Origin of the sequence: Actinoplanes nipponensis (genome assembly GCF_016862275.1) — a bacterium.
In the GTDB taxonomy this organism is placed as follows: Bacteria; Actinomycetota; Actinomycetes; order Mycobacteriales; family Micromonosporaceae; genus Actinoplanes; species Actinoplanes nipponensis.
This window is the reverse complement of the sequence record NZ_BOMQ01000035.1, coordinates 1-96,447: the sequence shown is the minus strand read 5'-3', so window position 1 is coordinate 96,447 and position 96,447 is coordinate 1. Positions and strand designations below refer to the sequence as shown.

At 72.8% G+C, this 96,447-nt stretch carries 84 protein-coding genes, 1 tRNA gene and 1 pseudogene; 49 read left to right on the top strand and 37 right to left on the bottom strand.

Annotated features, from left to right (window positions below; genetic code table 11):
- A partial coding sequence (locus Ani05nite_RS15120) for a hypothetical protein (RefSeq protein ID WP_203768841.1) occupies nucleotides 1-195 on the top strand: 195 nt, incomplete at its 5' end.
- Nucleotides 196-337: 142 nt separating this feature from the next.
- Here the strand turns inward: Ani05nite_RS15120 and Ani05nite_RS15115 are convergent.
- The 5 genes from Ani05nite_RS15115 to Ani05nite_RS15095 all read right to left on the bottom strand — a co-directional run bounded on the left by Ani05nite_RS15115 (nucleotide 338) and on the right by Ani05nite_RS15095 (nucleotide 6,004).
- Nucleotides 338-1,927 carry a beta-N-acetylhexosaminidase gene (locus tag Ani05nite_RS15115; protein ID WP_239129991.1) on the bottom strand — a complete coding sequence of 530 codons (1,590 nt, stop codon included), beginning with the start codon at nucleotides 1,925-1,927 and terminating at the stop codon, nucleotides 338-340.
- A 57-nt stretch (nucleotides 1,928-1,984) separates the two neighbouring features.
- Nucleotides 1,985-2,458 carry a hypothetical protein gene (locus Ani05nite_RS41035; RefSeq protein WP_239129988.1) on the bottom strand — a complete coding sequence of 158 codons (474 nt, stop codon included), beginning with the start codon at nucleotides 2,456-2,458 and terminating at the stop codon, nucleotides 1,985-1,987.
- The gene (locus Ani05nite_RS15105) at nucleotides 2,455-3,090 is read right to left on the bottom strand and encodes an HNH endonuclease family protein (RefSeq protein WP_377881276.1); all 636 of its coding nucleotides are present in this window, start codon (nucleotides 3,088-3,090) and stop codon (nucleotides 2,455-2,457) included. Before Ani05nite_RS15105 ends, Ani05nite_RS41035 begins: the two co-directional genes overlap by 4 nt.
- Before the next feature lie 156 nt (nucleotides 3,091-3,246).
- Nucleotides 3,247-4,992 carry a 2-isopropylmalate synthase gene (leuA, locus tag Ani05nite_RS15100; RefSeq protein ID WP_203768840.1) on the bottom strand — a complete coding sequence of 582 codons (1,746 nt, stop codon included), beginning with the start codon at nucleotides 4,990-4,992 and terminating at the stop codon, nucleotides 3,247-3,249.
- 205 nt (nucleotides 4,993-5,197) lie between these two features.
- Nucleotides 5,198-6,004: a hypothetical protein gene (locus tag Ani05nite_RS15095; protein ID WP_203768838.1), complete on the bottom strand. Its 807-nt coding sequence runs from the start codon at nucleotides 6,002-6,004 to the stop codon at nucleotides 5,198-5,200.
- A 219-nt stretch (nucleotides 6,005-6,223) separates the two neighbouring features.
- On the opposite strand from Ani05nite_RS15095, the gene Ani05nite_RS15090 reads away from it, so the two are divergent.
- Both Ani05nite_RS15090 and Ani05nite_RS15085 read left to right on the top strand, forming a co-directional pair.
- Nucleotides 6,224-7,489 carry an aspartate kinase gene (locus tag Ani05nite_RS15090; protein ID WP_203768837.1) on the top strand — a complete coding sequence of 422 codons (1,266 nt, stop codon included), beginning with the start codon at nucleotides 6,224-6,226 and terminating at the stop codon, nucleotides 7,487-7,489.
- A gap of 7 nt (nucleotides 7,490-7,496) precedes the next feature.
- Nucleotides 7,497-8,561 (top strand): aspartate-semialdehyde dehydrogenase, encoded by a 1,065-nt coding sequence (locus Ani05nite_RS15085; RefSeq protein ID WP_203768836.1) that lies wholly within the window; start codon nucleotides 7,497-7,499, stop codon nucleotides 8,559-8,561.
- Here the strand turns inward: Ani05nite_RS15085 and Ani05nite_RS15080 are convergent.
- Nucleotides 8,548-10,035: a GGDEF domain-containing protein gene (locus Ani05nite_RS15080; protein ID WP_203768835.1), complete on the bottom strand. Its 1,488-nt coding sequence runs from the start codon at nucleotides 10,033-10,035 to the stop codon at nucleotides 8,548-8,550. The two genes, Ani05nite_RS15085 and Ani05nite_RS15080, sit on opposite strands and share 14 nt — an antisense overlap.
- A gap of 39 nt (nucleotides 10,036-10,074) precedes the next feature.
- Nucleotides 10,075-11,361, bottom strand: a complete 1,287-nt coding sequence (locus Ani05nite_RS41030; RefSeq protein WP_239129985.1) for a methyl-accepting chemotaxis protein — start codon at nucleotides 11,359-11,361, stop codon at nucleotides 10,075-10,077.
- A 202-nt stretch (nucleotides 11,362-11,563) separates the two neighbouring features.
- On the opposite strand from Ani05nite_RS41030, the gene Ani05nite_RS15070 reads away from it, so the two are divergent.
- Nucleotides 11,564-12,661 carry a glycoside hydrolase family 19 protein gene (locus tag Ani05nite_RS15070; protein WP_203768834.1) on the top strand — a complete coding sequence of 366 codons (1,098 nt, stop codon included), beginning with the start codon at nucleotides 11,564-11,566 and terminating at the stop codon, nucleotides 12,659-12,661.
- Nucleotides 12,662-12,725: 64 nt separating this feature from the next.
- Here the strand turns inward: Ani05nite_RS15070 and Ani05nite_RS15065 are convergent, their stop codons facing one another.
- From Ani05nite_RS15065 to Ani05nite_RS15055, 3 genes are all read right to left on the bottom strand, one after another.
- Entirely contained in the window at nucleotides 12,726-13,022 is a 297-nt protein-coding gene (locus Ani05nite_RS15065; RefSeq protein ID WP_203768833.1) for a hypothetical protein, read from the bottom strand.
- 108 nt (nucleotides 13,023-13,130) lie between these two features.
- Nucleotides 13,131-15,359, bottom strand: coding sequence for a putative bifunctional diguanylate cyclase/phosphodiesterase (locus tag Ani05nite_RS15060; protein ID WP_239129983.1), 2,229 nt, complete (start codon nucleotides 15,357-15,359; stop codon nucleotides 13,131-13,133).
- A gap of 17 nt (nucleotides 15,360-15,376) precedes the next feature.
- On the bottom strand, nucleotides 15,377-16,537 hold the full coding sequence (locus Ani05nite_RS15055) for an FIST signal transduction protein (protein ID WP_203768830.1): 1,161 nt from the start codon (nucleotides 16,535-16,537) through the stop codon (nucleotides 15,377-15,379).
- A 70-nt stretch (nucleotides 16,538-16,607) separates the two neighbouring features.
- Here Ani05nite_RS15055 and pyrE point away from each other — a divergent pair, with 70 nt between their 5' ends.
- Nucleotides 16,608-17,123, top strand: a complete 516-nt coding sequence (pyrE, locus tag Ani05nite_RS15050; protein ID WP_203768828.1) for an orotate phosphoribosyltransferase — start codon at nucleotides 16,608-16,610, stop codon at nucleotides 17,121-17,123.
- Here pyrE and cutA read toward each other — a convergent pair.
- Nucleotides 17,101-17,433, bottom strand: coding sequence for a divalent-cation tolerance protein CutA (cutA, locus tag Ani05nite_RS15045; RefSeq protein ID WP_203768826.1), 333 nt, complete (start codon nucleotides 17,431-17,433; stop codon nucleotides 17,101-17,103). The genes pyrE and cutA overlap by 23 nt on opposite strands.
- A gap of 74 nt (nucleotides 17,434-17,507) precedes the next feature.
- Between cutA and Ani05nite_RS15040 the strand changes: the two genes are divergently transcribed.
- The gene (locus tag Ani05nite_RS15040) at nucleotides 17,508-18,824 is read left to right on the top strand and encodes an outer membrane protein assembly factor BamB family protein (protein WP_203768824.1); all 1,317 of its coding nucleotides are present in this window, start codon (nucleotides 17,508-17,510) and stop codon (nucleotides 18,822-18,824) included.
- Between the two features lie 102 nt (nucleotides 18,825-18,926).
- On the opposite strand, the gene Ani05nite_RS15035 is transcribed toward Ani05nite_RS15040, so the two are convergent.
- A complete protein-coding gene (locus tag Ani05nite_RS15035) occupies nucleotides 18,927-19,517 on the bottom strand; it encodes a DinB family protein (protein ID WP_203768822.1) in 591 nt (196 codons plus the stop codon).
- A 78-nt stretch (nucleotides 19,518-19,595) separates the two neighbouring features.
- Between Ani05nite_RS15035 and Ani05nite_RS15030 the strand changes: the two genes are divergently transcribed.
- From Ani05nite_RS15030 to Ani05nite_RS15010, 5 genes and pseudogenes are all read left to right on the top strand, one after another.
- Nucleotides 19,596-20,015, top strand: a complete 420-nt coding sequence (locus tag Ani05nite_RS15030; RefSeq protein ID WP_203768855.1) for a GNAT family N-acetyltransferase — start codon at nucleotides 19,596-19,598, stop codon at nucleotides 20,013-20,015.
- Nucleotides 20,016-20,126: 111 nt separating this feature from the next.
- Nucleotides 20,127-20,834, top strand: a complete 708-nt coding sequence (locus tag Ani05nite_RS15025) for an ALF repeat-containing protein (RefSeq protein WP_203768820.1) — start codon at nucleotides 20,127-20,129, stop codon at nucleotides 20,832-20,834.
- 813 nt (nucleotides 20,835-21,647) lie between these two features.
- Nucleotides 21,648-21,899, top strand: a complete 252-nt coding sequence (locus tag Ani05nite_RS15020) for a toxin HicA (RefSeq protein ID WP_239129982.1) — start codon at nucleotides 21,648-21,650, stop codon at nucleotides 21,897-21,899.
- Nucleotides 21,896-22,225: a type II toxin-antitoxin system HicB family antitoxin gene (locus Ani05nite_RS15015; RefSeq protein WP_239129978.1), complete on the top strand. Its 330-nt coding sequence runs from the start codon at nucleotides 21,896-21,898 to the stop codon at nucleotides 22,223-22,225. The genes Ani05nite_RS15020 and Ani05nite_RS15015 overlap by 4 nt, the downstream gene beginning before the upstream one ends.
- Nucleotides 22,226-22,387: 162 nt before the next feature.
- A pseudogene (locus tag Ani05nite_RS15010) lies at nucleotides 22,388-22,673 on the top strand (LacI family transcriptional regulator); the annotation flags it as partial.
- Nucleotides 22,674-22,774: 101 nt separating this feature from the next.
- Here Ani05nite_RS15010 and Ani05nite_RS15005 read toward each other — a convergent pair.
- Nucleotides 22,775-22,848: transfer RNA gene (locus Ani05nite_RS15005), tRNA-Pro, on the bottom strand.
- A 72-nt stretch (nucleotides 22,849-22,920) separates the two neighbouring features.
- Nucleotides 22,921-23,811, bottom strand: a complete 891-nt coding sequence (locus Ani05nite_RS15000) for a metallophosphoesterase (protein WP_239129976.1) — start codon at nucleotides 23,809-23,811, stop codon at nucleotides 22,921-22,923.
- Between the two features lie 25 nt (nucleotides 23,812-23,836).
- On the opposite strand from Ani05nite_RS15000, the gene Ani05nite_RS14995 reads away from it, so the two are divergent.
- Complete coding sequence (locus Ani05nite_RS14995; protein ID WP_203768817.1) at nucleotides 23,837-24,289, top strand: GatB/YqeY domain-containing protein; 453 nt, start codon at nucleotides 23,837-23,839, stop codon at nucleotides 24,287-24,289.
- 87 nt (nucleotides 24,290-24,376) lie between these two features.
- Here Ani05nite_RS14995 and Ani05nite_RS14990 read toward each other — a convergent pair whose 3' ends face one another.
- Complete coding sequence (locus tag Ani05nite_RS14990; RefSeq protein ID WP_203768816.1) at nucleotides 24,377-26,782, bottom strand: transglycosylase domain-containing protein; 2,406 nt, start codon at nucleotides 26,780-26,782, stop codon at nucleotides 24,377-24,379.
- A 313-nt stretch (nucleotides 26,783-27,095) separates the two neighbouring features.
- Between Ani05nite_RS14990 and Ani05nite_RS14985 the strand changes: the two genes are divergently transcribed.
- On the top strand, nucleotides 27,096-27,398 hold the full coding sequence (locus tag Ani05nite_RS14985; protein WP_041832981.1) for a WhiB family transcriptional regulator: 303 nt from the start codon (nucleotides 27,096-27,098) through the stop codon (nucleotides 27,396-27,398).
- A gap of 18 nt (nucleotides 27,399-27,416) precedes the next feature.
- Here Ani05nite_RS14985 and bagB read toward each other — a convergent pair whose 3' ends face one another.
- The 3 genes from bagB to Ani05nite_RS14970 all read right to left on the bottom strand — a co-directional run bounded on the left by bagB (nucleotide 27,417) and on the right by Ani05nite_RS14970 (nucleotide 30,557).
- Nucleotides 27,417-28,556 (bottom strand): ArsA family ATPase, encoded by a 1,140-nt coding sequence (gene bagB / locus Ani05nite_RS14980; protein ID WP_203768815.1) that lies wholly within the window; start codon nucleotides 28,554-28,556, stop codon nucleotides 27,417-27,419.
- A gap of 95 nt (nucleotides 28,557-28,651) precedes the next feature.
- On the bottom strand, nucleotides 28,652-29,602 hold the full coding sequence (gene bagA, locus Ani05nite_RS14975; protein WP_203768814.1) for an ATPase BagA: 951 nt from the start codon (nucleotides 29,600-29,602) through the stop codon (nucleotides 28,652-28,654).
- Between the two features lie 22 nt (nucleotides 29,603-29,624).
- Entirely contained in the window at nucleotides 29,625-30,557 is a 933-nt protein-coding gene (locus Ani05nite_RS14970; RefSeq protein WP_203768812.1) for an Rv0361 family membrane protein, read from the bottom strand.
- Nucleotides 30,558-30,718: 161 nt separating this feature from the next.
- Between Ani05nite_RS14970 and sp36 the strand changes: the two genes are divergently transcribed.
- The 5 genes from sp36 to Ani05nite_RS14945 all read left to right on the top strand — a co-directional run bounded on the left by sp36 (nucleotide 30,719) and on the right by Ani05nite_RS14945 (nucleotide 37,435).
- Complete coding sequence (gene sp36 / locus Ani05nite_RS14965; RefSeq protein WP_203768810.1) at nucleotides 30,719-30,874, top strand: Sp36 family protein; 156 nt, start codon at nucleotides 30,719-30,721, stop codon at nucleotides 30,872-30,874.
- Nucleotides 30,871-31,356, top strand: coding sequence for a RidA family protein (locus Ani05nite_RS14960; protein ID WP_203768808.1), 486 nt, complete (start codon nucleotides 30,871-30,873; stop codon nucleotides 31,354-31,356). Before sp36 ends, Ani05nite_RS14960 begins: the two co-directional genes overlap by 4 nt.
- Nucleotides 31,357-31,444: 88 nt before the next feature.
- Nucleotides 31,445-32,248, top strand: coding sequence for an MBL fold metallo-hydrolase (locus Ani05nite_RS14955; protein WP_377881186.1), 804 nt, complete (start codon nucleotides 31,445-31,447; stop codon nucleotides 32,246-32,248).
- Nucleotides 32,245-35,889, top strand: a complete 3,645-nt coding sequence (locus tag Ani05nite_RS14950; protein WP_203768804.1) for an adenylate/guanylate cyclase domain-containing protein — start codon at nucleotides 32,245-32,247, stop codon at nucleotides 35,887-35,889. Before Ani05nite_RS14955 ends, Ani05nite_RS14950 begins: the two co-directional genes overlap by 4 nt.
- A 31-nt stretch (nucleotides 35,890-35,920) precedes the next feature.
- The gene (locus Ani05nite_RS14945) at nucleotides 35,921-37,435 is read left to right on the top strand and encodes a serine/threonine-protein kinase (protein ID WP_203768802.1); all 1,515 of its coding nucleotides are present in this window, start codon (nucleotides 35,921-35,923) and stop codon (nucleotides 37,433-37,435) included.
- 17 nt (nucleotides 37,436-37,452) lie between these two features.
- Here Ani05nite_RS14945 and Ani05nite_RS14940 read toward each other — a convergent pair whose 3' ends face one another.
- From Ani05nite_RS14940 to Ani05nite_RS14930, 3 genes are all read right to left on the bottom strand, one after another.
- On the bottom strand, nucleotides 37,453-39,459 hold the full coding sequence (locus Ani05nite_RS14940) for an ATP-binding protein (protein ID WP_203768801.1): 2,007 nt from the start codon (nucleotides 39,457-39,459) through the stop codon (nucleotides 37,453-37,455).
- Nucleotides 39,460-39,479: 20 nt separating this feature from the next.
- Complete coding sequence (locus Ani05nite_RS14935; RefSeq protein ID WP_203768800.1) at nucleotides 39,480-40,931, bottom strand: carboxyl transferase domain-containing protein; 1,452 nt, start codon at nucleotides 40,929-40,931, stop codon at nucleotides 39,480-39,482.
- 223 nt (nucleotides 40,932-41,154) lie between these two features.
- Nucleotides 41,155-41,832 carry a Crp/Fnr family transcriptional regulator gene (locus Ani05nite_RS14930; RefSeq protein ID WP_203768799.1) on the bottom strand — a complete coding sequence of 226 codons (678 nt, stop codon included), beginning with the start codon at nucleotides 41,830-41,832 and terminating at the stop codon, nucleotides 41,155-41,157.
- Between the two features lie 202 nt (nucleotides 41,833-42,034).
- Here Ani05nite_RS14930 and Ani05nite_RS14925 point away from each other — a divergent pair, with 202 nt between their 5' ends.
- The 6 genes from Ani05nite_RS14925 to Ani05nite_RS14900 all read left to right on the top strand — a co-directional run bounded on the left by Ani05nite_RS14925 (nucleotide 42,035) and on the right by Ani05nite_RS14900 (nucleotide 46,992).
- The gene (locus Ani05nite_RS14925) at nucleotides 42,035-43,228 is read left to right on the top strand and encodes a CapA family protein (RefSeq protein WP_203768798.1); all 1,194 of its coding nucleotides are present in this window, start codon (nucleotides 42,035-42,037) and stop codon (nucleotides 43,226-43,228) included.
- Between the two features lie 87 nt (nucleotides 43,229-43,315).
- Nucleotides 43,316-44,113 carry an endonuclease III gene (nth, locus tag Ani05nite_RS14920; RefSeq protein ID WP_275410550.1) on the top strand — a complete coding sequence of 266 codons (798 nt, stop codon included), beginning with the start codon at nucleotides 43,316-43,318 and terminating at the stop codon, nucleotides 44,111-44,113.
- Nucleotides 44,110-44,706 (top strand): TlpA family protein disulfide reductase, encoded by a 597-nt coding sequence (locus Ani05nite_RS14915; protein WP_203768797.1) that lies wholly within the window; start codon nucleotides 44,110-44,112, stop codon nucleotides 44,704-44,706. The genes nth and Ani05nite_RS14915 overlap by 4 nt, the downstream gene beginning before the upstream one ends.
- The gene (locus Ani05nite_RS14910; protein ID WP_203768795.1) at nucleotides 44,703-45,386 is read left to right on the top strand and encodes an NUDIX hydrolase; all 684 of its coding nucleotides are present in this window, start codon (nucleotides 44,703-44,705) and stop codon (nucleotides 45,384-45,386) included. Before Ani05nite_RS14915 ends, Ani05nite_RS14910 begins: the two co-directional genes overlap by 4 nt.
- Before the next feature lie 22 nt (nucleotides 45,387-45,408).
- Nucleotides 45,409-46,587, top strand: a complete 1,179-nt coding sequence (locus tag Ani05nite_RS14905; RefSeq protein ID WP_203768793.1) for a MarP family serine protease — start codon at nucleotides 45,409-45,411, stop codon at nucleotides 46,585-46,587.
- A gap of 27 nt (nucleotides 46,588-46,614) precedes the next feature.
- Nucleotides 46,615-46,992, top strand: a complete 378-nt coding sequence (locus Ani05nite_RS14900) for a hypothetical protein (RefSeq protein WP_239129974.1) — start codon at nucleotides 46,615-46,617, stop codon at nucleotides 46,990-46,992.
- Between the two features lie 72 nt (nucleotides 46,993-47,064).
- Here the strand turns inward: Ani05nite_RS14900 and mycP are convergent, their stop codons facing one another.
- Together mycP and eccCa are read right to left on the bottom strand one after the other, a co-directional pair.
- Entirely contained in the window at nucleotides 47,065-48,393 is a 1,329-nt protein-coding gene (gene mycP / locus Ani05nite_RS14895; RefSeq protein WP_203768791.1) for a type VII secretion-associated serine protease mycosin, read from the bottom strand.
- A 181-nt stretch (nucleotides 48,394-48,574) separates the two neighbouring features.
- Complete coding sequence (gene eccCa, locus Ani05nite_RS14890) at nucleotides 48,575-52,552, bottom strand: type VII secretion protein EccCa (protein ID WP_203768789.1); 3,978 nt, start codon at nucleotides 52,550-52,552, stop codon at nucleotides 48,575-48,577.
- Between the two features lie 191 nt (nucleotides 52,553-52,743).
- Between eccCa and eccD the strand changes: the two genes are divergently transcribed.
- Entirely contained in the window at nucleotides 52,744-54,180 is a 1,437-nt protein-coding gene (eccD, locus tag Ani05nite_RS14885; RefSeq protein ID WP_203768787.1) for a type VII secretion integral membrane protein EccD, read from the top strand.
- A gap of 1,672 nt (nucleotides 54,181-55,852) precedes the next feature.
- Here eccD and Ani05nite_RS14880 read toward each other — a convergent pair.
- A complete protein-coding gene (locus Ani05nite_RS14880; protein ID WP_203768785.1) occupies nucleotides 55,853-56,356 on the bottom strand; it encodes an inorganic diphosphatase in 504 nt (167 codons plus the stop codon).
- A gap of 153 nt (nucleotides 56,357-56,509) precedes the next feature.
- On the opposite strand from Ani05nite_RS14880, the gene dacB reads away from it, so the two are divergent.
- The 7 genes from dacB (at nucleotide 56,510) to Ani05nite_RS14845 (ending at nucleotide 64,633) form a co-directional block, all read left to right on the top strand.
- Nucleotides 56,510-58,300: a D-alanyl-D-alanine carboxypeptidase/D-alanyl-D-alanine endopeptidase gene (dacB, locus tag Ani05nite_RS14875; protein WP_203768783.1), complete on the top strand. Its 1,791-nt coding sequence runs from the start codon at nucleotides 56,510-56,512 to the stop codon at nucleotides 58,298-58,300.
- Between the two features lie 49 nt (nucleotides 58,301-58,349).
- Nucleotides 58,350-59,408, top strand: a complete 1,059-nt coding sequence (locus Ani05nite_RS14870; protein ID WP_203768781.1) for a zinc-dependent metalloprotease — start codon at nucleotides 58,350-58,352, stop codon at nucleotides 59,406-59,408.
- Between the two features lie 96 nt (nucleotides 59,409-59,504).
- Nucleotides 59,505-60,455 carry a tRNA lysidine(34) synthetase TilS gene (gene tilS / locus Ani05nite_RS14865; protein WP_377881273.1) on the top strand — a complete coding sequence of 317 codons (951 nt, stop codon included), beginning with the start codon at nucleotides 59,505-59,507 and terminating at the stop codon, nucleotides 60,453-60,455.
- A gap of 127 nt (nucleotides 60,456-60,582) precedes the next feature.
- On the top strand, nucleotides 60,583-61,158 hold the full coding sequence (gene hpt, locus Ani05nite_RS14860; protein WP_203768776.1) for a hypoxanthine phosphoribosyltransferase: 576 nt from the start codon (nucleotides 60,583-60,585) through the stop codon (nucleotides 61,156-61,158).
- Nucleotides 61,159-61,539: 381 nt separating this feature from the next.
- Nucleotides 61,540-63,558 (top strand): ATP-dependent zinc metalloprotease FtsH, encoded by a 2,019-nt coding sequence (ftsH, locus tag Ani05nite_RS14855; protein WP_203768775.1) that lies wholly within the window; start codon nucleotides 61,540-61,542, stop codon nucleotides 63,556-63,558.
- Nucleotides 63,555-64,226 carry a GTP cyclohydrolase I FolE gene (folE, locus tag Ani05nite_RS14850; RefSeq protein ID WP_377881272.1) on the top strand — a complete coding sequence of 224 codons (672 nt, stop codon included), beginning with the start codon at nucleotides 63,555-63,557 and terminating at the stop codon, nucleotides 64,224-64,226. Before ftsH ends, folE begins: the two co-directional genes overlap by 4 nt.
- 5 nt (nucleotides 64,227-64,231) lie before the next feature.
- Nucleotides 64,232-64,633, top strand: coding sequence for a RidA family protein (locus tag Ani05nite_RS14845; RefSeq protein ID WP_203768774.1), 402 nt, complete (start codon nucleotides 64,232-64,234; stop codon nucleotides 64,631-64,633).
- 1 nt (nucleotide 64,634) lies between these two features.
- On the opposite strand, the gene Ani05nite_RS14840 is transcribed toward Ani05nite_RS14845, so the two are convergent.
- Genes Ani05nite_RS14840 through Ani05nite_RS14830 form a run of 3 tightly spaced genes read right to left on the bottom strand, consistent with a single transcriptional unit; the run spans nucleotide 64,635 to nucleotide 68,203 of the window.
- Nucleotides 64,635-64,895 (bottom strand): hypothetical protein, encoded by a 261-nt coding sequence (locus Ani05nite_RS14840; protein ID WP_203768773.1) that lies wholly within the window; start codon nucleotides 64,893-64,895, stop codon nucleotides 64,635-64,637.
- Between the two features lie 12 nt (nucleotides 64,896-64,907).
- A complete protein-coding gene (locus Ani05nite_RS14835; protein WP_203768772.1) occupies nucleotides 64,908-65,621 on the bottom strand; it encodes a hypothetical protein in 714 nt (237 codons plus the stop codon).
- Nucleotides 65,618-68,203, bottom strand: coding sequence for an FtsK/SpoIIIE domain-containing protein (locus Ani05nite_RS14830; protein ID WP_203768771.1), 2,586 nt, complete (start codon nucleotides 68,201-68,203; stop codon nucleotides 65,618-65,620). The genes Ani05nite_RS14835 and Ani05nite_RS14830 overlap by 4 nt, the downstream gene beginning before the upstream one ends.
- Nucleotides 68,204-68,358: 155 nt before the next feature.
- Here Ani05nite_RS14830 and Ani05nite_RS14825 point away from each other — a divergent pair, with 155 nt between their 5' ends.
- Complete coding sequence (locus tag Ani05nite_RS14825) at nucleotides 68,359-68,895, top strand: hypothetical protein (RefSeq protein ID WP_239129957.1); 537 nt, start codon at nucleotides 68,359-68,361, stop codon at nucleotides 68,893-68,895.
- Between the two features lie 3 nt (nucleotides 68,896-68,898).
- Here Ani05nite_RS14825 and Ani05nite_RS14820 read toward each other — a convergent pair whose 3' ends face one another.
- The 7 genes from Ani05nite_RS14820 to Ani05nite_RS14790 form a co-directional block, all read right to left on the bottom strand.
- Nucleotides 68,899-69,486: a hypothetical protein gene (locus Ani05nite_RS14820; protein ID WP_203768770.1), complete on the bottom strand. Its 588-nt coding sequence runs from the start codon at nucleotides 69,484-69,486 to the stop codon at nucleotides 68,899-68,901.
- An 11-nt stretch (nucleotides 69,487-69,497) separates the two neighbouring features.
- A complete protein-coding gene (locus tag Ani05nite_RS14815) occupies nucleotides 69,498-70,637 on the bottom strand; it encodes a M23 family metallopeptidase (RefSeq protein ID WP_203768768.1) in 1,140 nt (379 codons plus the stop codon).
- On the bottom strand, nucleotides 70,634-71,185 hold the full coding sequence (locus tag Ani05nite_RS14810) for a hypothetical protein (RefSeq protein ID WP_203768766.1): 552 nt from the start codon (nucleotides 71,183-71,185) through the stop codon (nucleotides 70,634-70,636). Before Ani05nite_RS14810 ends, Ani05nite_RS14815 begins: the two co-directional genes overlap by 4 nt.
- Before the next feature lie 6 nt (nucleotides 71,186-71,191).
- Complete coding sequence (locus Ani05nite_RS14805) at nucleotides 71,192-73,153, bottom strand: MFS transporter (protein WP_203768764.1); 1,962 nt, start codon at nucleotides 73,151-73,153, stop codon at nucleotides 71,192-71,194.
- A 1-nt stretch (nucleotide 73,154) separates the two neighbouring features.
- Nucleotides 73,155-76,391 carry an ATP-binding protein gene (locus Ani05nite_RS14800; protein ID WP_203768845.1) on the bottom strand — a complete coding sequence of 1,079 codons (3,237 nt, stop codon included), beginning with the start codon at nucleotides 76,389-76,391 and terminating at the stop codon, nucleotides 73,155-73,157.
- 913 nt (nucleotides 76,392-77,304) lie between these two features.
- Entirely contained in the window at nucleotides 77,305-77,667 is a 363-nt protein-coding gene (locus tag Ani05nite_RS14795) for a hypothetical protein (protein ID WP_203768762.1), read from the bottom strand.
- 16 nt (nucleotides 77,668-77,683) lie between these two features.
- The gene (locus Ani05nite_RS14790; protein ID WP_203768760.1) at nucleotides 77,684-77,977 is read right to left on the bottom strand and encodes a hypothetical protein; all 294 of its coding nucleotides are present in this window, start codon (nucleotides 77,975-77,977) and stop codon (nucleotides 77,684-77,686) included.
- 1,321 nt (nucleotides 77,978-79,298) lie between these two features.
- Between Ani05nite_RS14790 and folP the strand changes: the two genes are divergently transcribed.
- From folP to Ani05nite_RS14755, 7 genes are all read left to right on the top strand, one after another.
- Nucleotides 79,299-80,126 carry a dihydropteroate synthase gene (folP, locus tag Ani05nite_RS14785; protein ID WP_203768844.1) on the top strand — a complete coding sequence of 276 codons (828 nt, stop codon included), beginning with the start codon at nucleotides 79,299-79,301 and terminating at the stop codon, nucleotides 80,124-80,126.
- Nucleotides 80,123-80,482, top strand: coding sequence for a dihydroneopterin aldolase (folB, locus tag Ani05nite_RS14780; protein ID WP_203768758.1), 360 nt, complete (start codon nucleotides 80,123-80,125; stop codon nucleotides 80,480-80,482). Before folP ends, folB begins: the two co-directional genes overlap by 4 nt.
- Nucleotides 80,479-81,006, top strand: coding sequence for a 2-amino-4-hydroxy-6-hydroxymethyldihydropteridine diphosphokinase (gene folK, locus Ani05nite_RS14775; protein ID WP_203768756.1), 528 nt, complete (start codon nucleotides 80,479-80,481; stop codon nucleotides 81,004-81,006). Before folB ends, folK begins: the two co-directional genes overlap by 4 nt.
- Nucleotides 81,007-81,041: 35 nt before the next feature.
- Nucleotides 81,042-81,521, top strand: coding sequence for a DUF3180 domain-containing protein (locus Ani05nite_RS14770; protein WP_203768843.1), 480 nt, complete (start codon nucleotides 81,042-81,044; stop codon nucleotides 81,519-81,521).
- Between the two features lie 76 nt (nucleotides 81,522-81,597).
- Nucleotides 81,598-82,863, top strand: a complete 1,266-nt coding sequence (locus Ani05nite_RS14765; RefSeq protein WP_203768754.1) for an ABC transporter permease — start codon at nucleotides 81,598-81,600, stop codon at nucleotides 82,861-82,863.
- 31 nt (nucleotides 82,864-82,894) lie between these two features.
- Nucleotides 82,895-83,179 (top strand): hypothetical protein, encoded by a 285-nt coding sequence (locus tag Ani05nite_RS14760; RefSeq protein WP_203768752.1) that lies wholly within the window; start codon nucleotides 82,895-82,897, stop codon nucleotides 83,177-83,179.
- A gap of 79 nt (nucleotides 83,180-83,258) precedes the next feature.
- Nucleotides 83,259-83,750: a hypothetical protein gene (locus tag Ani05nite_RS14755; protein ID WP_203768750.1), complete on the top strand. Its 492-nt coding sequence runs from the start codon at nucleotides 83,259-83,261 to the stop codon at nucleotides 83,748-83,750.
- 49 nt (nucleotides 83,751-83,799) lie between these two features.
- On the opposite strand, the gene Ani05nite_RS14750 is transcribed toward Ani05nite_RS14755, so the two are convergent.
- On the bottom strand, nucleotides 83,800-84,813 hold the full coding sequence (locus tag Ani05nite_RS14750) for an ABC transporter ATP-binding protein (RefSeq protein WP_203768748.1): 1,014 nt from the start codon (nucleotides 84,811-84,813) through the stop codon (nucleotides 83,800-83,802).
- A 2-nt stretch (nucleotides 84,814-84,815) separates the two neighbouring features.
- On the opposite strand from Ani05nite_RS14750, the gene Ani05nite_RS14745 reads away from it, so the two are divergent.
- The 4 genes from Ani05nite_RS14745 (at nucleotide 84,816) to Ani05nite_RS41855 (ending at nucleotide 89,044) form a co-directional block, all read left to right on the top strand.
- Nucleotides 84,816-85,538, top strand: coding sequence for an ABC transporter permease (locus Ani05nite_RS14745; protein WP_203768747.1), 723 nt, complete (start codon nucleotides 84,816-84,818; stop codon nucleotides 85,536-85,538).
- Nucleotides 85,535-86,251: an ABC transporter permease gene (locus Ani05nite_RS14740; protein WP_239129952.1), complete on the top strand. Its 717-nt coding sequence runs from the start codon at nucleotides 85,535-85,537 to the stop codon at nucleotides 86,249-86,251. The genes Ani05nite_RS14745 and Ani05nite_RS14740 overlap by 4 nt, the downstream gene beginning before the upstream one ends.
- 162 nt (nucleotides 86,252-86,413) lie before the next feature.
- Nucleotides 86,414-87,412, top strand: a complete 999-nt coding sequence (locus Ani05nite_RS14735; protein ID WP_203768746.1) for a glycine betaine ABC transporter substrate-binding protein — start codon at nucleotides 86,414-86,416, stop codon at nucleotides 87,410-87,412.
- A 99-nt stretch (nucleotides 87,413-87,511) separates the two neighbouring features.
- Nucleotides 87,512-89,044: a hypothetical protein gene (locus Ani05nite_RS41855; protein ID WP_203768744.1), complete on the top strand. Its 1,533-nt coding sequence runs from the start codon at nucleotides 87,512-87,514 to the stop codon at nucleotides 89,042-89,044.
- Nucleotides 89,045-89,050: 6 nt separating this feature from the next.
- On the opposite strand, the gene Ani05nite_RS14725 is transcribed toward Ani05nite_RS41855, so the two are convergent.
- Complete coding sequence (locus tag Ani05nite_RS14725) at nucleotides 89,051-90,193, bottom strand: NADH-quinone oxidoreductase subunit D (RefSeq protein WP_203768742.1); 1,143 nt, start codon at nucleotides 90,191-90,193, stop codon at nucleotides 89,051-89,053.
- Entirely contained in the window at nucleotides 90,190-91,167 is a 978-nt protein-coding gene (locus Ani05nite_RS14720) for an SAM-dependent methyltransferase (protein ID WP_203768740.1), read from the bottom strand. Before Ani05nite_RS14720 ends, Ani05nite_RS14725 begins: the two co-directional genes overlap by 4 nt.
- Before the next feature lie 191 nt (nucleotides 91,168-91,358).
- On the opposite strand from Ani05nite_RS14720, the gene Ani05nite_RS14715 reads away from it, so the two are divergent.
- From Ani05nite_RS14715 to Ani05nite_RS14695, 5 genes are all read left to right on the top strand, one after another.
- On the top strand, nucleotides 91,359-92,246 hold the full coding sequence (locus Ani05nite_RS14715) for a Rossmann-like and DUF2520 domain-containing protein (protein WP_203768738.1): 888 nt from the start codon (nucleotides 91,359-91,361) through the stop codon (nucleotides 92,244-92,246).
- A gap of 174 nt (nucleotides 92,247-92,420) precedes the next feature.
- Nucleotides 92,421-93,254, top strand: coding sequence for a pantoate--beta-alanine ligase (gene panC, locus Ani05nite_RS14710; RefSeq protein WP_203768736.1), 834 nt, complete (start codon nucleotides 92,421-92,423; stop codon nucleotides 93,252-93,254).
- The gene (gene panD, locus Ani05nite_RS14705; protein WP_203768735.1) at nucleotides 93,254-93,682 is read left to right on the top strand and encodes an aspartate 1-decarboxylase; all 429 of its coding nucleotides are present in this window, start codon (nucleotides 93,254-93,256) and stop codon (nucleotides 93,680-93,682) included. The genes panC and panD overlap by 1 nt, the downstream gene beginning before the upstream one ends.
- Nucleotides 93,683-93,780: 98 nt before the next feature.
- Nucleotides 93,781-94,716, top strand: coding sequence for a septum formation family protein (locus Ani05nite_RS14700; RefSeq protein WP_203768734.1), 936 nt, complete (start codon nucleotides 93,781-93,783; stop codon nucleotides 94,714-94,716).
- A gap of 62 nt (nucleotides 94,717-94,778) precedes the next feature.
- Nucleotides 94,779-96,425: an L-aspartate oxidase gene (locus Ani05nite_RS14695; RefSeq protein ID WP_203768733.1), complete on the top strand. Its 1,647-nt coding sequence runs from the start codon at nucleotides 94,779-94,781 to the stop codon at nucleotides 96,423-96,425.
- The last annotated feature ends 22 nt before the right edge of the window (nucleotides 96,426-96,447 follow it).

Below are 96,447 nucleotides of genomic sequence, written 5' to 3'. Positions count from 1 at the left end.
CGCCCTGCGCCGCCGCCCTGCGCCGCCGCCCTGCGCCGCCGCCCTGCGCCGCCGCCCTGCGCCGCCGCCCTGCGCCGCCGCCCTGCGCCGCCGCCACCGGGGAGCGACTGCGCCACGGGAGCACTGCGCCGCCACGCCTGCCAAGCCGCCATCCGTCAGGCACTGCGCCGCGACCCCGCCCCCGACCGCGACTGAGCCACCGCCCCACCACCTCGACTGCGCCATCAAAGCGCCCCAGCGCGTCACTCGCCGACCGGCAAAGCGCACCCCAAGCGCCGCAAGCGCCAGCCAGATGCCGGCGGCGGACGCCCGGTGCCCTTCCGGCCGGATGGCGTTCTCAGTCCCAGCTGATCTGCGGGCTGCGGTAGAAGTTGATGTCGTGGACGTCCCAGCGAGGCCCGTAGCCGCCCAGCCGAGCCGCGAATGACGCCCAGTTGTGGCTGCTCGCCGGGGACCAGCCCAGCTCCGCGATCGCCGGCAGCCGGGGGAAGGCCATGAATTCGATGTCGGCCAGGTCCCGGAGGGTTTCCGACCACAGGGGCGCCTCGACGCCGAGGATCGCGGACGCGGGCAGGTTCTTGACGTGGGTCGCCGGGTCCCAGTCGTAGGCCGTGCGGACCTCGATGTAGCCCGCCCAGGACAGGCCGAGCGGCGTACCCGGGTTGTATTTCATGTCCAGGTAGGCCCGGTTGGCTGGGGACATGACCACCTTGGTGCCGCGGGCCGCGGCGGCCACCACGGTCGGGTTGGTGGTGGCGGTGTCCCAGTACTGCGCTACCGCGTTCGCCGAGGCGGGGGACTTGGCGATCTCGTTCCAGCCGTACGCCGTCTTGCCGTACTTGGCCACCAGCGGGAGCACCCGCCGCTGGAACGTCAGGTAGTCGGCGTCCGTCGTCGCGTGGGCCTCGTCGCCGCCGATGTGCAGGTACGGCCCCGGCGTGAGCGCCGCCAGCTCGCGGATGACGTCCTCCACGAACCGGTACGTGGTCTCCGAGCCGATGCACAGCGAGCTGTAGCCCACCTCGGTGTCGGTACGCGGCGGCGGCGCCACCCCGTCGCAGGTCAGCTCGGGGTATGCCACCTGGGCCGCGTTCACGTGACCGGGCATGTCGATCTCGGGGACGATCGTCACGTGCCGGGTCGCCGCGTACCGGATCAGGTCGCGGTAGGCGGCCTTCGTCAGATATCCGGGGCCGGCGCCGTCGACGCCGGTGCCGGGCCCGCCGCCGACGGTGGCCAGCCGGGGCCAGCTGTCGATCTGGATGCGCCAGCCCTGGTCGTCCGCGAGGTGCAGGTGCAGATGATTGATCTTGAAGCGGCTGATCTCGTCGACGTAGGCCTTGATCTCGTCCGGGGTGTGGAAGTGCCGGGCCAGGTCGAGCATCGCGCCGCGGTAGGCGAACCGTGGATGGTCGACGATGACGCCGCCGGCCACCGTCCACGGGCGACGGACCGTCGTCGGCGAGTCGATCTCGTGGGGGAGCAGCTGGCGCAGCGTCTGGGTGCCGGCGAAGAGCCCGGCCGGCTGGTTGGCCCGGATGGTGATGCCGGTGCGGTCGACGCCGAGCCGGTAGCCCTCGTCGCCGAGCCGGGCGTCGGCCGCGCCGAGCAGCAGGGAGATCGTGGGCAGCACGCGGGGGGCGACGGGCAGCACCGGCAGCGGGTAGCCGGTGGCGGGCCGTAGTGCCCGGGCGAGCTGGTCGCCGACGGTACGGGCGGCGGCCGAGCCGGGCTGGGTGCGGATGACGGTGAGCGGCCCCAGCCGGAAGTCGCGACCGGCGATCGGGTGGGCCTCGACCGGCGCGGGAATGACGCTGGTCAGGGGCACGATGGTGGCGGGGGCGGCCGCTGCCGGGGCCGCGACGGTGGCGGCCGGCACGGCGAGGGCGGCGACGAGGAGCGTACGGGTCACGGCGAGACGGGCCACGAACCCGACGCTACATTCGGCACTGTCTATCTGTAAAAGGTTCCGATCAGTTGTTGATCAGCCCTCCGGCCGGTTGAGCAGGCCGACCGCCATGGCGTGCACCGCGTCCAGGTCGGCGGGGTCCTTGACGGTGGTCTTCGCGTTCGTCACCACGTACCACTCGTCCGCGTCCTTGTACTGGGCGTGGAGGGTGACCTGGTCGCCGGAGAGCTCCGTCCGCAGGGTCACCTCGCCGGTGATGACTCCGGCCTCGTCGGTCATCACGCCGCCCTGGCCCGCGACGATGTCGGTGGTCCGGCTGGTCGGGGCGGCCGCCGGTGTCGCCGCCGCGGCGGTGTCGGCCGGTGCGGCGTCAGTGGGCGCGGAGGCGGCCGCAGGCGCGGAAGCGGAGACGGGTGCGGAGGTGGAGGCGGGTGCGGGGCTGGGGGCGGAAGCGGGCGCGGCCTCCGCGGTGGCGGGCGCGGGTGCAGGGGTGACGGGCGCGGGCGCGGGGGTGACGGCGGCCTCGGCGGCCGGCTTGTGTCTGGTCATCGGCACTTCTCCAGCATTTTCTTGAGCTCGACCTTCTCCTTGGTGGTCACCGTGAGCTTCCACCGGCTCTTCACCACGATCCAGTCCTGAGCGTATTGGCACCACGAGCCGGTCAGCTCGGGCTTCCAGGTGGACGGGTCCTGGTCACCCTTTGACCGGTTCGACGCCGCCGAAACCGCGACCAGCTGCGGGTCGTCGAGATCGTTGGCGAACTTCTCGCGCTGGTCGGTGGTCCAGGCGGCCGCGCCGGAACGCCACGCGTTGGCCAGCGGGACCACGTGGTCGATGTCGACCTTGGCCGGATCGGTGATCTTGTCGCCGTCGTACACGCTGATCCAGGTGCCCGCGACGACGTTGCAGCCGGAGACCTTGACCTTGGTGCCGTCGCGCTTGAGCACCGTGTCGCGGACGTCGCAGTTGCTGCCCGTGGTGTTCCAGTGCGGGAACTTGGCCCGGCTGTAACCGCGCATCGAGCCGGTCCGGGTGACGACCTTCAGCTTGTCGAGCTGCGCCCGGGCCTCGCTGGGGTCGGTGGTCCTGGTGGTGGTGCCGCCACCCGGGTCGGCGCCGGACCCCGAGCCCGAACCGTTCTCGGCGGGTAGTTGGCAACCGGCGGCGACGGTCACGGTCAGGAGGGCGGCAGCGACACGCAAGGTCCAAAAAGGAGTGATACGAGGGGGCACGAAGTAAGCGTATGTTCCCTACGCCCGATTCACGCAAGTAGTCATCCGTGCCGGATACGTTCCGCGCGCCGCCCGGGTGAACCTGGCGGCGCGCGGAACACCGGCCTAGCGGACGCGGTTGACGGCGCTGGTCACGGCCTTGACGGAGGCGGTGACGATGTTGGCGTCGAGCCCGACGCCCCAGACGGTACGGCCGTTGACCTCGCACTCCACGTACGCGGCGGCCTGGGCGTCGTGACCCGAGGACAGCGCGTGCTCGGCGTAGTCGAGTACCCGTACCTCGATGCCCAGCGGCTCCAGCGCCTGCACGTACGCGTCGATCGGGCCGTTGCCGACCCCGACCAGCGGCCGCCGCGTGTTGCGGTGCCGGATCTCGGCGTCGATCTCGACCTTGCCGTCCACCGTGGCCGTGCTGTAGCGCTCCAGCTCGACCACGCCGAACTGCTGGTGGTCGATCAGGTACTCGCCCGCGAAGATGTCCCACATCTGCTGCGGGCCGACCTCGCCGCCCTCGGAGTCGGTGAACTGCTGCACCACCCCGGAGAACTCGATCTGCAGCCGGCGCGGCAGGTCGAGCTTGTGCTCGGACTTCATGATGTACGCCACCCCGCCCTTGCCGGACTGCGAGTTGACCCGGATGACGGCCTCGTAGCTGCGCCCCACGTCCTTGGGGTCGATCGGCAGGTACGGCACGCCCCAGGTGAACGCGTCCACGTCCACGCCGGCCTCGGTCGCGTCCTCCCGCAGGGCCGACAGCCCCTTCTTGATCGCGTCCTGGTGCGAGCCGGAGAACGCCGTGTAGACCAGGTCCCCGACGTACGGGTGCCGCTCGTGCACCGGCAGCTGGTTGCAGTACTCCACCGCGCGCTTGATCTCGTCGATGTCCGAGAAGTCGATCATCGGGTCGATGCCCTGGGAGAAGATGTTCAGTCCCAGCGTCACCAGGTCCACGTTGCCGGTGCGCTCGCCGTTGCCGAACAGGCAGCCCTCGACGCGGTCGGCGCCGGCCAGCACGCCCAGCTCGGCCGCGGCAACGGCGGTGCCCCGGTCGTTGTGCGGGTGCAGGCTCAGGATCAGGCTCTCGCGCCGGGGCAGGCGCCGGTGCATCCACTCGATCGAGTCGGCGTACACGTTGGGGGTGGCCATCTCGACGGTGGCCGGCAGGTTGATGATCAGCGGGCGGTCCGGCGTCGGGTCGATGACGTCGATGACCGCCGAGCAGATCTCCAGCGCGTACTCCAGCTCGGTGCCCGTGTAGGACTCCGGCGAGTACTCGTAGAAGATCTCGGTGTCCGGGGTGTGGATCTCCGCGTACTTCTGGCAGAGCCGGGCCCCGGTCGTGGCGATGTCGGTGATCCCGGCCTGGTCCAGGCCGAAGACGACCCGGCGCTGCAGCGTCGAGGTCGAGTTGTAGAAGTGCACGATGGCGCGCTTGGCGCCGCGGATCGACTCGAACGTGCGGTCGATCAGGTGCTCGCGGCACTGCACCAGCACCTGGATCGTGACGTCGTCCGGGATCAGGTCCTGCTCGATGAGCTGGCGGACGAAGTCGAAGTCGGTCTGGCTGGCCGCCGGGAAGCCGACCTCGATCTCCTTGTAGCCCATCCCGACCAGCAGGGTGAACATCCGGCGCTTGCGCTCGGGGGACATCGGGTCGATCAGGGCCTGGTTGCCGTCGCGCAGGTCGACCGCGCACCAGCGGGGCGCGGCCTCGATGCGGCGGGCCGGCCACTGCCGGTCCGGCAATTCGACATTGAACTGCTGCTGGTACGGCTGGTAGCGCTGGAACGGCATCCGGCTGGGGCGCTGGCGCGCGATGGGATCGCCGGTTACATCCGTGGAGGAAGACATGGTGAGGGCTCCTGAAAAGTGGTCAGTTCCGAGGAACGACCGGCGCGCGTCAACTCCGCGACGAGGTGCCGGCCTGGGATGGGGCCTCGTCGCGGCAGCGAAGGAGAAGCGCCTGCCACATGTCGAACGTCACCCTACGTGATCATCGTGAACCTGCCCAACCCTACGCCCGGATCGTGGGAAGCCGGAGGTCAGGCGGGCGACTTCACGCGGACGGTACCGGCTGCGACGGCGCCACCGGCTGCTCGGTCACCGGCGGGGGCGGCGGGGCGTCCAGGCCCATCGGCTCGCCGCCGGTCACCGGGCCGGGCAGGTCGATCGTCGGCGGCGCCGCGGCCGGCGCCCCGGCCAGGGTCAGCGTGCCGAACTTGACCCGGGCCGCGGTGAGCAGGCCGTCGTCGGCGTAGCAGTAGATGCCCACGTCGACCGGCGCGGACAGCGACGCGGAGATCGTGTCGACCGCATAGCAGCTGCCCGAGGAGCCCTCCAGCGGCTGGGCGGCGGTCACCGACAGGGGCGACTGGCGGTCGGTGAAGACGGGCAGCCACTGCCGGAAGACGCGCTGGACCCTCGGGTCGTACTCGCGGGGGACCTTCTTGCCGGCGTCGGCCACCCGGACGCAGGACGGGCTGACCGGGTTGGCCGGCGAGGGGACGGCGCACTGGAACACGCCGGCCGGCAGCTGCGCGATGGACACGTCCGCCGTACCGCCGAGGGCGCCGGCCGGGATGTCCACCCGCCACGTGCCGTCCACCGCGACCGTCGCCAGGACCGTGCGCGGCGCGAAGCCGTCCGCCTGCAGGGTGTAGACCGCCGAGAAGCGGTGATCCTCGGCCAGCGCGGCCCGCGCGGCCAGCGCGACGCGGGCGTCCTGGTCCGGCGGCGGGGCCGACGACGAGGCCGACGGTGTGGGCTCCGGCGGGGGCGCCGAGTCGCCGCAGGCCGCGAGGCCGGCGGTCAGCAGGGCGGCGGCCAGCGCGGGCAGGACACGCATGGCGGGGCGGGAGCGCATCGAGACATTCTCGCCTCTCGCCCCCCGGACCGGTCGTTGCGGGCACCGGAACCTTTTCCCGGCGTGTCGAGCCGGCCGCCGGCCGGAATCTGGGATCGCGTGTCAGAGATCGGGACGGCCGCCGCTAGTCTGGGTGGCGATTGACCGACTGGCGCCGCCGGCCCCGAGATCTCTGGCCAGGCGGCGTCGGCACGTGCGGGGTGGAAGGAGCCGGCTGCCGTGGCCCTCGTGGTGCAGAAGTACGGCGGTTCGTCCGTCGCTGATGCCGAGCGCATCAAGCGCGTGGCGGAGCGCATCGTGGCCGCCCGCAAGGCCGGCGACGACGTGGTGGTCGTGGTCTCGGCGATGGGCGACACCACCGACAACCTGATGGACCTGGCCAACCAGGTCAGCCCGCTGCCGCCCGGCCGCGAGCTGGACATGCTGCTGACCGCCGGCGAGCGCATCTCGATGGCGCTGCTGGCGATGGCGATCCACAACCTGGGGTACGAGGCGCGGTCCTACACCGGCTCGCAGGCCGGCGTGCTGACCACCTCGGTGCACGGCAAGGCCCGGATCATCGACGTCACCCCCGGCCGGCTGCGCACCGCGCTGGACGAGGGCGCGATCGCGATCGTGGCCGGCTTCCAGGGCGTCTCGCAGGACACCAAGGACATCACCACGCTGGGCCGCGGCGGCTCGGACACCACCGCCGTCGCGCTGGCCGCCGCGCTGCACGCCGACGTCTGCGAGATCTACACCGACGTCGACGGCGTGTTCACCGCCGACCCGCGGATCGTCTCCAACGCCCGGCACATCAAGCAGATCACGTACGAGGAGATGCTGGAGCTGGCCGCCGGCGGGGCGAAGGTGCTGATGTTGCGATGCGTGGAGTACGCGCGCCGCTTCAAGGTCCCGATCCACGTACGCTCGTCGTACTCGAACAAGCAGGGCACGCTGGTCACCGGATCGATGGAGGACGAGGGAGTGGAACAAGCGCTGATCACCGGGGTCGCCCACGACCGCAGCGAGGCGAAGATCACCATCGTCGGCGTGCCCGACGAGCCCGGCGCCGCCGGCCGCATCTTCGAGACGGTCGCCCAGGCCGAGATCAACATCGACATGATCGTGCAGAACGTGTCGACCGAGGGCACCGGCCGCACCGACATCTCGTTCACGCTGCCCAAGGCCGACGGCCCCACCGCGATGGCCGCCCTGGACAAGATCAAGGAGCAGACCCGCTTCAAGTCGCTGCTCTTCGACGACCACGTGGGCAAGGTGTCGCTGATCGGCGCCGGCATGCGCTCCCACCCGGGCGTCGCCGCGTCGTTCTTCGCCTGCATCGGCGAGGCCGGCGTCAACATCGAGATGATCTCGACTTCGGAGATCCGGGTGTCGGTGGTCTGCCGCGACAGTGACCTCGACACCGCGGTCCGGGCCGTGCACGACACGTTCGAGCTGGGCGGCAACGAGACCGCCGTGGTCTACGCCGGGACCGGCCGGTAGACAGCGGATGCCGCAGCCCCAGCCCACGCTGGCTGTCGTCGGAGCCACCGGCTCCGTCGGCACGGTCATGCGTGAGCTGCTCACGTCGCGGCGCAACGTCTGGGGCGAGATCCGGCTGATCGCGTCCGCGCGCTCGGCCGGCAAGGAGCTCTCCTGCCGGGGCGAGCAGCTGGTGGTGCGCGAGCTGACCCCGGAGGCCTTCGACGGCGTCGACGTGGCGATGTTCGACGTGCCCGACGAGGTGTCGGTGCAGTGGGCGCCGATCGCGGTCGCCCGCGGCGCCACGGTGGTCGACAACTCGTCCGCTTTCCGGATGGAGACCGACGTCCCGCTGGTGGTGCCCGAGGTCAACAAGGAGGAGCTGCGGAGCCGCCCGCGCGGCATCGTCGCCAACGCCAACTGCACCACGATGGCCATGATCATGGCGATCGCCCCGCTGCACCGCGAGTACGGCCTGCGCGAGCTGGTGCTGGCGTCGTACCAGGCGGTGTCCGGGGCCGGGCAGATCGGCGTGGACACCCTGCACGACCAGCTCACCAAGGTGGCCGGCGACCGCACCCTGGGCTCGCGCCCCGGCAACGTGCGCCAGGCGGTCGGCGACGACCTCGGCCCGTTCACCGCGCCATTGGCCCTGAACGTGGTCCCGTGGTCGGGCGAGCTGGCCACCGACGGCTGGTCGTCCGAGGAGCTGAAGCTCCGCAACGAGTCCCGCAAGATCCTCAACCTGCCCGCGCTGAAGGTGTCGGCGACCTGCGTCCGCGTACCGGTGGTGACCGGCCATTCGATCGCGGTGCACGCGGTCTTCGGCTCGGAACTGGACGCCGAGGGCGCCCGTCAGGTGCTGCGCAACGCGCCCGGGGTGATCCTGGTCGACGACCCGGCCGCGGGCGAATACCCGATGCCGATCGACGCGGTCGGCACGGACCCGTCCTGGGTGGGCCGGATCCGCCGAGCGATGGACGACCCGCGCGCGCTGGACCTCTTCATCACCGGTGACAACATGCGCAAGGGGGCGGCGCTGAACACGGTGCAGATTGCGGAGCTGCTGGCCGCGGAGATCAGCAAGGGTTAGCCAGCGCGCGGGCCGGGAGCCGTCCCGCCGCGGCCTTGCGGGTGTACATCTCGGCGTCGGCCGCCGTGACCAGCGCGTCCCCCGAAAGATCCACCCCCGTGCCGGTGGCCAGGCCGACCGCCGCGCCGAGTGCGAGCTCGTGACCCGCCCACTGCACCGGCTGAGCGGCCAGCTCCTCCACCCGGCGGCGCAGGTTTTCCGCGTCCGCCGCGCCGGGGCAGAGCACCAGGAACTCGTCGCCGCCGATGCGGGCGGCCAGGTCGTCGGGGCGCAGCGTCGCCGTCAGCCGTTCCGCGAAGGTGCGCAGGACGTGGTCGCCGGCCTCGTGGCCGTGCTCGTCGTTGATGGCCTTGAACTTGTTGAGGTCGCAGTAGAGGACCGCGATGCCCGGCAGCGCGCCGCGGCGGCAGCGGGCCACCGCCTCGTCCAGCAGCGCGAAGAAGCGGCGCCGGTTGACCAGGCCGGTCAGTTCGTCGTGGTGGGCCTGGTAGCGCAGGGCCTCCTGGTCGGCGGTGCGTTGGGCCAGCAGCAGGCCGATCCGCATGATGACCAGCGGGATGACCAGCAGCGTGCCCAGCGACAGCAGCAGGGTGTCGGCCGAGCCGCCGTACAGCTGCGGCACGCTGCCGACGACGGGTACGAGCGCGAGCACCAGCCCGAGGCTGCGCAGGCTGACCGGGTTCAGTTCGCGTCGCTCCCAGCCGCCGGGCTGGGCGAAGTCCTTGGCGCTGGGGTGCACGGCGGCCGCCGCCAGGCTGAGGTAGCCCAGCATCGCGCACAGGTCGACCACCGGTGAGTAGTAGTCGCTGCCGGGCACGCTGGTGAGCAGGGAGACGACCACGGCGACGACGGCCGAGGCGAGGCTCACGAAGAAGTAGTTCAGCGCGGTGCGGGCCGTTCCCGCGGTGTCGGCGATGCGCAGCAGCGCGCCCAGCGTGCCCATCAGCAGCAGGACCTTGATGAGGAACGCGGCCTGGGTGCCGGCCGGCGAGCCGACCTCCAGCAGGTGCGGGCGCAGCAGGAACTCCCACACCGGCGTGATCAGGCCGATCGCGATCAGGGCGGCGTCCAGGATGCCGCCGCGGTCGCCGGCGCCGTGCCGGGCCACCACGGTCAGGGCCGCGCCGAGCACGCACAGGTACGCCGCGACCTGGCACAGCGAGTTGGCGACCCCGTCGGCGGCGACCGGGATGCCCAGCCCGAGGTCGAGGAACCACAGATAGTTGAAGATCGTGAAGAGGACCGTGCCGGCCAGCAGGATCAGCCAGGTGCCGCGCCGGGCGATCCGGTGGATCCGCATCCCGGCGGCGATCGCGGCCAGGGGTACGGCGCTGACGACGGTCACCATCGCGAGCCGCACCGACTGTGGAGACGTCAGGTACAGCACGCACGCCGCGAACGCCGTCAGCGTGAACGTGACGTGGACGAGGCGGGTCCACCCGGCCGGGTTACCCGCCGTCGCCATGGTCCGCATGTGCTCCCCTATCGACCGGCGCGCTGTTGTTGTGAGAACTCAGCGGACGCTGGCCGCGGCGGCGGACCGGGCCACCTCGTCCGCGGCGGAGGTGACCAGGCCGCGGGTCCGGCCGGCCAGGGTGACCTGCTCGCCCATGACGGCGGAGGCGAGTCGCTGGGCGTCGGCCACCGCGCTGAGCCGGCTGGTCATTCCCGACACCGCCGCGCCCACCGCCGCCGCGCCCGTGGTGACCTCGGTGACCGTGGCCTCGATCCGGGCCGTCGCCTCGGCCGTCTGGCCGGCGAGCTGCTTGACCTCGCCGGCCACGACCGCGAAGCCCTTGCCGACCTCGCCGGCGCGGGCCGCCTCGATGGTCGCGTTCAGGGCCAGCAGGTTGGTCTGGTCGGCGACCGCCTGGATCATCCCGGCGATCGTCGCGATGTCGGCCACCGACGTCCGCAGCTCCTCGAGGGACTTCAGCGCCAGGTCGGCGTCGGTCAGCGTGGTGCCGACCTGGTCGCTGGCGTGCTCGACGGTGCGGGCCACGTCCGACAGTGCGGACTCGAAGCCGCCCAGCGCCTCGTCGGCGTCGGTGCGCAGGCGGGCGCCGGTCTCGCTGGTGTGCTGCAGGACGTCCTCGAGGCGGGCGGCCATCTGCTCGGCCCGGTCGAGCTGGGACGCGGCGTCGGCGCGGGCGGCCTCCTCGCGGCGGGCGGCCTCGTCGGCGGCGGTGCGCAGCCGGCCGGCGTTCTGCTCGGCCTGCTCGGCTTGCCGCCGCTCGTTCTCCCGGCGGGCCGCGGCGTCGAAGTGCCAGTAGGTGATCTGGGCGGCGGCCATCGCCAGCACGAAGAAGGCGTGCAGCAGGGCCCGTCCCAGGACGCTTCCGGTGGTGTGGTCGGTGTGGGCGAAGACCACCTCGGGAACCATCAGGCCCAGGCCGAGGTGGTGCCCGGCGACCAGGCCCACGGCCAGGGCGAAGGCGATCCACTCCTGGTAGAGGCCGATCAGCGCGATCACCACGAAGAAGTGGAAGTGCAGGTCGATCAGGCCGCCGCCGGCGTGCACGACGGCGTCGGTGGCGAACAGGAAGCCGGCGCTGGTGGCGATGGCGCGGCCGCGCTGGGTCGCCGCGGTGCCGGAGACGACCCCGCAGACCAGGACGGCGCCGAGCACGCCGAGCAGCAACGTGGCGTGTTGCCCGGCGCCCAGCTCGCCGGTGAAGAAGCCCAGCAGCAGGATGACCGGCACGTGGAGCCACAGCAGCAGCCGTAGCACTCGGTGCCGGGCGGCGAAGGCCGGCTCCGACAGGGTGGCGTCGGGAACGAGCCGACTGACCTTGTTCATTGCTGCACCTCTCACCCGGTGTGGTCCGTCCAGGGTGTGCCGCCGCAGGTGCCGGGGTCGGTGTCCGCCAGGAGCGCCGGGGTTGCCGCGCGAAATCAATTCTTGAAGTTTCTTTACAAATACGCTTGCATCTAGTTGAGTCGATGTAACTCCCCGCTCTTCTCGCGCCAGTGCGCGTCCCCCGACGCACGGAAGGTGAGCCATGTCCAGAAAACGGCTCCTATCGATCGTGGCCACCCTCAGCGTGGCCCTGGCCGGCGCCGCCGCGGCTGTGCTGCCCATGACGGCATCGAACGCGGCCGAGGCCTGTGTCGCCGCCTACAACAGCTCGACGGTCTACACCGGAACCATGCGGGCCTCGTACAACAGCCACAACTGGACCGCCAAGTGGTGGACCCAGGGCGAGGCGCCGAGCACCGGCGGCTCGGGCGTCTGGGCCGACAACGGCGCCTGCGGCGGCGGCACCACGCCCCCGCCCGGCGGCACGACCTGCAACTACCCCAACTGGGTGGCGGGCCAGTTCTACCCGGCCGGCTCGATCGTGCGGTACACCAACGGCGGCTACTACCGGGCCAAGAACGAGAACCCCGGCTACGACCCGGTGATCAGCACCTGGTTCTGGGAGCCGTACTCCTGCACCGGTGGCGGCGGCACGACCACCCCGCCGCCCGCCGGCTCCGGGAGCTTCCCGGTCACCGAGGCCCAGTTCAACCAGATGTTCCCGAACCGCATCCCGTTCTACTCGTACGCGGGCCTGATCGACGCGGTCAAGAAGTACCCCGCGTTCACCACCACCGGCAGCGACACGGTGCGCAAGCAGGAGGCCGCGGCCTTCCTGGCCAACGTCAACCACGAGTCCGGCGGCCTGGTCTACGTCGAGGAGATCAACCAGGCGAACTGGCCGCTGTACTGCGACCGTTCGCAGTCCTACGGCTGCCCGGCCGGGCAGAGCGCGTACCACGGTCGCGGCCCGATCCAGCTGAGCTGGAACTTCAACTACAAGGCGGCCGGCGACGCGCTCGGCATCGACCTGCTGAACAACCCGGACCGGGTCAAGAACGAGGCGTCGGTCGCCTACCAGACCGCCGTGTGGTACTGGATGACGCAGCGCGGGCCGGGCACGATGACCCCGCACGACGCCATGGTCAACAGCCGTGGTTTCGGCGAGACGATCCGCAGCATCAACGGCTCGCTCGAGTGCAACGGCGGCAACCCCGCCCAGGTGCAGAGCCGCATCGACGCCTACAACCGGTTCACGGGCATCCTCGGCGTGAGCCCGGGTGGCAACCTGTCCTGCTGAACGTCATTCCGGGGCGGGAGGGGGTGCGGTCGCTGTGGCCGTACCCCCTCTGCCTTTGCCGGTCTCAGAGCGCGAGCTGCGGACGGGCCGGGACCCCGACGACAGCCGGGCTCACCGACCGGGCCGGCAGCTGCTGGGGCACGGTGCTCGGCACCAGCATCGACTCGAGGGCGGGCGCGATCGGCCGGCGCTCGTTGATCTGGATGAGCCGCGCGGCCCGGGCGAGGGATCCGGTCTCACCGTCGCGGAAGCCCTCGCGGTAGCCCTTCTCGTAGCGTTCGCCCCGGCCGAGGGCTCGGCCGAGGGCGAAGCAGGAGGAGCCGGCGAGGGCGAGCAGGAAGAGCAGCGCGAAGGGTGTCACGACAAGCCTTTCAGCGATTTTGATGGCCTATAGCCCGCAAAATAGCCCAAACGGGACAGCGTTCATGCGTGGCCGCAAATCAACTACGCGTACGGGTGACCCCGCATCTCAAGCCGCCCGCGCCGCGGATCCACGGCGCAGCAACCCGGCCAGATCGGCTGGATCCGTGGGCCGGCACAGGTGGTAGCCCTGGCCGTAGCAGCACCCGAGCCGGCGCAGCGCGTCGAGCTGGGCGGCGTTCTCGATCCCCTCGGCGACCACCCGCAGGCCGAGGATGTGCCCCAGGTCGACGATCGTGCGGACCAGGGCCAGGTCCTCGCCGGTCAGCTCGGCCCGCGCGATGAACGCCCGGTCGATCTTCAGCTCGTCGACCGGCAGCTCCCGCAGGTACGCCAGCGACGAGTACCCCGTGCCGAAGTCGTCGATGGACAACCGCACCCCCAGCTCGCGCAGGCCGGCCAGCGACGCCACCGCCGCCTGCGGGTCGCTCATCAGCACCGACTCGGTCAGCTCCAGCGTCATCGCGCTCGACGGCAGCCCGGCCACGGCCAGCGCCCGGGTCACGTCCGCGGCGAACCGCGGGTGCATCAGCTGATGACCCGAGACGTTGACGTTGAGGGTGAGCTCGGGACGCACCTGGCGCCACGCCGCGGCCTGGGCGGCGCTGGTCTCCAGCACCCACTGCCCGATCTCCACGATCAGCCCCGACTCCTCGGCGATCGGGATGAAGTCCGCCGGCGGTACCGGGCCACGGACCGGGCTGTCCCAGCGGATCAGCGCCTCCACCCCGGTGATCTCGCCGGTGTCCAGGCGCACCAGCGGCTGGTACTGCAGCCGGAACTCGCCGGCCTGCAACGCCTGACGCAGGTCGCCGCGCAGGCTCAGGTAGTTCAGCGCCTCGGCGTGCATGTGCGGCTCGTAGACGACGACCCGGCCCGGTCCTTCCTTCTTGGCCCGGTACATCGCCACGTCGGCCTGGTGCAGCAGCACGTCGGAGTCCGCGGCCGCCGCCCCGCTGACCGCCACCCCGATGCTCGCCCCGATGAAGACGTCCCGGCCCGAGATCCGGAACGGCTCCTTGATCGCGGCGATGGCCCGCTCGGCGACGTCGACGGCGGTCTCGACGGGCGAGTTGTTCATCAGCACGGCGAACTCGTCGCCGCCGAGGCGGGCGGTGGTGTCGTCGGCCCGGACACAACCGCGGAGCCGGCCGGCGACCGCGGCCAGCAACTGGTCCCCGGCCTCGTGGCCGAGGCTGTCGTTGACCGCCTTGAACCGGTCCAGGTCGATGAAGAGCACGCTGGCCGGGCCGGTCGTGGCGGCGCGGGCCGCGAGCACCCGGTTGAAGATCTGCAGGAACAGGCCGCGGTTGGGCAGGCCGGTCACCGCGTCATGGTGCGCCTCGCGGACCGCTTCGACCGTACGGGCGTCCGTCAGCGCGAGACTCACCTGCTGCGCGAAGGCGGCGAGCTGGTCGCGCTGCTCGGCGTACCGGTCGGCGGCGCCCGGCAGCTGGGCGATCAGGCTGCCGGCCATCTCGCCGGTCACCCGGAACGGCGCGGCGATGACCGTGCCCCGGTCCGGCCGGTCCGGGTCGACCGGGCGCATCAGGACGGTGCCGGTGGTCATCGCCTCCCGGGCCGCGAGGTGCGGCCCCTCCGGGTCGGCGCCGCCGGCGCCGTCGGAGCCGTCGGGGCCGGAGGCCGAGGCCACGGTGAGCCGGCGGGAACGGTCCGTCTCGGCCAGGACGAGCGCCACCGGTACGCCGCCCAGCAGCGCCGCCGTACCGCTGGTCACGGCGTCCAGGATCTCCGGCAGCGGCCTGCGGTTGGAGATCTCCCGCTGGATGGTCAGCAGCGTCTCGACCAGCATCCCCCGGGTCCGCGCCTGCTCCAGCAGCACCAGGCGCTCGGCGGCCTCGCGTTCGCGCTCGGCCCGTACCGTCCGCTCCGCGCCCAGCACCCGGATGCTGCGCAGGGCCAGGCCCAGCACCCGGGCCATGCCCCGCAGCACCTGCCGCTCCTCGGCGTCCAGCGGCTCGTCCAGCCGGCCCACGATCAGCGCGCCGCCGAGGCCCGCGCCGAGGTCGTTGGGCACCGCGTGCAGGTCACCCAGGCCGCGGACGGCCAGCATGCCCGGCCCCGGCGCGATGGCCAGCAGCGCCTGGACCGGCACGTCCGGGCCGAAGCCCCACGCGCCGTGCACCTGTTCGTGCAGCACCACGGCGCCCACCTCGGCATCGACCAGCTCGGCGGCCCGCTCCACGGCCAGCGCGATCGCCGCCGGTTCGTCGGCCGCCGCGGTCACGACGGCGAAGTAGTCGGTGAGCTGGTGCATCGACCAGGCGACCACGATCAGGCCAGGGCCAGCGTCACGAGCGTCAGGGCGTGGGCGCCGGACGAGCCCCGTACCCGCGCGATCTCGCCCATCGTGTAGAAGCCGCCGAACGGCACCTCGCCCACCACGCCCCGGATGGCCGCGGTCTCCTCGCGGGTGCCGTCCGGGCCGAGCACCCCGCGCCGGCCGCCGCAGTCGAAGGTGAAGACGCCCAGGGGCGCCGCCCCGCCGAGCCCGGCGACCGCCTCGGCGCAGGACTGCGCGGCGCCGCCGATCATCGCCTGGTATTCGCTGTCCATCAGCCAGCAGACCGCCTCCTGCGGCACCGGGGCCGACGCGAAGATCGACCGGTCGTCCTCGTCGCCGCCGTGCAGCACCCGGATGTCCTCGCCGCTGCGCCGGGACAACCCCAGCGCGAGCAGGGCGGCGTCCCCCGCGAAGAGGTCGGCGGCCGTGGCCGCGCCCCGCCGGCGCAGCAGCACGTCGAGGGCGGGCTCGCCGTCCAGCTCGAAGATCCGGCCGCCGTCGCTGCGGGTGGCCACCATGGCCGGCTCGGTCCGGTGCCAGCCGTGCGCGATGCCGACCCCGAGCGGCGCGTCGGAGCCGAGGGCGACCCCCACCACCGCGCCGGACAGCACCGCGTCGTCGTGGAACTGGAACGAGCGCCGCGAGCCGTGATCGTCACCGGAGAACCCGCCGACCAGCGGCACCGCCGCTCCCAGCACCGAGTACGCGCCCCGGACGATCTCGTGCGGGTCGCCGGTCAGGCCGTCGCAGAGCAGCATCAGCGCGGTGTGCGGCCGGTCCATGCCGATCATCGCGGCGGCCACGTCGGCGCCGGCCTCCCGGTGACTGTGCGCACCGACCTGGGCGGCCCGGGTCCGTACCGTGAAACCGTCACCACCCAGCGCGGTGACCGCGACCGAGCCCAGCGCCGCGCCGCCGGCGGACGACAGCTCACCCAGGGTGGTGCAGCCGACGATCTCCGCGTCCGGGCCCGCCTCGGCCCGCACGGCGGCGAGCAGCGCGGTCAGGTCATGACCGGTGGAGCAGAAGACGAAGACCGCCTTCGGGGTACGCCCGTCGAGCGCCGCCACCACAGCCTCGGCGCCGGCCTTGGCGGAATCAGGCGCGGTGCTGTGGCCGGCCCCGAACCACCGCCCAGTGACAGTCTGCACGTTCTCCTGATCGGCAGGCCCGGGCCCCCAACTGAGCCCTTCCGGTAGCGTCCTGAAAGGCTGTTCGCTTGTGACTGACTCTGACCTTGCGCGGCAGGTCCGCGACGTGAGCCGGCTGACCGGCGAGTTCGTGCTCCGCTCCGGCCGCACCGCGACCGAGTACTTCGACAAGTACCAGTTCGAGGCCGACCCGGTCCTGCTGGACCGGCTGGCCGAGCAGATGGCGGTGCTGATCCCCGAGGGCACCGAGGTGCTGGCCGGCCTGGAGATGGGCGGCATCGCCGTGGTGACCGCCCTGGGCCGGCACGCCCAGCTGCCCTGTGCGTTCGTCCGCAAGCAGGCCAAGCAGTACGGCACGGCCCGGCTGGCCGAGGGGGCCGAGGTGGCCGGCCGCCGGGTGCTGGTGGTCGAGGACGTCGTCACCTCGGGAGGCCAGGTGGTGATCTCGACCGGCGAGCTGCGCAGGCTGGGCGCGCACGTCGACCACGCGCTGTGCGTGATCGATCGTCAGGAGGGCGGCGCCGAGGCGCTGGCCCGGGACGGCATCAAGCTGCGGGCGCTGCTCACCCGGGCTGATCTGTCATAGCCAGCACCCAGTCCAGGTAGGCGGGGTTGCCGCCGGTCACCGGCAGGGCGAGCACGCACGGCACGTCGTACGGGTGCTCGGCATCGGCCCGCGCGACGATCCGGCCGACCAGCGAGGCCCGCGTGTGCAACGCGACGCGGGCCTCCGGGTCGTCGTGCACCGCACCCTCCCAGCGGTAGATGGAGCGGATCGCCGCCGTCTGGTGCCCGCAGGCCGCCAACCGGTCCTCGACCAGGCGCCGGGTGAAGCCGGCCAGCCACTCGCTGTCGGCCGCGGTGACGACCACCTCGCAGATCTGTTCGTCGGTCATGGCCGCTGATTCTGCCGCCCCGGAGCGGTGCGCACGCCCTGTCCCCGGTGCCGCGGTGGTGCCATGCTCGACGCGTGGTCATCGACCTCGGGGACGCCTCGGCCGTACCCGAGACCTCCCGGTCCCCCCGCGCCACCGACCTGCGGCCGGTGGCCGTCCTCACCGCCCTGCTGGCCGTGCTCGCCCTGGGCGGGTCGGCGGTGGTCGCCCCGCTCCCGCTCCGCGCGGTCCTGGTCACCGACGAACTCACCGGCGCCTTCGCGCTCTCCCCGTCGGCGCTGTTCACGTCCAGCTACGTCGAGGGCCGGGCCCGGGTCCGCCGGCTCTCGCTGGCCGATGAGTCGGTCCGATGGTCCACCGAACTGCCCCAGTCCGTGGGCACCGTCGACCTGTACGAGCCGCGCGTCCTGATCGTCATGTCCCCGGAGAGCGCCCAGGCGTCGGTTCTCGACAGCGACACGGGCGCCGTCCTCTGGCGCCGGACCACGGGCGCCACGACCGTGCTCACGGTGACCGAGGACAGCGTCCTGCTGACCCTGGCCGTCGCGGGCCGGGATCACGTCGTCCTGCAACGGGTGGCGCTGCGGACCGGGGAGCCGCTGTGGTCCCGCGAGCTGGACGCCGCCGGCTACGTGGCGGCCGGCGACCCCGGCCCCGGCGACTCCCGCGCGGAGTCCGGCCGTGCCGACGGGCGTGCGAGCCGGATCGTCACCGTGGATCGGCAGGGCCGCGGCGCCGTCCTGGACTTCGCGGACGGGGCGGTGCGGGCCACCGCGAACCTCGGCGTCGTGCCGGACGCCGGCCGGTACGTGGGCGACGGCGACGCCGCGCGCTTCGTGACTTTCGGCAACCGCCTGTACCTGACGCGGCGGGAGGGCGGCGCGGCGTCGATCACCGCGTTCCGGCTCACCGACCTTCGGCAGCTGTGGCGCAGCACCACGCGCTCCTTCGGCTGGCCCACCGGTTGCGGCGCGTACCTGTGCGTGTCGACGGCGACCGGCATGACCGCCCTGGACGCCGCAACCGGCGAGGCGCGCTGGACCAGCGAACACTGGCGGCTGGGCCTGGACTCGCGGGCGCTGCGGATACCCGGGCCGCCCCGCCTGGTGGTGACGGACGCCCGGCACACCGCGCAGCGGGCGCTGCTGGACCCGGCGACCGGTCGGGTGCGGTCGGTGCTGGGCCACAGCGAGCAGGTGGGTCCGCTGGTGCTGCGCCGGGACAGCGCACGGGCCGGGCGGATCTGGGTGCAGGCGGTCGAGGCGGGGGACCGGGTACGGACGGTGGGCTCGCTGGACGGGATGTCGTTGGAGCGGTGTGTGGCGGCGGGCCGGCATCTGGCCTGCGCGGACGGCAACGGCCGGGCGCACGTCTGGCGGATGCCGGGCTGAGTCGGCTGTGGCTGTCAGCCCGGGTCTCACGCTGATCCTCACCGCTGGTCCTCACCGCTGGTCCTCACTGCTGGTCGGCGTTGGTGTTCGCGTTGGCCGGGGCTACCCGCCGGCTGCCTCGCGCGCCGTGCGCTCGAGCCGCTCCCGGTAGCCGCGCCAGGCCGTCTCGTCGAAGTCGGGCAGGTTGTCGTTGACCGGCCGGACCCCCGCCGCCCCGTCGATCAGCTCGCGGACGATGTCGGCGTGGCCGGCGTGCCGATCGGTCTCGGCGATCACGTGGACCAGGATGCGGTGCAGGGTGACCTCGTTGCGGTCGGGCTGCCACCACGGGACGCGCCCGGCGGCGTCCAGGGCCAGAGCCTCGATGGTGGCGTCGGAATGGGCCCAGACCCGGCGGTAGAGAGCCACGATGCCCTCGCGCGACTCCGCCGCGGTGGCCCACATGTCGGCGTTGGGCTCGGCGTCCTGGGCCATCCACGGCAGCGGTTCGGGAAAGGGCCGGCCGAACGTCGCCCCGAAATAGCCGGACTCGACGCCGGCCACGTGTTTGACCAGGCCGAGGAGGTTGGTGCCGGTGGGCACGAGGGGGCGGCGGACGTCGTACTCGGAGAGGCCGTCCAGCTTCCACAGCAGGGCTTCCCGGGCGATCTGGAGGTAGCGGACGAGGTCCGCCTTCGGGTCCGATCCGGTCATGGAGTGAGGATGGCACGGGGGTGCGACAGAACGGCGGTACGGACGCGGCGCCGTGACCCGCCTAAGCTGCTCCGGGTGATGGTGCGGAAGGCCGGCGTGGCCGATGTGGCGGTGCTGGCGGAACTGCGCGGCATCGACGGGGACGAGCTCGAGGCGTTCGCGGACTGGGTGGCCGCCCACGCGGAGACACATGTGCCGTTCGTCGCCGAGATCGACGGGCGGGTGGTCGGCGCGGCCTGGCTGCTCATCGCGGAACGGGTGCCCGGGAACAGCTCGATGGATCGGTGGTACGGCGACGTCCAGTCGGTCATGGTTTTCCCGGAGTGCCGCAACCGGGGCGTCGGGAGTGCGCTGATGGGCGCGATCCTGGCCGAGGCCCGTACGCGGGGGTTGCTGCACGTGACGGTTCACTCCGGGCGGCGGGCGGTGGAGTTCTACCTGCGGAACGGCTTCAGCCATCACCGCCAGCTTCTGCTCTGGGAGCCGGAAGCACGCTGAGCGGCCGGGTTGGCCTGGCCTGGCGAGCATTGACGAAGTCCCTGTCTTGCCCATCCATTCATCGACGGTAGTATCCCCAGGCTCTGGCCTTCTACGGGGAGAAACATCCACATGCGACGAAAGACTGCGGCCGGCGTCCTGCTGGCGCTGGCCCTGCTGACACCCGCCGCACCGGCGGCGGCCCACGCCGAGACGCCCGTTCTCGACGCGTCCTGCCAAACGGTCGAGCGCAAGCTCTATAAGGACATCCGCGAGCTGATCACCATCGACCTGGACACCGCCACCGAGGTGGAGATGCAGGTCGTGGCCAACCAGATCCTGGCCGCGGCCCGCGCTGAGTCGTTGCCCGTCCTGCCCGGCGCGGTGCAGGATCGGCTGGACGGCACCGCGGATGACCTGCGGGCCTTCCTCAAGACGGGCGTGCGGGCGGCCTGGACGACGGACCTGCGGATCTCGGCCCTCCGCACCCTGAACGACGACGCCGGCGCCAACGTGAAGGCGGCTGCGCAGAAGGCGCTCGACAGCGGGACCATCGAGGACCTCCTGGCTTACCTGAACGAGGGCCTGTACGCCGCACGCGCGCTTGACTGCGCGGCTCAGCCCACACCGACGGCGACCGCCACGCCGAGCGCCACGACGACCGCCGCTCCTGTTCCCACCTCCTCCGCGGGCACGGACACCTCTGGCGGCGAGGGTGGAGGGCTGCCCGTGACGGGCTCCGACATCGGGATGGTGGCCGGCGTCGGCGGTGCGCTCCTGCTCCTCGGCGGCGCCGGTTACGTGATCGGACGCCGTCGCCGTTCCCGCTTCGTGGCATAGCCGACCTGGTTGCGCCCGGCTCGACGCTCCGTCGAGCCGGGCTATGGCGCGGGCTGCCTGAAGCGGAACGCCCTGTTGACGTGTCGAAGATCCTCACCCGCTTTCGAGGTCTGCTCCGGAGCATCGGACCCGAGATGCGGACATCCGTGAACCCACAGGGGGCGGCCATCGACGAATATGGTCGGGGTTCACGGCGCTGTCGCACACCAATAGCAGCGGCCCGGATGGATCCTCAGCCAGCTGAGCGCTGCTCCGGCGAGCCGGGAGCGGATCGGGCTGGCTAAACGCTGGAGGTTGTCCAGCGCCCGCCGTGGTGCATCGACTCTCCATCTGATGGCGGTCTGGAATCCAGACACCGAACCACACTTCGTCTGCCGGGCCCCATCACCGGTTCTGGCATCCCAGAGTCGGCCGTGCCCAGGGGGTGGAGCGCTGGCCGCCGGAGGTCGTGTCCGCCGGACGGAGGAGGCCACCGTCGAGGCGTTGCGAACGCTCCTGACACCCTCACGCAAGATCGTCTCCAGGAACTCTCCAGAACGGCCCGGAGAAGCAGTCAGGCCCGGTCTCCCTGAACGGAGGACCGGGCCTGACCTGCACTTTCTCTGGTCGGGGTGGCCGGATCCCGAATTAGGATCAAGAACCGCCGCCATCCCGATCATCGCCGGAGATCCCAGGTCAGAGGCTTGATCTCTGTCGGGATGCTCAAGCCTGCGAGGGTCGACATCTCAAGATCCACTCCCAGATCACTCCCAAGGCCAGCGACCTTCCTTGCCATGAGTAGTATCGCGGGCGATACTAAAGAGTGAGGGAAGCGTGACGGACAAGCTGGCGAAGATCCTCGCGGAGATGCGCCGAAACCCTAACAACGTCCGGTTCGCCGACCTGCTGTTCGTCTGTAGGCATTACTTCGGGGAACCGAGATCGCAAGGCACGTCGCACTACGTCTTCAAGATGCCCTGGCCCGGCGACCCCCGGGTCAACATCCAGGACAAGGGTGGCAAGGCGAAGCCCTACCAGGTCAAGCAGGTCCTGACCGCGATCAAGAAGCTGGAGGAGCGATCGTGAGCGTGGCGGATCACTACACCTACCGAGTCCACTGGTCAGCCGAAGACGGCGAGTACGTCGGCACCGTGGCCGAGCTGCCGTCAGTGTCGTGGCTGGCCGAGGACCGCATGGAAGCCTTCATCGGCATTCAGCGCGTGGCCGAGGAGATCGTCGCCGACATGCAGGCGTTGGGCGAAGAGCCCCCCGTCGCCATCGCCGACAGGCGCTACTCCGGAAAGTTCCAGGTCCGCGTTCCCGAAGAGGTCCACCGCTGCCTCGCGGTACGCGCCGCAGAGCAGGGCGTCTCCTTGAACGCGCTGGCGTCCGCCCGACTTGCTGGAGCCTGACCTTCAGCGCACGACCAGCCACAAGATGGCCGAGCGCGTCCGGCCGCGCCGCGCTCGCGCGGCGCGTTGATCCAGAAAAGATCAATCGGCAGTGCGGCGACAGCAAGCCTTGTCCCGTCACGGCTGATGCTTGACACTCGCGTTCCGCCTGATGCTTGACAGATCGCCGCAGGGCTGACGCCGCACGGCCTACGGCACAGCCACAAGACGCAGATGCAGGAACTCGGAGTCCCGGCCGTGCTCCAGGACGGCCGGACGGGGCACTTCGACGGCTCGGTCCAGGCGCGCTACTCGCACATCACGCCGGCCATGCGCGCTCAGTTCCTCGACCACCTGACAATGCTGTGGGAAGCAGCCTTGGACGCGCGGCTTGGGATGGCGCCACACTCCCCGGTCGTCGATCCTTGATCGGCTTCTGACGGCCCGCCGGAAGTCAGTCGGGGAGTGAGTTTCAAGATCCACTCCCAGATCACTCCCCGACGGGGGCTGGAAACCAATCAGGGCTGGTTCTCCGTGTGGAGAACCAGCCCTGAGCTGGTGTTTCAAGGGTCGGGGTGGCCGGATTTGAACCGACGGCCTCTTCGTCCCGAACGAAGCGCGCTACCAAGCTGCGCCACACCCCGAGCGTGCTCAGCAATACTAGCCGACGCTTCCGCCGTCGCGAAATCGGTATCCCCGCTCGGTGAAACCGCAGGTCAGCGCGGGATCAGCGTAAGGATCGTGGCCTCCGGGGGGCAGGCGAAGCGGATCGGGGCGGTGGGGTGGGTGCCCAGGCCGGCCGATACGTGCAGCCAGGCTTCCGAGCCCGGCCAGCGGTGCAGGCCCTTGGCCATCGCGCGGGGGAGGTCGCAGTTGGTGGTCAGGGCGCCGTAGCCGGGCACGCAGACCTGGCCGCCGTGGGTGTGGCCGGCCAGCAGCAGGCCGAAGCCGTCCGCCGCCATCGCGTCCAGGACCCAGGAGGCCGGGGTGTGGGTCACGCCGATGTGCAGGTCGGCGCCGGCCGATGCCGGGCCGGCCACCGACGGGTAGTCGTCGCGTTCCACGTGTGGGTCGTCGACGCCGGCCAGTTCCACCGAGCGGCCGCCGGCCTTGAGGACCGTGCGGGCGTTGTTCAGGTCCGCCCAGCCCGCGTCGACGTACGCCGCGCGCAGGTCTTCCGCCGGCAGGTCCACGCCCTGCTGGTACTCGCGTTCGGGCAGCAGGTATTCCAGCGGGTTCTTCCAGATCGGGCCGCGGTAGTCGTTGGAGCCGAAGACGAACGCGCCGGGCAGGTGCAGCAGCGGGTCCAGGGCGCGCAGCACGCCGGGGATCGCGTCCGGGGCGGCCATGTTGTCGCCGGTGACCACCACCAGGTCCGGGTCGGTGCCGATGAGCGCGGCCACCCAGGCCTGCTTGCGGCGCTGGTCCGGCATCATGTGCAGGTCCGAGAGGTGCAGGATGCGCAGGGGCTCGGCGTCCGGCTCGAGCATCGGCACGTCGACGCGGCGCAGCGTGAACAGGTTGCGTTCGATCAGCGAGGCGTAGGCCAGGGCGGCACCTCCGGCGGCGGTGAGACCGGCGGCCAGGGAAATGAGGGGTCGGCGCATGAGGCCCAGAGTAGTTTGACCGTCCATGGGAACGCTGAAAGACCGCCTGAACGATGACCTGCACGCCGCCATGAAGAGCCGGGACGAGTTGACCACCTCGACGCTCCGGATGGCGTTGACCGCCGTGCGCAATGCCGAGACCGCCGGGGACGCCGCCAAGGTGCTCAGCGACGACGAGGTGCTCGCCGTGCTGACCAAGGAGGCGAAGAAGCGCCGGGAGGCGGCGACCGCGTTCGCCGGGGCCGGCCGCGCCGAGCAGGCCGCGAAGGAGAACGCCGAGGGCGAGATCCTGGACCGCTATCTGCCGGCGCAGCTCAGCGACGACGAGATCGCCGAGCTGGTGGCGGGGGCGTTGCGGGCGGGCGGCTTCACCGGCAAGGCGCAGATGGGGCCGGCCATGAAGGCGGCCCAGGCGGCGGTGGCCGGCCGGGCCGAGGGCGGCCGGGTGGCGGCAGCGGTACGCAAGCAGCTCAGCTGACCGGGACAGCCGGCGGGACGTGTCGCCGGCGGCACGGCTGAGATGCGGCGGGCGGGCCACCGGAGAGGTGACCCGCCCGCCGTGCGCTCAGCGCCGTGGTTTCTTCGGTTTCGGAGGCTTCGGCTGGCCGGGCACGGCCGGTTCGTCGGCGGCCTTGCCCTTGCTGACCTCGATGCTCACGAAGCCGTTCTTGATGGTCCGGTCGCCGGGGTTGGTGCCGGCGGCGGTGCCCTTGGGGCAGTCGGACTCGACCTCCTGGCCCACCGAGGCGCTGAAGCCGGCGCTCTCCACCCGGGCGATGGCCCCGGCGATCGTCGCGCACTCCACGTTCGGGATCGAGCGTTGCTCGCCCTCGGCGATCTTGCGGCTGCCCGGTCGCTTGAACTGGATCTTGGGCGTGCCGCGCAGGACGTCGTCCATGGTGTCCCACACCGCGGGGTTCACGATGTCGTGCGACATCCGGTCCTTGTGGTTCTGGTAGTCCGGGTTGACCAGGTAGCCGGCGATCGTCAGCGAGCTGCTGCCGATGATCAGCGCGGCGGTCTTGTCGTTGTCGGTGGTGCCGGACTTGCCGTAGATCGGGTGGCCGATGATCCCGCGGGCCCGGCCCGCCGTACGGCTGCCGCCACAGCTGCCGAGCTGCGCGTTGTCGCCCACCGGGCAGCGGGCCGCGTCCAGCGCGGCGCGGGCCACGTCGGGGGAGGTGGCCCGGGTGCAGTGCGGCTTGCCGATGTCGATCTTCTCGTTGTTCTGCGAGACGATCTGCTCCACCGGGGTGGGCTCGCAGTACATCCCGTCGCCGGCCAGGGTCGCGTACGCGTTGGCCATCTCCAGCGGGGTCGAGGACGAGACGCCCAGCGTGAAGGCGCCCCACTGGTGCGCGGCGTCCTTGCTGGACGCCAGGTCGATGTCCGTCTTGGTGCGGAACTTGACGCCGAAGCGCTTGGCCACGTCGACGACCTTCTCGGCGCCGACGCGTTCCTGCAGCGGCACGAAGAACGTGTTGATCGAGCGGCTGAAGCCGGTCCACATGTTCGTGACGCCGCCGGCCTTGCCGCCGGAGTTGCTCGGGCAGTAGTAGATGCCGTTGCAGGTCGACCGGCCGGGCGCGATGCGGTACTTGGAGATGTACTTGGCCGGGGCGTTGATCGAGTAGGCCAGCGGGTAGCCGTTCTCCAGCGCCGCCACCATGGTGAACATCTTGAACACCGAGCCGGCCTGGTAGCCGGTGATGTCGCCGCCGCCGCTGAGCAGCGGGTTGGTGGTGTTCGGGTAGGTGCCGCGGATCTTCTTGCGGGCCTTGCCGGGGTCCGAGGAGATCTTGTTCTGCGGGTTCGCCGGGTCGTCCAGCTTGAACTTGCGGTTCGCCGCGAGCGTGCGGACCTTGCCGGTGCCGGGCTGGATGCCGGCGAGCAGCAGCGCGTTCTTGTTGTTCTGCGAGATGTGCTTGCCGATGTTGTCGCGGGCGGCCTGCTGGGCCTTGATGTCCATCGACGTCCGGATGCGGTAGCCGCCGCTCTTCAGGCGCCGCTCCCGGTCGTACGTGGTCGCGCCGAAGGCGTCCTGGCTCAGCCACCAGCGGTAGAAGTAGTCGCAGAAGAAGCCCCAGTGGTTCTTGGCCACCGAGACGCAGCCGTTGCCGGGGCGCTTCACCGTGCGGCTGATCTTCGTCGAGGTGGCCTTCTTGGCGTCCGCCGGGGTGATGAAGCCGAGCTCCAGCATGTCGCTGATCACGTAGTTGCGGCGGTCCAGGGCCTGCGGGTAGCCGCTGGCGGTGGTCGGGTTGAACGCGGTCGGCGCCTTCACCATGCTGGCCAGCAGGGCGGACTCGGCGATCGTGAGGTCCTTGGGCTTCTTGCTGAAGTACACCTGGCTGGCGGCGTAGATGCCGTACGAGCCGTTGCCGAAGGGGGCCTTGTTGAGGTAGCCCTCGAGGATCTTCTGCTTGGTCAGATCCTTCTCGATCTGCAGCGCGTACTTCATTTCGTTGATCTTGCGCTTGGGGGTGTCCTTGGTGGCGTCGACGACCTCCTGCGGGCTGGTCGCCGAGTACGCCAGCGACATGCGGACGAACTGCATCGTCAGCGTCGAGGCGCCCTGCTGGGACTTGCCGCTCTTGTTGTTGACGAACGCCCGGGCGACACCCTTCAGGTCCACGCCGTTGTGCTTGTAGAACTCGTGGTCCTCGGCGGCGATGATCGCGTTCTGCATGTTGATCGAGATGTCCTTGAGCGGCACCTCGCTGCGGAACTCGTCGTAGAACACCGAGATCTGCGTCTTGTTGTCGGACGCGAAGATCCGGCTGATCTGCGGCGCGCTCGCCTGCTTGAGCTCACTGGGGAGGCTGGCGAACGTCTCGCCGCCGGCCTTGGCCGCGAGCCCGGACATCGCCACGGCGGGGAACGCCGCGGCGGCCACCACTACGCCGGCGAGCAGGCCGCAGATGAGCAGCGAGGTCGCGTTGGCGAAGATGTTGTGATCACGTCTGCGCATCCAGGAGGTCACCTGAGCAGGGTACGCGAAAGATACCCGTGACTGCGTGTCGAGAAGGTCACGGTTCGCCCAGAATGACTCTGCCAGGTCGGCCCGCCCAGCGCGGCCTTTTCCCCGACTTTCTTGAAACTTCTCACTGTCCGGTCAGCCCGGGATGCCCGGAACTACCGAGGTATACGTTTTTGAGGGACAACGTTGCGTAATCGCCCGACTACAGAGCATGATGATCCGGCGAGCTATCGCACGACGCCTGTGTGACTTGAGGGGACATGGGTCCGCCGGCGTCAGGGGAAGCAAGGGGGGACGTGAACAGATGGGGATGATCAGCGACTGGCCCAGCATGGCGGCATGTCAGAGTGGCGACCCTGACGCGCTGTTCGTGCAGGGCGCCGAGCAGAACGTGGCGAAGAGGATCTGCCGCAGCTGCCCGGTCCGCTACGAATGCCTGGCCGACGCTCTGGACAACCGGATCGAGTTCGGCGTCTGGGGAGGCATGACCGAGCGGGAGCGGCGCGCACTGCTGCGCCGGCACCCGCACGTGGCGAGCTGGCGGAAGATGTTCGAAGCCGCGCTGCGGGAGAAGGGCGCCGACAAGGTGCTCGTCTCCACCCGCTGATTTCCGGCTGCCCTGGCCTCAGGCCAGGGCAGCACCGATCGTCCGCAGCCCGTCGACGTCGTGCACGTCGGCGGGCTGCGCTGCCACCGCCACCGCCGGGACGTGCGGGAAGGCGTCGGTGAAGGTGGCCGCCACCGCTACCTCCCGGTCGATCAACCGCAGCAGGGACGCGTGCACGCGCAGCGCCTCCGCGGTGGTCTGCTGATCGCCGAGCGCCTCCAGCCGCTCCGCCGCGGCCTCGGCCTCGGCGGCGCTCAGCGTGGTCAGCGCGCTCCGGTGGGTGCGGTTGAGCACCAGGCCGGCCAGCGGCATCCGCTCGGCCACCAGCCGCTCGGCGAAATACGCGGCCTCCCGGACCGCGTCCCGCTCCGGGGCCGCGACCAGCAGGAACGCCGTCTGCGGGTCCTGCAGGATCCGGTACGTCTCGTCGGCGCGCTGCCGGAAGCCGCCGAACATCGAGTCCAGCGCGGCCACGAAGCCCGACAGGTCGGTCAGCAGCTGCGCGCCGAGGATCTTCTGCACCGCCCGGGAGAAGATCCCGAAGGAGGCCGTGACCAGGCTGAACATGCTGCGCCCGCCGCGGGCCGGGGCCATCAGCAGGCGCAGCATCCGGCCGTCCAGGAAGCGGGAGAGCCGGGCCGGCGCGTCCAGGAAGTCCAGGGCCGACCGCGACGGCGGCGTGTCCACCACGATCAGGTCCCACTCCTCGCCGGCCCGCAGCTGGCCCAGCTTCTCCATCGCCATGTACTCCTGCGTGCCGGAGAACGTGGAGCTCATCGCCTGGTAGAACGGGTTGGCGAAGATCTCCGCGGCGCGCTGCGGCGAGGTGTGCGCCTGCACCACCTCGTCGAAGGTGCGCTTCATGTCGAGCATCATGGCGTGCAGCTCGCCGCCGGTGGCCTCGGTGTCGATGCCCTTGACCTGGCGCGGCGTGTTGTCCAGCTCGGTCAGGCCCATCGACTGGGCGAGCCGGCGGGCCGGGTCGATGGTCAGCACCACCGTGCGCCGGCCGTGCTGCTCGGCCGCGCGCAGGCCCAGGGCGGCGGCGGTGGTGGTCTTGCCGACGCCGCCGGCGCCGCAGCAGACCACGATTTTCGTGGCCGGATCGGCCAGCAGAGCGTCGACGTCCAGGCGAGGGGCGGTCTGATCAGCGGCCACGTTCCGAGCGTACTGACTCGTAGCCCCCGGCGTGGCGTGCAGCGCTGCGGTGTGTGGCGGGTCAGACACCGCGGCGGGTCGCCGAGCCCGGCGGATCAGCCCGCCAGCAGCAGGGCGGCGAGCTCGTGCAGCCCGTCGAGGTCGACCCCGCCGGGCAGCAGCGGCAGCTCCAGCAGCGGGCGGCCCAGCTCGGCCAGCTCGGCGCGCAGCGACTCCTCCAGCTCGCGGCGGGTCAGGTGCGCCCGGGCCTCGGCGTGCAGCCCGTTCACGGTTGCCGGGTCGGTGGGCAGGCCGGCGGCGGCCAGGCCGCGCTTGAGCTCGGTCTTGGTGACCTTGCCGGTGGCCAGCAGCGGCGGGCGGCCGCCGTTGATGATGATCCGGCCGACCGGGATGTGCAGCGCGGACAGCTCGGCGATCGCGTCCAGGCTCTCCTGGACCGGCATCTCCTCCAGCAGCGTGACCACGTGCACGCAGGTCATCGGCGAGCGCAGCAGCGACGCCACGCCGTCGCTCTGCGACTTGATCGGGCCCATCTTGGCCAGCTTGGCGGTCTCGGCCGTGACGTTGAGGAACCGTCCGATCCGGCCGGTCGGCGGCGCGTCCAGCACCACGGCGTCGTAGGCCCGGCGGCCGTCCGCCGAGCGGGTCGTGGCCTCCTTGACCTTGCCGGTGAGCAGGACGTCGCGCAGGCCGGGGGCGATGGTGGTGGCGAAGTCGATGGCCCCGATCTTGCGCAGGGCCCGGCCCGCGGCGCCCAGCCGGTAGAACATCTCGAGGTACTCCAGCAGCGCCTCTTCCGGGTCCACGGCCAGGGCCCGGACCTCGCCGTCACCCTTGACCGGGGTGGCCACGCGCAGCTCCGCGTACGGCAGCGGCTCGGTGCCGAACAGCTGGGCGATGCCCTGCCGCCCCTCCACCTCGACGAGCAGCGTGCGATGCCCGCCGGCCGCCAGCGCGAGGGCCAGCGCCGCCGCCACAGTGGTCTTGCCCGTACCGCCCTTGCCGGTCACCACGTGCAGGCGCGCCGGCCACTCGTTGCTAGCCACAATCCGAGGGTACGGCGTCCCTTTAGCCGTTCACGTCGCAGACGAGCCAGCCGGTCTTGCGGATCACGGTGAAGGTCAGCTGCTGCTGGGCCATCTTCTCGTCGTCGGTGGTCATGGTCAGCTGCACGCCGACGGTGGCCCGCTCGCCGGTCTGACCCGAGACGGCGGGGTCGTTCCAGCGGAAGGCGGGCGCGTCGTACTCGTTCGCGTACCCCTTGACCTGGTCGACCCGGGCCCGGAGCTTGTCCTCGTCGCGGGCCTCCCGGCAGACGACCTCCGCGGCCGTCCGCGGGTCCTGCTGGGTGTAGACCGCGGTCATGAACCGGTTGACCGCCGTGGCCGGGTCGGGCGCGCCCTTGCCGCTCTCGGCGTTGCGCAGCAGCAGGAAGGCCGAGACCGCGCCGCCGCCGAAGACCAGCAGCGTCAGGACCAGGCCGGCCACCACCCAGTACGGCCGCTTGTGCCGCACCGGCGGCCCGAGCACCTCGGTCTCGGTGCCGTGCGGATCGAACGGCACCTCCCACGGGTGCGGCAGCATGCTCAGCGGGATGGCCTCGGTCGGCTGGTCCTGCTGCACGCCCGGCTGCACCTCGGCCGGGGGCGAGTGCTCCAGCGCCAGGTGCTCCGGCGGCTCGGTGTGCCATTCGCCGGGCTTCTCGTGCCGGGCGCGGAACGGCCCGGTCGGCGGCGGCTGATGCCACACCACGTCGCCCTCGAGCACCTCGGTCTCGGCGGCGGAGGAGCCGGCGGGCGGGACGGCCGCGAAGGAGACGGTGTCGTCGGCGTCGGGCTCCGCGGCGGGCGCCGGATGGCCCGGCTCGCCGGGATAGGCGCCGACCGGCGGCCACTCGGGGATCTCGGCCGGCGGTGGCGCGTCGATGAAGTCCGACTCCGGCGCCTCCGCGGCGGCGATCGAGGAGGCCCGCGTCGTCGCGCCCTGGTGCGGTTGCGTCATCGTGCCCCCTCGGCGGCGGAGTCGGGACGCCCGGCCCCGGTGCTCAGCGTAACGAAATCCGGACAGCCGCGAGGCAGCTCCGGCCGCCTGGCTAGGCTGTCGCCGTCGCCGGGCAACAGCCCGCCGCGGCCCCGAGCGAGTGACAGGGAGCTGGACGAGCAATGCAGAAGTGGGAGTACGTGACCGTGCCGCTGCTGGTCCACGCGACCAAGCAGATCCTCGACAACTGGGGTGAGGACGGCTGGGAGCTGGTGCAGGTCGTGCCCGGCCCGAACGCCGAGCAGCTGGTCGCGTACATGAAGCGGGCCAAGTCGTGACCACGCCGGTGAGCGGGGAGGGTGGCGCGGACGCGTACGCGCGGCTCGCGGAGCTGGGCCTGACGCTGCCCTCGGTCGTGCCGCCGCTGGCCTCGTACGTGCCGGCCGTGCAGTCGGGCAACTACGTCTACGTCTCCGGCCAGTTGCCGATGGTCGACGGCAAGCTGCCGTACGTGGGCAAGGTGGGCGCCGAGGTGACGGTGGAGCAGGGCACCGAGCTGGCCCGCTACTGCGCGCTGAACGCCCTCGCCGCGATCGACGCGCTGGTCGGCCTGGGCCGGCTCGTCAAGATCGTCAAGCTGACCGGCTTCGTGGCCTCGGCGGAGGGCTTCACCGGCCAGCCCGCCGTGGTCAACGGGGCCTCGAATCTCTTCGGCGACGTGCTGGGCGAGCTCGGCCGGCACGCGCGCAGCGCGGTCGGCGTGTCGGAGCTGCCCCTGGGCGCCCCGGTCGAGGTCGAGGTCATCGCCGAGATCAACTGAGCCGTCGCCCACCCGTCGTGACCGCCGGTGACCGGATCGCACATCCGGTCCCCGGACGGTCAGCGCAGCGCGACGTACGATGCGGTGCATGGGGGGCGCCGGGGTCGTGGAGTTGCCGCACTGGGTGACGCTGCTGCGCGCCCCCAATGCCGGGCCCATGACCCTGGACGGCACCAACACCTGGGTGCTGCGCGCGCCGGGGCAGGAACACGCGGTCGTCGTCGATCCCGGTCCGCTGGACGAGGGGCACCTGGCCCGGATCGCCGCACACGGACCGTTCCTCTTCATCCTGGTCACCCACGGTCACCACGATCACGTGGAGGGCGCCGCACGCCTGTCCGAGCTGCTGGGCGGCACGGCCGTGCTGGCGGCGGACCCCGCGCACGGCGTCGGCGCCGAGCCGCTGGACCGCGACGAGTCGCTGGGCGGGGGCGGCCTGGAGATCCAGGTGCTGAACACGCCGGGGCACACCGGCGACTCGGTCTGCTTCCTGGTGGAGTGCGGCGACGAACGCGCCGTGTTCACCGGCGACACCATCCTCGGGCGGGGCACCACGGTGGTGGCCTGGCCGGACGGCGACCTGGGGGCGTACCTGGCCAGCCTGGAGCGGCTGAGCGCGTACGAGCAGGTCCTGATGCTGCCCGGGCACGGGCCGGCGCAGCCCGACTGCGCCGCGCTCGCCCGGGCCTATCTCGCCCACCGCCGGGAGCGGCTCGCCCAGGTCCGGGCCGCGGTCGCGGCCGGAGCCGGCACGGCCGAGGCGATCGTCGACGCCGTGTACCCCGACATCGCACCGGAAGTCCGTTTCGCCGCGCTCTGGTCGGCCCGCGCGCAACTCGAACACCTGAGGCGGGAATCACAGGCCGCCCCGGAACAGTTGGACCCGCTGTGACCTGTCCCGTGTGTGGAACCGTCGCCGTGCCCGGTGCCCGTTTCTGCCACAACTGCGGCGCCGCGCTGCCGGCCGCCGCCACCCTGCCCGCGGCGGAGCGGCGGATCGTCACCGTGCTCTTCGGCGACCTCTCGGACTTCACCTCCTGGTCGGAGGATCTGGACCCGGAGCGCGTCGGCGCGGTCACCGACCGCGTGCTGGCCGCGCTGGCCGGCGCGGTCAAGACCTTCGGCGGGCACGTCGACAAGCTCACCGGCGACGGGATCATGGCCGTCTTCGGCGCGCCCGTGGCCCACGAGGACGACGCCGAGCGCGCGGTCCGGGCCGCCCTGAGCATGCAGCGGGCCGTGCGCCGGGTGCTGGACGACGAGCGCGGCGGCGGCGCGCCGCTGGGCCTGCGCGTCGGCCTCAACACCGGCGAGGTGGTCGCCGGCATCCAGGCCTCGATCGAGTACACGGTCATCGGCGACACGGTCAACACCGCGGCCCGGCTGGCCGACGCCGCCGCGGTGGGCGCGGTGTACGCGGGCTCGCGGACCTCGGCCGGCACCCGGCACGTCGCCTCCTGGCGGCAGCTGCGGGCGCTGCGGCTGAAGGGCAAGCGCGAGCCGGTGCCGGCGTACGAGCTGCTCGGCCTGCACGACGCCCCGGGCACCCGGTCGGGTCTGGGCGACGAGGCGCCGTTCGTGGGCCGGGAGACCGAGCTGGGCCGGGTGGCCGGCCGGCTGGCCGAGGTCATCGACTCGGGGACCCCGCGGGTGATGGTGATGACCGCCGAGGCCGGCATCGGCAAGACCCGGTTCGCCGGCGAGGTCAAGCGGCTGGCGGCCGGCTACGACGTCGGGGCGGGCCGGTTCGCCACCCACGCCGGCGCGCGGGTGCTGCGGGCCCGGTGCCGGGCGTTCGGCGAGCGCCGCCGGTTCGCGCCCCTGGCCGACCTCGTGCGCAAGTCCGTCGGCCTGCCCAAGGACGTGGCCGCGACGATGAACCGGACGGTCGTCGAGGAGCGGCTGCGCAAGCTCGTCGCCCGGCTCAACCGCGACGGCGAGGCGCCCGACCTCGACCTCGACCGCCTGCTCGCGCTGCTCGGCTACGGCGAGGCGCCGGCCAACCCGGTCGGCCCCGCCGCGGTCGCCGAGTACCAGCCCACCGGCGGCACCCGCCCGGAGACCGAGACCATCCCGATCGCCGTGGCCGGCCTGCTCAGCGCGCTGGCCCGGGAGGCGCCGCTGGTGGTGATCGTCGACGACCTGCACGACGCCACCGCCGAGACGATCGACGCGCTCGGCGCCGTGCTGTCCCGCCTGGACGGGCCGGTCGTGCTGATGCTGCTCGGCCGTCCGGAGCTGGTCCGGACCGCGGGCGCGCTGACCCGGCTGGCCGACGCGGAGATCCACGCCCTGCCGCCGCTGCGCGGCGCGGACGCCTCCCGGCTGCTCACCTCGTACCTCAACGGGGGCAAGCTGCCGCAGGCCGACGCCGACCGGCTGCTCGCCACCGCCCAGGGCAACCCGTTCTACCTGGCCGAACTGGTCACGCTGCTGATGGAGCGCGGCGCGCTGATGCCCGCGGTGGGCGCGAACGCGGCCGGCAAGTGGCAGCTCGCCGCCGGCTCGATGGGCAGCCAGCTGCTCTCCCGCGACCTCGCCGCCGTCCTCGCGGCCCGCATCGACGCGCTGCCGACCGAGCCGCGGTCGGTGCTGCGCGACGCCGCGGTGGTCGGTGACACCGTGCCCACCGGGGTCATCGAGGCGCTGCGCGAGCGGCGGGCGCCCGCCGACGCCCGCCCGGGCGCGGTGGCCGCCGTCGAGCTCGAGCGGGCCGTCGACGAGCTGCTGCAACGCCGCATGCTGCACCGGGTCCGCGGCGGGTACGCGTTCAGCACCCCGCTGATGCGCGAGGCCGCGTACGCCGGGCTGGGCAAGGCCGACCTGGCCGACCGGCACGCCTACCTGGCCCGGTGGGCCGCGCCGGAGACGGTGACGGCGCTGGGGTACGACGGCGCGAGCCGGCTCAGCCTCGGCGAGAACGAGCGGGACGCGTTCGTCGCCACCCACGCCGAGTGCGCGGTCGAGCTGGCCGACGCCGTCCGGCTGCGCCCCGACGCCGCGGCCCGGGACGTGGCGCCGCTCGGCGTCGCCGCCCTGGGCCGGATGGCCCGCCGCGCGCTGGCGAACATCGAGCCGGCCGCCTCGATCGGCTACGCCGAACGCGCCGCCGCCATCGCCAAGGACGGCCTGCCGCTCTCCGACCAGCTCGTCCTCGCCCGCGCGCTGCTGCGCCTGGGCCGGGCCAACGAGGCCCTGACCTACGGCGAGAAGATCGCCGAGAGCGCGGACGAGGAGCCGGTGTGCCGGGCCGAGGCGCTGCTGGTCGTCGGGCGGGCGCAGGAGGCGCTGGGCGACACCGCGCGGGCCGTCGCGGCCTGGCAGCAGGCGCTGGACGTCGCCACCGAGGCCGAGCTGGCCCCGGAGCGCGCCAACGCGATGCGCCGGCTGGGCATGGCCGACTTCCTGGCCGGCCGGCTCAGCCAGGCGAGCAGCCGGTTCGCGGCCGCGTACCAGGTCACGCTCACCGCGGGGGACCGGCACGGGCAGGCCTGGGCGCTGCAGAACCTGGCCTGGGTGACCACCACCCGGGGCGACTTCGCGGGTACGGACGCCGTGCTCGGCCGGGCCGCGCGCCTGTTCGCCGAGCTGGGCGACCCGGTGGGCCGGTCCTGGCTGCGCGGCACCACGGCGTTCGCCCGGCTGCTGGCCGGCCGGCTGCACGAGTCGCGCCGGCTGGCCCGGATCTTCCTGCCCTTCGGCGACCGGGTCGGCGAGGGCTGGGCGGTGGGCACGCTGCGGGCGGTCGAGGCGTACGCGGCAGCCGAGCTGGGCGACCTGGCCGAGGCGGACGGCGAGGCGCGGCGGGCGTACCGGGACTTCGCGGCCGTCGCCGACGACTGGGGGCGCGGGCTGGCCCTGGTCGTGCGGGGTGCGATCGCGCGCGGGCTGAACGAGCCCGAGCACGCCGAGGACCTGCTCACCGACGCCCTGGAGTACGCCGACCGCACCGGCCACCCGCTGCTGCTGGGGATGGCCGGCACCCTGCGCGGTTTCGTGGCGCTGCAACGCGGCGACGTGGAGGCGGCCGAGGCGGACGCCCGCCGGGTGATGACGGCGGTCGAGCCGCACAACCCGCTCGCGCCGGCCCAGGTCGGGCCGCGGGTGTTGCTGGCCGAGGCCCGGCTGCGGGCCGGCGACGCCGCCACGGCGGTGGGGCTGCTCGCGCCGATCGCCAGTGACACCGGCGGCTCGCTGCTCTTCTCCCGCCGGCACGCGCTGGCGTCGTACGCGTCCGCCCTGCTCGCCGACGGCCGCGTCGAGGCGGCGGCGACCTGGATCCGGCGCGCACGCGAGGCGCCGGCCGAGGACGTGCGCAGCGGTGTGCTGGCGGCGATGGTGCTGGCCCGGGTGCACGCCGCGGCCGGCGCGCTGGAGCCGGCACGGGCCGCCGCGGAGGAGGCGGTGCTGCTGGCGTACTCCTCGGAACAGCTCAGCGAACGGGTCGCGGCGGAGGAACTTCGGGACGCGCTGGCCCATTCCATCGTGGAGCCGCCGGAATCTGTCGCGTACGCGTCTGACGTGCCGGGATGAAGCTGACCCCGGGTCGCGTATTTTCTAATCCGTGACCGACACCCCGCCTGGCCGCCTCCCGACCCCGTACGTGCCTGGCATGTCCGGCTTGTCGGTAATGGCCCGAGGTGGGTATGCCACCGTCTACCGGGCCACCCAGGACTCCGTCGGCCGGGACGTGGCCATCAAGGTCGAGAACAGAACCCTGGACAACGCCCGCGACCAGGCCCGGTTCCTCCGGGAGGCCAAGGCGGCCGGGCGGATGTCGTCGCACCCGCACGTCGTCGACCTGTTCGACGTCGGGGTGACAGTCGACCAGCACCCGTACCTGATCATGGAGCTGTGCGACGGGTCGTACCTGGACCGGATGCGGATCTCCCCGCTGAACGCCGTCGAGACCCGCGACCTGGGCGTGAAGATCGCCGATGCGCTGGTGCACTCGCACGCCAACGGCGTGCTGCACCGCGACGTCAAGCCGGCCAACATCCTGTACTCGCACTTCAACCCGGCCGTGCTGGCCGACTTCGGGCTGGCCGTGCTCGGCGAGATGCGCGACTCGTCGGTCACCCTCGAGGTGCTCACCCCCGCGTACGCCCCGCCCGAGATGTTCTCGCACGCCGAGCCCTCCGGCGCGGTCGACGTCTACGCCCTCTGCGCCACCCTCTACGCGGTCATGCGCGGCCGCCCGCCGCGCTGGGAGTCCGACCGCAGCCCCAGCCTGATCACGCTGATGGACCTGTTCAACCACCCCATCCCCGACCTTCCGGGCGTGCCGCGCTCGCTCACCGAGGTGCTGCGGTACGGCATGGCCAACGATCCCCGGGCCCGGCCCAGCGCCGAACAGCTGCGCGAGCTGCTCGGCGGCCTGCACCTCGGCCCCGACGGCCGCCAGGCCCCGCCGACGGTCTACCGCGCGTCCACGTTCCGGGCGCCCGACCCGCGCCCGCGGTCCCACGACCCGCGCCCGGTCCCGCCCGTGTCACCCACCCGCGACGTGCACGGCGCCGACGAGACGCCGACCGTGCACACCGAGGGCCGCAAGCGCGCCAAGCGCCGCTGGCTGTTCGGCGGCTTCGGCGCGTTCCTGCTGGTGGCGGCCTCGCTGGGCGGCGCCTGGCTGGCCTCGTCGCAGGGCCCGCACCTGCGTACGCTGGCCACCCGGCTGGCCAAGCCGACGGCCTCGGGCCTGCCCGCTGCCCTCTCCCGGCTGCCCGGCTGCACGGCCGCCACGGCCCACTGCCCCGCGCAGGTCGAGTGCTACACGCGGCAGGCCGGCGGCCGGCCGATCGCCCGCAAGGTGTCCTGCGCCCGGCCGCACAGCTGGGAGGTCTTCGCGGTGGGCCGGCTGCCGTCCGGAGTGGAGCCCCGGGACCGGGACGCGGTCACCACCGACCCGATCGTCCGCAAGGTGTGCAGCACGGCCACCTTCCGCCGCACGACGACCCGCACCGACGGCACCGAGTGGGCGCTGTCGGTGCTGCCACCCACCGACGCCGACCGGACCTTCCGCTGCCTGGCCGGGCAGGGCCTGGACCGGCTCCGGGGGCCGGTGCTGGCCCGCGGCTGAAACCGCGGGCCCCCGCCCTACTCAGGGTCCAGGACGGCCAGCAGCTCGCCGGTGTCGACCTCCGCGCCCGGCTGCACCGGCAGCGACGCCACCACGCCGGCCGACGGGGCGTGCACCGGGTGCTCCAGCTTCATCGCCTCCAGCGTCAGCAGCAGCTCACCGGCGCGTACCCGCTGACCCGGCACCACCAGGACCCGGCGCACCGCCCCCGGCAACGGGGCGATCAGCGAGCCCTCGGTGGTCTCCGGGGCCGGCAGTGGAAAGCGGGACAGCTCGCGCAGCGTCACCGAGCCCTCCGGGCTGTCCACGTAGGAGATGTCGCCGACCCGGTGCACCTTGAGGCTCAGCCGGATGCCGTTGACGTCCAGGTCCACCCGGCCGCCGTCGGCGTGCACCACCACGGTCGGCGGGTGGTCGTCGAGCGTCGGGGCCTGGCCGAGCCCGGCCAGGTCCAGCTCCTCCGGGTCCACCGCGCGCACCCACCAGCCGGCCAGCTCGCCGTGCCGGTTCATCCGGTAGCCGACCTCGACCGGGCCGGCCGGGCCGTCGTACACGGCGGTCTGCGACCCGGACGGGACGTTGCGCCAGCCCGAGGGCAGCGACTGCAGCACCGGGGCGGCCGAGCGCCGGGCCGCGGCGCCGGCCAGGGCGGCGGCCAGGCAGGAGATGCGGACGGCGTCGACCGACGACAGCAGCGGCGCGAAGACCTCCGGGTGCCGGTCCAGGAACCCGGTGTCCACGTCGCCGAGCCGGAACGCCTGGTGCCGCAGCACCCGCACCAGCAGGTCCCGGTTCGAGACCACGCCGTGCAGCTGGGTACGGGTCAGCGCCGACGCCAGCATCCGGGCCGCCTCCTGCCGCGTCGGCGCCCAGGCCACCAGCTTGGCCAGCGTGGAGTCGTGGTGCACGCCGACCACGGTGCCGTCCATCACGCCGGCGTCCAGGCGCAGGCCGGGCTGGGGCAGCGGGCGGAACGAACCGGCCACGTCCGGGACGGCGAAGCGGTGCAGGGTGCCGGAGGCGGGCAGCCAGGCGTACGCGGGGTCCTCGGCGCAGATGCGTACCTCGATGGCGTGCCCGCGGATCGGCGGCGGGCCGGGCATCGGCAGGCTGCCGCCCTCGGCCACCAGCAGCTGGAGCCGGACCAGGTCGTAGCCGGACACGCACTCGGTGACCGCGTGCTCCACCTGCAGCGACGGGGTCAGCTCGAGGAACCAGAAGTCGCCGTCCGCGTCGAGCAGGAACTCCACCGCGCCGGCGCCCACGTACCCGATCGCCCGGACGGCGACGATCGCGGCCCGGCACAGCTCCTCGCGCAGCGCCGGGTCGACCGCCGGCGACGGCGTCTCCTCGATGATCTTCTGGTACCGCCGCTGCACCGAGCACTCCCGCTCGCCGAACGGCACCACGGCGCCGTGCGCGTCCGCGATGATCGGCACCTCGATGTGCCGGACGTTCTCCACGAACGGCTCGCAGAACACCGCGTCGCCGGTCTCCTGCCGGGTCGAGGCCACCGCCTCGGCCAGCGTCACCGGGTCGCGGACCACCCGCATGCCGAGCCCGCCGTGCCCGGTGGCCGGCTTGATCAGCACCGGGAAGTCGGTGACCTGCTCCGGGTCGGTCAGCGTCGGCAGCACCGGCACCCCGGCCTCGGCCACCATGGCCTTCGTCTCGATCTTGTTCTGCACCGTGCCCAGCGTCTTGGCGGGTGGGCCCACCCAGATCAGCCCGGCCTCGGCGACCTCGGCGGCGAACCCGGGATCCTCGGCCAGCCGGCCGTCGCCCGGATGGATGGCGTTCACGCCCGCCCGCTTGGCCGCCGCGATGATCAGGTCGCCGCGCAGGTACGTCGACTCGGGCGTGCCGCCGGACAGGTGCACGGCGTAGTCGGCCTCGGTCACGTGCGGCGCGTCGGCGTCGGCATCGGAGTAGACGGCGACCGTCTCGATGCCGACCAGGCGGCAGGTGGCGAACACCCGGCGGGCGATCTCGCCGCGGTGGGCCACCAGAAGACGTCGGATCACTGGTCTACCTTTCAGGGACTTCAGGGTCGGAAGACGCCGACGTGTTCGGCGCCCTCGACAGCCGCGCTGTGCACGGCGGACAGGCAGAGGCCGAGCACCGTACGGGTGTCGCGCGGATCGATGACGCCGTCGTCGGGCAGCTTGCCCAGCGGGGAGGAACCCTCCGCGGGCCGCTCCACCGGCCAGCTGAACAGGAACCGCGGCTCGTAGGCGCGGCCGTAGATGCCGCCCGCCTCCTCGGCGGGCCGGGCCCCGATCATGAGGGTCAGGTGCGGGACGGTCGACTTGGCCACGGCGTGCACCAGCGGGGCGCCGTGCCGCACGTCCGCGGCCTCGTGGGCCTCGGCGGCCGGCGCGCCGGTGTACTGCACGAACAGCAGCGACGTGGCGGTCGCGTTGGCCAGCTGGATGAAGTGCACGGCCTTCTGCGTCTCGGCCGGCGAGAACGCCCCGCCCAGGTTGGCCAGCACCCCGATCGGGTAGCCGTGCAGTTCACCCCAGCCGGTGACCAGCGCGGTGCCCTGGGTCGGCTTGAACTCGTCGAAGTCGCTGCCGTCGAGGATCCGGGCCAGCACCTCGCGCGGCTCGAACACCGTCGCCGGGTCGGCCCCGGCCATGCTCAGCAGGTCCTCGGCGTCGTACTTGGGCGGCTCGGGCGGGTAGCAGCGCGGGGCCGGGCCGCGTTTGCGCCAGTTGAACCGCCGCACGCACTGCCGGGCCAGGCGCAGCCCGTCCCGCTCGTCCTCGGCCAGCTGGTCGGCCGGGCCGGTGACCCCGGCGGGGACGGTGGGCGCGCTGCGCACCTCGGGCGCCGGGCGGCCGTTGGCCCCGGCCGCGCGGACCGGCTGCGGATGGATGGTCAGCATCTTGGCGTGCCCGCGCACCATGATCGTGTAGTCGGACAGCGCCGGTAGGTAGGCGGCGTCACCGGTTGTCGCACCGAAGACCACGCAGACCGTGGGCACCCGGTCGGCGGTGAGCTGGCTGAGGTCCCGGGCGATCGCCCCGCCCGGCGGCGGGCCGGCCGGGGCGGCCGCGCCGGTCGACTCCACGAGGTTGACCAGCGGCAGGCGGTTGACCGAGGCGATCCGGGCGGCCCGCCGGATCTTCTCCACCGTGTACGGGTTGACCGCGCCGCCGTCCACCGTGGGGTCGTTGGCGATCACCACGCACTCGACGCCCTCGACCACGCCGATCCCGGTCACCACGCTGGCGCCGATCGGGAACTCCGAGCCCCAGGCGGCCACCGGCGACAGCTCCAGGAACGGGCTGTCCTGGTCGAGCAGCATCTCGACGCGTTCCCGCGGCAGCAGCTTGCCGCGCGCGTGATGCCGGGTCACCCACTTCTCGCCGCCGCCCGCGCGGGCCGCCTCCAGCGCCGTCTCGAGCTCGGCCAGCCGTTCCAGCATCGCGCTGCGGCTCTGCAGGTAGGCCGGGTTGCGCGGGTCGATCGCGGTCTCGAGCACGGTCACGGGATCACCTCTGCCCTGCCCTGCGCTGCATGCCCGCCACCATCTCCAAGACCCGCGCCTCTCGCCCGTGTAGTGCCTCTCGACCACCTCCGTAACGAGCGGCCGACCGGGTGCGACACGGATCATGAGAGGGCGGCTTTGTCCCCCGATCGGGTGGGTGGACACGCCGTCGAGGGGCCGCCCATCAGGGCGGCCCCTCGTCGTGCTGTTGCTGCTCCGGCGGTCAGACCCGCGCGCGGCGGGCGAGCCTCTCCGGATCCAGGATGATGACGCTCTTGCCGTCGAGACGCAGCCAGGCGCGGGACGCGAAATCCGCCAGCGCCTTGTTGACCGTCTCCCGGGAGGCGCCGACGAGCTGCGCCAGCTCCTCCTGGGTCAGGTCGTGCGTCACGCGCAGCACGCCGCCGTCCCTGGTGCCGAAGCGGCCCGCCATCTGCAGCAGGTTCTTCGCCACCCGGCCGGGCACGTCCGTGAAGATCAGGTCGGCCAGCGCGTCGTTCGTCCGGCGCAGCCTGCGGGCGAGCACCCGCAGCAGCTGCTCGGCGATCTCCGGCCGGTTGTTCAACCACGGGCGCAGCGACGACTTCTTCAGCCGGGCCAGCCGCGTGTCGGTGACCGCGGTGGCCGTGGCCGTCCGCGGACCGGGGTCGAACAGGGACAGCTCACCGAGCATGTCCGACGGACCCATGATCGAGACCAGGTTCTGCCGGCCGTCCGCCGCCCGGCGACCAAGCTTGATCTTGCCGGAGAGAACGATGTAAAGGCTGTCACCCGCCTCGCCCTCATTGAAGACGATGTCGCCCTTCCGGACCTCGATCGTCTCCATCTCCTTGGCGAGTGCCTCGGCAGCCTCCGGGTCAACGCCCTGGAAGATCCCGCTGCGAGCCAGTACCTCATCCATCGCTGTACCTCCGAATACGCGCTTCGCCGCGCACGATCAGTCTAGGCGCACGCGGGCCGTAAACGGGCGGGCACCCCTCGATCCAGACCTCGCAGCGTAACCGGTGGGGCCGGGGAGGCCGCAAGAATCGTCGCTCTCGGTGAGCAATGACCAGCCGTTCGACGGTCGCCGCGCCGGTTCGCCGACGGTATCGTCCTCGTCGATGAATTCCGACCCCCCGCGCCGCCCCGGCCTGTTCGGCCGCCCGGTCCTGACCGTCACCCTGATCCTCGCCGTGCTCGCGGGCGCCGGCCTGGGCGGAGTGGCCCTGGCCGACCGCGGTTCCGACTCCGCCGCCCCGGTCTGGCGCAACCCGCCCGCGGCCGCGCCCGCCTCGTCCGCCGCCTCCCGCAAGCCCGAGCCGGAGTCCGCTCCCGCCCCGGGCGCCGAGACGATCACGCTCTCCGCGACCGGCGACATCATCATGGGCAGCGCCCCCGACAAGCTCCCCGCGAACGACGGCGAGGGCTTCTTCGACTCCGTCCGCGAGGGCCTGAAGTCGGACCTGGTCATGGGCAACCTGGAACAGCCGCTGACCGGCGACACCGGCACCTCCAAGTGCGGCAGCCCGGCGCGGGCCAACTGCTTCGCGTTCCGCTCCCCGCCGAAATACGCCGAGCACCTCGTCGACGCCGGCTTCGAGCTGATGAACACGGCCAACAACCACTCCAAGGACTTCGGCGTCCAGGGCTACAAGAACACCGTGGCGGCGCTGGAGAAGGCCGGGCTCAAGTACACCGGGGCGCAGGGCCAGATCACCGTCACCGAGGTCAAGGGGGTGAAGGTCGCGGTGGTCGGCTTCTCCCCGTACGCGGGGGCGAACAACCTCAACGACCTCGGCGCCGCCCGCTCGGTGATCGAGGAGGCCACCCAGCAGGCGGACATCGTGGTGGTGCAGGTGCACATGGGGGCCGAGGGCTCCGGCATGGGTCACGTGAAGCCGGGCAACGAGCTGTTCTTCGGCGAGAACCGGGGCGACCCGATCAAGTTCTCGAAGACGGTCATCGACGCCGGCGCCGACGTGGTGATCGGGCACGGCCCGCACGTGCTGCGCGGCATGCAGTTCTACAAGGGCAAGCTGATCGCCCACAGCCTGGGCAACTTCGCCGGCGGCGGGAAGACGCTCAGCAGCGACGGCGTGCTCAAGTACGGCGGCATCCTGCACGTCTCGCTGACCCGGGACGGCGAGTACGCCGGCGGCAAGTTCCTCTCGACGTACCTGGACGGCACCGGCAAGCCCGTCCGGGACAGCGCGAAGGAACGCGGGCTGGCCCGGGTCCGGGAGCTCTCGGCCGACGACTTCGGTGACTCGGCGGCGACCATCGGTGAGGACGGATCCATCGCCGCGCCCCGGTGACGGGTATGTGACCCGGGGCGGTCGTGGGTGCGACGTACTCTTGCTCGCGTGAGTCGTCCCGTCGTCGCCGCCACCGCAGGTGCGGCCGTGCTGGCCCGGTCGGCCAAGCGCTTCGCCAAGGAGACCCCGATCGGGCGCAAGCGGCGGGCCCGCAAGATGGCCCAGCAGCTCGCCGAGGCCCATCCCGACGCGCACTGCGAGCTGGACTTCAGCACCCCGCTGGAGCTGGCCGTGGCCACCATCCTGTCGGCCCAGTGCACCGACAAGAAGGTCAACGAGGTCACCCCGGTCGTCTTCGCCAAGTACCGCACGGCGGCCGACTACGCCGCCGCGGACCGCGGTGAGCTCGAGGTGATCCTGCGGCCCACCGGCTTCTTCCGGGCCAAGACCGACTCGCTGATCAAGCTCGGTCAGGCGCTGCTCGAGCGGCACGACGGCGAGCTGCCCGGCCGGCTGGAGCAGCTGGTGGCGCTGCCCGGCATCGGCCGCAAGACCGCCAACGTCATCCTGGGCAACGCCTTCGACGTCCCGGGGATCACGGTCGACACCCACTTCCGGCGCCTGGTGAACCGCTTCGGCTGGGTGCACGAGGAGGATCCGGTCAAGATCGAGTTCCTGGTGGCCGACCTCATCGAGAAGCGCGACTGGACGATGCTGTCGCACCGGATCATCTTCCACGGGCGCCGGGTCTGCCACGCCCGCAAGCCCGCCTGCGGCGCGTGCACCCTGGCGGCGGTGTGCCCGTCGTACGGCACCGGCCCGACCGAGGCGGCCCCGGCGGCGAAGCTGCTCAAGGGCCCGCGCGCGAAGGAGCTCGCCGCCCAGGCCGGCGTCGACCCCGACCTGGTGCCGGCAGCGGCCGTCGTGACGCCGGAGGCGCCGTGAGCCGAGCGCGGGGCGGGCCGGTGCTGGCGCGGTGGCTGACGCCGCCCCTGGCGCTGCTGCTGGCCGCGTGCACGGCCACCGAGGTCCCGGCTCCCTCGCCGGCGGAGGACGCGGCTTCGCCCTTCGCCGACTGCGCGGCGCTGACCGCGCCGCGGCCGGCCGCGTCCGCCGCCGCGGATCTTCCCGAGCTGTCGCTGCCCTGCTTCACCGGCGGCAGCCCGGTGCGGCTGACCGCGCTGGCCGGGCCCGCGGTGATCAACCTCTGGGGCTCGTGGTGCGACCCCTGCCGGCGGGAGCTGCCCGTCCTGCAGGAGCTGGCCGAGGCCACCACGGGCCGGCTGCGGGTCGTCGGCGTCGACACGATGGACACCCGGGACGCGGGCGCCTCGTTCGCCACGGCCGCGGGCCTGTCGTTCCCGACCCTGTTCGACCCCGACAAGCAGCTGCTCACCGCGCTCGGCAAGGTCAACCTGCCGGTCACCGTCTTCGTCGGCGCCGACGGCCGGCGGTACGTCTACACCGGCAAGGCCCTCGACAAGCCCACCCTCGGCGGGCTGGTGCGCACCCACACCGGTGTGACGGTGACCGGGTGAGCGGGCGTCCCGACGGGCTCCCCGGCTGGTGGGAGCCGCTGCTGACCCGGGTCGGGTCGGCGCGTACCGAGGACTTCACCCCGCTGCGCCCGCCGGCGAGCGGCGGCCGGGCCAGCGCCGTGCTCGTGCTGCTCGGCGAGCAGCAGCCGGACGAGCCCGACCTGCTGGTGCTGCAGCGGGCCGCCACCATGCGCAACCACGCCGGCCAGGCGGCCTTCCCCGGCGGCGCGGCCGACCCGGCCGACGCCGACCCGGCGGCCACCGCCCTGCGCGAGGCGAGCGAGGAGGTCGGCCTCGACCCGGCCAGCGCGACCGTGCTGACCACCCTGCCCGAGCTCTACATCCCGGTGAGCCGCTTCGTGGTGACCCCGGTGCTGGCCTGGTGGCACGCGCCGCACCCGGTGCACGTGCGCCAGCCCGCCGAGGTCGCGCACGTGGCCCGGCTGCCGGTGGCCGAGCTCGTCGACCCGGCCAACCGGATCCGGGTACGCCACCCGAGCGGCTGGGTGGGCCCCGCGTTCCAGGTCCGCGGCATGCTCGTCTGGGGCTTCACCGCCGGCGTGGTGTCGGCCCTGCTGGACATGGCCGGGTGGAGCCGGCCGTGGCAGCCGGGCCGGCTCCTGGAACTCCCCGACACCCCGGTCACCGTGCCGGTCGCCTCCGACGAGGTGGTCACGTGACCGTTACTTCTACTCTTAGCGAGTGCTTGTGGTCGATGGAATCCTGATCCTGCTCATGCTGGTCTTCGCGATCAGCGGCTACCGGCAGGGTTTCGTCATCGGCGCGCTGTCCTTCGGCGGCTTCTTCAGCGGCGTGCTGATCGGGCTCCAGGTCGGCCCGCTGATCGCCAACCAGTTCGCGGACGGCACGGTCCGGCTGGTCGTCTCCCTGGTGGCGATCTTCGCGCTGGCCGTGCTCGGGCAGACCCTGGCCGGCTGGCTGGGCACCCGGCTGCGCCGCTCGATCAGCAGCCCGCCGGTGCAGCGCCTCGACGACGCGGGCGGCGCGGTGGTCTCGCTCGTCGCCGTGCTGCTGGTCGCCTGGCTGATCGCCGTGCCGCTGGGTTCGACGCCGTTCCCGGGGATCAACAAGCAGGTGCGCAGCAGCGCGGTGCTGAACGGCATCAACTCGCTGATGCCGGAGCAGGCCCAGGCGCTCTCGGCCGGGCTGCGGGAGTCGCTGAACACCAACGGCTTCCCGGACGTCTTCGGCGGCCTGGCCCGCACCAACGCCCGCGAGGTGGCCGCGCCCGACCCCAAGCTGGCCAGGTCCCAGGTGGTGGTCAACTCCCGCAAGTCGGTCATCAAGGTGCTCGGCACCGCGCCGAGCTGCTCGCGCCGCATCGAGGGCTCGGGCTTCGTCTACGCCGACGAGCGCATCATGACCAACGCGCACGTGGTGGCGGGCACCCGCAACGTGCAGGTGGAGACGACCAACGACCGGCTGGACGGCAAGGTCGTGGTGTACGACCCGGAACGCGACCTGGCGGTCATCTACGTGCCGGGCCTGCGCGCGCCGGTGATGCCGTTCGTGGAGAAGCCGGCCGGCACGGGCGCCAATGCGGTCGTGCTGGGCTACCCGCTGGACGGCCCGTACGACGCGCAGTCGGCCCGGGTGCGCGAGGTCAGCAACATCACCGGCCCGGACATCTACGACTCGGGCGACGTGACCCGGGAGATCTACACGATCTACGCGAAGGTCCGCAGCGGCAACTCGGGCGGCCCGCTGGTGGCGCCGAACGGCGACGTGCTCGGCGTCATCTTCGCGGCGGCGGCCGACGACCAGACGGTGGGTTTCGCGCTGACGGCGGCCGAGGCGTCCGGGACCGCCCGGCTCGGCGCGGAACGCACCCGCGGCGTCAAGACCGGCGACTGCGCGTGAGGCTCCCGGCCCGCTAGGGTCGCTGGCATGCCGACGCCGCCCTCCGCCGATGTCCTGGCCGCCCTCCGCGAGTTCGTGGCCCGCCTCGACGAGCTGGACCCGGAGGCGCCGCTGGTCGGCGAGCTGACGCTGGGCCTGGCCGGCGCGACCGAGCGGCTCCCGCTGCGGGCGCCGGTGGCCCGGGCCCTGACGGAGGCGCTGCGCGGTTATCACGACCCGCGGGACCGGGGCCGGTGTGCGCACTGTGCCGGGCCCCTGGACGACGACTTCGTGTGCCGCTCCTGCGGGATCGTGAACGGGCTCTTCGGGCGGACGGTCGCGGCCTTCGCGACGCCGGCGGAGGGGGAGGAGGAGGCGCGCGGTATTGCCGGCGTGGACCGCCCCGACGGGACCCTGAACGACTGACCGGCTGCTGCGCCCGCCGGCTGACCGGCTTGTCCCGGGCGGCCCGCGCCCGGACGGGTCGCGGCGACCGGCTCAGGCCAGGTGGGCGAACCGCCGGACGGTCAGCACCGTCGCCACCACCGAGGCCAGGAACAGCAGCCCCGCCGCCCACCAGCCGTGCCGCGAGGCCGGCGGCGCCGTGTCGCCCGCCCGGGCCGCCGTGCCGTGCGCGCCGGGGAGGCGGGCGCCGACCACGGCGTTGTCCGGCGCCGACTGGGCCTGGCCCGAGGCCGGGGCGTTGCCGAAGCCGGCGATGCCCGGCGAGGCGGTCGTGTCCAGCGGGTTGCGCAGCACCGTCGGGATCTCGCTGGTCAGCGCGCCGGTCGGGTTGACCAGGCCGTAGCCGTACTGGCCGTCGCGGCCGGCCGGGCCGCGGTCCTGGGCGGTCTTGATGATGCGGTTGACCACCTCGGCCGCCGACATCGTGGGCCAGCGGGAACGGACCAGCGCCGCCGTGCCGGAGACCATCGGCGCCGCGAAGCTGGTGCCCTGGACCCGCCAGTAGCCGCCCGGGCGGGCGCCGACGAGCTGGGTGGCCGGGGCCGTCACCACCGTCTCCTTGCCCGTGATCGAGCCCGACCACAGCACGTCGCCGTCCTTCTCCATGCCCGCCACCGCGATCACGCCGGGCTCGCGGGCCGGATACCAAACCCCCGAGGACGCGGAGGCGCTCGCGTTGCCGGTGCACGCCACCACGACCACGTCCTTGGCGAACGCGTAGTCGAGGGCCGCCGCCAGGGCCGGGCTGCTGCCGTTGCCGCCGAGGGAGAGGTTGATGACCCGGGCGCCGTGGTCGACGGCCCAGCGCACGCCCTTGGCGACGATCAGGGCGTCGTCGTAGCGGTTCTCGCGGTCCAGCACGCGTACCGGAAGGATCTTGGCCTTGGGGGCGATGCCCACCACGCCGGCGGCGTCGTCGCTGCGGCCCGCGATGATCGCGGAGACCGTGGTGCCGTGCCCGACCAGGTCGGTGTCGCCGTCGCCGCCGGAGTCGACCAGGTCGAGGCCCGGCAGCACCTGGCCCTGCAGGTCCTTGTGGCCGGCGTCGACGCCGGAGTCGATCACGGCGACGGTGATGCCCGCGCCGGACGCGTAGGTCCAGGCGCCGGCCAGGTTCAGCGTCTTGATGTGCCATTGCTCCGCGCGCACGGAGTCGCCGAGCAGCGGCTCCGGCTCGGTGAGCGGGGAAGCGAAGGCGAGCGGGGCCGCGGAGGTGGCCGCCGGCCGGATGTCGGGCTCGGCCGCCAGGGCGGGCACGCCGCTGAGGCCGGTGCACAGACCCGCGGCGGCGGTGGCGGCGGCGAGCCGGGCGGGCAGGTGCCGGACGTTCAGCAACGGGCACCGTCGCAGGCCCGGCGGCATACGGCAGCGTCGCGCCTCGATGGGCGGGACGCACGCGGTGCTTCGCTCACAGCGCTCACTGGCGGCATGACCATTCTGATGATGGACGGTCGATGCTGGGAGATTACTCCGAATCCGAGCGTTGTCGCTGGGGTCTGTCGATGCGGATCGCACCGCTGGTGCGGCGGTGCTGGTCGCGGGCTCAGTACGGCGGCAGATGGGAGAGCTGGATGAGCCGGACACCCTCACGCCGCGTCATCAAGCGACCACGCCCAGGTGGCATCAGCGTCGGCCGGATCGGGCCGATGAGCGCGCCCTCGTCGCTGGGCCCGGACATCACCAGGCCCGGCGACGACAGCTCGCGCAGCCGCTGGATGACCGGGTCGTACATGGCCCGGCTGGCCCCGCCGGCGCGGCGCGTGACGATCAGGTGCAGGCCGACGTCGCGGGCCTGGGGCAGGTACTCCAGGATCGGCTGGAGCGGGTTGCTCGGCCCGGAGGAGACCAGGTCGTAGTCGTCGACCAGCACGAACAGCTCCGGCCCCTGCCACCACGACCGTTCCCGCAGCTGCTGGGCGGTGACGTCCGGACCGGGCAGGCGGCGCTGCATGTAGCCCGCGACGGACTCCATCAGCTCCAGCGTCTTCGCGGCCTGGATGCCGTAGCCGATCCGGTGCTCGGACTCGGGCAGGTCCATGAGGCTGCGCCGGTAGTCGACCAGGATGAGCCGGGCCTCCTCGGGCCGGAACCGGCGCATCACGGTGGTGGCCAGCGCCCGCAGGAACGACGACTTGCCGCACTCGGCGTCGCCGAACAGCAGGAAGTGCGGGTCACCGGCGAAGTCGATCTCCACCGGCTGCAGGTCCGATTCGGCGATGCCGATCGGCAGGCGCAGGCCGGTGGACCGGTCCAGGTCGATGCTCGCGTACGGCAGCGACGGCGGCAGCAGGCGCACCCGCGGCGCCACCGGCCCGGTCCAGTTGGTCGCGATCATCTTGACCAGCTCGGCCGTCTCGCCGGCGCCGCTCAGCTCGGGGCGCACGGTCAGCAGGTGCAGGCTCTTGTTCTTGTCCGTGGGGTGCTCGACGATGCCGCGGCCGGCCTTCTCCGGCACGGTGACCGCGGCGCGCCGGTTGACCATCGAGTCGGTCGGGTCGCCGAGGCGCAGCTCGACGCGGGAGCCGAAGAGGTCGCGGATCGCCGGGCGGTAGTCCATCCAGCGCGGGGCGCTGGCGACCACGTGGATGCCGTACGAGAGGCCGCGGGTGGCGATGTCGGTGATCACGCCCTCGAGCTCGTCGTAGTCCTTGCGCAGCGTGGTCCAGCCGTCGATCACCAGGAACACGTCGCCGAACGGGTCGGTGTCGGCGCCGTTGTTGAGCCCGGCCCGGGCCGCCCGGCGCCGCCGGTACGACGCCATCGAGTCGATGCCCAGCTCGCCGAAGCGGGCCTCGCGGGCGGCCAGCAGGGTGGACACCTCGCCCACGGTCCGCCGTACGCCCACCGAGTCGAGCCGCCCGTAGACCCCGCCGACGTGCGGCAGGTCCTTGAGCGTGCCGAGCGAGCCGCCGCCGAAGTCGAGGCAGTAGACCTGTACCTCGGCCGGGGTGTGGGTGAGCGCGAGCCCGCAGATCAGCGAGCGCAGCGCGGTCGACTTGCCGGACTGCGCGCCGCCGACCACGGCGACGTGCCCGGCGCCTCCGCCCAGCTGCAGCCACATGACGTCGCGGACCTGCTCGCGCGGCTTGTCGATGAGCGCGATCGGCACCTGCAGGGCGCCGTGCAGCTCGGGGTTGGCGAAGGCCAGCCCGCGCACCGGGTCCACGGTCACCGGCCCGAGCAGCTCGTCGAGGGCGGGCGACTGGTTGAGCGGGGGCAGCCACACCTGGTGGGCCGGCGGGCCCTGGCCGTTGAGCCGGGCCACCATGACGTCGAGCAGGCTCTCGCCGGCCGGGGTCTCCTCGGGCGCGGGCTTGACCGGCTGCACCGGCTTGGGCGCCGGCACGTAGTGGGTGGAGTAGGACAGCACCTGCGGCGCCGAGCCGTCCTTGGCCGCGCCGGGGCCGCCGCTGCCGGCCTTGCGGAAGGTTCCCGACACGTACGCGGCCTTGAACCGCACCAGCGGCTCGGTGCCGAACTTGAGGTAGCCGTGGCCGGGCGAGCGCGGCAGCTCGTACGCGTCCGGCACGCCGAGCACCGCCCGCGACTCCAGCGCCGAGAAGGTCCGCAGCCCGATCCGGTACGACAGATGGGTGTCCAGCCCGCGCAGCCGGCCCTCCTCGAGCCGCTGGCTGGCCAGCAGCAGGTGCACGCCGAGCGAGCGGCCCAACCGTCCGATCTGGACGAACAGGTCGATGAAGTCGGGCTTGGCCGACAGCAGCTCGGAGAACTCGTCGCAGATGACCAGCAGCGACGGCAGCGGCGACAGCGCCGCGCCACCGGCCCGGGCCTTCTCGTAGTCGCGCAGGCTGGCGAAGTTGCCGGCCCGGCGGAGCAGCTCCTGGCGGCGGAGCAGCTCGCCGTCGATGGCGTCCACCATGCGGTCGACCAGGGGCAGCTCGTCGGCGAGGTTGGTGATCACCGCGGCGGTGTGCGGCAGCCGGTCCAGCGAGCTGAAGGTCGCGCCGCCCTTGAAGTCGACGAGCACGAAGTTGAGCGTCTCGGACGAGTGGGTGGCGGCCAGGGCGAGCACCAGCGTGCGCAGCAGCTCGGACTTGCCGGAGCCGGTGGCCCCGATGAGCAGGCCGTGCGGGCCCATGCCGTCCTGTGCGGACTCCTTGAGGTCGAGCTCGATCGCGCCGCCGTCGGCGCCCAGACCGATCGGCACCCGCAGCTTGTCGCGGTTGGGCCGGGGCAGCCAGGCCTGGGCGACGCTGAACGAGTCCGGGTCGCCGAGGTTGAGCAGCTCGGCCAGGCCCATTTCGGCGGCCAGCGGAGTGTCGGCGGACCGCGACATCGCGGCCAGCCGCAACGGGGCGAGCCGGCGGGCCACGGCCTCGGCCTCGGCCTCGCTGAGCCGGTCCGGCGTGCCGACGTCGGCGGCGTGGTCCATCGCGTACGTGTGCAGCTCGTGCCGTCCGTCACCCGGCCGGACCTCGAGCACCAGCAGCGAGCGGTCCAGCAGCCGGGGCGGCACGTCGTCGAGGTCCAGCACCGTGACGCCGTCGATGCCGTCGTCGAGCTGGGTCGCGCCCTTCAGGTCGGCGCCGTCCAGCACGATCACCACGTGCGGCAGGCTGCCGCCGGCGCCGGCCGGGTTGAACCGCGGCCGGTTGCCGATCACGTCCTCGAGCAGCTTCTCCAGGTCGGGCCCGGCGCTCGCGACGAGCCGCACCTGGCCGAGCCGGTCGGTCCGGGAGGGGTGCAGGTTGTGCGGCAGCCACTTGACCCACTCCCACATCGCCCGCCGCTCGGGGCCGGCGCACACGGCGATGATCAGGTCGTCCGGGGCGTGGAAGACCGCGAGCTGGGCCAGCACGGCCCGGGTCAGGGCGCGCGCGTCGGCCTCGCCGGTGGGGCCCTGGCCGCGCATGAAGACCCGGGCGAAGCCGCGCAGCGAGACCGCGACGGGCAGATCCGGGACGACGGAGTACGCGTCCAGGAAGCGGCGCAGCGCGCCGGCCGTCATCGGCTCGAGGTCCTCCAGCGGGCGGGTGACCGGCGGGATGAGCGGCGTGGCCAGCGTCTGCGGGCCGACGGCGAGCCGCACGACGCCGAAGTCGGGGTCGGCCGACCGGCGTTCCCAGACCCGGTGGCTCTCCGCGGTGGACCAGAGCTGCTGCGGGTCGGGGTGGCGGTAGAACAGGCCGACCCGCTGCCGGCTCGCGGTGTCGCGGACCCGCCGGCGCAGACCGGACAGATGCCGCAGATACTCGCGCCGGGCGGCCATCATCTCGGCCTTCTTGGGGCCGCCGCTGCCGCCGATGGAGGTGGCCAGCATGGCCAGCGACGAGACGCCGAACAGGCCGCCGACCACATAGGAGAAGGCGCCGCCGCCACCGCGGCCCATCATCATGGCCATCGCGACCGAGCCGCCGAGCATCGGCAGCACCATCATCGCCTGCGTCCAGCGGCCGCCGACCGCCTGGGGGATCTCCGGGGGCGGATCGACGGCGAGCTCGCCGGTCGGGATCTCCGGCGCGGGCCGCCGGGCAGCCCGCTTGATCACCACCGTGCTCATACCGAGTATTTCCCTTTCATCCGCAACCACACGTCTTTGTGGCTTTGGTCCACATCGGCGGGTGGCGGCTCGCCCCGTCCGCGGTGCCCGTGACCGGTCCCCGCGCAGGGCTCATGGTAGGTAAAGTCCCCTCAGTTCCGCAGCCTCGTCACCATCGATGGGAAATACGGCATGAAACACCGGACGCGGTCATGACCGTCGGGCTGGCACGCGTCACGATCAGCGCCCCGCAACGCCGCGTCGACGTGGCGCTGCCGGAGCACGTCCCCCTGGCCGAGCTGCTCCCCGAGGTGCTCAGGCACGCCGGCGAGGGCCTGGCCGACGACGGCGAGAAGCACGGCGGCTGGCTGCTGCGCCGCACCGACGGCGTCGCGCTGGCGACCGCCCAGGGTCTCTTTCCGCAGGGTGTGCGCGACGGCGAGGTGCTGCACCTGGTGCCGGCCCGGGACAACTGGCCCGAGCTGGAGTACGACGACGTCGTCGAGGCGATCGCCGAGGGCGCCCGGCGCCGCGGCACGGTCTGGTCGCCGGCCTCCACCCGTACGGCCACGCTGGCCGGCAGCACGGTGCTGCTGGCCATCGGCCTGCTCGCGGTGCTCGCGGCCGGCCCCGCCTGGGCCGGCGCGGCGTACTTCGGCCTCGGGGTGGGACTGCTGCTCGCACTGGCCGGCATCACCGCCGCCCGGGCGTACGGGGACGCGCGCGCCGGTGCGGTGCTGGGCGGCTGCGCGCTGCCGTACGCGTTCGCCGGCGGCGCGGTGCTGATCGCCTCGGGCGACCGGGCCGGCGTCATCGCATTGCTGCCCTGGCTGGGCGGCCCGGAACTGCTGGCCGGCTCGGTGGCGTTGCTGCTGGTCGCCGCCCTGGGCGCGGTCGGCGTGGCCGCGTCCCTGCGGGTCTTCGCCGCCGGCATCATGACCGGCCTATTCGGCGCCCTCACCGCGCTCGCCGCCCTGCTCACCTCGGCCGCCGGCGCCGCCGCGGTGCTGCTGTCCGCCCTGGTCTGCGGCATCGGCGTGCTACCGCTGCTGGCGATCCGGCTGGGCAAGATGCCCACCCCACCGGTGACCCTGCCCACCGGCAGCGAGGCGGAACAGAGCTTCACCGGCGCCCCGGCCCACGGCCCGGGCCTGGACGCGGCCCGTGAGCGACCCGACCGGGCGCGCGTGTTCGCCGCGGTCAGCCGCACCGAGGAGCTGCTCACCGGCCTGCTGATCGGGCACGCGGTGCTCTGCGTGGGCGCGTTCCTGGTGCTGGCGTCGGGCGGGGATCTGTCCGCCCAGATCCTGATCGCGCTGGCGGCGGCGGCGTTGCTGCTGCGCTGCCGGCTGTTTGTCACTCTGCGGCAGCGGCTACCGCTGGTCACTGCGGGGTTGGTGGGGGTATTCGCGCTGGGCGTGGACGTGCTCTGGGGGGCGAGCGAGGCGGTGCTGCTCGGCGTGGGGGTCACTGTGCTGCTGGCGGGGTTGGCTGTGGTGGCGGCCGGGGCGACCTGGACCCGGCGGGCTCCCTCGCCGTACCTGGGGCGGGCGGCCGATTTGCTGGACACGCTTGCTGTGGTGGCGGTCATTCCGGTGGCGTGCGCTGTGATCGGCTTGTACGGGATGGCCAGCAACCTCAGCATCTGACCGGGGGCGGGGTGTCGGCCGCGGCTGGCGTCGATCGGTCGTTGGCTGTCCACTTCGCGGATCTTGAGTAGCTGGAGCGGGTTTGTTTGCTCGCTTTGCAGCAAGATCTGCTGTTTGGGGCAGTTGCGGGTGCCAGCTGGTGTCGATCCGCCGGTGGCTGCCCATTTTCGCGGATCTTGGATAGCTGAACGGGTTTGCTTGTTTCCTTTGCTGCAAGATCCGCTGTCGTAGCTGTCGTAGCTGTCGTAGCTGTCGTAGCTGTCGTAGCTGTCGGGTGCCGGCTGGTGTCGATCGACGGTCGGCTTCCCACTTAACGGATCTTGGGCAGCTGGAACGAGTCAGCTTGCTTGCTCTGCTGCAAGATCTGCTGTCCTTGCGGAGGAGGATCGCGCTGGTCGGCGCCGCGATTTCGGGCCGCCGCGATTTCGGGCCGCCGCGATTTCGGCCGGCTGGCCTGGATGGGCTCGCCTGGCTGGCTGGACTCGCTGGCCTGATCGGGCCCGCGGGCCTCTTCGCCCTCCGCGGGTCGGGCTGCGGGGGCGCTGGGCGGCAACCTCGGCTTCTGCTGCGGGGGCGGTCGATGTCCGGCCTATCGGTGGCTGCTGCTCGCTCGCCTTGCGGATCTTGGAGAGCTGGAGCGTGTCAGCGCGGTCGCTGTGCTTCAAGATCCGGCTGTCTTGCATCGAGGATGGCGCTGCCCTCGCGTGGGAGTTTGCATCGGTCGCCGCGCCGCGAGTTGGGTCTGCCGGCGTCTTCGCCGACCGTGGGTCGGCTGCTGAGGCGCTGGTTGGCAACCTCGGCGTCCGTTGCGGGGACGGTCGATGTCCGGCTTGTCGCCGATCGCGGCCGCTTTCCTCGCGGATCTTGGAGAGCTGGAGCGAGTTAGCACGGTCGCTGTGCTTCAAGATCCGCTGTCTTTGCGGGGGAGGGGTGGGGTTGCGCTCGCGTGGAGGAGTCGCGTTGCGCTCGTGCCGAGTGTGGCGTTGCGCTCGCGTGGAGGAGTCGCGTTGCGCTCGTGCCGAGGGTGGCGTTGCGCTCGCGGGGAGGGGTCGCGTTGCGCTCGTGTCGAGGGTGGCGTTGCGCTCGTGCCGAGGGTCGCGTTGCGCTCGTGCCGAGGGTGGCGTTGCCCTCGCGGCGAGGGTCACGCTGATCGTCGCGCAGTGATTTGGAGTCTGTCGGCCGCTGGGATGTCCGTGGTGCGGACTGCTGAGCCGTTGGGCGGCAACCTATGCGTCTGCCCCGGGCCCGGTCGATGTCGGGCTTGTCACCGGCCGCAGCCCGCTTCCTCACGGATCTTGGATAGCTGGAGCGAGTTAGCACGGTAGCGGCGCTACAAGATCCGCTGCACCGCGCCGAGGATCGCCCCGCCACCTGCGGCGTGTGCGAGCACACCCTCAAGCACCCGCGACCGGACCCCACCGGACGCCTGGTTCGGTCACCGATCCACTGACGTCAGGGTTCGCTGCCGATCAACCGAACGCCTGGTTTCGTCACCGATCTGCTGACACCAGCGTTGGTCTGCCGGACACCGTGGCGGCCCGCCGATCTACTGGGCACGCCTGCATCAAGATCCCCTGGCTCGGTGCCGAAGGTGCTGCCGAGCGAAAGGCCCACAGACACAACGCGGCGGCCGCTGAGGAAGCCGGCCGCCGCGTCGTCAGATCAGATCAGCTCAGTGAGCGTCGTCGTGGTGCTCCGCGGCCTCGGCCCGCTTGAACGACGCCCGGATCTCGTCCTCGGCCTCCACCCGGCCGGTCCAGGTCGCGCCCTCGACCGACTTGCCCGGCTCGAGGTCCTTGTAGACCGTGAAGAAGTGCTGGATCTCCATCCGGTCGAACTCGCCCAGGTGGTGGATGTCGCGCAGGTGCTCCTGGCGCGGGTCCTCGTAGGGCACGCAGAGGACCTTGTCGTCGCGGCCCTTCTCGTCGGTCATCCGGTACATGCCGATCGCCCGCGCCCGCACGAGGCAGCCGGGGAACGTCGGCTCCTGGATGAGCACTAGGGCGTCCAGCGGGTCGCCGTCCTGCCCCAGAGTGCCTTCGATGAACCCGTAGTCGGCGGGGTACTGCGTCGCGGTGAAGAGGGTCCGGTCCAGTCGGATCCGGCCGGTCTTGTGGTCGACCTCGTACTTGTTCCGCTGGCCCTTAGGGATCTCAACCAAAACGTCGAAATCCATCGTTTGCTCCCTTGTTAGCCCCGCAGTCGGACCCGGCAGGGCGTGGCGAGGAGAGCGGGGGCAGAAACCGGCCCCCCAGGATCCGCGCGCACCGATGTGCCGGATGTTTGTAGTCTCCCCTAAGTCTGACGCCACGTACGGAGGAGGGGGCTCGTGGGGAGGCAAGATTCACAGAACACTCCCGAGTACGACGGCGTGTCCGGGCCGGAAAACGGGCAATCGCCTGTTGGGCGGGCAAGTGTGCCGCCGGCCGGTCCGCCGGGGAAGCCGCCGGCGCCACGGCCTGCGGGCACCACGTACGGTCGCGCGTCGGTCCCGTTGAACATCGCCCATCCCGCGCCTCAGGCTGCACAGACGTCCCCCGCGCCCCAGGCGCCTCCGCCGCCCGGGCCGGTCGCGGCCGACCCGCCGGCTCAGCCCGGCGGTCCCGTCCCGGGCCCGGTCATTCCCCCGGAAGGGGTAGCGGCAGCGGCGCAGCCGGGTACGGGCCGGTCGCGGCGTACCGTCGTCTTGTCGGTTGTTGCAGCCCTCGTGCTGGTCCTCGTCGCCGCGGCCGGGGTGCTCGTGGTCCGGCCCGGTCCGGTGGACGGGTGGCTGGCCGGGGGCCCGGCGCCCACCCCCGCGCCGTCCGCGACGCCCGACCCGACGCCGACTCCCGTGCTGGCCGCGGCGGATGCCTCGGCCGCCGCCCCGACCGCCGCCGGGGTCCGGGCCGCGATCGCGCCGCTGCTCAAGGCCGGCCCGCTCGGGCCGCGGGTCAACGTCTCCGTCGCCGACGTCGCGACCGGCGAGTCCCTGTTCGAGCAGAACGCGGACACCATGACCACGCCCGCGTCCACCACCAAGCTGCTCACCGCGGCGACCGTGCTGTCGGCGCGGGGGCCGGCCTACCGGCTGGCCACCCGCGCGGTGGCCGGGGCCCGGCCGGGGGAGGTCGTGCTGGTCGGCGGCGGCGATCCCACGCTGTCGGTCGGCGCGAAGGGCCAGTTCCCCGGCGCGGCCCGGCTGGACAAGCTCGCCGCGCAGGTCAAGGCCGCCCTGGGCGGCCAGGCGCCGACCAAGGTCCTCATCGACACCTCGCTGTACCGGGGGCCGCTCACCGCGGTCGGCTGGGACGGTGACGTCATCGGCGGCGGCCAGGTCGCCAAGATCCAGCCGCTGATGACCAACGCCGGGCGGATTCAACCGGTGCACAACGAGTTCGGCGGGGACCCGCGGTTCGCCGACCCCGCGCTCGCCGCGGGCCGGGCCTTCGCCAAGCAGCTGGGCCTCGCGCCCGGCGCGGTGAGCACAGGCACGGCTCCCGCCGCGGCGGACCCGGCCACGCCCTCGGCGGCCGCCTCCGCCGCGCCCGGAGTGGCCCCGGCGCCGGGCGCCGAGCTCGGCCGGGTCGAGTCGCCGCCGCTGGTGCACGTGGTCGACTGGATGCTGGAGCAGAGCGACAACGTGATCGCCGAGGCGCTGGCCCGGCAGGTCGCGCTGGCCGCGGACGCGGAGCCCTCGTTCACCGGCGCCGCCGAGGCGATGCGGGCCGAGCTGGGCGAGCTCGGCCTGCCGGCCGACGAGGTCAACCTGTACGACGCGAGCGGCCTGTCCCGCAAGAACGGGATCAGCCCGAAGCTGCTCACCGACCTGCTCACACTCGCCGCCGGCGGCAAGCAGCCGCAGCTCAGCGCCATGTTCGGCGGGCTGCCGGTGGCCGGCTGGTCCGGGACGCTGCGCACCCGCTTCGTCACCCCGGCGCCCAACCGGATCGGCCAGGGTTTGGTCCGCGCCAAGACCGGCACATTGACCGGGGTCAACACGATCTCCGGTCAGCTGGTCACCGAGGGCGGCCGGCTGCTGGTCTTCGCGATCATGGCGGACGCCACCGGCGAGTCGGTCGCCGCCCGCCAGGCGCTCGACAAGATCGCCGCCAAGCTGGTCACCTGCGGCTGCTCCTAGGGGTTTTCTCAGGGCCGGCGGCTGGTGGAACGCGGGTACGGTGGTGGGCATGGCGCAGTTCGTTGACTGGGATCTGGCCGCCGCCACCGCGGGCGCGCTGTCGAAATCCGGACCCGCGGTGTCCTACGAGGAAGCCACGCAGGTGGTGGCGCAGCTGCGCGAGCTGACCGACGAGGCGGCGGGGCACGTCGCGGCGTACACGGGGCTGACGGCCCAGGTCGAGGCCGCGCCGGTGCGGATCGTCGACCGCAAGGACTGGGCGGCGGTCAACATCGTCGGCCTCAAAGAGGTGATCATCCCGCTGGTCACCCGGCTCTCCGGCGACAAGCAGCCGGGCGCGGTCGCCGACGCGATCGGCTCCCGGGTCACCGGCGTGCAGGCCGGCACGGTGCTGGCGTACCTCTCCGGCCGGGTCCTGGGCCAGTACGAGGTGTTCTCCACCGAGCCGGGCCAGCTGCTGCTCAACGCCCCCAACATCGTCGAGGTCGAGCGCAAGATCGGCGCCGACCCGCGCGACTTCCGGCTGTGGGTCTGCCTGCACGAGGTCACCCACCGCACCCAGTTCACGGCCGTGCCGTGGATGCGCGGCTACTTCCTGGGCGAGGTCCAGGCGTTCGTGGACGCCTCGCAGAGCGGCGAGCACATCCTCGAGCGGCTGCGCCGCGGGGTGGCCACCCTCTCCGACGCGCTGCGCGACCCGGAGAGCCGCTCGTCGGTCATCGACATCGTGCAGACCCCCGCCCAGAAGGCGGTCCTGGACCGGCTGACCGCGCTGATGACGCTGCTGGAGGGGCACGCCGAGTTCGTCATGGACGGCGTGGGCCCCGAGGTCATCCCGTCGGTCGAGTCGATCCGGGCCAAGTTCAACCAGCGCCGCGAGAGCGGCAACCCGCTGGAGAAGGCGATCCGCCGGCTGCTCGGCATCGAGGTCAAGATGCGGCAGTACGCGGAGGGCCACAAGTTCGTGCACGGGGTGGTGGAGCGGGTCGGGATGGCCGGCTTCAACAAGATCTTCAGCTCGCCGCTGACCCTGCCCCGGCTGGACGAGCTCGGCGACCCGGACGCGTGGGTGGCCCGGGTGCACGGTCCGGTCGGCCTGGCCACCTAGCGGTCGGGCGTGGCCAGGATCGCGCCGTCGGTCGCGGCGGTGCGGAACGCGGTCCGCGCGGCTCTGCGCTCCGAGGCGAGGGCCGGATCGGGCTCCCTGATCACGCCGGCCGGCGCCGAGCCGGCGGGCGGGGCGGTGAGCGCCGGCCGGCTGGTGCTGGTCGCCTGCTCCGGCGGGGCCGATTCGCTGGCGCTCGCGGCCGCGACCGCCTTCGTCGCCCCCCGCCTGGGGCTGCGGGCCGGGCTGGTCACCGTCGATCACGGCCTGCAGGACGGCTCCGCCGCGCGCGCCGCGGCGGTCGCCGAGTGGGCCCGCTCCGCCGGGCTCGACCCGGTCGAGGTCGCCCCGGTCGACGTGTCCGGCCGCCCCGGCGGGCCCGAGGCCGCCGCCCGGGAGGCCCGCTACGAGGCCCTGTCCGCCGCCGCGGAGCGAAACGGCGCCTCCGCTGTCCTGCTCGGGCACACCCGTGACGACCAGGCCGAGACGGTGCTGCTGGCGCTGGCCCGGGGGGCGGGGCCGCGCGGGCTGGCCGGGATGCCGTACCGGCGGGGACGGCTGCTCCGGCCCCTGCTGGACGTCTCGCGGGACGACACCCGCAAGGCCTGCGCCGCCCTCGGCCTGGCGGCCTGGGCCGACCCGCACAACACCGACCCCGCGTACGCCCGCTCCCGGGTCCGGGCCGACGCCCTGCCCGCCCTGATCGCCGCCCTGGGGCCCGGCGTGGTCGCGAACCTGGCCCGGACCGCCGCCCTGACCGCCGCCGACGCCGCGTACCTGGACCAGGTGGCCGCCGAGGCGCTCGACGCCTGCCGTTCCGCGGCCGGCCTCTCGGTCGCCGGCCTCGCCGGACTGCCGCCCGCCATCCGCAGCCGCGTCCTGCACGCCTGGGCGCGGGAGCTGGGCGCGCCCGGCGCGGCGCTGTCGCACCGGCACGTGGTGGCGCTGGACGCGCTGGTCACCGGCTGGCACGGCCAGGGCCCGGCAGCGCTGCCCGGCGGGATCGTGGTGGGCCGCCGGGCGGGTCACCTGGCCCGCGGCGAGCTGTGACAGTCATCACTGGCTGTGCTGCCCGGGCCGGCCCGGCGACCGGATTCGCCCCATTACCTGCCCTTGGCTCGGCGCCGAGCGCAGCCCCCGGCCACGGCCCGCAACGTTCATGCGGCACGCTAGGCGCATGGCAGACGGCTCCTGGTACGACGCCGACATCGACCGCGTGATCATCTCCGAGGAGCAGATCCGCGAGAAGACCGAAGAGCTGGCCAAGCAGGTCGCCGTGGACTACGCGGATGCCGACGGCGGCATCCTGCTGGTCTGCGTGCTCAAGGGCGCGGTCATGTTCATGGCGGACTTCGCGCGTGCGCTGGGCCGGCAGGGCCCCTCCTCCGAGATGGAGTTCATGGCCGTCTCGTCCTACGGCTCCGGCACCGCGTCCTCCGGGGTGGTGCGCATCCTCAAGGACCTGGACCGCGACATCACCGGCCGGCACGTGGTGATCGTCGAGGACATCGTCGACTCCGGTCTGACCCTGTCCTGGCTGATGAAGTACCTGCAGTCGCGGCAGCCGGCCAGCGTCGAGGTGGTGGCGCTGTTCCGCAAGCCGGAGGCGATCAAGGTGCCGGTGCCGACCAAGTACGTGGGCTTCGACATCCCCAGCGAGTTCGTGGTCGGCTACGGACTGGACTTCGCGGAGCGCTACCGCGAGGTGCCGTACGTGGGGGTGCTCCGGCCCGAGGTGTACGCCCGTAGCTGAACGGTCTCCCAGCCGACTCTCAGGAATCGGTGACCTGGTCCGTAACCGGGCTGTATTGTCCGGTTCTGTACGTGTTTATCGGGGCCGCGAGCAGGTGCGGGCGGTGCTCGGAGGGGTCCCGGAGGCCGGGCTGGACCAGTCGTAGGAGGCAGCCACGGTGTACGGTCGAGTGACCGATGGCGCAGTGTCACGAGCGCCGGAGGGGTCGGATCGGTAGCGGTCGCACCGGTGGGGTTTGCCGGAGCGGCGTCGGGTTATCGATGCGGCGATGTCTCCACCGGTGTGCCGCCCCCGCGGGCGGCCGGCGGCGGGGGCAAGTCAACCCAGGTGACCAGGACGCCGATCAGGAGGGTCCGGGCGCATCAGCCGCCCGACAACAGTATGGAACGTACGCGTTTCTTCCGCCGCCCGGTGGTCTGGATCATTCTGGTGATCATCGGTGCGATTGCGCTGAGCTCATTCTTCACCAGTGGTCCGAGCTACCAGCGAGTTGATACTTCCGTCGTCCTCGAGCGACTCAACCAGCCCGGCATCTCCAAGGTCATCCAGGAGGACAAGGAGCAGACGCTCCAGCTCGAACTGGCGGCACCGGAGCGGTTCGACGGCAAGACCACCAAGAAGATCGAGACCCAGTATCCGTACGAGCTGACGGATGAGGTCTGGGCCGACGTCCAGGAGGCCAAGGCCGCCGGACGGATCACCGGCACGATCAACGCGACGGTCTCCGGCGACAGCATCCTGCTGAGCCTGCTGGTCAACCTGCTGCCGATCGCCATCCTCGTCATCCTGCTGCTGCTGTTCATGTCGCAGATGCAGGGCGGCGGCTCCCGCGTGCTCAACTTCGGCAAGTCCAAGGCCAAGATGCTGACCAAGGACATGCCCAAGACGACGTTCGCCGACGTGGCGGGGGCCGACGAGGCCGTCGAGGAGCTCCAGGAGATCAAGGACTTCCTGCAGAACCCGGCGAAGTACCAGGCGCTGGGTGCCAAGATCCCCAAGGGCGTGCTGCTCTTCGGCCAGCCGGGCACGGGCAAGACCCTGCTCGCCCGGGCCGTCGCGGGTGAGGCCGGGGTGCCGTTCTACTCGATCTCCGGCTCCGACTTCGTCGAGATGTTCGTCGGTGTCGGCGCGAGCCGGGTCCGCGACCTCTTCGAGCAGGCCAAGACGAACGCCCCGGCGATCGTCTTCGTCGACGAGATCGACGCGGTCGGCCGGCACCGCGGCGCCGGCATGGGCGGCGGTCACGACGAGCGCGAGCAGACGCTCAACCAGCTGCTCGTCGAGATGGACGGCTTCGACACCAAGGGCGGCGTGATCCTCATCGCCGCCACCAACCGGCCCGACATCCTCGACCCGGCGCTGCTGCGCCCGGGCCGCTTCGACCGGCAGATCCCGGTGGACAACCCGGACATGGAGGGCCGCAAGGCCATCCTGCGGGTGCACGCCAAGGGCAAGCCGTTCACGCCGGACGTCGACCTCGACTCGGTGGCCCGCCGCACGCCCGGCTTCTCGGGCGCCGACCTGGCCAACGTGATCAATGAGGCCGCGCTGCTGACCGCCCGTAACGAGAAGCGCGCGATCTCGAACTTCTACCTCGAGGAAGCCATCGACCGGGTCATCGCCGGCCCGGAGCGGCGCTCCCGCGCGATGAGCGACAACGAGAAGAAGATCACCGCGTACCACGAGGGCGGGCACGCGCTGGTGGCGTACGCGCTGCCGCACTCCGCGCCCGTGCACAAGGTGACGATCCTCCCGCGTGGCCGCTCGCTCGGGCACACGCTGGTGCTGCCGACCGAGGACAAGTACACCCAGACCCGGGCCGAGATGATCGACACGCTGGCGTACGCGCTGGGTGGCCGCGCGGCGGAGGAGCTCGTCTTCCACGAGCCCACCACCGGCGCCGGCAACGACATCGAAAAGGCCTCCGGCCTGGCCCGCGCCATGGTCACCCAGTACGGCATGAGCTCCAAGCTGGGCGCCGTCAAGTACGGCACCAGCGGCGACGAGCCGTTCATGGGCCGCAACATGGGCCACGAGAAGGACTACTCGGACGCCGTCGCCGCCGACATCGACGCCGAGGTCCGGGCCCTGATCGAGCTGGCCCACGACGAGGCCTGGGAGATCCTGGTCGAGTACCGCGACGTGCTGGACAACATGGTCCTCGAGCTCATCGAGAAGGAGACCATCACCCAGGAGGACATGAACCGCATCTGCGCCCGCGTGCAGAAGCGGCCGCCGATGGCCCCGTTCAACGGCTTCGGCAAGCGGCTCCCGTCCGAGGCGCCGCCGGTCCTCACCCCCGCCGAGCGCGACAAGCTCAAGGCGCAGGCCGAGGCCGACGGTCAGATCGCGGTGGGTGGCAGCAGCAACCCGAACGGCTCGGTGGAAGGGAACCTCTGATCACCGACGGCAGCTCCACGGAGCCCAACGACTCCGACGAGCCCGACTACCTCGCCGCGCGTCTGGTCGACGGCAAGCTCACCGGCACCCCGGTCGAGCAGGCCGTCGACCTGGCCCGCATCGAGAAGGCGGTCCGGGAGATCCTCATCGCCATCGGTGAGGACCCGGACCGCGACGGTCTCCAGCGCACCCCGGCCCGCGTCGCCCGCGCGTACGCGGAGCTCTTCGCCGGCCTGCGGGTCGACCCGGCGAAGGTGCTCACCACGACGTTCGAGGCCAACCACGAGGAACTCGTGCTGGTCCGCGACATCGAGCTGATGAGCCTCTGCGAGCATCACCTGCTGCCGTTCAAGGGCGTCGCCCACATCGGCTACATCCCGGGCGTCGACGGGCGCATCACCGGCCTGTCGAAGCTGGCCCGGCTCGTCGAGGTCTTCGCCCGCCGGCCCCAGGTGCAGGAGCGGCTCACCTCACAGATCGCCGACCTGCTGATGGAGAAACTCACGCCCCGGGGCGTCATCGTGGTGCTCGAGTGCGAGCACATGTGCATGGAGATGCGCGGCATCCGCAAGGTCGGCGCCCGCACGGTCACCTCCGCGGTCCGCGGCGCGTTCCAGACCGACGGCAAGGTCCGCGCCGAGGCGATGGCGCTGATAAACGCGAGGTGACCGCCATGCTCGAACGCCTCAACCCCGCCGGCGTGCACGAACCGCCCGGCTACAGCCATATCACCATCTCCCCGGCCGGCCGGCTGGCCCACCTGGCCGGGCAGTGCCCGCTCGACGTGTCCGGCACGGTCGTCGCGCCGGGCGACTACGCCGGGCAGACCGACCAGGTCGTCGCCAACTGCCTCGCCGTGCTGACCGCGGCCGGCGCCGCCCCGTCGGACGTGGTCCGCTCGGTGATCTACGTGGTCGGCGCGGAGTCCGCCGTCCTCGCCGGCGTGTGGAACCGGCTGATGGCCTCCGAGCTGGCGCCGGCCTTCACCACGGCCAGCACCCTGCTCGGGGTGACCGTGCTCGGCTTCGCCGGCCAGCTGGTCGAGGTCGACCTCACCGCCGCCCTGCCGGACTGACTCAGACGCTTCGGCGGTAGGCGTCGGCGCTGTCCATCGCGGCCCGGGCCAGGGCCTGCGCCTCGTCCAGCCGGGTCCGGGCCTGCTCCAGCTGCGCGATCGAGGCGGCGACGGACGGATGGAACGAGCCGAACGCGGTCATCCGCAGCAGGGCCAGCGCGTCGTCGAGCTGGTCGGTGACCTGCTGGATGCCCGCCACCGCCCGCTGCGTGCCGTCCACGGACGCGGCCACGTTCACCTTGACCTCTTCGACACTGGCCATGTCAGCCCCTCCTCACCGGATGAACGCGAGCAGGCCGACACCCATGCAGGTCAGCAGCACCGGGGTCAGGCACGCGATCGCGCCGACGATGGGCGTCCGGTCCACCTTGGCCGGTCCGCCGCCGTACACGAAGCCGATCGTCAGCCAGCCCAGCCCGAACGCCAGCAGCGGCATGCTCAGCCCGCAGAGCAGCGCGTACGTGGGCAGCGAGCCGGACGGGGCGATCAGGTACAGCACGATCTGGACGATCAGCACGGCCGCGGCGAACGGCCCGTACACCAGCAGGTTGCGGGCCCACGGCCGCCACGGCGCCGCCGGGCCGGGACCCAGCATGGCCGCGTCGGCGGCGTCCGCGGTGCCCCGGGCCTGCCGCAGCGCGGCCAGGATCGCCTCGGGGCCGGTGGCGACGCTCTGCGCCGCCAGCGCCCGCTCGCCCGGCTGAGCCGCCAGCGAGGCCACCGGGACGCCCAGATCCTGCACCAGCCGGGCGCGCTGCGGCGCCAGCCGGGCCCGCACCGACGCGAGCTCCTGCTGGGCGGCCTGCAGCGTCGCCGCCTGCTCGCCGGCGGCCGAGCTCGCGGCCCGGCGTACGGCGTCGAGGCGCTGCGCGGCCGCCACATAGGCGGCCCACGGCCCGGCGTCACCCCCGACGGCCTCGGGCGTGGCGCCGGCCCGACCGGGCACGGCCTCCTCGCCCGCGCCGGGGCGCTCGGTCGGCCCGGTCATGCCTGGTCCCTCTCGGGCTCGACGAACGGCACGATCGTCACCGTACGGTCGGCGTGCCGGTCGTGCAGCAGCGCGCGGTTCTCCCGCGGCTGCCAGTCCAGCGACTTGCCGACCATGAGGCATACGTCCTGCTGCGGCACGTTGAGGAACACCAGACCGGCCACGTCCTCCCGGCCGGCGCTGCCGCCCGTCTCCTCGCTGAACCGGCGCAGGCCGCGCCACCACGACAACAGGTGCACGCCCCGGCCCGGGCCCTCGCGCAGCAGCCGCCGCAGCGACGGCAGCGTTCCCGGGCTCATCGCGTCCATGCCGAACACCACCCGGTAGCCGGGCCGCGCGAGCTCCAGCTCCGCGGCCAGGCCGGCCGCGTCCACCACGACGACCTCCTGGCGGTGGCCGATCTCGACCGCGAGGGCCTTGGCGATCTCGTCGCCCTCGGCGACCAGCGAGCAGATCACAAACCGGGTGGTACGCGGTGAGTGGAACGCGGCGACGCTGCGGGCGGCCGCCTCCAGCACCTCGGCGCCGTCCGGCCGGGAGCCGAAGACCGCCAGATGCCGCCCCGGCGACGAGTCCAGCGGGAACGCGGCGGTCGACAGGCTCACGTCGATGACCCGGCCCAGCAGCGCCGCCGGGCGCCCGCCCCGGCCGGCCAGCGCGGAGCGGTACGTCGGGTCGTCGGCCAGGTGCTGACGGGCGTAGCCGGCGAAGATGCGCGGCGGTGTGGCCTCCGGGTCGCGGGCGCCCCACAGCTTGTGCCGCAGGTCGCTGAGCACGGCCTGGTCGGCGTGCGGGTCGGGGAAGCGCACGATGCGCTCGTGGCCGCGGGTGGCGCCCCGGGGACCGCCGAGGCCGCCGGCCGTGTTGACGACCGCCGTGCCCAGCGGCAGGCCGGCCGCGGAGTCGTTGGTGGGCTCCAGCACGTCCCCGCCGCCCGGCAACGCGATCCGCACCGGGAACTGGCCGAAGATGGAGTCGCGCTTGGCGTACAGGGCCTCGACGCCGAGCACGGTCTGGCTGGCCAGGATCAGGTGGATGCCGTACGAGCGGCCCTTGCGGGCGAGCGACTCGAGCAGCTGCACCGCCTCGGTGGCCATCGGGTCGTTGCCGGCCAGCAGCACCTGGAACTCGTCGATGACGCAGAGCAGCCGCGGCATGGGACGGCCCCGGCCCTCCTCGGCGGCGACGGCGCGCAGATCCGCGAACCGGGTCACCCCGGCCCGCTTGTACGCCACCGAGCGGCGGGTCATCTCCGCGTCCAGCTCGCGCAGCACGGCCAGGCCGTACTCCCGGTCGGACTCGACGCCGACGGCCCGCGCGTGCGGCAGCCAGGTGCGGTCCCGCCGGGTCGGCACGAACTCGGCGAACGACACGCCCTCCTTGAAGTCGAGCAGGTACAGGCCCAGCTCGTCGGGGCTGTACCGGGCGCCGAGGCCGTACAGGACGTTGATCAGGAAGGCGGTCTTGCCGGCGCCGGACCGGCCGCCGACCATCCAGTGTGGCGTCAGGTCGCCGAAGCGCAGCACCAGCGGGGTGTCGCCGTCGTGACCGACCGTGGTGTCCAGCCCGGCGGCGGCGTCCCCGCCCCAGATCTCCTCGGCCGGGTCCGGCAGCAGGTCGGCCAGGGTCACCTGCGACGCCGCGGCGGAGTGGGCGGCCAGCTCCCGGCAGACCGCGTCGACCAGGTGCGGCGGCGGGTCCTCGTCGAGGAAGACGGGGGCGTTCAGCCACTTCGCCTCCGGGATCGACCCGAAGGTCACCCCGGGCGGGTCGCCGATCACCGCGTACGGGTTGCGGACCGAGATCTGCGTGGTGCGCGGCAGCGGCGCCTGGGTCGTCTCCGGGGTGAGCGGGGGCGGCGGCCACCCGGCCACGATCAGGTGCAGCCCCGACTCGGGCCCCTGCTGCGCCAGCGCGGCGATCCGGACCAGGTCGGCGCCCTCGGTCATCTCCGGCAGGCTGGCGACGACCAGCAACATCATCCGGTCGCGCCGGCCCCGGCGGACGGCGCCACCGCGGACCGGGCGCAGCCACTTCTCGGCCTCGGTGAGCACGTCCCGCAGCTGGGCGCGGTCGGTGGCGGTCGGGGAGAGCAGGCCGGCGTCGGCGAGCACCGCGAAGGGTGCGAAAACCGTGCCGCCGCCCGTACCGTCGACGGCGCGGACCAGCAACGACCCGGCGGGCGCGGCAGCCAGCAGGCGCAGCAGCAGGCAGCGCAGCAGCCCGGCGACCCGCGGGTCGCGGGCGTCGGCGTCGACGGTCAGGTGCCCGGTGCCGAGCAGCGGGATGAGGGCGGGAAAACGCGCGTCGTCGAGCGGCTGAGCCATGCCGAGCCGGACGAACTGCGGCGGGAACGTGCCGCCCAGCGGGGTGGTGGCCGACTGGGCGTCCAGGGGCGCGCCGAGCCAGCCGGGAGCCAGCTCACCGGCGGCGGCCCGCAACTCCTCGGCGAGATGATGCTGCTCGAGCGGGTCGACGGCGGACGGCGCCTGCGACTCCAGCGCCGCGGCGGCCGCCTCGGCGGTGGCCTCCGCCTGGCGGTGCAGGGCAGCGGCCTGATCGATGCGCCGCGTCGACTCCACCGCCTCACCTCCGTGTGTGCGCTCAAACCGTACCCTGCACCGGCCGGGGGATGACGTTGCGCAGCCGATGCGCAATTCTCCCAGTACGGGCCGAGTCACCCACCCGGCGGGCTGCCTGCCACCGGTCCACAGCGGAACCCACTAACCTGGGAGAGGTGCAGCCCTCGAACCAGCCCCCGCCGCCCGCGGTCCCGCCGCCGGGGCCGGTACCCGCCGCGGGCCGGCCGCGAAACCGGCGGCTGCGGCTTTTCCTGGCGATGGGGGCGGGGATCCTGGCGCTGCTGTGCCTGGGCGGGGTGGGGGTCTTCATTTCGTTCTACGACGAGGCCACGAAGATCGAGCGGAGCAAGCCGGACGCGGTGGTGGACCAGTTCCTGCGGGCTTATCTGGTAAATCGGGATGATCAGGAGGCGGCCCTGTTCACCTGCAAGAACGGCTTGGATCTCGCGGCGGTCACCGCGTTGCGCACCCAGCTGATCGAGCGCGAGAAGGAATTCAATGTGACGGTCAATGTCAGCTGGAGCACGCTGATCGTCTCCGGCGCCGGGGAAGACCGCCGGTCCGTGGCGACGGACCTGGTCATCGCCGGCTCATCGGGCGGCACCTCGTTGAGCCGGCGGACGGAACCCTGGACGTTCGCGCTCGTCGATGAGGACGGCTGGCGCGTGTGCAGCGCCGCCAAGCTGCCCTGACCCCTACTCCACCCAGAGCAGGTGGACCGGCACCTCGAGGGTCCTCGGCGTCTTGCCGCTCCAGCCCCAGCGGTACCAGTCGAGTTCCGTCGTCACCCGCGCGCAGATGTCACCCTCGTCGCTGGTGTGCAGCTCGGTGACCGCCCGCAGGTCGCGGCGCTCGCCGCCGTCCTCCAGCAACTGCACCACCCGGCGGCCGGTCAGGGCGGCCGCGTCCAGCGCGGCGACCGGATTGCGGCGCGGCGGCTCGTCGAGGGACACCAGCCGGGACAGGACGTCGCCGGGCGGGGCGTTCAGGGCCGCGATGCCGAGCTCCTCCACCCAGACCCGTTCCACCGGCACCAGCGGCGCGAACACCTCGGTCTGCTCCGCCTCGGCCCGGTACCACTCGGCCTCCGGCATCACCGGCACGTACGTCCGGCTGCCCTGCACGACCTTCTCGTCCGCGCGCAGGTCGCCCCGCCAGCCGTGCCCGGGCAGGCCGATGAGCACCCGCCGCCCGCGCAGGTGGCCCGCCATGATCGCGGCGGTCGGGGCCACCGGGCGCGGCGGCTCGGGGGTCCACTCGGAGCCGGTGAACGGGTCGGGCATCGAACCACCGGTCACTGGGCCCCGCCCAGCGGCGCGCCGTGCTGCGCCATGAACTGCACCGGGTCGACCGCGCTCACGCTGGACCGGCCGTTGTTCAGGTGCACCTCGAAGTGCAGGTGCGGGCCGGAGGAGTTGCCGCTGGTGCCGCTGAGCGCGACGACCTGGCCGGCGGCGACCCGCTGGCCGGTGCGCAGCTTCGGCCGCTGCACGAGGTGGCAGTAGCGGGTCATGACGTTGCCGGCGTGCCGGATCTCCAGCATCCAGCCGCACCCGCCCTTGCCGGAGTAGCCGGGGACGTCACAGTCCTTCCTCCCGCTGAACGTCTCGTCGCACTTGATCCGAGAGACGACCCCACTGGCCACCGACCGGACCGGGGTCCCGGTGCCGACGATCAGGTCGACCCCCTGGTGGTGCGGGCGGTCGGCGGTGCGGAAACCCGAACCCACCGTCATCTTCTCCGAGCCCTCGCCCTTGGTCGACAGCGGGTTGGTCCAGCCGGAGGCGGAGACCTGGTCGGCCGCCGCGCAGACCATCGCCACCGAGTTGCCGACGGCGTTCGCCGCGCCGTCGGCGAGCAGGTTGACGATCTGGGTGGCGACCGGCTCGTGCTTGGCGTACGCGTCGGGGTAGGCGCTGATCTGCACCCGCTGGGCCGCCTCGGTCAGCGGCCGGGAGTCCCAGTTCGGCACCTTCCGGAGCTTCTCGTAGAACTTGGTCGCCGCGTAGACCGGGTCGGTGACCTGCTTCGGTGTGCCCCAGCCGCTGCTCGGGCGCTGCTGGAACAGGCCGAGGGAGTCGTGGTCGTTGCGTTTGCCGAGGAAGCCCAGGTTCGAGAGCCGGGACTCCTGCATCGCCGTGGCCACAGCGATCACCCAGGCCCGGGGCGGCAGCTTCATGGTGGCGCCGACGTTGATGATGATCGCGGCGTTCTTGATCTGCGCCGGCCCGTACTGGCTCAGGCGGGGCAGCTTGCCGTCGGGGTCGATCGGGCCGCCGGTGCCGCAGCCCGAGCTGTACAGGCTGAGGTCCTCCTTCTTCTCGCCGAAACCGCCGAGCAGCAGCGCGCTCACGGTGCCGCCGCAGCAGAGCAGGGCGAGGGTGGCGACCAGGGCGATGAGGAGGACCACCCGGCGTGGCCGCGGCAGGCTCATGGGCCGTCCCAGTCGACGCCGTCCACCAGCCAGCGCCCCTGGGGGGCCACCATCCGGAGCGTGAGCTTGCCGGAGTCGACCGTCACGACCGCGTTGACCAGGCCGTCGCCGATCGGCACCAGCTGGGGCCGGCCCAGCACCCGGTCGGCGGGCACATCGGCCGGGTCCACGCCGTTCAGCTCGTCCGCGAGGTCCTCGGTCGCGTTCGGCACCAGGCCGTTGTGCCAGGTCTTGGCCGAGACGTTCTTGTGGTCGACCCAGGCCGCGGCGAAGGCGTAGGCGACCGCCTCCGGTTCCGCGCTGCCCGGGCTGGTCGTGGGCTCGGGCGGCGGCTCGTCGTTCACGATGACGCCGTCGTCGTCATGGCTGGGGTCGACCGTGGCGGTCGGGCCGGTCGAGACCCGCTCGGTGAGCGGCGACGCGGTGCTCCCGTCGGAGAAGATCCGGCCGACCCCGACGATCGCGAGCACCAGGACGGCGATCACCAGGGCGACGCCCCAGCGGGAGCGGAAGAGTCCGGTGAGGCTGCGTTCCAGCAGGCGCGGCATCGACGATCACTTCGCCTCGGTGCGCACCCGCGGGGTGGCCGGCTCACGCGTAGTGCTCCCGGTCTCCGGCCGGTAGATCGCGAAGGACGCGGGTCGCTCGGCCACGTCCGGCTCGGTCCAGGTGGACGGGCGGCGCTGCCGGGTGGCGGACGCGGGGACGGGGGCGCGGTCGCCGGGCTGCGCGCTGTCCTGACCCGACTCGTGCCCGTCCGGACGTACCGCCGGAGCGGTGCTGCCCCGCTCCGGCACCAGCGCCGGGGCCTGCCCGCCGCGCGCGGCCGAGCCGTGCGCGGGGTCTTCCAACCGGGCCTCGGGACGCAGATTGCTCTGGTCGACGTAGACCGTGCGGCCCTTGCCGATCAGGGGTTCGTTCGTGCCGCCGGCGTCGACCACGTCCAGCTTGGCCGCCTCCCGCATGTCCCGGAAGAACCGCCGGTGCCAGGAGCCGGCGGAGGTGATCGCCGCGGTGCCGTCCTTGCCGCCGAGCTGGGTGATCCGCCGGTACGGCCGCAGCAGTAGCCAGCCCACCACCCCGACCAGCCAGACGAGCACGACCTGCAGCCAGCCGGCCAGGCTAGCCGTGTTCATGATGAGATCCACCGCGAACAGGTAGATGGCCGCGCCGGTGCCGAAGATGGCGATGTTGAAGACGGCCGCCACCACCGCGTTGCCGAGCCGGCGGATGCCGGAGCTCGCCGGGCGCAACAGCCCGACGGTGCCGAGGATCGGCGCGGCGATGACCGCCCACCGGAAGATCAGGAAGCCGAGCAGCACCAGCAGCGACGCGGTGAGGTCGAACATCGCGAACATGAGCGACGCCAGCACGGCGATGAAGCCCGCGCCGATCCGGTCCATCCCGTTGACGCCCTTGAGGTACTCGTAGGCCTCCGGATCCTCCCGGCTGATCTGCTCGGCGACGCGCTCCCACTGGTCGTTCTTCGCGGTGATCGTGGGCTTGCGGGTGTCCGGGTTGTCCCGCATCTTCTGCGCTTCGTCCCAGGTGAAGGACCGGGCGTCGTAGAGGGCCCGGCCGTACTTCTGGGCGGTGACGCTGTCGGAGGAGCCGAGCAGCCCCCGCAGCCAGTTGCGATAGAGCATGGTTTCGGTCGCCGTGTCACTGGCCCGCACGGCGGGCGGACGGTTGTCCTCGCACGCCCCGGGAGTCGGGTCGTCGCACTTGCCCTCCGGAATGTCCTGGGCACGCGGGCCGACCGCGTCGTGCACCACGCCGAGGGTCGTGACCAGGGTCTGGTCGGCGATGTTGGCCGACCGCACCGGCCACGCCGCGATGGCGGTGACCGCCACCATGACGAGGATGGCCCAGCCCGCGGTCGTCGTCGCCGCGCCCATGTCGGCCTGCTGCGAGCGCCAGATCAGGTAGAGGCCCACGACGGCCAGGGTGATCACGCCGAAGACGCTGAAGACCTTCTCGTACACGGCCTTGGTGGCCTGGTCGACCAGCGGGTCGGCCCAGCCCCAGAGCGCCTGCGGGTCCCACGCCCGCTCCCGCAGGGCGTTGGACGCGCCGATCACCGCCGTGGCGATCATGAACTCGCCGTTGGCCACCGTGCTCTCGAACTTGCTCTCCGGTTCCACCAGGGTGGACGCGCAGCCGCCGTCGAGGTCGTACGTCGTGTAGCTGTAGCCGGCGTAGCCGTACTGGCTGTAGATGCCCTGCGGGCCGTTGAGCTTCGAGGAGGCGGGGCGCTCGGCGAACCAGCCCGCCAGGCCGGAGTCCGGGGTGCTCGGGGTGGGCGGGTTCAGGCAGCTCGCGCGCTCGCCGGCGACCTCCTGCAGGCGGTTGACGCAGCCCGGGATGTCCTTGCCCCACTCCTCCACGTTGCAGGCGCCGCCCGGGGCGCGCAACGGCCCGGCGGACGCGGCCGACGGTGCGGCGACCGCCCAGGCGATGCTCGCCACCGCCGCCACCAGCACCGTCAGGACGAATGCGCATCCCCGCCGAACCATCTCAGACCTCCAGGTCGGACAGGGACGCGATCGCGGTCGGGGTCGCCTTCGCGGCCGCCGGTGTCGTGTCGAGGTACTCCAGCAGGCCGTCGACGTACGACACGTCCACCCGGACCTTCTGCACCCGGCCGTCCACGTCGCGCATCACGAACTCGCGGAAGCCCAGCCGGGTCGACGACGACGCGTCCGCCTGGGACAGCGAGGCCAGCGTCGCCTCGTACCCGTCGTGGACCGGCACCCGGAGCAGACGCAGCGCCTCGGAGGCGATCTCCTGGTCCTCGGCGATCCGGCCGACGAAGACGGTCGACACCAGGTTCTGCACGTCCAGGCCGAGGATGTCGCGGGGGTTCTGGGAGGCCACAAAAGCCGCCAGGTTCCACTTGCGGGAGTCGCGGGCCAGCCGGACCAGAAACGAACGGCCGGAGCGCCAGCCCTCCATGAAGTGGGCCTCGTCCAGGCCGACCATCTTGCGCGACGCCATCGAGCCGCCGTAGCAGCGGCGAACCGCCAGGCGGTGGGCCGTGTGCAGCATCGGCAGCGCCAGCGACTCCTCCGCCGACCAGTACTCGCGCTCGATCTTCATGTCGGGCAGGCGCAGGCCGGCCATCGTGATGACGGTGAGCGCCGAGTCGGCGCTGAGCAGGTGCGCCGGCGGCCGGCCGAAGAACAGCAGGGCCAGTGGCATCTCGGCGGTGTCCAGGAGCAGGTTGGCCAGCTCCTTGCCGTCGTCGTCGAGACCCTGCAGGCAGGCGACGACGTCGTCGAGGGTGGAGGTCTCCTCGGCGGGCACCTGGCGGACCGCGTGCCGCAGCAGCGTCGCGGTGGAGGCCTCCTTGGCCACCTGCGGCGGGACCAGCATCGAGCAGATGTCCTGCACCAGCATGCGGCGCTCGGCGCGGGCGTTGGAGACGGCGATCTCGAACTCGCGGTCGCCGCCGGCGCCGGTGGCGAACTCGGTGCGGACCGGGGTCGGGATCAGCGCGTACGGCGCCAGCGTCCCCTGCTCCGAGCCGGTCAGGTTCAGCACCCGCGAGTACGGCCGCAGCTCCGGCATCGCGCACAGCCGGGCCAGCGGGCCGGACGGGTCCAGCAGCGTCACCTGCACACCGCGGCGCGCGTTCAGGTAGCCCAGCGCGCCCATCAGCGTGGACTTGCCACCGCCGGGCTCCGCCACCAGCACCCCGAGGCCGGAACGTTCCCGGACCTCCATCGGGAAGTGCAGGTCCAGGAAGACCGGCCGGCGGCAGGTGCCCGACGTACGCCCGATCAGGTCGCCCCGCCGGTCGCCCACCGTGGATGCGGCCTGCGGGAGCGCCGCGGCCAGCAGCTTGACCGGCATCCGCCGCACGTAGCCGGTGTTGGCGATCGGCTCGCCCGGGATGAACTCGCGGGCCAGCTGGTCCTGGTTCTTCGGGTGCTGCAGCGAGATGCGCAGCTCGCGGGAGTACAGCTGGATCAGGCGCCGGGCCCGCTCCAGGCACTCCTCGCGGGTGCGCCCGCCGACGGCGATCCGGTGCCAGCCGTGCGCACGGGCCGACTCGACCGGCAGGCCGGTGGTCATCTCGTCGCCGATGACCAGGGCCCGCTTGGCCAGGCGTTCCAGCTCCGGCGGGGCGTCGATGCCGTGCTCGGCGTAGTCCAGCTGCTGCGAGCGGATCATCCGGAGCCGGTGCTCGAGGTTCTTGAACGAGCTGTTCGAGCCGAGGATGTCGATGCGCGAGGACAGCTCCATCGGCCAGGGCAGCCGCTCGTGGAAGTGCATCCACGGCTCGTGCTTCTCCGGGATCTCCAGCGGCTCCATCCGGCCCACGGACAGCACGGCCACGTGCCGTTCCTCGCCGGTCATCCGGTTGACCAGCTTGACCGTGGAGCCGTACGGGGTGCGGTAGCGCTCCACCTGCTCGGTCAGGGCGAGCAGGTCACCGCGTTCCCAGTGGCCGTTCGAGACCGGCGACAGCGGGCCGGGCGGCGACATGCAGAGCGCCACGGAACGGAACAGCAGCCATTCCAGCTCCTGCGGGGTGACCCGCCGGCCGCGCATGCCGAACGCGTTCAGCACCTCGTCGAACTGCTCGACGGTGCGGCCCAGCTTGCGCCGTTCCCCGTCGGAGGTGCCCTTGCCGAACATCCGCAGGATGCGCTCGGAGAACGTGTCGCCGAGCGAGCGGCGGGCGAAGGTCACGCCCAGGTACGTCTGGCCCTCGGCGTGGTTGACCGAGAGCAGGTGCCGCTGGGCCGCCACCAGGTGATCGGACCAGGACGTGGCGCCGGAGACGTCGGGCAGCGGCTTCGCGGTGTGCGAGTCCACCGTGCGGGCCCACTCGTCGGCCGGGAACGGCCGGTTGGTGCGCCGCAGGTGCAGCCGGAAGCCGGCCAGGCCCGCGTACTGCTCGGAGATGGCGGACAGCAGGGCCTCGCGCTCGGCGTCCGGGCGGAACGCCCAGCGCACCTCGGGCAGCGAGTACCAGGCCGTCACCGTGCTCTGGGTGAACGTCAGGTGCCCGGCGATCTCGCTGATCTCCAGCTCGATGGCCGGGTCGCGGTCGCTGAACTTGAGCTTGTGCGGCCGCAGCGGCGCGGCCTTGACCTCGTTCTTCTTCCGGACCGCGGGCAGGTTCGCCGGCTCGTCACGGTGCCGGCGGCCGCGGCGCCTGGCCGGGGCCTGCTCGGGCCGCTGCGCCGGCGCCTTCTCGGGCATGGGCGCGGGCAGATCCGCGTGGACGCCCTCGGCCGGACGGTACGCCTCGACGGCCGCCACGGGCGTCACCCCGGGCGTGCCGGTGCTCTGCCACAGCGGCACGGCCGGCTCCGGCACAGGCGCGGCGGCGACCGTCGGCAGCGCGCCGGGGCGGACCTCCTCGGGCCAGTCGTCGAAGTCGGAGTCGGCCGCCGCGTGCTCGTCGTAGAAGTCGGCCGCGGGCCCGCTGGGCGCGGGCAGATAGGGCGAGACGGGCGCGTCGGCCGGCCTGCTGCCGGGTCGGGCGCCGTTCGACGGTGGTACGGCGGGAGGCGCGGTGGCCGGCGGCTGCGGAGCGTGGCCGCCCTGGCCGGGGGACTGACGGTCGTCGAGCGCGCCGGACTGTCCGAGGAGGTCGGTAACGTCGGCTTCCCCGGCGCTGCGGGAACGCCCGACCGGGTCGCCGGCTTCGGGGGAGTGGCCGGCAGCGTCACCGGCGCCGGGGGACTGCCCGGCGGAGCCGGCGGCAGAAGAGGGCTGGATATCCACAGCTCCGGGCATGGATGCTGCGGCCGCCGGTGCGGGGCCGCCGACCGGTGAAGTCGACCCATTGATGCCGGCAGCCAACCCGGCGAGGGCCGAGACCGACCCGCCGGCATCGGTAGGGAGGCCGCCGTGCCCGGCAGCCGGTCCACCCCGCTCAGCGGCCAGGCCACCCTGCTGAGCGGCCGGCCCACCCTGCTGAGCAGCGCGGTGATCCCGCTCGGCGGTTGCATCGCCGGGTGCGGCGGCGGCCGGATCGCCAGGCGTGAAAGTGCGACCGGATGCCGGATCGCCGGGCGTGAAGGTGTGGCCGGTGGGCGCGGCGGTCTGATTGCCGGGCGTGAAGGTCGGGCCGGCGGGCGTGCCGCCCGGGTTGCCGGGCGTAAGAGCTCGGTCGGAGACCGGATCGCCCGGCGTGGAGGTCGGTCCCGTGCCGCCGGTCGTGCCCGCCGGGCCGGTGGCGGCGGCAACCGGGCTCGTGGGCCCGGCAGCCGGGCTCGTGGGCCTGACAGCCGAGCTGCCGGCGCCGGACGTCGGTGAGTTCTCCCGCGCCGCGTCCAGCCCGTCGAAGTCGAACCCGAAGTCGAAGTCCGCGTCCGGGTCGTCGGGCGGCAGCGCGGGCTCGGCCGGCGCGGTCGTGGCCGGCGTGCCGGCGAACAGGTCGAGGAACGGCGAATCGATGTCCATCGGGTCCACCGGCGGGCCGCCGGTGGGGCGGGGCCGGACCGGCTGCGGCACCTGGAAGACGGCGACCGCACCGTGGCCGGGGCCGGGCACCTGCTCGGCCCCTTCCTCCGAAGAGTGATTGTCTGGTCGCACAGCGTTACTCTGCCTGCCCGGAAGGGACGATTCCGCGCGGGAATGCCCGGGCGGTGGGGTAGCGGTCATGAACGGGCCCCGTTCGGGCAGGCGACGAGAGCGGCGAAACTGGTCATACCAACTCCTCCCGAACCCTGATGCGCGTGGCGACAAGTCTCGGGTCGCGCTGCTCGACGGCCGGTTCGCGGGTGCGACGCCAGTCGGTCAGCGCGGTACGGATGACCATCCGGGCCGGCCGGTCGGGGTCGACGTGCCGGAACACGTACGAGGTGGTGACCATGGCCAGCGCGATCTCCCAGGCGGGGAAGGCGTCGATCTGGAACGTGATGAGATAGTGCAGAAACACGAACAACGGCACGAGTAGGACGAACATCCCATACTGCGCGTACGGCAGGTGCATGGGGAGCGTGTAGCCGGGCGGGCCCAGGTAGACAAGGCGTGCCCGGTAGATGTCGTCATCGGTGCGCAGCCGCATGTGTCCGCCCGCAACCTCAGGCGAAGATGAGGCTGATGAGGTAGTCGCCGACGAAGAACAACGTCGCGGCTCCGGCGATGAACGCGAGGCCGACGATGGCGATCGCGGAGCTGGTGAGCACCTTCGAGATCTCGCCGCGGCTGGCGCGGCCGATGAAGATGATGCCCAGCACGGCCAGCAGGATCGGCGCGATGTTGCTGGCGAAGAAGGTGACGACGCCCTCGGTGTTGATGCCCTTGGGCTCGGGGGCGGCCAGGGTGCCTTGCTGCAGGGCGGCGGCGACCTGCGTGGCGAGCTCTGTGGCGATCATCGGTAAACCTCCCGGGTGCCCGGCGTGAGGGCGCCGCGCACACTGCAGTTGTAAAGCCTCGCTGACGGCAACGCCCATATGGTGCTACTTCCAGCTCACCGCGTCGAGTGAGCTGTTCAGGGCGCTCCTGTCCTACCCAAAGCCCGTCTGCTCTCTTCGGTCCTTCAATGATGCCCAGTCCAAAGAGTACGGGCCGTCCTTCTTACCTACAACCTGCCTGATTCGTTACCCAAGGTAAACACGTGACTGAAGATGAGTCACGCTATCGTACACACGTTCGATAACGTGCGGCCGAGGGCTGTTCACCAGGGCGGCGGTGCCCGGGAGCGGAATCCGGCAAGATCACCCGGTCGGGTGCGGGGTAGGGGTGCGGAGAGGCGATCGGGCGATCGCTGGTACGACCTACACGGCGCCCGCCCGGTATCGGTTCAGCCGATCTGTGGGGCATGGCCAGGAGGCGCGCCTGCGCGGGGTAAATCGGGTGATTACCGGATGATCGCGGCGGGATCACATTGACGGCTCGGGTACGTCGCGCAATGCTTGCCGCAGACTCCTCGCGGAGTCGAGAGGTTGGCGACCGGCCCGCGCTGGCTGCGCGGGCCCGCCGGTGAAGGATCAACTGCCAAGACGACCCATTGCCTCGCTGATCTCCGCGATCGCCCTCGCCGCCCAGGTGAGGGCGTCGTGGTTATCGAGGAAGGTCAGCAGTGCGGCCAGTTGGCCGGTGACCCGCAGAGCCGCGAGTGCCCACTCGCCCAGGGCGCGCTGAGGGACCTCTCGTGGCCGGCGGTGTCGACCCGCCCTCCTGACCTGTGGTGGTGCGACCGGTCTTCGCCGGTGATCTTGTTTGTCGGTAGCCACCTTTCTCTCCGTTTCTCTCCCAGGGCGCGACCGCCGGCCGGCCGCGACGTCTCTGGCCGGCGTGAATCGGGCGAGCCCACTGGGGAGAAAGACTTCGGTCGGTGCGTTGCCGGGCGCCCCGAGGCGCGCCCGGAGGATGTCGAAGTCGGCGCGGGGCCGGATGGGCCGGAGCCCGGTGCAGGCGCAACGACTCGCGCGGAAGAGGATGTGGCGTTCATCGGTGAACCTCCCGACGGTGCCGGCTGACAGCGACGCCCATATGGTCCTACTCGCGGCGCACCGCGTCGAGTGAGCCGTCGAGGCCCTGCCGTCCTCCCCAGGGCGAATACGCGACGAAACGGGCACCGCGAGTCGTACACCCGTACGGAAACCCGAGGCCCGGTACCGTCTCCCTGTGACCCATCCGTCCGGTAGCGCCACGCCCGCGCAGCTGCTGCTTCACCCCGATCACCCGGTGGTGATGGGCGTCCTCAACGTCACGCCCGACTCCTTCTCCGACGGTGGCCGGTACGCCGACGTCGGCGCGGCTGTCGCGCACGGCCTCGAGCTGCGCCGGGCCGGTGCGGACCTCATCGACATCGGTGGGGAGTCGACCCGGCCGGGCGCCGAGCGGGTGGACGGGCCGACCGAGGTGGCCCGAGTCTTGCCGGTGATGAAAGAGCTGGTCAACGCCGGTGTGCCGGTGAGCATCGACACCACCCGGGCCGAGGTGGCCGCGGCGGCGCTCGAGGCCGGCGCGCTGATCGTCAACGACGTCTCCGGCGGCCTGGCCGACCCGGGCATGGCCGTGGTGGTCGCCGACGCCGGCTGCCCGTGGATCCTGATGCACTGGCGCGGGCACTCCCGGCGGATGCTCGATCTCGCCCACTACGACGACGTCGTGGCCGAGGTGCGCGCCGAGCTGCAGCAACGGGTGGACGACGCGGTCGCCGCGGGCGTCGACCCGGCCCGGTTGATCCTGGATCCGGGCATCGGCTTCGCCAAGCACGCCGAGCACAACTGGGCCCTCAGCGCCCACCTGGACGAGCTGATCGCCCTGGGCCACCCGGTGCTCTTCGCGGCCAGCCGCAAGACCTACCTCGGCCGGTTGCTGGCCGGGCCCGACGGCGAGCCGCGCGGGGTGGACGGCCGCGAGGCGGCGACGATCGCCACGTCCGTGCTGGCGGTCGCGGCGGGGGCGTGGGGCGTCCGGGTGCATGACGTACGCGCGACCGTCGACGCCCTGGCCGTGTGGCGCGCCACCGGCAGCCCCCGCCTCGCCCGCCCGACCACCGGAGGCACGCCGTGAGCGACCGCATCTCCCTGCACGGCCTGCGCGTCCGCGGCCACCACGGGGTCTACGACTTCGAGCGCCGCGACGGTCAGGACTTCGTGGTCGACGTCGACCTGGAGCTGGACCTGGCCGCGGCGGCCGCCAGCGACGACGTCGCCGACACGGTCCACTACGGCGAGCTGGCCGGCCGCCTCGTCGCGGTGGTCGCCGGCGAACCGGTCAACCTGATCGAGACGCTGGCCGGCCGGCTCGCCGCGGTCTGCCTCGCGGACGCCCGGGTCGCCGCCGCCACGGTCACGGTGCACAAGCCGCAGGCGCCCATCCCGCACGAGTTCGCCGACGTGGCGGTCACCGTCCGGCGGGCCCGATGAGCCGGGCGATCCTCTCGCTGGGCAGCAACCTCGGCGACCGGTACGCGTACCTGAAGGACGCCGTGGCCCGGCTCGGCGAGAGCGTCGTGCTGGTCTCCGGGGTCTACGAGACGCCGCCCTGGGGCGATGCCGACCAGCCGGCGTACCTCAACGCCGTGGTCCTGGCCGTGGACCCGGCGGCGGAGCCGGCCGGCTGGCTCGAGCGGGTCCGGGCCGTCGAGGCGGCCGCCGGCCGGGTCCGGGATCCGCAGCGGCGGTTCGGCCCGCGCACGCTGGACGTCGACGTGATCGCGGTGTGGCGCGACGACGGCGCCCCGGTGCTCAGCGACGACCCCGAGCTGACCCTGCCGCACCCGCGGGTGCACCAGCGCGCGTTCGTCCTCAAGCCGTGGCTCGACCTGCAGCCCTACGCCCAGCTGCCCGGGTACGGCTGGGTGACCGACCTGCTGAACACCCCGGAGCTCACCGCGGACGCCAACGCACTGACCCCGCGGCCCGATCTGCCGTTAGAGTCACAGGAGTGAGCAGCAATCCCGGCGGTGGCGCACCCGACCCGTCGATGCGGCCGACCAGCCTGTCCGTCCTGGTGGTGGCCGGGCTGGCGGCCGCCGCGGTGGGCTGGCTGCTGCTGAGTTCCCTGTACGCGCAGATGCCCCGGCTGCCCTGGCTGCCGATCATCGTGCTCGGCACGCTGGCCGTGGTCGAGGCGATCCTCGCGCAGAACACCGCCGCGCGGATCCAGCGCAAGCCCGGCGCGCCCCGGGTGGACCCGCTGGCCGTGGCCCGGTACGCCGTACTGGCCAAGGCGTCGTCGCTGGCCGGTGCGCTGTTCGCCGGCTTCTCCGCCGGGCTGCTGGCCTGGCTGACGCTGGAGCCGACCAAGGCCGCGCGCGACGACGTGCCCGCCGCCATCGCCGGGGTCGCCGCCGCGCTCGCGCTGGTCGGCGCGGCGCTGTGGCTGGAACGCTCCTGCCGGGTGCCGGACAAGCCCGAGCAGCAGGGCGGCGGTGGGTCGGACCGGCAAGCCGGACGGTCCTGACCAGCTCGGATTCGACACTTGAACCGAGCGCACCTCCTGTCCGTATGCTGTGCCGGCGGCGAAGGAGGTGTGCGGGATGGCCTACGACGAGACCACGTATCGGCGTACTGCCGGTGACCAGGGCGAGAGTGACCCGGCGGCGTACCGGGCCGGGCTCGCGGCCACCGACTTCCGCGCCCGGCGGCGCGACCTCGATCCGGACGAGGGCGAGGGCGTGCAGCTGGTCGCGCCGGCCACCGAGCCGGGCCGCCGCGGCGCCGCGGAGCTCGACGACGGGCGCGACCGGCTGGGCATCCACATCGGCTGGGAGATCGTGCTGCTGCTGGCGGTCGCCGCGATCGCGTACCTGCTCTACCGGCTCGACCCGGCCAGCCTGCGCCGCCCCGCCCTGGACACGCTGCTCATCACCGGCGCCTCGCTCGGCCTGCTGGCCCTCGGGGCCGGCCTGACGCTGCGCGCCGGCGTACCCAACCTCGCGGTCGGCCCGATCGCCCTGGGTGCCGCGCTGCACTTCGCCGAGAACGGCGACAAGGGCCTGCTCCAGGCCGCCGTGCCGGCGCTGATCGTGGCCGCCGCGGGCGGCCTGGTGGTGGCCGTCGTCGTGCTGGTGCTGCACGTGCCCGGCTGGACGGCGACGCTCGCCGCCGCCATGGGCGTCATCGTCTACGACCAGCTGCGCACCGCGCCGGTCACGGTCCAGGCCGGCTACGACCCGGCCAACCAGGCGTTCTTCCTGTTCGGCGGCTTCGCCCTGCTCGCCGTCATCGGCGGCGCGCTGGGCACCGTCATGCCGATCCGGCGGCTGGTCGGACGGCAGCGGCCGGCCGGCGACCCGGCCCTGCGGCGGGGGGTGGCCGCGGCGTTCCCGGTGATCGTCGCGCTGGTGCTCTCCTCGGTGTTCGCGGTCGGCGCGGGCATCCTCATGGCCGCCCAGTCCGCCGCCCCGATCGCGCCCGGCACCGGCCTGGAGTGGACCGGCCTGGCCTTCGGCGCGGCGCTGCTCGCCGGCACCAGCGCGTACGGCCGCCGCGGCGGCATCTTCGGCACCCTGCTGGCGGTGGCCGGGCTGACCCTCTTCCTCGACTACGCGGCCCGCCGCGACTTCGACATCGCGCTGTTCGCCATCGGGGCCTGCGCGGTCGGCGGCGGCCTGATCGTCACCCGCCTGGTCGAGACGTACGGGCGCCCGCTGCCCGTGCCCGCGGCGACGGACTGGAACGCCGCGGCCTCAGCCGGCACCAGCTGGACGCCGGACATGCCGCAGCCCTGGTCCACCTCGGCCGAGCCGCCGGAGAACAGGCCGCTGCGCTGGGACGAGGGGCCCTGGGGCAGTGCCCGCTGAACGGGCCGCCCGGCCGCCCTATGCTGGCAGCATGACCGACTCGACCTTCGCCGAACTGGACGCCCTGCCCACCGAGGAACTGCGTGAGCGGGCCTTCGCGAAGGCGCGGGAGCGCCGCGACCTGAGCTTCTTCTGGGGCGTGTTCAAGCACCTGCCGGACGCGGACGAGGCGGCGACGCTGGACGGCGCGCCGAACACCGTCGGCCCGACCGTCGACGAAGCGGTCGCGCTCTGGCGTGAACTGACCGGACACGGGTACGGGGAGCAGGAGCCGCTGCTGCGGGCGGCGTTCATCGATTACCTGCAAAAGCACTGACACCCCCGCAAGGCTCACATTCACGGATATCAGTTCCGGGGCGTTTGGTGACCGGAATCCGTTGGGAATTGACGGGTTCATGGCTCTCACCAACCGCTACAAGACTGCGCCCGGCGCGGGCACGATAGCCGCGCTGATACTCGTCCTGGTCTTCGGCAGCCCCTGGTACGCCGACTGGGCCCAGGACAACACCGACCCGGACACCGCCGGAGGCTGGTGGCTGCGCCTGCTGGCCTGGCCGCACTGGCGCTTCGACTCCGACGACTCGCTGCGTTCCATCGTGATCGGCGACCTCAAGGCGATCCTGGTGGTCGTGCTGACGCTGCTCTTCCTCTACCTGCTGCCCGGCTCCCAGCTGGCCCGGGCCCGCGGCACGGTCAGCCAGTTCTTCGCGGGCTGGGCGGCGTACATCTTCGCCGGTGGCTTCGCCGCGCTGCTGACCACGCTGTTCCTGGCCAACCCGTCGCTGCTGGGCGCGTTCCGGACGGCCGGCGAGGGCGCCACGTACGGGCTGTTCATCGGCTGGATCGTCGGGCTCGCCACCCTCGGGGGCCGCCGGGGCACCCGCTAGGACCGCCGGCGTACGTCCCGGCCGGCCCCCGCGGGCCGGCCGGTGCCGTTCACGCGGTCGCGGTGGCCTCGGCGCTGGGCGCGTCGAACAGCGCCGAGCGGGACACCGTGCCCACCGGCGTGCCGTCCTCCAGCACCACCACGTTGAGCGCGTCCCCGGTGAGCATCGCGGCGAGCGCGTCGTAGAGCGTGCCGGACACGTCGACCGTGGGCAGCCGCTCGATCTCCTCGATCTGCCCGACCGGGCGCATCGCCTCGCGTACGCCGGTGACCGCCAGCCGCCGGATGCCCCGGTCGGTGCCGACGAACTCGCTCACCGCCGCCGTCGCCGGCCGGCTGAGCAGGTCGGCCGGGGTCGCGTACTGCATCAGCCGGCCGCCCTCGGCCAGCACCGCGATCCGGTCGCCGAGCCGGACGGCCTCGTCGATGTCGTGGGTGACCAGCACGATGGTCTTGCGGACGGACGCCTGCAGCCGCAGGAACTCCTCCTGCAGCCGGCCCCGCACGATCGGGTCCACCGCGGAGAACGGCTCGTCCATGAGCAGCACGAGCGGGTCCGCGGCGAGCGCGCGGGCCACGCCGACGCGCTGGCGCTGGCCGCCCGACAGCTCGTGCGGATAGCGGCCGCCGTACCGGTTCGGGTCGAGGCCGACCAGCTCGAGCAGCTCGTCCGCGCGCTCCCGGATCCGCTTGCGGTCCCAGCCCAGCAGCCGCGGGACCGTGCCGATGTTGGTGCGGATGCTCTGGTGCGGGAAGAGCCCCACATTCTGGATCACGTAGCCGATGTGCCGGCGCAGCTCGACCGGGTCCTGCGCCGCGACGTCCGCGCCGTCGATCAGGATCCGGCCCTTGGACGGCTCGATCAGCCGGTTGATCATGCGCAGCACGGTGGACTTGCCGCACCCGGACGGTCCGATCAGCACGGCCAGCTCGCCCGCGCTCACCTCCAGGCTGATGTCGCCGACCGCCACGGTCCCGTCCGGATAGACCTTCCCGATGTTCTCGAGCGTGATGGAGGCCGCGGTCCGGCCAGCGCCGGCGTCCTTGATCGCGGTAGCGTCCACGTATGTCCTTCCTGTCGAGGGGCCCGGCGCCTGCGTGGCCCCTGGCCGCCCCCGCTGATGGCGGGCCGGGAAATCCGTGGTTCTCCTGGCGCTATGTCCACGACAACGCGTCCGAGATCTTGTCCGCGCTGCAGTTCCATGCCGGTCTGACCGCCCGTGCGGTGATCATCGCGTTGATCGTCGCACTGCCGCTCGCGGTCGTCTCCTACTGGTGGCGACCGTTGACCGGCCCGATTCTCGCACTCTCCGGCATCCTCTACACGATCCCGTCGCTGGCCCTGCTCGCGCTGGTCGCCCCGGCGGTCGGCACCACCAGCGACACCTCGGTGCTGATCGCCCTGGTGCTGTACGCGCTGCTGGTGCTCGTGCGCAACGCGCTGGCCGGGCTCACCCAGGTCCCCGCGGAGGTCCGCGACGCCGCGGCCGGCATGGGCTACGGGCGCCTGGGCCGGCTCTGGCGCATCGAGCTGCCGCTGGCCCTGCCCGGCATCCTCACCGGCCTGCGCCTGGCCACCGTCTCCACGGTCGCGCTGGTCACCGTGGGCTCGCTGATCGGCAAGGGCGGCCTCGGCGAGATGATCCTCGGCGGCTTCCGGAACAACTTCTACAAGGCCGAGATCATGACCGGGACGATCCTGTGCGTCGGGCTGGCCCTGGTCCTCGACCTGGCCCTGGCCGGCCTGGGCCGGCTGCTCACCCCCTGGGCCCGGGAGCGCGCCGCGTGAACTACTTCCACGAGGGCTTCGTCTGGCTCAACGACCCGCTCAACTGGACCAACCCCGGCGGCATGCTGGACCGCCTCCAGGAGCACCTGCTGATCAGCCTGTGGGCGGTGCTGCTGGGCTGCGCCATCGGCTGGCCGCTGGGCATCTGGCTGGGCCACCGCGGGCGCGGCGGCGGCGCGGTGATCACCTTCGCCAACCTGACGCTGGCCGTGCCCACCCTGGCCCTGCTCACCATCCTGCCGCTGACCCCGCTGGGGTTCGGCAAGCCGCCGGTGGTCGTCGCGCTGGCGGTGTTCGCGGTGCCGCCGCTGCTGGCCAACGCGTACACCGGGCTGCGGCAGATCGACCCGGAGACCCGGGACGCGGCGCGCGGCATGGGCCTGTCCGGCGGTCAGCTGGTGCGGCGGGTCGAGCTGCCGCTGTCCGTGCCGTATCTGGCGGCCGGGCTGCGCACCGCGGCGGTGCAGGTGGTGGCGACGGCGGCGCTGGCCGCGTTCGTCAACGGCGGCGGGCTCGGCGAGATCATCTCGGCCGGCTTCGGGATCGGGATGAGCAACGGCGGCGGCGGGCAGATCGTGGCCGGCGGCATCGTTGTGGCGCTGCTCGCATTGCTGGTGGAAGCGGTGCTCGCCGGCGTACAACGGCTGGTGACACCGGCTGCGCTCCGGACGGGCCGGCCCAGCCGGCCCACCGCGGCGGCCCCGGCCGGGTAATGGTCTCGCATCGTTACGAAACTTGTCACACCCAGCGGGTACGAATGAAACCGAGCCGCTGGGCGGCCCACAACTGAAGACCACACGGGCATCGAAGATCGACTGCCCGTCGGACACGCGGCGCGGCCACCTCGGCCGGGCCGGGACACAGAAGGCGGCAGTATGCGTCGACACCTGCTCCTGACGGCCGGCACCCTCATGACCGCCGCCGTCATCCTCGCCGGCTGCGGCGAGTCCGGCTCCTCCGGCACGGAGGCGCCGGCCAGTTCGGCCGCCGGCAACGGCTGCGCCCCGGTGGCCGGCGACAAGCTCGTCGTCCTGACCGACGACAAGACCCTGCAGAACACCGACAACGTCGTTCCCGCGATCAACAAGAAGTCCTCGTCGCCGCAGCTGATCGCGGCCCTCGACAAGGTCTCCGCGGCGCTCGACACGACCAAGCTGATCGAGCTGAACAAGGCCGTCGACATCGACCGCAAGTCGTCCAAGGCGGCGGCCGAGGAGTTCGCCACGGCCAACAACCTCACCGCGGGCATCGAGAAGGGCCCCGGCGGCGACCTGACGGTCGGCGCCGCCAACTTCAGCGAGAACGCGACGCTGGGCGAGCTCTACAACATCGCCCTGACCGCCGCGGGCTACAAGGTGAAGGTCCAGCAGATCGGCAACCGCGAGCTGTACGAGCCCGCCCTGGAGAAGGGCGACATCGACGTCGTCCCCGAGTACGCCGCCACGCTGGCGACGTTCCTCTCCGGCAAGGTCGACGGCAAGGACGCCAAGGACCCGTCCTCGCCGCAGCTCGACACCACGATGACCAACCTCACCGCCCTGGGCGCGAAGGTCGGCCTGGTCTTCGGCAAGCCGTCCACGGCGCAGGACCAGAACGCGTTCGCCACCACCGAGGCGTTCGCCACCAAGTACGGCGTCAAGACGCTGTCCGACCTGGCCGCCAAGTGCTCGGGCGCCGCCACCGTCCTGGGTGGCCCGCCGGAGTGCCCGCAGCGGCCCAAGTGCCAGCAGGGTCTCGTCGAGACGTACAACTTCCAGGCGGGCAAGTTCAGCTCGCTCGACGCGGGCGGCCCGCTCACCAAGACCGGCCTCAAGCAGGGCACCATCAGCGTGGGCCTGGTCTTCAGCTCGGACGGCGCCCTCGCCGCCGGCTGACCCCGCCGCACCGATCCGCCCCGGATGCCGGGCACCGTACGCGGTGCCCGGCATCCGCCCGTTTCGTGACGGGTGCCGCTCTCGGTAGCATCTGCGACCATGCCTGACCGGGACGCCGAGGCGCCACAGCACACCCGCCTGCTCACGGTGCTGATCTGGGCCGGCGTCGGCCTGGCCCCGATCGCCGCGCTGGTGGCCCTGCTCGGCGGCAGCGACAGCTCGATCCGCTTCGCGGTGCTGCTCGTGGCCGTCTGCGTCGTGCTGATCGGCGCCGCGCTGCTGGTCCGCAACGACCCGGTGCTGCTGCGGATGGACGCCGAGGACCAGGCCGCGATCCTGCGGGACGAGCTCCGCGAGGAGATCGCCGCCGGGGTGCGGGCCTCGGGCCGGCGGGTGCAGGCCCTGCAGGACGAGATGACCCGGATGCGCGCGGCGGGATCGCCGGCGTTGGGTCTGGCGCCGGCGGGGGCGCGGGCCGCGGGTGTGGCCCGGCCGGGCGCCACCGGGCCGGGTGTCGCCGGGCCGGGATCCGGCGGGCCTGGAGTGGGCGACCCTGGATTTGCCGGGCCGGGCGCGGGTGGGCCCGGGTTTGCCGGGCCGGGCGCGGGTGGGCCCGGGTTTGCCGGGCCGGGCGCAGGTGGCCCTGGGTTTGCTGGGCCGGGTGGGCCTGCTTTCGCCGGGTCGGGCGCGCGTGGCCCTGGGTTCGCCGGGCCGGGTGGGCCTGGGGTTGGCGGGCCGGGTGCGGGTGGGCCTGCTGTCCCCGGACCGGGTGGCGGGCCCGGGGTTGCCGGGCCGGGTGCGGGTGGGCCGATCGCGGCGGGCCGGCCGGTGGTGGCTACCGCTTCCGTTGCTCCGGCCGGGGGCCACCCGTCGGTGGCCCGCGCCGCGGTGGCCTCCGCGTCGGTGGGCTCCGCATCAGTAGGCTCCGCGTCGGTGGCGGCGGCTGCGGTGCCGGCCGGCGTGGCTCCGCGTCAGCGCGGCTCCGCATCGGTCCCGCCCGCGGGTGGTCGCGCCTATCAGGACGTCCACGACGACTCGCCGTCCCACTCCTACGGTCCCGGACCGTCCGGATCGGCGTGGGCCGAGCGCGGGTCAGCCGCCGAAGACGACGCCGGCGGCTACGCGGCCGAGGCGCCCGCCGAGGCGCGGCCTTCGCGCCGGCACGCGGCCCCCGACACGGGCACCGACCTCGCCCGCTACGGCCTGGGCGATCCGGCGACCGGTCCGGATCCCTACGGCACCGTCCTGAACACCGGTGCGCTCGGCTCCGCCGAGGAGGAGCAGGGCTATGACGCCGCCGGATACGACCCCGGCGCCGCCGCCTGGACAGCTCCGGGCAACTACGACTACCCCGATCCCGGGACCCGCGAACGCCCGGACCCCGGCGGCTTCGGCGCCGTGAGCTCACCCTTCTTCGCCCAGGACGCGTCCGGCGGCTTCCTGCTCGACAACGAGTACCCGCAGCCGGACGCCGAGGGCTACGACCAGCCCTCCGAGGATGACAGCCCCCCGGCGACCACCTACGGCCGGCCGGCCGGCGCCCACGGCCGGGCCGACCAGTACGGCCCCGACCCCCTGGCCGCCGACCACGGCTGGGCGCCGCGCAGCCACGAGCAGCGCGGCCGCTGGTAGCGGGCGTTACTTGTCGATGTCCCCGACCACGAAGAACATCGACCCCAGGATCGCGATCAGGTCCGGCACCAGGCAGCCCGGGATCAGCGTGGCCAGCGCCTGGACGTTCGCGTACGAGGCCGTGCGCAGCTTGAGCCGCCAGGGGGTCTTCTCGCCCCGGGACACCAGGTAGTAGCCGTTGATGCCGAGCGGGTTCTCGGTCCACGCGTACGTGTGCCCCTCGGGCGCCTTGACCACCTTGGGCAGGCGCACGTTGACCGGGCCGCTGATCCGGTCCACCCGGTCCAGGCACTCCTGCGCCAGGTCCAGGGACACGTACACCTGGTCCAGCAGTACCTCGAAGCGGCTGTGGCAGTCGCCGGCCGTACGGGTCACCACGGGCACGTCCAGCTCGCCGTACGCCAGGTACGGCTCGTCGCGCCGCAGGTCGACGTCCAGGCCGCTGGCCCGGGCGACCGGGCCGGAGGCGCCGTACGCGGCGGCCTGCTCGGCGGTCAGCACGCCGACCCCGACCGTGCGGGCCAGGAAGATGTCGTTGCGCCGGATCAGCCGGTCGATGTCCGGCATCCGGCGCCGGACCTCGTCGATCGCCGTGCGGGCCCGCGTCGTCCAGCCCGCCGGGACCTCTTCCTTGAGCCCGCCGACCCGGTTGAACATGTAGTGGATCCGGCCGCCGGAGACCTCCTCCATGACCGCCTGGAGCGTCTCCCGTTCGCGGAACGCGTAGAACATCGGCGTGATCGCGCCGATCTCCAGCGGGTACGACCCCAGGAACATCAGGTGGTTGAGCACCCGGTTGAGTTCGGCCAGCGCCATCCGCAGCCAGGTCGCGCGCTCGGGCACCTCGATGCCCATGAGCCGTTCGACGGCGAGCGCGACGCCCAGCTCGTTGGCGAACGCCGACAGCCAGTCGTGCCGGTTGGCCAGCACGATGATCTGCCGGTAGTCGCGCACCTCGAACAGCTTCTCGGCGCCGCGGTGCATGTAGCCGACGATGGGCTCGCAGGCGGTCACCCGCTCGCCGTCGAGGGTGAGCTTGAGCCGGAGCACGCCGTGCGTGGACGGGTGCTGGGGGCCGATGTTGAGCACCATGTCGGCGGTGTCCAGCCCGGACCCGGTCCCGACGGTCATCTCCCGCAGGTCGCTCATGGGAGCATCGTCCCACGGAGCTCGATGCCGACCTCGTGCAGCAGCCACCAGTGCCCGCCCAGGCCGGCCGGATCGGTGAGCTCGGCGGCGGCGCCCGCGGCGCTCAGCGCCCGCAGGTAGGCCGCCGGGTCGGTGCGGGCCAGCTCCAGCGGTGGCCGGCCACCGCCGACCCCGAGCCCGCGCAGCGCGGCGCGCTGACTGATGATCCGGTACGCGGTCCCGGTGGCCGCCGCGGCCGAGTCGACGGCCACGTGAGCCGTGATGTCCGTGCTGCCGTCCGCGCGCGGGGGCACCTGCCGCCCGTCCCGGTAGCCGGTCAGGGTGCCGAGCGGGGGCCGCGCCGAGCGCAGGTGCCCGTAGTCGACCGCCAGCGCGCAGCCCCGGCTCAGGGCCGCGACCGCGTCGGCCCAGGCCGCGTCGCGGGGCCAGCCGATCTCGATCCGGTCCCCGGGCCGCGCCGCCGGCCACCACCGGGCCAGCCAGAACCGGTCCGCCGCGTCCACCTCGGGGCCCAGCGTCTCGTGCCCGGTGTCCGGGTCCACCAGCACCCGCCGGACCCGGCCGCGGTGGTCCACCTCGGCCACGTCGAGCGGCACGTTGTCCAGCCACTCGGTGGCCAGCAGCACCCCGGTCACGCCCCGCGGCAGGGAACGCCGCCAGCGGAGGCCGGCGGACAGGTCCGCGGGGCGCCCGGCCACCTCGACGGCGGTGAACCGGACCCGCCGGGACAGCTCGTCGGCGGGATCGGCGCCGAGCAGCGACTGCAACGCGGCGAGGAGTTCGCCGCGGCCGGCGCCCACGTCGATGACGTCCAGGACCGGCGGCCGGCCGAGGGCGTCGTCCGCCGCGCGGATCAGTCGCAGCAGAGCGCCGGCGAACAGTGGCGAGGCGTGCACGCTGGTCCGGAAGTGGTCCGCGGGACCCTCGGCGGGCCGGGTGAAGAAGCCGTCCGGGCCATACAGCGCGGAGCTCATCGCGGCTCTCCAGCCCAGGCTTTTCACGCCTGCCAATCTAGGCGCAATCCCCCCGTGCAGTTGTTCACACGCCCTTGTCACGAGCGTGTTACATCGGCGCATACTTGCCTCGACCGGTACCCCGTCCAACCGCCCCACCGCCGCCCTTGAGCGGTCTGAAGGCGCACTGACACCGAGGACTGGATCTCTCAATGAGCGCTGTGCCGCGCGCCGCAAAGCGCGCCCGCCCACTGGTCGTGGGTGTCGTCGGGGCAGGCCGGGTGGGCGCAGTACTGGGCGCCGCGCTCGCCGACGCCGGCCATCGGGTGGTCGCCGCGGCCGCCGTCTCCGCCGCCTCCCGGGAACGCGCTCAGCGCCTCCTGCCGGGCGCCGCGATCCGGCCCGCCGACGAGGTCGCCCGGGCCGCCACCGATCTGCTGCTGCTCGCCGTCCCGGACGACCACCTCGGCGCCGTCGTGTCCGGCCTGGCCGCCACCGGCGCGCTGCACCCGGGCACGGTCGTCGCGCACACCTCGGGCGCGCACGGTCTCGCGGTGCTGGGCGACGTGGACGGCCTCGCGCTGCACCCGGCGATGACCTTCACCGGCGCCGACGCCGACCTGGACCGGCTGCCCGGCATCGCCTGGGGCGTCACGGCCCGGGACCGGGCGTTCGCCGCGCGGCTGGTCACCGACCTCGGCGGCGTGCCGGAGTGGATCGCCGAGCCGGCGCGTCCGCTCTATCACGCGGCCCTCGCGCACGGTGCGAACCACCTGGTCACGCTGGTCAACGAGGCCGCCGACCAGCTGCGCGCGGCCGGCGTCGAGCGGCCCGCGACGGTGCTCTCGCCGCTGCTGCACGCCGCCCTGGACAACGCGCTGAGCCTCGGCGACGCCGCGCTGACCGGGCCGGTGTCGCGGGGTGACGCCGGCACCGTGGGCAAGCATCTGCGCCACCTGGCGCCGGAGTCCGTACCGGCCTATCTCGCGCTGGCCCGCCGCACCGCCGACCGGGCCATCGCCGCGGGGCGGCTGCGGCCGCAGGACGCGGCGCTGTTGATGGATGTCCTCGCCCAGGCGACCGTAGGGAGTCCCGCATGACCGACTGCACCGAGCCACGCCTGGCAGGCGTGTGCCGCGACTGTGACGGCGAGGGCCAGAAGGGCATGCGAAAGGGGTGGACAGCATGACCGACTGCACCGAGCCACGCCTGGCGGGCGTGTGCCGCGACCGTGACGGTGAGGGCCAGAAGGGCATGCGAAAAGGGGGCACAGCATGACTGCGCTTGTTCACACCCGCGCCGAGCTCGCCGCGGCCCGGGCTGCCGCGAGCGGCCGGGTGGCCGTGGTTATGACCATGGGCGCCCTGCACGAGGGGCACCGCAGGCTCATGCGGGTCGCCCGCGAGCGGGGCGACTTCGTCATCGTCACCGTGTTCGTGAACCCGTTGCAGTTCGGGCCGAACGAGGACTTCGACAAGTACCCGCGGACCCTGGCCGCCGACGTCGAGGCCTGCCGGGCCGAGCGGGTCGACCTGGTGTTCGCCCCGGACCGCGACGAGATGTACCCGGGCGGGTCGCCGCAGGTGACGCTGAACGCGGGCCCGCTGGGCGAGATCCTGGAGGGCGCCAGCCGGCCGGGGCACTTCGCCGGGATGCTCACCGTGGTCGCCAAGCTGCTCCTGCTGACCCGGGCCGACCTGGCGTTCTTCGGCGAGAAGGACTTCCAGCAGCTGGCCCTGATCACCCGGATGGTGCACGACCTGGAGATCGGCGTGGAGGTCATCGGCGTGCCGACGGTCCGGGAGGACGACGGTCTGGCCTTGTCCAGCCGCAACCGCTACCTGTCGGCCGGCGAGCGGCGGGCGGCGCTCGCCCTGTCGCACGCCCTGCGGGAGGGCGCGGCGCAGACGGACGCGCGGAGCGTGCTGGAGGCGGCCGGCAAGATCCTCGCCGACGAGCCGGGCGTGCGGGTCGACTATCTCGCCCTCACCGACCCGCTGCTCGGCCCGGCGCCCGCCGACGGGCCCGCGCGGCTGCTGGTCGCGGCCAAGGTGGGCGCGACCCGGCTGATCGACAACGTTCCGGTGCTGCTGGGGAAGGCCGCCTGATGCTGCGTACGATGCTCAAGTCCAAGATCCACCGGGCCACGGTGACCCAGGCCGACCTGCACTACGTGGGCTCGGTGACGGTGGATCTGGACCTCATGGAGGCGGCCGATCTGCTGCCCGGCGAGCAGGTCGCGATCGTGGACGTGACCAACGGCGCGCGGCTGGAGACGTACGTGATCCCGGGCGAGCGGGGCACCGGCGTGCTGGGCATCAACGGCGCGGCGGCCCACCTGGTGCACCCCGGCGACCTGGTCATCCTCATCTCCTACGGGCAGTTCCAGGACGCCGAGGCGCGGTCGTACGAGCCGCGGATCGTGCACGTGGACGCGGCCAACAAGATCATCGAGCTGGGCGCGGACCCGGCCGCGGTGGTCGAGGGCATGGCCGGCGATCCGGTACGCGCGGACGGCGCCCTGCTCGTCGGCTGACGGAGGGCCGAGGTCTTCGCCAAGGCGCCGTGGTGTCCGGTCGATTGCCCTATGATCGACAAATCGGACAGCGTCGGCCGCTCGGGAGGCTCGGTTACATGCGACACCTGCCCCGGCTGCCCCGTTCGCGGCGGTGGCCGGTCGCGGCGGCGCTGAGCCTGCTCGCGCTGGTGCTCGCCGGCGGCTGCGGCAATCCGGCCGGCGTGGACGGCGACCTCACCGACGGCTGGGCCGCGATCGGGGTACCGGCCGGCTTCACCCCGGCGGCGCAGACCTGTCACCTGGCCAACTTCGCCACCTTCGGCGCCCGGTCGACCTACGAAGAGGTCGACTGCAAGCTCAAGCACCGCACCGAGACCGTGTACGTCGGCACCTATCCCAGCCCCGCGGCCGAGGCGCCGGACCCGCCGGCCCCGGATTCGGCGGGGGCGCGGGCGGCGTACCGGGACTGTGACGCCCGGACCACGGCCTACGTGGGCGGGCCGTGGCGGACCTCCCGGTTGTGGATCGGGGTGACCCAGCCGACCCGCGCCGCCTGGGCCGGTGGCGCCCGCTGGTACCGCTGCGAGGTGCTGGTGAGCAGCTCGGTGGAGGACGACGGCGGCCTGGTGCAGCGGGTCGGCTCGCTGCGCGACGCGCTCAAGGAGCCGGTGTCGCCGCTGCTGCTGACCTGTTACCGGGTGCTGCTGAACGAGGACGGCAAGATCGGCACGATGCCGGCCACGCCGTGCTCGGCCGAGCACAACGCGGAGTTCGTGGGGATCTGGGACGCCAAGGACCTCGCCTATCCCGTGACCGGCAAGCAGTGGGACGAGTTCCACGAGGGCTGCCGCTCCCTGATCGCCTCGTACGTCGGTGTGCCGGACGACGCCGACCTGCAGTTCCGGGCCGGCGTGATCTCGCTGCCGGGCGGCGACGACGTCTGGGAGCTGGGTGATCACGGCGTGCGCTGCTACCTGTGGCTGGACGCGCGGACCCTCACCGCGTCGCTGAAGGGCAAGGGTGGCAAGGCCATGCCGGTGCAGTACCAGTAACGCCCGGCACTTCTTACCGCCCCGGCCGTGATTTCCGCGCCTTCGCGATGTTGACTGAGCGCATGTCGCATCTTGCCGACCTTCCGGCGCTACCCCGCCGCCTGGCCGCCGCCGAGCCCGGCTGGACCGAGACCACCGACGTGCTGGTGGTCGGCTCCGGCGTCGCGGGCCTGACCGCCGCCCTGCACCTGCGCGAGGCGGGCCTGCACGTCACCGTCGTCACCAAGGTCAACATCAACGACGGGTCGACCCGGTGGGCGCAGGGCGGCATCGCGGCCGTGCTGGACCCGCTGGACACCCCCGAGGCGCACGCCTTCGACACCGAGATCGCCGGGGTCGGCCTCTGCGACCCGGCCGCGGTCCGCGTGCTGGTCGAGGAGGGCCCGGCCCGGATCCGCGAGCTGATGCGGATGGGCGCCGAGTTCGACCGGCACGCCGACGGGTCGCTGATGCTGACCCGCGAGGGCGGGCACCGCGCCGACCGGATCGTGCACGCGGGCGGCGACGCCACCGGCGCCGAGGTGCAGCGGGCCCTGCACGCGGCGGTGCTGCGCGACCCGTGGATCCGGCTGGTCGAGCACGCCCTGGTGCTGGACCTGCTGCGCGCGGCCGACGGCCGGGCCTGCGGCATCACGCTGCACGTGCTGGGCGAGGGCAGCGAGGACGGCGTGGGCGCCATTCTGGCTCGCGCGGTCGTGCTGGCCACCGGCGGCATGGGCCAGATCTTCGCCTCCACCACCAACCCGGCGGTCTCCACCGGCGACGGCGTCGCGCTCGCCCTGCGCGCCGGCGCCCGGGTCACCGACGTGGAGTTCGTCCAGTTCCACCCGACGTCGTTCGTGACCGCCAGCGTGACCTCGGCCCAGCGGCCGCTGATCTCCGAGGCGCTGCGCGGCGAGGGCGCCCACCTGGTCGACGAGACCGGCAAGCGGTTCATGGTGGGCCAGCACGAGCTGGCCGAGCTGGCCCCGCGCGACGTGGTGGCCAAGGGCATCCACCGGGTGCTGCGGGCCACCGGGGCCGACCACGTCTACCTGGACGCCCGGCACCTGGGCCGGGAGTTCCTGGAGCAGCGCTTCCCGACGATCGTGGCGTCCACCCGGGCGGCCGGCGTGGACCCGGCGACCGAGCTGATCCCGGTCGCCCCGGCGGCCCACTACGCCTCCGGGGGCGTGCGCACCGACCTGCACGGCCGCACCTCCATCGCCGGCCTGTACGCCTGCGGCGAGGTCGCCTGCACCGGCGTGCACGGCGCGAACCGGCTGGCCAGCAACTCCCTGCTGGAGGGCCTGGTCTTCTCCCGCCGGATCGCCGACGACATCGCCCGCGACCTGCCGCCGCAGGCCGACCCGGTGGCGCCGGCCGGCGAGCCGGGCTGGGTGGTGGCCCCGGCGATCCGCGGCGACCTCCAGCGGGCGATGACCCGCGGCGCCGGCGTGCTGCGCTCGGCCGACTCGCTCGCCGCCACGGCCAAGGAGCTGGCCCGCCTCGGCGAGCAGCACGGCGTCCCGCACAACGCGGCCTGGGAGGCCACCAACCTGCTGACCGTGGCGAGCACGCTGGTGGCCTCGGCCGCCGAGCGCCGCGAGACGCGCGGCTGCCACTGGCGCGAGGACTACCCGAACGCCCTCGACGAGTGGCGCGGGCACCTGCTGGACGCGATCGACGGCAAGGGCAGGATCACCCAGACCTTCGAGGAGATGGCATGACCGACTGCACCGAACTACGCCC

What these genes read in the sequence shown, in the direction of transcription:
- Ani05nite_RS41035 (WP_239129988.1), bottom strand. Translation starts at nt 2,458, where the DNA reads ATGACCAGACACAAGCCGGCCGCCGAGGCCGCCGTCACCCCCGCGCCC.
- leuA (WP_203768840.1), bottom strand. Translation starts at nt 4,992, where the DNA reads ATGTCTTCCTCCACGGATGTAACCGGCGATCCCATCGCGCGCCAGCGC.
- Ani05nite_RS15095 (WP_203768838.1), bottom strand. Translation starts at nt 6,004, where the DNA reads ATGCGCTCCCGCCCCGCCATGCGTGTCCTGCCCGCGCTGGCCGCCGCC.
- Ani05nite_RS15085 (WP_203768836.1), top strand. Translation starts at nt 7,497, where the DNA reads ATGCCGCAGCCCCAGCCCACGCTGGCTGTCGTCGGAGCCACCGGCTCC.
- Ani05nite_RS15080 (WP_203768835.1), bottom strand. Translation starts at nt 10,035, where the DNA reads ATGCGGACCATGGCGACGGCGGGTAACCCGGCCGGGTGGACCCGCCTC.
- Ani05nite_RS41030 (WP_239129985.1), bottom strand. Translation starts at nt 11,361, where the DNA reads ATGAACAAGGTCAGTCGGCTCGTTCCCGACGCCACCCTGTCGGAGCCG.
- Ani05nite_RS15070 (WP_203768834.1), top strand. Translation starts at nt 11,564, where the DNA reads ATGTCCAGAAAACGGCTCCTATCGATCGTGGCCACCCTCAGCGTGGCC.
- Ani05nite_RS15060 (WP_239129983.1), bottom strand. Translation starts at nt 15,359, where the DNA reads ATGCACCAGCTCACCGACTACTTCGCCGTCGTGACCGCGGCGGCCGAC.
- cutA (WP_203768826.1), bottom strand. Translation starts at nt 17,433, where the DNA reads ATGACCGACGAACAGATCTGCGAGGTGGTCGTCACCGCGGCCGACAGC.
- Ani05nite_RS15035 (WP_203768822.1), bottom strand. Translation starts at nt 19,517, where the DNA reads ATGACCGGATCGGACCCGAAGGCGGACCTCGTCCGCTACCTCCAGATC.
- Ani05nite_RS15030 (WP_203768855.1), top strand. Translation starts at nt 19,596, where the DNA reads ATGGTGCGGAAGGCCGGCGTGGCCGATGTGGCGGTGCTGGCGGAACTG.
- Ani05nite_RS15025 (WP_203768820.1), top strand. Translation starts at nt 20,127, where the DNA reads ATGCGACGAAAGACTGCGGCCGGCGTCCTGCTGGCGCTGGCCCTGCTG.
- Ani05nite_RS15000 (WP_239129976.1), bottom strand. Translation starts at nt 23,811, where the DNA reads ATGCGCCGACCCCTCATTTCCCTGGCCGCCGGTCTCACCGCCGCCGGA.
- Ani05nite_RS14995 (WP_203768817.1), top strand. Translation starts at nt 23,837, where the DNA reads ATGGGAACGCTGAAAGACCGCCTGAACGATGACCTGCACGCCGCCATG.
- Ani05nite_RS14990 (WP_203768816.1), bottom strand. Translation starts at nt 26,782, where the DNA reads ATGCGCAGACGTGATCACAACATCTTCGCCAACGCGACCTCGCTGCTC.
- Ani05nite_RS14985 (WP_041832981.1), top strand. Translation starts at nt 27,096, where the DNA reads ATGGGGATGATCAGCGACTGGCCCAGCATGGCGGCATGTCAGAGTGGC.
- Ani05nite_RS14970 (WP_203768812.1), bottom strand. Translation starts at nt 30,557, where the DNA reads ATGACGCAACCGCACCAGGGCGCGACGACGCGGGCCTCCTCGATCGCC.
- sp36 (WP_203768810.1), top strand. Translation starts at nt 30,719, where the DNA reads ATGCAGAAGTGGGAGTACGTGACCGTGCCGCTGCTGGTCCACGCGACC.
- Ani05nite_RS14955 (WP_377881186.1), top strand. Translation starts at nt 31,445, where the DNA reads ATGGGGGGCGCCGGGGTCGTGGAGTTGCCGCACTGGGTGACGCTGCTG.
- Ani05nite_RS14930 (WP_203768799.1), bottom strand. Translation starts at nt 41,832, where the DNA reads ATGGATGAGGTACTGGCTCGCAGCGGGATCTTCCAGGGCGTTGACCCG.
- Ani05nite_RS14925 (WP_203768798.1), top strand. Translation starts at nt 42,035, where the DNA reads ATGAATTCCGACCCCCCGCGCCGCCCCGGCCTGTTCGGCCGCCCGGTC.
- Ani05nite_RS14900 (WP_239129974.1), top strand. Translation starts at nt 46,615, where the DNA reads ATGCCGACGCCGCCCTCCGCCGATGTCCTGGCCGCCCTCCGCGAGTTC.
- mycP (WP_203768791.1), bottom strand. Translation starts at nt 48,393, where the DNA reads ATGCCGCCGGGCCTGCGACGGTGCCCGTTGCTGAACGTCCGGCACCTG.
- eccCa (WP_203768789.1), bottom strand. Translation starts at nt 52,552, where the DNA reads ATGAGCACGGTGGTGATCAAGCGGGCTGCCCGGCGGCCCGCGCCGGAG.
- eccD (WP_203768787.1), top strand. Translation starts at nt 52,744, where the DNA reads ATGACCGTCGGGCTGGCACGCGTCACGATCAGCGCCCCGCAACGCCGC.
- Ani05nite_RS14880 (WP_203768785.1), bottom strand. Translation starts at nt 56,356, where the DNA reads ATGGATTTCGACGTTTTGGTTGAGATCCCTAAGGGCCAGCGGAACAAG.
- Ani05nite_RS14870 (WP_203768781.1), top strand. Translation starts at nt 58,350, where the DNA reads ATGGCGCAGTTCGTTGACTGGGATCTGGCCGCCGCCACCGCGGGCGCG.
- hpt (WP_203768776.1), top strand. Translation starts at nt 60,583, where the DNA reads ATGGCAGACGGCTCCTGGTACGACGCCGACATCGACCGCGTGATCATC.
- ftsH (WP_203768775.1), top strand. Translation starts at nt 61,540, where the DNA reads ATGGAACGTACGCGTTTCTTCCGCCGCCCGGTGGTCTGGATCATTCTG.
- Ani05nite_RS14845 (WP_203768774.1), top strand. Translation starts at nt 64,232, where the DNA reads ATGCTCGAACGCCTCAACCCCGCCGGCGTGCACGAACCGCCCGGCTAC.
- Ani05nite_RS14840 (WP_203768773.1), bottom strand. Translation starts at nt 64,895, where the DNA reads ATGGCCAGTGTCGAAGAGGTCAAGGTGAACGTGGCCGCGTCCGTGGAC.
- Ani05nite_RS14835 (WP_203768772.1), bottom strand. Translation starts at nt 65,621, where the DNA reads ATGACCGGGCCGACCGAGCGCCCCGGCGCGGGCGAGGAGGCCGTGCCC.
- Ani05nite_RS14820 (WP_203768770.1), bottom strand. Translation starts at nt 69,486, where the DNA reads ATGCCCGACCCGTTCACCGGCTCCGAGTGGACCCCCGAGCCGCCGCGC.
- Ani05nite_RS14815 (WP_203768768.1), bottom strand. Translation starts at nt 70,637, where the DNA reads ATGAGCCTGCCGCGGCCACGCCGGGTGGTCCTCCTCATCGCCCTGGTC.
- Ani05nite_RS14810 (WP_203768766.1), bottom strand. Translation starts at nt 71,185, where the DNA reads ATGCCGCGCCTGCTGGAACGCAGCCTCACCGGACTCTTCCGCTCCCGC.
- Ani05nite_RS14805 (WP_203768764.1), bottom strand. Translation starts at nt 73,153, where the DNA reads ATGGTTCGGCGGGGATGCGCATTCGTCCTGACGGTGCTGGTGGCGGCG.
- Ani05nite_RS14800 (WP_203768845.1), bottom strand. Translation starts at nt 76,391, where the DNA reads ATGCCCGGAGCTGTGGATATCCAGCCCTCTTCTGCCGCCGGCTCCGCC.
- Ani05nite_RS14795 (WP_203768762.1), bottom strand. Translation starts at nt 77,667, where the DNA reads ATGCGGCTGCGCACCGATGACGACATCTACCGGGCACGCCTTGTCTAC.
- Ani05nite_RS14790 (WP_203768760.1), bottom strand. Translation starts at nt 77,977, where the DNA reads ATGATCGCCACAGAGCTCGCCACGCAGGTCGCCGCCGCCCTGCAGCAA.
- folP (WP_203768844.1), top strand. Translation starts at nt 79,299, where the DNA reads ATGGGCGTCCTCAACGTCACGCCCGACTCCTTCTCCGACGGTGGCCGG.
- folK (WP_203768756.1), top strand. Translation starts at nt 80,479, where the DNA reads ATGAGCCGGGCGATCCTCTCGCTGGGCAGCAACCTCGGCGACCGGTAC.
- Ani05nite_RS14770 (WP_203768843.1), top strand. Translation starts at nt 81,042, where the DNA reads ATGCGGCCGACCAGCCTGTCCGTCCTGGTGGTGGCCGGGCTGGCGGCC.
- Ani05nite_RS14765 (WP_203768754.1), top strand. Translation starts at nt 81,598, where the DNA reads ATGGCCTACGACGAGACCACGTATCGGCGTACTGCCGGTGACCAGGGC.
- Ani05nite_RS14760 (WP_203768752.1), top strand. Translation starts at nt 82,895, where the DNA reads ATGACCGACTCGACCTTCGCCGAACTGGACGCCCTGCCCACCGAGGAA.
- Ani05nite_RS14755 (WP_203768750.1), top strand. Translation starts at nt 83,259, where the DNA reads ATGGCTCTCACCAACCGCTACAAGACTGCGCCCGGCGCGGGCACGATA.
- Ani05nite_RS14745 (WP_203768747.1), top strand. Translation starts at nt 84,816, where the DNA reads ATGTCCTTCCTGTCGAGGGGCCCGGCGCCTGCGTGGCCCCTGGCCGCC.
- Ani05nite_RS14735 (WP_203768746.1), top strand. Translation starts at nt 86,414, where the DNA reads ATGCGTCGACACCTGCTCCTGACGGCCGGCACCCTCATGACCGCCGCC.
- Ani05nite_RS41855 (WP_203768744.1), top strand. Translation starts at nt 87,512, where the DNA reads ATGCCTGACCGGGACGCCGAGGCGCCACAGCACACCCGCCTGCTCACG.
- Ani05nite_RS14725 (WP_203768742.1), bottom strand. Translation starts at nt 90,193, where the DNA reads ATGAGCGACCTGCGGGAGATGACCGTCGGGACCGGGTCCGGGCTGGAC.
- Ani05nite_RS14720 (WP_203768740.1), bottom strand. Translation starts at nt 91,167, where the DNA reads ATGAGCTCCGCGCTGTATGGCCCGGACGGCTTCTTCACCCGGCCCGCC.
- Ani05nite_RS14715 (WP_203768738.1), top strand. Translation starts at nt 91,359, where the DNA reads ATGAGCGCTGTGCCGCGCGCCGCAAAGCGCGCCCGCCCACTGGTCGTG.
- panC (WP_203768736.1), top strand. Translation starts at nt 92,421, where the DNA reads ATGACTGCGCTTGTTCACACCCGCGCCGAGCTCGCCGCGGCCCGGGCT.
- panD (WP_203768735.1), top strand. Translation starts at nt 93,254, where the DNA reads ATGCTGCGTACGATGCTCAAGTCCAAGATCCACCGGGCCACGGTGACC.
- Ani05nite_RS14700 (WP_203768734.1), top strand. Translation starts at nt 93,781, where the DNA reads ATGCGACACCTGCCCCGGCTGCCCCGTTCGCGGCGGTGGCCGGTCGCG.
- Ani05nite_RS14695 (WP_203768733.1), top strand. Translation starts at nt 94,779, where the DNA reads ATGTCGCATCTTGCCGACCTTCCGGCGCTACCCCGCCGCCTGGCCGCC.